The sequence below is a fragment of the Nocardioides sp. zg-1308 genome (genome assembly GCF_013155375.1).
In the GTDB taxonomy this organism is placed as follows: domain Bacteria; phylum Actinomycetota; class Actinomycetes; order Propionibacteriales; family Nocardioidaceae; genus Nocardioides; species Nocardioides renjunii.
This window is the reverse complement of sequence record NZ_JABJQY010000002.1, coordinates 2,363,947-2,474,516: the sequence shown is the minus strand read 5'-3', so window position 1 is coordinate 2,474,516 and position 110,570 is coordinate 2,363,947. Positions and strand designations below refer to the sequence as shown.

General features: G+C 73.0%; 113 protein-coding genes and 1 tRNA gene (2 of these 114 only partly in view). 47 read left to right on the top strand and 67 right to left on the bottom strand.

Going from position 1 to position 110,570, the window contains the following annotated elements:
- Both HN031_RS13700 and HN031_RS13695 read left to right on the top strand, forming a co-directional pair.
- Positions 1-185: the 3' portion of an adenylyltransferase/cytidyltransferase family protein gene (locus HN031_RS13700; RefSeq protein ID WP_172270714.1), read on the top strand. 211 nt of this gene lie to the left of the window's left edge; 185 of the gene's 396 nt are visible here — the last part of the coding sequence; the start codon falls outside the window, past its left edge; the stop codon is at positions 183-185.
- 74 nt (positions 186-259) lie between these two features.
- Positions 260-1,831 (top strand): MXAN_6640 family putative metalloprotease, encoded by a 1,572-nt coding sequence (locus HN031_RS13695; protein WP_172270712.1) that lies wholly within the window; start codon positions 260-262, stop codon positions 1,829-1,831.
- A 24-nt stretch (positions 1,832-1,855) separates the two neighbouring features.
- Here HN031_RS13695 and HN031_RS13690 read toward each other — a convergent pair whose 3' ends face one another.
- Complete coding sequence (locus HN031_RS13690) at positions 1,856-2,455, bottom strand: TetR/AcrR family transcriptional regulator (RefSeq protein WP_322424611.1); 600 nt, start codon at positions 2,453-2,455, stop codon at positions 1,856-1,858.
- Between the two features lie 39 nt (positions 2,456-2,494).
- Here HN031_RS13690 and HN031_RS13685 point away from each other — a divergent pair, with 39 nt between their 5' ends.
- The 5 genes from HN031_RS13685 to HN031_RS13665 are packed head-to-tail and all read left to right on the top strand — an operon-like array spanning position 2,495 to position 7,040.
- Positions 2,495-3,748, top strand: a complete 1,254-nt coding sequence (locus HN031_RS13685; protein ID WP_172270708.1) for an acyl-CoA dehydrogenase family protein — start codon at positions 2,495-2,497, stop codon at positions 3,746-3,748.
- Positions 3,745-4,530: an SDR family NAD(P)-dependent oxidoreductase gene (locus HN031_RS13680; RefSeq protein WP_172270706.1), complete on the top strand. Its 786-nt coding sequence runs from the start codon at positions 3,745-3,747 to the stop codon at positions 4,528-4,530. Before HN031_RS13685 ends, HN031_RS13680 begins: the two co-directional genes overlap by 4 nt.
- A complete protein-coding gene (locus HN031_RS13675) occupies positions 4,527-5,606 on the top strand; it encodes a phosphotransferase family protein (protein WP_172270704.1) in 1,080 nt (359 codons plus the stop codon). The genes HN031_RS13680 and HN031_RS13675 overlap by 4 nt, the downstream gene beginning before the upstream one ends.
- Positions 5,603-6,271, top strand: a complete 669-nt coding sequence (locus tag HN031_RS13670) for a histidine phosphatase family protein (protein WP_172270702.1) — start codon at positions 5,603-5,605, stop codon at positions 6,269-6,271. The genes HN031_RS13675 and HN031_RS13670 overlap by 4 nt, the downstream gene beginning before the upstream one ends.
- 25 nt (positions 6,272-6,296) lie before the next feature.
- Positions 6,297-7,040 carry an SDR family oxidoreductase gene (locus HN031_RS13665; RefSeq protein WP_172270700.1) on the top strand — a complete coding sequence of 248 codons (744 nt, stop codon included), beginning with the start codon at positions 6,297-6,299 and terminating at the stop codon, positions 7,038-7,040.
- 32 nt (positions 7,041-7,072) lie between these two features.
- On the opposite strand, the gene HN031_RS13660 is transcribed toward HN031_RS13665, so the two are convergent.
- On the bottom strand, positions 7,073-7,627 hold the full coding sequence (locus HN031_RS13660) for a putative glycolipid-binding domain-containing protein (protein ID WP_172270698.1): 555 nt from the start codon (positions 7,625-7,627) through the stop codon (positions 7,073-7,075).
- Between the two features lie 96 nt (positions 7,628-7,723).
- On the opposite strand from HN031_RS13660, the gene HN031_RS13655 reads away from it, so the two are divergent.
- The gene (locus tag HN031_RS13655) at positions 7,724-8,227 is read left to right on the top strand and encodes an AAA family ATPase (RefSeq protein WP_172270696.1); all 504 of its coding nucleotides are present in this window, start codon (positions 7,724-7,726) and stop codon (positions 8,225-8,227) included.
- 84 nt (positions 8,228-8,311) lie between these two features.
- Positions 8,312-8,776, top strand: coding sequence for a hypothetical protein (locus tag HN031_RS13650; protein WP_172270694.1), 465 nt, complete (start codon positions 8,312-8,314; stop codon positions 8,774-8,776).
- 36 nt (positions 8,777-8,812) lie between these two features.
- Here the strand turns inward: HN031_RS13650 and HN031_RS13645 are convergent, their stop codons facing one another.
- The gene (locus HN031_RS13645) at positions 8,813-9,631 is read right to left on the bottom strand and encodes a class I SAM-dependent methyltransferase (RefSeq protein ID WP_172270692.1); all 819 of its coding nucleotides are present in this window, start codon (positions 9,629-9,631) and stop codon (positions 8,813-8,815) included.
- Between the two features lie 204 nt (positions 9,632-9,835).
- Between HN031_RS13645 and HN031_RS13640 the strand changes: the two genes are divergently transcribed.
- Complete coding sequence (locus tag HN031_RS13640; protein ID WP_216652135.1) at positions 9,836-10,084, top strand: hypothetical protein; 249 nt, start codon at positions 9,836-9,838, stop codon at positions 10,082-10,084.
- 14 nt (positions 10,085-10,098) lie between these two features.
- On the opposite strand, the gene HN031_RS13635 is transcribed toward HN031_RS13640, so the two are convergent.
- Positions 10,099-10,881, bottom strand: a complete 783-nt coding sequence (locus HN031_RS13635) for an aminoglycoside phosphotransferase family protein (RefSeq protein WP_172270690.1) — start codon at positions 10,879-10,881, stop codon at positions 10,099-10,101.
- 347 nt (positions 10,882-11,228) lie between these two features.
- Between HN031_RS13635 and HN031_RS21085 the strand changes: the two genes are divergently transcribed.
- The gene (locus HN031_RS21085) at positions 11,229-12,473 is read left to right on the top strand and encodes a hypothetical protein (protein WP_216652134.1); all 1,245 of its coding nucleotides are present in this window, start codon (positions 11,229-11,231) and stop codon (positions 12,471-12,473) included.
- A 48-nt stretch (positions 12,474-12,521) separates the two neighbouring features.
- Here HN031_RS21085 and HN031_RS13625 read toward each other — a convergent pair whose 3' ends face one another.
- The 6 genes from HN031_RS13625 to paaK form a co-directional block, all read right to left on the bottom strand.
- Positions 12,522-12,692: a hypothetical protein gene (locus tag HN031_RS13625; RefSeq protein WP_172270688.1), complete on the bottom strand. Its 171-nt coding sequence runs from the start codon at positions 12,690-12,692 to the stop codon at positions 12,522-12,524.
- A gap of 6 nt (positions 12,693-12,698) precedes the next feature.
- Positions 12,699-13,922: an HNH endonuclease signature motif containing protein gene (locus HN031_RS13620; protein ID WP_172270686.1), complete on the bottom strand. Its 1,224-nt coding sequence runs from the start codon at positions 13,920-13,922 to the stop codon at positions 12,699-12,701.
- Positions 13,923-14,172: 250 nt separating this feature from the next.
- Positions 14,173-14,976, bottom strand: a complete 804-nt coding sequence (locus HN031_RS13615) for an alpha/beta fold hydrolase (RefSeq protein WP_172270684.1) — start codon at positions 14,974-14,976, stop codon at positions 14,173-14,175.
- Positions 14,977-15,327: 351 nt separating this feature from the next.
- Positions 15,328-15,798, bottom strand: a complete 471-nt coding sequence (locus tag HN031_RS13610) for a DUF5709 domain-containing protein (RefSeq protein WP_172270682.1) — start codon at positions 15,796-15,798, stop codon at positions 15,328-15,330.
- 61 nt (positions 15,799-15,859) lie between these two features.
- Positions 15,860-17,974, bottom strand: a complete 2,115-nt coding sequence (locus HN031_RS13605; RefSeq protein ID WP_172270680.1) for a DEAD/DEAH box helicase — start codon at positions 17,972-17,974, stop codon at positions 15,860-15,862.
- A 195-nt stretch (positions 17,975-18,169) separates the two neighbouring features.
- On the bottom strand, positions 18,170-19,477 hold the full coding sequence (paaK, locus tag HN031_RS13600) for a phenylacetate--CoA ligase PaaK (RefSeq protein ID WP_172270678.1): 1,308 nt from the start codon (positions 19,475-19,477) through the stop codon (positions 18,170-18,172).
- 47 nt (positions 19,478-19,524) lie between these two features.
- Between paaK and HN031_RS13595 the strand changes: the two genes are divergently transcribed.
- Positions 19,525-20,169: a TetR/AcrR family transcriptional regulator gene (locus HN031_RS13595; protein WP_172270676.1), complete on the top strand. Its 645-nt coding sequence runs from the start codon at positions 19,525-19,527 to the stop codon at positions 20,167-20,169.
- Here HN031_RS13595 and paaI read toward each other — a convergent pair.
- The 6 genes from paaI to paaA all read right to left on the bottom strand — a co-directional run bounded on the left by paaI (position 20,105) and on the right by paaA (position 24,485).
- Entirely contained in the window at positions 20,105-20,551 is a 447-nt protein-coding gene (gene paaI, locus HN031_RS13590) for a hydroxyphenylacetyl-CoA thioesterase PaaI (RefSeq protein WP_172270674.1), read from the bottom strand. The two genes, HN031_RS13595 and paaI, sit on opposite strands and share 65 nt — an antisense overlap.
- Positions 20,544-21,602, bottom strand: coding sequence for a 1,2-phenylacetyl-CoA epoxidase subunit PaaE (paaE, locus tag HN031_RS13585; RefSeq protein WP_172270672.1), 1,059 nt, complete (start codon positions 21,600-21,602; stop codon positions 20,544-20,546). Before paaE ends, paaI begins: the two co-directional genes overlap by 8 nt.
- Positions 21,602-22,117: a 1,2-phenylacetyl-CoA epoxidase subunit PaaD gene (paaD, locus tag HN031_RS13580; protein ID WP_367650762.1), complete on the bottom strand. Its 516-nt coding sequence runs from the start codon at positions 22,115-22,117 to the stop codon at positions 21,602-21,604. Before paaD ends, paaE begins: the two co-directional genes overlap by 1 nt.
- The gene (paaC, locus tag HN031_RS13575) at positions 22,114-23,049 is read right to left on the bottom strand and encodes a 1,2-phenylacetyl-CoA epoxidase subunit PaaC (protein WP_172270670.1); all 936 of its coding nucleotides are present in this window, start codon (positions 23,047-23,049) and stop codon (positions 22,114-22,116) included. The genes paaD and paaC overlap by 4 nt, the downstream gene beginning before the upstream one ends.
- Positions 23,050-23,142: 93 nt before the next feature.
- Positions 23,143-23,454: a 1,2-phenylacetyl-CoA epoxidase subunit PaaB gene (paaB, locus tag HN031_RS13570; protein ID WP_204811601.1), complete on the bottom strand. Its 312-nt coding sequence runs from the start codon at positions 23,452-23,454 to the stop codon at positions 23,143-23,145.
- 65 nt (positions 23,455-23,519) lie between these two features.
- Positions 23,520-24,485 (bottom strand): 1,2-phenylacetyl-CoA epoxidase subunit PaaA, encoded by a 966-nt coding sequence (paaA, locus tag HN031_RS13565; RefSeq protein ID WP_172270666.1) that lies wholly within the window; start codon positions 24,483-24,485, stop codon positions 23,520-23,522.
- Positions 24,486-24,620: 135 nt separating this feature from the next.
- Between paaA and paaZ the strand changes: the two genes are divergently transcribed.
- The 3 genes from paaZ to HN031_RS13550 are packed head-to-tail and all read left to right on the top strand — an operon-like array spanning position 24,621 to position 27,242.
- Positions 24,621-26,651: a phenylacetic acid degradation bifunctional protein PaaZ gene (gene paaZ, locus HN031_RS13560; RefSeq protein WP_172270664.1), complete on the top strand. Its 2,031-nt coding sequence runs from the start codon at positions 24,621-24,623 to the stop codon at positions 26,649-26,651.
- Positions 26,652-26,668: 17 nt separating this feature from the next.
- On the top strand, positions 26,669-26,968 hold the full coding sequence (locus tag HN031_RS13555; protein WP_172270662.1) for a hypothetical protein: 300 nt from the start codon (positions 26,669-26,671) through the stop codon (positions 26,966-26,968).
- 58 nt (positions 26,969-27,026) lie between these two features.
- Positions 27,027-27,242, top strand: a complete 216-nt coding sequence (locus tag HN031_RS13550) for a hypothetical protein (RefSeq protein ID WP_172270660.1) — start codon at positions 27,027-27,029, stop codon at positions 27,240-27,242.
- A gap of 13 nt (positions 27,243-27,255) precedes the next feature.
- Here the strand turns inward: HN031_RS13550 and HN031_RS13545 are convergent, their stop codons facing one another.
- Together HN031_RS13545 and HN031_RS13540 are read right to left on the bottom strand one after the other, a co-directional pair.
- Positions 27,256-27,912 carry an SDR family oxidoreductase gene (locus tag HN031_RS13545; RefSeq protein WP_172270658.1) on the bottom strand — a complete coding sequence of 219 codons (657 nt, stop codon included), beginning with the start codon at positions 27,910-27,912 and terminating at the stop codon, positions 27,256-27,258.
- A gap of 24 nt (positions 27,913-27,936) precedes the next feature.
- A complete protein-coding gene (locus tag HN031_RS13540) occupies positions 27,937-28,146 on the bottom strand; it encodes a hypothetical protein (RefSeq protein WP_172270656.1) in 210 nt (69 codons plus the stop codon).
- A gap of 106 nt (positions 28,147-28,252) precedes the next feature.
- Here HN031_RS13540 and HN031_RS13535 point away from each other — a divergent pair, with 106 nt between their 5' ends.
- On the top strand, positions 28,253-29,239 hold the full coding sequence (locus HN031_RS13535) for an LLM class F420-dependent oxidoreductase (RefSeq protein ID WP_172270654.1): 987 nt from the start codon (positions 28,253-28,255) through the stop codon (positions 29,237-29,239).
- 12 nt (positions 29,240-29,251) lie between these two features.
- On the opposite strand, the gene HN031_RS13530 is transcribed toward HN031_RS13535, so the two are convergent.
- Genes HN031_RS13530 through HN031_RS13520 form a run of 3 tightly spaced genes read right to left on the bottom strand, consistent with a single transcriptional unit; the run spans position 29,252 to position 31,894 of the window.
- Positions 29,252-30,274: an LLM class flavin-dependent oxidoreductase gene (locus tag HN031_RS13530; protein WP_172270652.1), complete on the bottom strand. Its 1,023-nt coding sequence runs from the start codon at positions 30,272-30,274 to the stop codon at positions 29,252-29,254.
- 14 nt (positions 30,275-30,288) lie between these two features.
- Complete coding sequence (locus HN031_RS13525; protein ID WP_172270650.1) at positions 30,289-31,218, bottom strand: cation diffusion facilitator family transporter; 930 nt, start codon at positions 31,216-31,218, stop codon at positions 30,289-30,291.
- A 4-nt stretch (positions 31,219-31,222) separates the two neighbouring features.
- Positions 31,223-31,894: a phosphodiesterase gene (locus HN031_RS13520; RefSeq protein WP_172270648.1), complete on the bottom strand. Its 672-nt coding sequence runs from the start codon at positions 31,892-31,894 to the stop codon at positions 31,223-31,225.
- Between the two features lie 79 nt (positions 31,895-31,973).
- On the opposite strand from HN031_RS13520, the gene HN031_RS13515 reads away from it, so the two are divergent.
- The 4 genes from HN031_RS13515 (at position 31,974) to HN031_RS13500 (ending at position 37,331) form a co-directional block, all read left to right on the top strand.
- Positions 31,974-32,669, top strand: coding sequence for a GntR family transcriptional regulator (locus tag HN031_RS13515; protein ID WP_172270646.1), 696 nt, complete (start codon positions 31,974-31,976; stop codon positions 32,667-32,669).
- Positions 32,666-33,706 (top strand): 1-aminocyclopropane-1-carboxylate deaminase, encoded by a 1,041-nt coding sequence (locus HN031_RS13510; protein ID WP_172270644.1) that lies wholly within the window; start codon positions 32,666-32,668, stop codon positions 33,704-33,706. The genes HN031_RS13515 and HN031_RS13510 overlap by 4 nt, the downstream gene beginning before the upstream one ends.
- 236 nt (positions 33,707-33,942) lie before the next feature.
- Positions 33,943-34,545: a GNAT family N-acetyltransferase gene (locus tag HN031_RS13505; RefSeq protein ID WP_172270642.1), complete on the top strand. Its 603-nt coding sequence runs from the start codon at positions 33,943-33,945 to the stop codon at positions 34,543-34,545.
- A gap of 92 nt (positions 34,546-34,637) precedes the next feature.
- A complete protein-coding gene (locus HN031_RS13500) occupies positions 34,638-37,331 on the top strand; it encodes an FAD/NAD(P)-binding protein (RefSeq protein WP_172270640.1) in 2,694 nt (897 codons plus the stop codon).
- A gap of 146 nt (positions 37,332-37,477) precedes the next feature.
- Here the strand turns inward: HN031_RS13500 and HN031_RS13495 are convergent, their stop codons facing one another.
- The 3 genes from HN031_RS13495 to HN031_RS13485 form a co-directional block, all read right to left on the bottom strand.
- Complete coding sequence (locus HN031_RS13495; protein WP_172270638.1) at positions 37,478-38,581, bottom strand: amidohydrolase family protein; 1,104 nt, start codon at positions 38,579-38,581, stop codon at positions 37,478-37,480.
- 4 nt (positions 38,582-38,585) lie between these two features.
- Positions 38,586-39,674 (bottom strand): YbdK family carboxylate-amine ligase, encoded by a 1,089-nt coding sequence (locus HN031_RS13490; protein ID WP_172270636.1) that lies wholly within the window; start codon positions 39,672-39,674, stop codon positions 38,586-38,588.
- Between the two features lie 97 nt (positions 39,675-39,771).
- Positions 39,772-40,908: an acyl-CoA desaturase gene (locus HN031_RS13485; RefSeq protein WP_172270634.1), complete on the bottom strand. Its 1,137-nt coding sequence runs from the start codon at positions 40,906-40,908 to the stop codon at positions 39,772-39,774.
- A 163-nt stretch (positions 40,909-41,071) separates the two neighbouring features.
- Here HN031_RS13485 and HN031_RS13480 point away from each other — a divergent pair, with 163 nt between their 5' ends.
- The 7 genes from HN031_RS13480 to HN031_RS13450 all read left to right on the top strand — a co-directional run bounded on the left by HN031_RS13480 (position 41,072) and on the right by HN031_RS13450 (position 45,833).
- Positions 41,072-41,236, top strand: a complete 165-nt coding sequence (locus HN031_RS13480) for a hypothetical protein (protein ID WP_172270632.1) — start codon at positions 41,072-41,074, stop codon at positions 41,234-41,236.
- On the top strand, positions 41,233-42,120 hold the full coding sequence (locus HN031_RS13475; RefSeq protein WP_172270630.1) for a hypothetical protein: 888 nt from the start codon (positions 41,233-41,235) through the stop codon (positions 42,118-42,120). Before HN031_RS13480 ends, HN031_RS13475 begins: the two co-directional genes overlap by 4 nt.
- Positions 42,117-42,596, top strand: a complete 480-nt coding sequence (locus tag HN031_RS13470; protein ID WP_216652133.1) for a phage holin family protein — start codon at positions 42,117-42,119, stop codon at positions 42,594-42,596. The genes HN031_RS13475 and HN031_RS13470 overlap by 4 nt, the downstream gene beginning before the upstream one ends.
- On the top strand, positions 42,572-43,171 hold the full coding sequence (locus HN031_RS13465; protein WP_172270628.1) for a DUF3618 domain-containing protein: 600 nt from the start codon (positions 42,572-42,574) through the stop codon (positions 43,169-43,171). Before HN031_RS13470 ends, HN031_RS13465 begins: the two co-directional genes overlap by 25 nt.
- Before the next feature lie 158 nt (positions 43,172-43,329).
- Entirely contained in the window at positions 43,330-44,478 is a 1,149-nt protein-coding gene (locus HN031_RS13460) for a zinc-dependent alcohol dehydrogenase (RefSeq protein ID WP_172270626.1), read from the top strand.
- 14 nt (positions 44,479-44,492) lie between these two features.
- Entirely contained in the window at positions 44,493-45,053 is a 561-nt protein-coding gene (locus HN031_RS13455; protein ID WP_172270624.1) for a hypothetical protein, read from the top strand.
- A 72-nt stretch (positions 45,054-45,125) separates the two neighbouring features.
- Positions 45,126-45,833 (top strand): hemerythrin domain-containing protein, encoded by a 708-nt coding sequence (locus HN031_RS13450; RefSeq protein ID WP_172270622.1) that lies wholly within the window; start codon positions 45,126-45,128, stop codon positions 45,831-45,833.
- Here the strand turns inward: HN031_RS13450 and HN031_RS13445 are convergent.
- The 3 genes from HN031_RS13445 to HN031_RS13435 all read right to left on the bottom strand — a co-directional run bounded on the left by HN031_RS13445 (position 45,738) and on the right by HN031_RS13435 (position 48,101).
- Complete coding sequence (locus HN031_RS13445) at positions 45,738-46,016, bottom strand: hypothetical protein (RefSeq protein WP_172270620.1); 279 nt, start codon at positions 46,014-46,016, stop codon at positions 45,738-45,740. The genes HN031_RS13450 and HN031_RS13445 overlap by 96 nt on opposite strands.
- Positions 46,017-46,082: 66 nt before the next feature.
- Positions 46,083-47,171, bottom strand: a complete 1,089-nt coding sequence (locus HN031_RS13440; protein ID WP_172270618.1) for a putative manganese transporter — start codon at positions 47,169-47,171, stop codon at positions 46,083-46,085.
- Between the two features lie 9 nt (positions 47,172-47,180).
- A complete protein-coding gene (locus HN031_RS13435; protein WP_172270616.1) occupies positions 47,181-48,101 on the bottom strand; it encodes a manganese catalase family protein in 921 nt (306 codons plus the stop codon).
- A 246-nt stretch (positions 48,102-48,347) separates the two neighbouring features.
- Between HN031_RS13435 and HN031_RS13430 the strand changes: the two genes are divergently transcribed.
- Entirely contained in the window at positions 48,348-49,088 is a 741-nt protein-coding gene (locus HN031_RS13430) for a BTAD domain-containing putative transcriptional regulator (RefSeq protein ID WP_172270614.1), read from the top strand.
- A 33-nt stretch (positions 49,089-49,121) separates the two neighbouring features.
- Here HN031_RS13430 and HN031_RS13425 read toward each other — a convergent pair whose 3' ends face one another.
- Both HN031_RS13425 and HN031_RS13420 read right to left on the bottom strand, forming a co-directional pair.
- Complete coding sequence (locus tag HN031_RS13425; protein ID WP_172270612.1) at positions 49,122-49,934, bottom strand: MBL fold metallo-hydrolase; 813 nt, start codon at positions 49,932-49,934, stop codon at positions 49,122-49,124.
- A gap of 12 nt (positions 49,935-49,946) precedes the next feature.
- Positions 49,947-50,402 carry a DUF4383 domain-containing protein gene (locus HN031_RS13420; RefSeq protein ID WP_172270610.1) on the bottom strand — a complete coding sequence of 152 codons (456 nt, stop codon included), beginning with the start codon at positions 50,400-50,402 and terminating at the stop codon, positions 49,947-49,949.
- Positions 50,403-50,580: 178 nt separating this feature from the next.
- On the opposite strand from HN031_RS13420, the gene HN031_RS21080 reads away from it, so the two are divergent.
- From HN031_RS21080 to HN031_RS13405, 3 genes are read left to right on the top strand one after another with little or no spacing between them, the layout of a single operon-like run.
- On the top strand, positions 50,581-51,270 hold the full coding sequence (locus HN031_RS21080) for a hypothetical protein (protein ID WP_216652132.1): 690 nt from the start codon (positions 50,581-50,583) through the stop codon (positions 51,268-51,270).
- A gap of 29 nt (positions 51,271-51,299) precedes the next feature.
- On the top strand, positions 51,300-51,641 hold the full coding sequence (locus HN031_RS13410; protein WP_172270608.1) for a DUF2200 domain-containing protein: 342 nt from the start codon (positions 51,300-51,302) through the stop codon (positions 51,639-51,641).
- A gap of 8 nt (positions 51,642-51,649) precedes the next feature.
- A complete protein-coding gene (locus HN031_RS13405; RefSeq protein ID WP_367650761.1) occupies positions 51,650-52,723 on the top strand; it encodes a spore photoproduct lyase family protein in 1,074 nt (357 codons plus the stop codon).
- Positions 52,724-52,748: 25 nt separating this feature from the next.
- On the opposite strand, the gene HN031_RS13400 is transcribed toward HN031_RS13405, so the two are convergent.
- Both HN031_RS13400 and HN031_RS13395 read right to left on the bottom strand, forming a co-directional pair.
- The gene (locus tag HN031_RS13400) at positions 52,749-54,431 is read right to left on the bottom strand and encodes a copper resistance protein CopC (protein ID WP_172270606.1); all 1,683 of its coding nucleotides are present in this window, start codon (positions 54,429-54,431) and stop codon (positions 52,749-52,751) included.
- On the bottom strand, positions 54,428-55,054 hold the full coding sequence (locus tag HN031_RS13395) for a DUF1775 domain-containing protein (RefSeq protein WP_172270604.1): 627 nt from the start codon (positions 55,052-55,054) through the stop codon (positions 54,428-54,430). The genes HN031_RS13400 and HN031_RS13395 overlap by 4 nt, the downstream gene beginning before the upstream one ends.
- A gap of 196 nt (positions 55,055-55,250) precedes the next feature.
- Here HN031_RS13395 and HN031_RS13390 point away from each other — a divergent pair, with 196 nt between their 5' ends.
- Positions 55,251-55,475: a tautomerase family protein gene (locus HN031_RS13390; protein WP_172270602.1), complete on the top strand. Its 225-nt coding sequence runs from the start codon at positions 55,251-55,253 to the stop codon at positions 55,473-55,475.
- Positions 55,476-55,548: 73 nt separating this feature from the next.
- Here HN031_RS13390 and HN031_RS21610 read toward each other — a convergent pair whose 3' ends face one another.
- The 11 genes from HN031_RS21610 to kduI all read right to left on the bottom strand — a co-directional run bounded on the left by HN031_RS21610 (position 55,549) and on the right by kduI (position 72,506).
- Positions 55,549-56,487 (bottom strand): peptidylprolyl isomerase, encoded by a 939-nt coding sequence (locus tag HN031_RS21610; RefSeq protein WP_172270600.1) that lies wholly within the window; start codon positions 56,485-56,487, stop codon positions 55,549-55,551.
- A 126-nt stretch (positions 56,488-56,613) separates the two neighbouring features.
- Complete coding sequence (locus HN031_RS13380; RefSeq protein ID WP_216652131.1) at positions 56,614-62,466, bottom strand: LamG-like jellyroll fold domain-containing protein; 5,853 nt, start codon at positions 62,464-62,466, stop codon at positions 56,614-56,616.
- Between the two features lie 233 nt (positions 62,467-62,699).
- A complete protein-coding gene (locus HN031_RS13375; protein ID WP_172270598.1) occupies positions 62,700-63,797 on the bottom strand; it encodes a sugar kinase in 1,098 nt (365 codons plus the stop codon).
- The gene (gene eda / locus HN031_RS13370; RefSeq protein ID WP_172270596.1) at positions 63,794-64,438 is read right to left on the bottom strand and encodes a bifunctional 4-hydroxy-2-oxoglutarate aldolase/2-dehydro-3-deoxy-phosphogluconate aldolase; all 645 of its coding nucleotides are present in this window, start codon (positions 64,436-64,438) and stop codon (positions 63,794-63,796) included. Before eda ends, HN031_RS13375 begins: the two co-directional genes overlap by 4 nt.
- Positions 64,439-64,458: 20 nt before the next feature.
- Positions 64,459-65,949 (bottom strand): aldehyde dehydrogenase family protein, encoded by a 1,491-nt coding sequence (locus HN031_RS13365; protein WP_172270594.1) that lies wholly within the window; start codon positions 65,947-65,949, stop codon positions 64,459-64,461.
- A 102-nt stretch (positions 65,950-66,051) separates the two neighbouring features.
- On the bottom strand, positions 66,052-67,059 hold the full coding sequence (locus HN031_RS13360; RefSeq protein WP_172270592.1) for an ABC transporter permease: 1,008 nt from the start codon (positions 67,057-67,059) through the stop codon (positions 66,052-66,054).
- Between the two features lies 1 nt (position 67,060).
- Positions 67,061-68,623 (bottom strand): sugar ABC transporter ATP-binding protein, encoded by a 1,563-nt coding sequence (locus HN031_RS13355; protein WP_172270591.1) that lies wholly within the window; start codon positions 68,621-68,623, stop codon positions 67,061-67,063.
- Positions 68,620-69,633, bottom strand: coding sequence for an ABC transporter permease (locus HN031_RS13350; protein ID WP_216652442.1), 1,014 nt, complete (start codon positions 69,631-69,633; stop codon positions 68,620-68,622). Before HN031_RS13350 ends, HN031_RS13355 begins: the two co-directional genes overlap by 4 nt.
- A 2-nt stretch (positions 69,634-69,635) precedes the next feature.
- A complete protein-coding gene (locus tag HN031_RS13345; protein ID WP_172270590.1) occupies positions 69,636-70,721 on the bottom strand; it encodes a sugar ABC transporter substrate-binding protein in 1,086 nt (361 codons plus the stop codon).
- A 157-nt stretch (positions 70,722-70,878) separates the two neighbouring features.
- Positions 70,879-71,694 carry a 2-dehydro-3-deoxy-D-gluconate 5-dehydrogenase KduD gene (gene kduD, locus HN031_RS13340; protein ID WP_172270589.1) on the bottom strand — a complete coding sequence of 272 codons (816 nt, stop codon included), beginning with the start codon at positions 71,692-71,694 and terminating at the stop codon, positions 70,879-70,881.
- The gene (kduI, locus tag HN031_RS13335; protein ID WP_172270588.1) at positions 71,691-72,506 is read right to left on the bottom strand and encodes a 5-dehydro-4-deoxy-D-glucuronate isomerase; all 816 of its coding nucleotides are present in this window, start codon (positions 72,504-72,506) and stop codon (positions 71,691-71,693) included. Before kduI ends, kduD begins: the two co-directional genes overlap by 4 nt.
- A 175-nt stretch (positions 72,507-72,681) precedes the next feature.
- On the opposite strand from kduI, the gene HN031_RS13330 reads away from it, so the two are divergent.
- Positions 72,682-73,473, top strand: a complete 792-nt coding sequence (locus HN031_RS13330; protein ID WP_172270587.1) for an IclR family transcriptional regulator — start codon at positions 72,682-72,684, stop codon at positions 73,471-73,473.
- Between the two features lie 48 nt (positions 73,474-73,521).
- Here the strand turns inward: HN031_RS13330 and HN031_RS13325 are convergent, their stop codons facing one another.
- On the bottom strand, positions 73,522-74,385 hold the full coding sequence (locus tag HN031_RS13325; protein WP_172270586.1) for a LysR family transcriptional regulator: 864 nt from the start codon (positions 74,383-74,385) through the stop codon (positions 73,522-73,524).
- 83 nt (positions 74,386-74,468) lie between these two features.
- Here HN031_RS13325 and HN031_RS13320 point away from each other — a divergent pair, with 83 nt between their 5' ends.
- Positions 74,469-75,347, top strand: coding sequence for a DMT family transporter (locus HN031_RS13320; protein ID WP_172270585.1), 879 nt, complete (start codon positions 74,469-74,471; stop codon positions 75,345-75,347).
- 7 nt (positions 75,348-75,354) lie between these two features.
- Here HN031_RS13320 and HN031_RS13315 read toward each other — a convergent pair whose 3' ends face one another.
- Both HN031_RS13315 and HN031_RS13310 read right to left on the bottom strand, forming a co-directional pair.
- The gene (locus HN031_RS13315; protein WP_172270584.1) at positions 75,355-76,200 is read right to left on the bottom strand and encodes a hypothetical protein; all 846 of its coding nucleotides are present in this window, start codon (positions 76,198-76,200) and stop codon (positions 75,355-75,357) included.
- Positions 76,201-76,405: 205 nt separating this feature from the next.
- A complete protein-coding gene (locus HN031_RS13310) occupies positions 76,406-77,593 on the bottom strand; it encodes a serine hydrolase (RefSeq protein ID WP_172270583.1) in 1,188 nt (395 codons plus the stop codon).
- 222 nt (positions 77,594-77,815) lie between these two features.
- Between HN031_RS13310 and HN031_RS13305 the strand changes: the two genes are divergently transcribed.
- Positions 77,816-79,042 carry a sensor histidine kinase gene (locus HN031_RS13305; RefSeq protein ID WP_172270582.1) on the top strand — a complete coding sequence of 409 codons (1,227 nt, stop codon included), beginning with the start codon at positions 77,816-77,818 and terminating at the stop codon, positions 79,040-79,042.
- A complete protein-coding gene (locus tag HN031_RS13300) occupies positions 79,030-79,677 on the top strand; it encodes a response regulator transcription factor (RefSeq protein ID WP_172270581.1) in 648 nt (215 codons plus the stop codon). The genes HN031_RS13305 and HN031_RS13300 overlap by 13 nt, the downstream gene beginning before the upstream one ends.
- Positions 79,678-79,690: 13 nt before the next feature.
- Here HN031_RS13300 and HN031_RS21605 read toward each other — a convergent pair whose 3' ends face one another.
- Entirely contained in the window at positions 79,691-79,996 is a 306-nt protein-coding gene (locus HN031_RS21605) for a GNAT family N-acetyltransferase (protein WP_172270579.1), read from the bottom strand.
- 171 nt (positions 79,997-80,167) lie between these two features.
- Between HN031_RS21605 and HN031_RS13290 the strand changes: the two genes are divergently transcribed.
- The gene (locus HN031_RS13290; RefSeq protein WP_172270577.1) at positions 80,168-80,881 is read left to right on the top strand and encodes an aspartate/glutamate racemase family protein; all 714 of its coding nucleotides are present in this window, start codon (positions 80,168-80,170) and stop codon (positions 80,879-80,881) included.
- A gap of 30 nt (positions 80,882-80,911) precedes the next feature.
- Positions 80,912-81,877 (top strand): alpha/beta fold hydrolase, encoded by a 966-nt coding sequence (locus HN031_RS13285; protein WP_172270575.1) that lies wholly within the window; start codon positions 80,912-80,914, stop codon positions 81,875-81,877.
- A gap of 11 nt (positions 81,878-81,888) precedes the next feature.
- Here the strand turns inward: HN031_RS13285 and HN031_RS13280 are convergent, their stop codons facing one another.
- The 7 genes from HN031_RS13280 to HN031_RS13250 all read right to left on the bottom strand — a co-directional run bounded on the left by HN031_RS13280 (position 81,889) and on the right by HN031_RS13250 (position 88,799).
- The gene (locus HN031_RS13280) at positions 81,889-82,827 is read right to left on the bottom strand and encodes a LysR family transcriptional regulator (protein WP_172270573.1); all 939 of its coding nucleotides are present in this window, start codon (positions 82,825-82,827) and stop codon (positions 81,889-81,891) included.
- A 375-nt stretch (positions 82,828-83,202) separates the two neighbouring features.
- Positions 83,203-83,276: transfer RNA gene (locus HN031_RS13275), tRNA-Met, on the bottom strand.
- Between the two features lie 49 nt (positions 83,277-83,325).
- Complete coding sequence (locus HN031_RS13270; protein ID WP_172270571.1) at positions 83,326-86,325, bottom strand: UPF0182 family protein; 3,000 nt, start codon at positions 86,323-86,325, stop codon at positions 83,326-83,328.
- Positions 86,322-86,966, bottom strand: coding sequence for a PPA1309 family protein (locus tag HN031_RS13265; RefSeq protein ID WP_216652130.1), 645 nt, complete (start codon positions 86,964-86,966; stop codon positions 86,322-86,324). Before HN031_RS13265 ends, HN031_RS13270 begins: the two co-directional genes overlap by 4 nt.
- Entirely contained in the window at positions 86,963-88,018 is a 1,056-nt protein-coding gene (locus HN031_RS13260; RefSeq protein WP_172270569.1) for a PDZ domain-containing protein, read from the bottom strand. Before HN031_RS13260 ends, HN031_RS13265 begins: the two co-directional genes overlap by 4 nt.
- 27 nt (positions 88,019-88,045) lie before the next feature.
- The gene (locus HN031_RS13255) at positions 88,046-88,318 is read right to left on the bottom strand and encodes a hypothetical protein (protein WP_172270567.1); all 273 of its coding nucleotides are present in this window, start codon (positions 88,316-88,318) and stop codon (positions 88,046-88,048) included.
- Between the two features lie 43 nt (positions 88,319-88,361).
- On the bottom strand, positions 88,362-88,799 hold the full coding sequence (locus tag HN031_RS13250) for a molybdenum cofactor biosynthesis protein MoaE (protein ID WP_172270565.1): 438 nt from the start codon (positions 88,797-88,799) through the stop codon (positions 88,362-88,364).
- A 60-nt stretch (positions 88,800-88,859) separates the two neighbouring features.
- Between HN031_RS13250 and HN031_RS13245 the strand changes: the two genes are divergently transcribed.
- Both HN031_RS13245 and HN031_RS13240 read left to right on the top strand, forming a co-directional pair.
- On the top strand, positions 88,860-90,191 hold the full coding sequence (locus HN031_RS13245) for a zinc-dependent metalloprotease (protein WP_172270563.1): 1,332 nt from the start codon (positions 88,860-88,862) through the stop codon (positions 90,189-90,191).
- Positions 90,188-90,772: an NUDIX domain-containing protein gene (locus tag HN031_RS13240; protein WP_172270561.1), complete on the top strand. Its 585-nt coding sequence runs from the start codon at positions 90,188-90,190 to the stop codon at positions 90,770-90,772. Before HN031_RS13245 ends, HN031_RS13240 begins: the two co-directional genes overlap by 4 nt.
- Positions 90,773-90,799: 27 nt before the next feature.
- On the opposite strand, the gene HN031_RS13235 is transcribed toward HN031_RS13240, so the two are convergent.
- The 3 genes from HN031_RS13235 to HN031_RS13225 form a co-directional block, all read right to left on the bottom strand.
- Complete coding sequence (locus HN031_RS13235) at positions 90,800-91,402, bottom strand: M48 family metallopeptidase (protein ID WP_172270559.1); 603 nt, start codon at positions 91,400-91,402, stop codon at positions 90,800-90,802.
- 45 nt (positions 91,403-91,447) lie between these two features.
- Entirely contained in the window at positions 91,448-92,506 is a 1,059-nt protein-coding gene (locus HN031_RS13230; protein WP_253943064.1) for a PHP domain-containing protein, read from the bottom strand.
- A 137-nt stretch (positions 92,507-92,643) separates the two neighbouring features.
- Positions 92,644-93,450: an enoyl-CoA hydratase/isomerase family protein gene (locus HN031_RS13225; protein WP_172270557.1), complete on the bottom strand. Its 807-nt coding sequence runs from the start codon at positions 93,448-93,450 to the stop codon at positions 92,644-92,646.
- A gap of 193 nt (positions 93,451-93,643) precedes the next feature.
- Between HN031_RS13225 and HN031_RS13220 the strand changes: the two genes are divergently transcribed.
- Both HN031_RS13220 and HN031_RS13215 read left to right on the top strand, forming a co-directional pair.
- Entirely contained in the window at positions 93,644-93,802 is a 159-nt protein-coding gene (locus tag HN031_RS13220; RefSeq protein WP_090969683.1) for a DUF5679 domain-containing protein, read from the top strand.
- 114 nt (positions 93,803-93,916) lie between these two features.
- On the top strand, positions 93,917-94,438 hold the full coding sequence (locus HN031_RS13215) for a hypothetical protein (protein ID WP_172270555.1): 522 nt from the start codon (positions 93,917-93,919) through the stop codon (positions 94,436-94,438).
- Between the two features lie 19 nt (positions 94,439-94,457).
- Here HN031_RS13215 and HN031_RS13210 read toward each other — a convergent pair whose 3' ends face one another.
- The gene (locus tag HN031_RS13210; RefSeq protein ID WP_172270553.1) at positions 94,458-94,625 is read right to left on the bottom strand and encodes a hypothetical protein; all 168 of its coding nucleotides are present in this window, start codon (positions 94,623-94,625) and stop codon (positions 94,458-94,460) included.
- Between the two features lie 48 nt (positions 94,626-94,673).
- Between HN031_RS13210 and HN031_RS13205 the strand changes: the two genes are divergently transcribed.
- Entirely contained in the window at positions 94,674-94,952 is a 279-nt protein-coding gene (locus HN031_RS13205; protein WP_172270551.1) for a hypothetical protein, read from the top strand.
- A 42-nt stretch (positions 94,953-94,994) separates the two neighbouring features.
- On the opposite strand, the gene HN031_RS13200 is transcribed toward HN031_RS13205, so the two are convergent.
- The 3 genes from HN031_RS13200 to HN031_RS13190 all read right to left on the bottom strand — a co-directional run bounded on the left by HN031_RS13200 (position 94,995) and on the right by HN031_RS13190 (position 97,899).
- The gene (locus HN031_RS13200; protein ID WP_172270549.1) at positions 94,995-95,342 is read right to left on the bottom strand and encodes a WhiB family transcriptional regulator; all 348 of its coding nucleotides are present in this window, start codon (positions 95,340-95,342) and stop codon (positions 94,995-94,997) included.
- Positions 95,343-95,462: 120 nt separating this feature from the next.
- Positions 95,463-95,645 carry a hypothetical protein gene (locus HN031_RS13195; protein ID WP_172270547.1) on the bottom strand — a complete coding sequence of 61 codons (183 nt, stop codon included), beginning with the start codon at positions 95,643-95,645 and terminating at the stop codon, positions 95,463-95,465.
- 211 nt (positions 95,646-95,856) lie between these two features.
- Complete coding sequence (locus HN031_RS13190) at positions 95,857-97,899, bottom strand: ATP-dependent DNA helicase UvrD2 (RefSeq protein WP_253943063.1); 2,043 nt, start codon at positions 97,897-97,899, stop codon at positions 95,857-95,859.
- Between the two features lie 74 nt (positions 97,900-97,973).
- Between HN031_RS13190 and HN031_RS13185 the strand changes: the two genes are divergently transcribed.
- Entirely contained in the window at positions 97,974-98,216 is a 243-nt protein-coding gene (locus HN031_RS13185) for a mycoredoxin (RefSeq protein WP_172270545.1), read from the top strand.
- Between the two features lie 44 nt (positions 98,217-98,260).
- The gene (locus HN031_RS13180; RefSeq protein WP_172270543.1) at positions 98,261-98,737 is read left to right on the top strand and encodes a hypothetical protein; all 477 of its coding nucleotides are present in this window, start codon (positions 98,261-98,263) and stop codon (positions 98,735-98,737) included.
- A gap of 12 nt (positions 98,738-98,749) precedes the next feature.
- Here HN031_RS13180 and nudC read toward each other — a convergent pair whose 3' ends face one another.
- Positions 98,750-99,685, bottom strand: coding sequence for an NAD(+) diphosphatase (nudC, locus tag HN031_RS13175; protein WP_367650760.1), 936 nt, complete (start codon positions 99,683-99,685; stop codon positions 98,750-98,752).
- A 32-nt stretch (positions 99,686-99,717) separates the two neighbouring features.
- Between nudC and deoD the strand changes: the two genes are divergently transcribed.
- Positions 99,718-100,428 carry a purine-nucleoside phosphorylase gene (gene deoD / locus HN031_RS13170; RefSeq protein ID WP_172270541.1) on the top strand — a complete coding sequence of 237 codons (711 nt, stop codon included), beginning with the start codon at positions 99,718-99,720 and terminating at the stop codon, positions 100,426-100,428.
- A 265-nt stretch (positions 100,429-100,693) separates the two neighbouring features.
- Here the strand turns inward: deoD and HN031_RS13165 are convergent, their stop codons facing one another.
- The 6 genes from HN031_RS13165 to HN031_RS13140 all read right to left on the bottom strand — a co-directional run bounded on the left by HN031_RS13165 (position 100,694) and on the right by HN031_RS13140 (position 110,186).
- Positions 100,694-103,954 carry a UvrD-helicase domain-containing protein gene (locus HN031_RS13165; RefSeq protein WP_367650759.1) on the bottom strand — a complete coding sequence of 1,087 codons (3,261 nt, stop codon included), beginning with the start codon at positions 103,952-103,954 and terminating at the stop codon, positions 100,694-100,696.
- Complete coding sequence (locus tag HN031_RS13160) at positions 103,951-107,181, bottom strand: ATP-dependent helicase (RefSeq protein ID WP_367650758.1); 3,231 nt, start codon at positions 107,179-107,181, stop codon at positions 103,951-103,953. The genes HN031_RS13165 and HN031_RS13160 overlap by 4 nt, the downstream gene beginning before the upstream one ends.
- 79 nt (positions 107,182-107,260) lie before the next feature.
- The gene (locus tag HN031_RS13155) at positions 107,261-108,367 is read right to left on the bottom strand and encodes a ring-opening amidohydrolase (RefSeq protein WP_172270539.1); all 1,107 of its coding nucleotides are present in this window, start codon (positions 108,365-108,367) and stop codon (positions 107,261-107,263) included.
- Positions 108,368-108,369: 2 nt separating this feature from the next.
- Positions 108,370-109,320: a carbamate kinase gene (locus HN031_RS13150; RefSeq protein ID WP_172270537.1), complete on the bottom strand. Its 951-nt coding sequence runs from the start codon at positions 109,318-109,320 to the stop codon at positions 108,370-108,372.
- A gap of 100 nt (positions 109,321-109,420) precedes the next feature.
- Positions 109,421-109,699, bottom strand: a complete 279-nt coding sequence (locus tag HN031_RS13145; RefSeq protein ID WP_172270535.1) for a hypothetical protein — start codon at positions 109,697-109,699, stop codon at positions 109,421-109,423.
- Positions 109,700-109,760: 61 nt separating this feature from the next.
- On the bottom strand, positions 109,761-110,186 hold the full coding sequence (locus HN031_RS13140) for a VOC family protein (RefSeq protein ID WP_172270533.1): 426 nt from the start codon (positions 110,184-110,186) through the stop codon (positions 109,761-109,763).
- 102 nt (positions 110,187-110,288) lie between these two features.
- Between HN031_RS13140 and HN031_RS13135 the strand changes: the two genes are divergently transcribed.
- Positions 110,289-110,570, top strand: the 5' portion of a protein-coding gene (locus HN031_RS13135) for a YafY family protein (protein WP_172270531.1). 678 nt of this gene lie beyond the right edge of the window; the window shows 282 of its 960 coding nt (coding positions 1-282); the start codon lies at positions 110,289-110,291; its stop codon lies off the right edge, out of view.

The window sequence follows — 110,570 nt, the reverse complement described above, 5'->3', positions numbered from 1 at the left end:
TCGTCGAGGAGAGCCTGGAGCAGAAGCGCGACTACATCGTCGAGCACGGTGCGGACGTCCTCGTGATGGGCGACGACTGGGCCGGGAAGTTCGACGAGTACGCCGACGTGTGCGAGGTCGTCTACCTCGAGCGCACCCCTGCCATCTCCACCACCGCGATCATCGAGCACATCGCCGACCTCTGACGGCTGCGCGGACCCCCGCGACGTCGCACGGGGGCGTTATGGTCATGCCCGACATGACAACCACGAGGGGAAACATGCGCAGATTGCTCACCACGGCAGTGGCCATCGCACTGATGGGCGGCGCGGCACTCTCCGCCCCCGCCGTCGCCGCCGACAACGACACGCCCACCGGCCCCATCGGCTCGCTGAGCCGCCCGTCCGAGCGGCTCGCCGCTCCCCAGGTCGCGCTCCCCGACGCCTGGTCGCCGACCGCGACCGACGCGCTCGCCGCCGCCCGACGGGTGCTCGACGGCAAGGCCCGGCCGGCCGACCCGTCGGCGACCCTCGCCCTGCGCGACCTCTTCATGAAGAAGTCGCAGCTGCGCGGCGCCGACCTGCGCCGCGCGGAGGCGCTCCTGGCGCGTCCGACCGACGGCCCGGGCGACCCGCAGGGCTTCGGCTACACCGTTGCCGAGGCACCGCCCGTCTGCAACACGCGCCTGTGCCTCCACTACGTCCCCAGCGGCACCGACGCGCCGCCCACGCCCGAGTGGCCCGCGCAGAACCTGGCGGTGCTCGACTCGGTGTGGACCACGATCGTCGACCAGCTCGGCTACCGCGCCCCGCTGACCGACGGCGCCGCCGGCGGCAACCCGCTCTTCGACGTCTACCTCAAGGACCTCGGGACGGGGCTCTACGGCTTCTGTGCTCCCGAGCGCCAGGTGAAGAAGCGCACGGCCTCGGGCTACTGCGTCCTCGACAACGACTACGTCGCGGCGCAGTTCCCCACCGGCACTCCCACCGACAACCTGACGGTCACCGCCGGGCACGAATTCTTCCACGCCGTCCAGTTCGCCTACGACTACGGCGAGGACCTCTGGATGATGGAATCCACCGCCACGTGGATGGAGGAGCGCATCGCCACGCTGGTCAACGACAACCGCCAGTACCTCCCCTCCAGCCAGCTCTACGCGCCCTACGTGCCGCTCGACGTCTTCAGCCGCACCTCGACCTTCCAGTACGGCAACTGGATCTTCTGGGAGTACCTCAGCACCCGCTACGGGCTCGGCATCGTCAACAAGGCGTGGAAGCAGGCCGGCTCGCTCAAGGGCGACGGCGGCAAGAACAGCATCCCGGCGCTGGAGAAGGTGCTCAAGGGCAAGGGTGGGCTGACCAAGAACTACGCCACGTTCGCGGCCGGCAACCTCACGCCCGCGGCCAACTACCCCGAGGGCGCGGAGTACCCCTTCCCCGGCGTCAAGGCCGCCAAGGCGCTCAGCAAGAACAAGCGCACCAAGCGCTACGGCGCCAAGATCAACCACCTCGCCTCCATGTCGTACGCCTTCACGCCCGGCAAGGGCCTCGGCGCCAAGAAGTGGAAGCTCGCCGTGTCCGTCACCGGTCCCGACAAGCGCACCTCCCCCGCCGCGGTCGTCGTGGTCCACCTCGTCAACGGCAAGCGGCAGGTCAAGCTCGTCAAGCTCAACCGCGGCGGCGACGGCCGGAAGACGGTCGCGTTCAGCAGCAAGCGGGTCGGCGCGGTGACGGTCACGCTCGTCAACGCCTCGACGCGCTACCAGTGCAACCGCCGGACGGTGCTCGCCTGCGGCGGGCGTCCGCTCGACGACAGGTCCCGCTTCAGCGTGACGGGACGCGTCACCAAGTAGCACCCGAGCAGCACCCAGGACTGGTCAGGCCCTGATCGACAGCAGGGCGTGGAGGGCGGCGACGCACTCCTCGACCAGCTCCGACACCGAGACCGGGCGTTCGCCGGTCGGCACAGCCGACCAGGTGAGCGCCCGGTCCTCCGTGTAGGCCCACCACGCGCGGACGACGTCGCGCTGGCGCTCCGGGACCTCCAGCGCCGCCATGACCCGCGCGGTGCTGCCGTCGCGGACCGAGTCCATCACCTCGCTGACTCGCGGGTCCCCCACGCCGTGGCCGTGCACCAACGCGAGGTAGAAGTCGCGGCGCCGCTCGATCTGCTCGACCATCAGCCGGGTCGTGGTCTCGACCTGCTCGGGGCCCGGGCGCGACTCGTCCGGCGCCGTGGTGCGCAGCATCCGCCGCCCCGCCGCCGCGATGCAAGCGAGATAGTAGTCCGTCTTGGTCGGGAAGTAGTGGAAGAGCAGCCCGCGCGAGATGCCGGCCTCAGCGGCGATGTCGTCCATCGAGAGGTCCTGGATCGGCGTCTCGACGATCTTGGCGAGGCCGATGGCGACCAGCTGGCGCCGGCGCTCGTCCGCGCTCAGCCGACGGCGTGCGGGAGCGGGCGCGGCAGGGTCGGACACACTGTTGAGCATTGCTCAACAGTGTGCCAAGGTCAACGCATGGACTTCTCCCTCTCCCCGCGCGCCGCCGACCTCCGCGAGCGGGTGCGCGCGTTCGTCACGGACGAGATCGAACCGATCGAGTACGAGGCGCACCGCCGGATCACCCGGCTGCGCGAGTCCGGCGGCGACCGGTGGACCCCCGACCCGCTCATCGCCGAGCTCCAGGCCAAGGCCCGCGCCCAGGGACTGTGGAACCTGTTCCTGCCCGCCGCCCACGCGGGCCGCTACGCCGCCGACTTCGGCACGGACGGCGGCGAGGGCCTCTCCAACGTCGACTACGCGCCGGTCGCGGAGGAGATGGGCCGCTCCTTCCTCGCTCCCCTGGTCTTCAACTCCAACGCCCCGGACACCGGCAACATGGAGGTCCTGCTCAAGTACGGCACCGACGAGCAGCGCCGGCAGTGGCTCGAGCCGCTCCTGCGTGCGGAGATCCGCAGCGCCTTCTGCATGACCGAGCCCGCGGTCGCCTCCTCCGACGCGACCAACATGGCCGCCACGGCACAGGTCGAGGGCGACGAGGTCGTCATCAACGGGCGCAAGTGGTGGTCCACGGGCGTCGGCAACCCCGACTGCAAGGTCCTCGTCTTCATGGGCCTGTCGCACCCCGAGGCCGACCGGCACTCGCGGCACACGATGGTGCTGGTCCCCCGCGACGCCCCCGGCGTCACCGTCGAGCGGATGCTGACGACGATGGGCTACTACGACGAGCCGCTCGGCCACGGCGAGGTGACCTTCGACGACGTACGCGTGCCGCTGTCGAACGTGCTCCTCGGTCCGGGCCGCGCGTTCGAGATCGCGCAGGGGCGGCTCGGGCCGGGCCGGGTCCACCACTGCATGCGCGCGATCGGCCTCGCCGAGCGCGCCCTCGAGCTCGCGTGCGCCCGCGCCACCTCGCGCACCGCCTTCGGCAAGCCGATCGCCAACCTCGGCGGCAACCGCGAGCGCATCGCCGACGCCCGGATCGCCATCAACCGCTCGCGGCTGCTGGTCATGCACGCCGCCTGGCTCCTCGACCAGGGCATGAGCCGCGAGGCCTACTCGGCCGTCAGCGAGATCAAGGTCGAGGTGCCCAGCATGGCCCTCGACGTGATCGACATGGCCATCCAGCTGCACGGCGGTGGCGGCATGAGCGACGACTTCCCGCTCGCCTCGGCCTGGGTGGGGGCCCGCTCCCTGCGGCTGGCCGACGGCCCCGACGAGGTGCACCGCAACGTCATCGCCAAGATCGAGCTCGGGAAGCACACCTCGTGAGCACCGCGGACGCCAGGAGGGTCCTGGTCACGGGCGCCGCGTCGGGCCTCGGCGCTGCGCTGGTCGCGGCCCTCCGCGCCCGCGGCGACGAGGTGCTCGCCACCGACCGCGTCGAGGCCGACGGCATGGACCTCGTCCTCGACATCACCTCCGACGACGACTGGGCCGCAGCGGTCGACGTCGTACGCGGGCGCTGGGGCGGCCTCGACGTCCTCGTCAACAATGCCGGGGTCGCGGGCGGCGGGCGGGTCGACCGCACCACGCTCGAGGAGTGGCAGTGGATCTTCGACATCAACCTCTTCGGGCTGGTGCGCGGCACGAAGGCGTTCGTGCCGATGCTGAAGGAGCAGGGCTCCGGGCACTTGGTCAACGTGGCCTCGCTGGCCGGGCTCGTCCACCCCGGGGGCATGGGCTCCTACAACTCGGTGAAGGCCGCCGTGGTGGCCTTCACCGAGACGTGCGGGCACGAGCTCGCGTCGTTCGGCATCCGCGCGAGCGCGGTGTGCCCGTCCTACTTCCGCACCAACCTCATGGACTCGATGCAGGGCAGCGACGAGGTCGTCGGGCAGGTCGTCGCCGGGCTCGTCGAGCGCTCCTCGATCACCGCCGAGGAGATCGCGGCCGCGGTGCTGGCGGGCATGGACGCCGGTGACGACGTCATCGTGCCGGACGAGCCGGCGCGCCAGGCGTACTTCCTCAAGTGGGCCGACCGACCGGCCTACGACGAGGTGATGCGGCGCCAGGCGGCCCGGCTGCAGGCGGGCGCCGGAGGGGCGTCATGACCGCCGTGCCGGGCGCCCGCGACGTGCGCGATGAGGACGCCTTCGACGTGGCGCGGGTCGCCGACTGGCTCCGCGCCCATGCCGCCACTCCCGATGGCCTGGACGGCCAACCGGAGGTGCGGCAGTTCACCGGCGGGGCGTCCAACCTCACCTACCTGCTGCGCTACCCGTCCGGGCGCGACCTCGTCGTGCGCCGCGCACCCCAGGGCACCAAGGCCAGGGGCGCGCACGACATGCGCCGCGAGTTCACGATCCAGTCCGCCCTCGCGCCGGTCTTCGGCTACGTCGCGCCCATGGTCGCCTTCTGCGACGACCCCGAGGTGGTCGGTGGGGACTTCTACGCCATGGACCGCATCCCCGGGGTCATCCCGCGCAGCGAGTGGCCCGCCGACGTCCCGCTGTCCCCCGAGCAGGCCCGCGCCCTGTGCCTCGACGCCGTCGACGTGCTGGCCGAGCTCCACGCCATCGACCCCGAGGCCGCCGGCCTCGCCGACCTCGGCAAGGGCCTCGGCTACGTCCGCCGCCAGGTCGAGGGCTGGTCGACGCGCTACCGCAACGCCCGCACCGACGACGTTCCCGACCTCGAGTCCGTGATGGCGTGGCTCGACGCGCACCAGCCCGACGACGTCGCGACCTGCGTCATCCACAACGACTTCAAGCTCGACAACCTCGTCCTCGACGCGGACGACGTCACCCGCGTCGTCGGCGTGCTCGACTGGGAGATGGCCACCCTGGGCGACCCCCTCATGGACCTCGCCGGCTCGATGGCCTACTGGGTGCAGGCGGACGACCCCGACGAGTTCCAGATGATGCGGCGCGTGCCGACCCACCTGCCGGGGATGCTGACCCGCGACGAGATCGTGACGGCGTACGCCGAGCGCACCGGTCGCGCCGTCACGCCCGGGCAGTGGCGCTTCTACGAGGTCTTCGGGCTGTTCCGGATGGCCGTGATCGCGCAGCAGATCTACTACCGCTGGTTCCACGGCCAGACCACGAACGAGATGTACGCGCTGTTCGGGTCCGCGGTGCAGATCATCGGCCGGCGGCTGGACGGCCTCGTCGAGGGGACGGCGTGAGCCGGATCCTGCTGGTGCGGCACGGGCAGGCGTCGTTCGGAGCGGCCGACTACGACAACCTCTCCGACACCGGGCACGAGCAGTCACGCGTGCTGGGCGCCGCCCTCGCGGCCCGCGGCATCGTGCCCGACGTGGTGGTCGCCGGCGAGATGAGGCGGCACCACCAGACCGCCGCCGGCGTCCTCGAGGGCGCCGGCCTGCAGGGGGCCGTCGAGGTCGACCCGGGGTGGAACGAGTTCGACCACCTGCAGGTGCTGGCCGTCCACGACCAGCCGAGCACCGCCGAGGGCGAGTCGGAGAAGGCGGCCTTCCAGCGCTGGTTCGAGGAGGCGACGCTGCGGTGGACCTCCGGCGAGCACGACGACGCCTACGACGAGTCGTTCGCCGCGTTCGCCTCCCGCGTGCAGGCGGCGTTGGCCGACCTGGCGGCGTCCCTCCCCCGCGGCGGGACCGCGCTGGTGCTCACCAGCGGCGGACCGGTCGCCTGGGTGTGTGCGTCGCTGCTCGCCGACGACGCCCCGGCCCGCACGGGGCTGTGGATGCGGCTCAACCCCGTCTCGGTCAACACCGGCACCTCGACGGTCGTCCGCGGCTCGCGGGGCACGACCCTCGTCGCCTTCAACGCCCACGACCACCTCTCCCCCGACCTGCTCACCTACCGCTGACCCCTCGCCCCTCAGGAGACCTCCCGTGCCCTCGATCCTCATCACCGGTGCCAGCAGCGGCCTCGGCGCCGAGATGGCCCGACAGTTCGCGGCCCTCGGCCACGACCTGGCGCTGTGCGCACGGCGCACCGACCGCCTCGAGGAGCTCCGCGACGAGATCACCACCGCTCACGCCGGCGTGACCGTGTCGGTCAAGGCGCTCAACGTCAACGACCACGACGCGGTCTTCGAGGTCTTCGAGCAGTTCCGCGAGGAGCTCGGCGGCCTGGACAGGGTCGTCGTCAACGCGGGCCTCGGCAAGGGCCAGCCGCTGGGCACCGGCCGCTTCGACGCCAACCGCGAGACCGCCCAGACGAACTTCATCGGCGCGCTCGCGCAGACCGAGGCGGCGGCCGCGATCTTCCGCGCGCAGGGTGCGGGGCACCTCGTGATGGTGTCGAGCTTCTCGGCGCTGCGCGGGATGCCGAGGAACATCACGACGTACGCCGCCACCAAGGCCGCGGTCGCCCATCTCGCGGAGGGCTTCCGCGCCGACGTGCACGGGACGCCGATCAAGGTCACCGTGCTCTACCCCGGCTACATCGTCTCGGAGATGTCCGGCACGTCGGCGCGGACGCCGCTGATGACCTCGACCGAGAAGGGCGTGCGCGCCATGGTCGAGGCCATCGAGAAGGAGAAGAGGTCCGCGCGCGTCCCGGCCTGGCCCTGGGCCCCCCTGGGGTTCGTGGTCAAGCACGTCCCGGTGGGCGTGCTGCGCAGGATGGGCTGAGGGGCCGTCGTCACCCCGGTGGCGTCCGTCGCTCACGCGAAGCGGGTCGCGATGCCCGGGTAGTCGGTGACCAACCCGGCCGGGTCGTAGGTCAGCAGGGCCGCGAACCCGCCCTCGGACGTGTAGTCGAACGAGCGCTCGTCGCGGCGGCGGTAGGTCTGGTCCAGCCGGCGGACCTCGAGGTCGAGGGCTTGGACGTAGACCGCCGACGCGGCCACCACCTCCCCCACCGGCATCTCCATGCGGTGGACGGGCAGCATGTTGGTGCACGCCGACGCCTCGAGGTCGACGTCGACTAGGCCGTCCAGGTGGGCCGCGGCCTCGCCGTCGATCGACCAGCGTCCGCGCCCGTCGGACACCAGGACACGCGAGCGCGGGCCGCCGACGACGTCGGTGCTGACCCGCACCTCACGGGTGCGCCACTCATCGTCCACGGTGATGTCGTAGTGGACGGCGTACGGTCGCCCGTCCTCAACGGCGGACGTGTGCCCGCGCAGGTGTCGACCGTCGGGATAGAGCACCTCGAACCCGTCGACCACGCCGACGAACCTCCAGGCGGCGAACGGGGGGAGCTGCGTGTCGCGCATGGGTGTCTCCTTCGGGTCAGGTTCCGTGCGTCACCAGCATGACGGCGACGCAGAGGTCGAGCACCGCGCACCACTGGCGCGTGGCACGCTCGTGCCATGCGCGGCTATGTGCTCGTCGGCGGATGGCCGGGCTCGGGCAAGACGACCCTGGCGGGCGCGCTCGCGTCCGAGCTGGACGTCCCGCACCTGTCCAAGGACGCGGTCAAGGAGGCGCTCATGGACGCCGTCGGGCCTCCCTCCGACGTCGAGGCGTCCCGACGGCTGGGGCGGATGGCGGTGCTCGCCCTGCTGGGCGCCGCGCGAGGCTGTCGTGCCGCCGTCATCGACAGCACCTGGTACCCGTACGTGGAGCCGCTGGCGCGGTCACTGCCGGGTCCGATCATCGAGGTGCGTTGCCGGGTGCCGCTGGAGGTCGCCCGTGAGCGCTACGGCCGTCGGGTCAGGGACCCGCGACACCTCGACGGCCTCCGGACCGAGGCGGAGCTGTGGGGCGAGCAGGTCGCGCCGCTCGGCCTGGGTCCCCTCCTCGAGGTGGACACGTCCCGCGTCGTCGATGTCGACCGCGTCGCTGCGTCGCTGCGGTCCCTGCTGGCGCCCTGACCGACGGGCTCGTCCTGACGCTGCGCGACGCTGGCACAGCGATTCCGGAGCGCAGTCGGCGAGCGCTGTGACACGCTCGCCGCCATGGGTTACCTCGTGGACACGACGGGCCGGCTGCTGCTCCCCACCGCGGACGAGGGCGCCGCGTTCGAGGCGTTGACGGCGGCCATGGCGACCCGGCAGGGCTGGTTCGACCCGGAGGACGACCAGTGGCCGGTCTCGTCCCTCGCCGACCTGGCGACGTACGCCGCGACCTCCGTCGAGCGCGACGGTGAGTGGCTGGTCCTGGCCACCGACGACCAGGGCGACCCGAAGTGGTCCGAGCAGGCGACGGCGTTCTACGCCGAGCTGGCGAGGTGGGTCACCCAGGGCACCGTGCTCATCACCGGCGAGGACGGCTCGCAGTGGCGCTACACCTACGCCGACGGTGGTCTCACCCAGTCGGACGTCAACGGGTGGGACGGCTCGCTCGAGCCGTTCGGGAGTCCGGTCGAGGAGGAGCTGCCGGTGGAGGAACCGCAGCGCCGAGGGTGGTTCCGCCGGCGCTGACGGATCTGTGGTGCGTCACTGCACGGGCCCGAGCGGTCAGCGGTGGGCCAGCGTGCACCGGATGTCGGTCCACCACGACAAGGTCCCTGCGATCGCTCGCCGCTCGAGCTCGGGGGCGGCCACGGCCCGGGCCCGGTCGAGGACGCCGTGGGCCTCGAGCCGCTCGACCATCACCCGGAGCCCGGCCGACCAGATCCACGCCCACCACTGCTCCGCGTCCGAGAACTCGACCTGCACCCGGATGGTGCTGGTCGTGGGGTCACGGAAGCCGTGGTCGGACAGGACGTCGTGCATCGTCGCCACCGAGGAGAACGGCCCGCGGTCCTCGTCAGCGGGGTCGGGGCCGGTCGGTTCGGGCGCCAGCTCCCGCAGCTGCCGGGTCAGCTCCTGCCAGGAGTCGTCGCTCTCGCCGAACCAGGTGAAGCCCAGGCGTCCCGCAGGCGCGAGCACGTCACGCACGCGGTCGAGCGTGCCGTGGAGGTCGGGCAGGAAGAAGAGCACGAGCCCTGCCTGCACGACGTCCCACGGTCCCTCGGGTGGGTGCTCGGCATCGCCCTCGGCCACCTGCACCCACGGCACGTCCGCGGTCAACGCGCGCAGCCCCGCCAGCATCCCGGGAGCCAGGTCGGTCGCGACCACGCGACCGCGGGGCCCGACCGCGTCGGCGGCAGGCAGCACCGACGCCCCGCGACCGCTGCCGAGCTCGAGCACCGACTCACCCGGCTGCGGGTCAGTACGACGGACGAGCTCGGCGGCCGCCGTCCCGAAGAACTCGATGCCCAGCTGGTCGTAGGTCGCCGAGGCGCGGTCGAAGACCCCCGCGATCCGTGCCTTCTCGCGCTCGCCGTCGTCCATCCCGCGAGCCTGACAGCACGGCGGCTCGCCGTCGAGCGCGGCCGGGGATGCCGGGTCCGCCACGGAGGCGGTGGCCGTCGGTCCGGAGCGTCGCGGCGCTCGGGGTCGTTGGGGTCGTGGGCGAACCAGCCGTTGGGCCGAGGGGCAGCCGTGCTGTCCGGTCGGTGACCCATCCGTTCGCCGCGTCAGCCGCGAACCCACGGCATGAGCCAGCCCGACACGATGTTCGCCAGCCGGAGCGTTCCTCGGCATCTCGTCCGGGGCGCGTTGGGGCTCCCCATGATGGTGGCGGCCTTCGTGCTGATCCCGTGGCTCGGACCGCTCGCGCTGCTGCTCAGCGTGCCGGCCGCGGTGCTGCTGCGCGGGTGTCCGACGTGCTGGGCGCTGGGCCTGGCTCAGACGTGTGCCATCACCGCGCGGTCCTCGGCTGATGGGTCGCGAGCTGGTCGCTGAGCGCGCCCCGGCGGTCAACGGGACAGCAACGCCCTGTTCTCCTCGATCCACGCGATCTCGGCCAGCTCCTGTCTCTCGACGCTGCCCTCAGCGACCCACGTCCTCTGCGGTTCCTGCCCTCGTTCGGCGAGGAAACGGAGGTGGTCGAGGGTGGCGTGGATGCGTCGGACAACGGCGTCGGCGACGTCGAAGTCGGCCGGGATGCCGTACGCGTCCAGGAAGGCCTCGATGCGCGCGCGCCGGTCGGGGACGTGTGGGAAGTGGTGCCACTCGAGCGTCGACTCGTCGTCTCGTGCCGGTGTGAACCACCGGAGGGCGTACGCCACGTCGTCGAGCCTGGGCGCTCGATGGAGGAAGTCCCAGTCGATGAGCGCGACAGCCTCCCGGTCGCGCCAGACGAAGTTCCAGGGTCCGGGGTCGCCATGGACGAAGACGTCGCCGCCATCGGCCGTCGGAGCAGCGAAGACGGCGTCAGGGGGTGGAGCCCAGTCAGCAGAGGCGTCGTGGATGCGCCGCAGCAAGCGCGCTGCCGAGCGCAGCCCATGCTCGTCGTGCTGGTTCCTCCATCCGTCACCGCCGCTGTCGCCCTCGATGAATCGAAGCGTCTCGGTCTCGTCGTCGAGCGACACGGGCTCGGGAACGCAGTCCAGACCGTTCTCCCGAAGGTGCCGCAGGAACGAGTGCACGGTCCGCGTGTGCGGACCGGCAGGTCGAGTGACCGTCTCAGCCGTCACCTCGACGGCGCGGAGCTGCTCGTTCACCTCCGCCGCTCTGTTCAGTGCGTCGTCGTCGGCCATGACGGCACGTTCACACGATCCGCGGCGGGCCACCAGCGAGTTTCGCGGAGCTCCTCGTCTGCTCATCGGCGGGTGCGCACGGTGCGGTGTCCACGGGGACACCGCTCGAGAGCACATTGTGGGTAGATCGATGCTCGCTGCCGCTGAGGGGTGCAAGAGCGGCCCGGCTGCGGGGTACCGTCACGTGATCCCTCCGCCGTGAGGTGGGTCGGGGCCGGCTGAGCACCGACGTGGACCACACCGCCATCTGCGGCACCGCCGCGACGACGGCGACGACCCCTGCCTCGATGAGTGCCGTGCGGCACTCGTCGAGACGTGCGCGACCCCACCCCCGCAAGGAGCTTCCCATGTCCCCACTCAGGCGCTTCGGCCCTGCCGGCCTCGCGCTGGGCACCATCGCCACCCTCTTCGCCGCGGTCGGGTACGCCGCAGCGCCCGATGCGGCGCCCGTCCCCACGTGCGCAGAACCAACGCCCCCGATCACCGTGGAAGCCCTGTACGCCTACGACAGCTGTCGCTTCGACCGGATCGAGGCACTCCTGGCGAACCATGACGCGTCCGAGGGCACTCCCGCGCCCACGCCGACCCCCACCCCGACTCCGGAACCCACCCCCACCCCGACCCCGACCCCGACCCCGACACCGGAACCCACTGCCACCCCGACGCCGACCCCGACTCCGACACCGGAACCCACCCCGACCCCGGAACCCACCCCGACCCCGACACCCACCCCGGAACCGACACCCACCCCGGAACCGACCCCGACGCCCACGCCGACGCCGACGCCCACGCCCACGGGCTTCCCGGACGCCGCAAGCACGGGAGTCCCCGCTGGGGTCGCCCTCGAGCGGTACACCGGGCCGTGCATCTTCCGTGAGTCCCACGGCTCGTCCGCTGTCATCGACGGCAAGGACGTCCGCGCGACGTGCAACGAGCTGGTCGCCTACCACCCGTTCTCGCTCACCATCCGCAACAGCCGCGTGCCTCGTGTCGAGGTGACCGCGCGTGACCAGCGCCTCGACATCCGCGACAGCGACGTCGTCGCCGGAGGCTGGTCGGACGGTGCACTGTGGGGCTCCAACATCACCGCCACCCGGGTCGAGGTGACGGGCGGTCAGCACTCCGTGCACTGCATGGACAACTGCACCATCGTCGATTCGTGGCTCCACGCCCAGTACAACCCTGCCGGCGGCAGCGTCCACTCGAACGCCTTCCTCACCAATGGCGGTGACGGAATGGTGCTGCGGCACAACACCTTGCACTGCGACTCGATCCTCAACTCGACCGACGGTGGGTGCACGGCGAACGTCTCCCTCTTCGGCGACTTCGGGCCTGTGCGGGACGTGCTCGTCGAGAACAACCTGCTGAAGGCCAACAACTCGTCGATCTCCTACTGCGCGTACGGCGGCTACTCCCCGAGCAAGCCCTACCCGGTCGCAACGCAGATCCGCTTCATCGGCAACGTCTTCGAGCGCGGTCCCAACCGCCGGTGCGGCGTCTACGGACCGGCGACGGCCTTCCAGACGTCGGCCGCCGGGAACGAGTGGCGTGGCAACGTGTGGGACTCGGGAGAGCCCGTCACGGGCGGCTGATCACCCCGTCGACCACTGCCAGCGCGGCGCGAGAAACAGGGGGAGGACTCAACCGGAGTGGCGGCGCGTGCGCCGGTGCGCTTCTTCGACCCGGTTCGTCTCCTCGATCACGGCAAGGGCAAAGACCATCGCGGCAAGTGGCAGGAAGTCCTCCCAGGTGACCCCACCGGTCACCACGTTCTGGGTGACGAAGAAGAGGCCGAGAGCCAGCCCGCCCACTGGCTTCTACGTCCGCCGGTGGAAGCTGACCGTGTTGTCGGCATGGATGGTTCTCTCGTAGCGGGAGTCGTGGGCCAGGCGGTGGTGGCGCGGACAGAGCAGCCGGCCGTTGGCCAGGTCGGTGCGCCCCAGGCGCGACCACGGGTCTTCGTGGTGGGCGTGGCACCCGGAGGCGCTGGTCTCGCAGCCCCTCGCGGTGCAGCCGCCGTCGCGCAGGCCGAGGGCGATGCGCTGGGCCCTGGTGAACAACCGTGCCGTGCGCCCGAGGTCGAGCAGTCGGGACGCCGTGCCGAGCACCACCGGGATGATCCCGGCCTCGCACGCCAGCCGGCGTGCCTGCCCGGCCGACATCCGCGAGCCGTCGTCGAGCAGTGCCGTGGCCTGCTCCGCCATCAGCTGCTCCAGGGTCATGGTCACCACGACGGTGGCGTTGACTCCCGCCGTCTGTGGCGTGGCCTCGACGGGGTAGCGCTCGACGTACTCGACGAACGCCTCGCCCAGGCGTCGACGGAGCGGCGTGAAGCCTCCGGACTCGTCGCGCAGCTCGGACTCGAGGTGCCGGGCCGGGTTCGCGAGCGCCAGGAGGTGGCGCTCGAGGACGGCTCCCACGTGGGACGGCATGCTGAACCGGCCGTGGCAGCGGCCCTCTCCGTCGTCGCGCAGCGTGAGCTCGACCCCCGCAGCGGCTCGGGACTCCTCCGCCGCCAGCACGGCCTCCTCGTGGGACTCCCCCACCTCGGGCGCGACGACGTCGAGGATCCGCTTGCCGATCTGCCGCAGCTCACGGGCGTCGTGCCGGTCCGCGAGCCGCAGGAGCGTCTCCTCGGCGAGCCCGCGCACGTCGGCGTCGACCCGAGGCGGGAGGGCGTCGACCGCCTCGGCGATCACGCGCGCCTGCTCCGAGCGCAGCCCGCCGGAGGTCAGCGCGTCCGAGACGCACGGGTGCTGCTCGAGGGCCCGGCCCAGAGAGAGGTCGCGCTGGGCGTCTCGCCGGGTCGTGCGGGTCTGCACCGCCAACCAGGCGGCGGCGTCGCGCAGCCCGTGGGTCTCGCCCACGTCGTCGGAGGCCGCGAGGACCCGAGCCGTCACCGCGTCGAGCTGTGACCGGACCTCCGTCAGCGCGAGGAGCGCGGACTGCTTGTCCGCTGTCACCATGAACGTCGGCTCGACCGACGCCACCGCCTTGAGGGCGGCCCGGAGGTCGGCGGCACACGCGATGATCGGATGCACTGGCCACCTCCTGGCACGCTCACGGGACACCGCCCTGGTCCGGGGCGGAGCGGTGAGGCATGACTGGCGGCGCCGTTGCCAGGTCGTCACCGGGTGAGCCAGAGGCGTCCCGTCAGCACCACGACGGGTTCTATGGGTGACTGTCCCGGTCCCGGGACCCTCGTCACCTCAGACGATGGATCCGTGGTGGACCGGCGTGCTACGCACGATCGTACACCTGTTCGAAAACAGGCGCAAGGCCACCTGCGCCTCAACCGTGGAAGAACTCCGTCAGGACAGGCGCCAGGAGGGCGGGGTCGGCGACGTGTCCAGCCACCTCGAGCGTGGTCCGTCGCGCATCGCGGAGGTGGGCCGCCGCGGCGTCGGCGGCGGCGCCGAAGTAGTCGACGGGCAGGCCGGCAGAGTGGGGGTCGGTCGTGGCGCCGGTGGTCAGCAGGACGGGTTGTGCCACGGCCGCGAGCAGGTCGGCGGGCGGCGCTCCGTCACCGAGGCAGGCGGCGTCGTAGGCGAGCGTCGGCGCGAGCGCGCGCAGCGCGGGCCACACCGGCGCGGCCTCGGCAGCGGCGATGTCCGCGTCGGCGGAGCCGGCCAGGCGCATGAACAGACGCAGCGCCTGGTCGGGCTCGTCGGCACCGAGCGCAGCGGCCAGGTCCGCCCGGTAGGCGCGCCAGGCGCCGAGCATCTCCTCGTCGAGCTGGTAGGGGACCTCGTGGACGGCGATCCGGTCGACCGGCAGCCCGGCCGCGGCAGCCGACAGCGCGAGGGCGCCACCCGACGACGCACCGAAGAGGTGCGCCCGCCCGCCGGTGGCGTCGATGACAGCCGCGAGGTCCTCGACCTCACGCTCCACCGCGTAGGGCTGGGTGTCCCCGCTGTCGCCCCGCCCGCGCCGCCGGTAGGCGACCACGGTGAACGCGTCCGCCAGGTGCTCGCCGAGGGGACGGCTCTCGGACCCGTCGTCCAGCCCGCCGCTGACCAGGACCACCACGGGTCCCTCGTCGCCGAGCAGGTCGTAGCCGATGGGTGTGCCGTCCGCTGACGTCACGTGCGCCATGGTGGTGTGTCCTTTCGTCGGGTGCCTCCCACCCTAGGAGTGGTCATTCCCGGCCGAGCGGGTCCGCCAGCAGCAGCCGGGTCCACAGGTCCGCGAGCCGCGCTCGGCGTACGTCGCCGGCGTCCAGCCCCGCGCGAGGGCCAGGGCGTGGTGGTGCGACGTCCCGGCGAAGGGCCGGCCAGGTGGGCCATGGGCTCGCTGGTCGAGCACCTGGTCGGCGCCGCCGAGCCCGACGGGATGCCGGACGTCTCGCTCGCCACCCAGCCGCCCGGCATCGCGACGCCCCTCCACCCGGTTCGTGGCCCTCACGGCACTGGGCGGGCTGATGGCGGCCGCGCGAGCTGACGCCGATCAGTACTCGTCGCCCTCCGGCGGCTCGGGCTCGCGGGTGATGTGCATCGCGGCCTCCTCGGCGGACGCACCGGCGCCGTCGATGCCGACGTCGCGGGCGCGCTCCTGGTTGTCGACGTCCAGGCCGAGGCCCTCGTCGGGCTGGACGAGCCGCCCCGTGCGCTCGTCGGCCTCGTCGAGGCCGAGCTGCTCGTCGAGGGCGTTCTCGTCCTCGTGGTCGTCGTCCGCGTCGTCCTCGGCGTAGGGGTCGATGTCGGGCTCCTCCTCGGCGAGCTTCTCGTCGAGCGACTCGCCCCGGAGGCGCTCGGCCTCGGTGGGGTAGTCGTCGTAGCCCTTCGGCGCGCGGTCGGGGGGCGAGTAGCCCCGGTCGAGCACGTCGTCGACGTCCGTGTCGTCCAGGGTGTCCCCGGACTGGAGCTGGTCCTCGTCGTCGATCGACAGGTCGCCGTAGGTCTCGCGGTCCTCAGTCATGCCCCCACCCTGTCCGACCGACCAGCGCGGGACAAGGCGCGGGACAAGCCGCGTGCCCCCGTCAGCCGAGCTCGCGCTCCAGCGCCTCGGTCAGCAGCGTCACCAGGGCCTCGGTCTGGATGTTGGCCGAGGACGTGACCTCCTCGTCAGAGCCGTCGAGCGCCCGGGCGGCGAGGCCGGCCTTGGAGTCGATCAGCTCGGCGATCCGCGTGTCGATGGTCTGCGCGGCGATGATCCGCCACGCGGTGACGGGGTCGCTCTGCCCGATCCGGTGCACGCGGTCGATCGCCTGCGTCTGCTCGGCGTCGGTCCACGACAGCTCGGACAGCACCACGTTGGACGCCACCTGCAGGTTGACGCCGACGCCGGCCGCGGCCAGCGAGCAGACGATCACCTGCACGTCGGGGTCGTTGACGAACGCCTCGATGGCCCGCTCGCGCGCCTTCGGGGTCTGGTCCCCGCGGATCGAGGCGTGCTTGAGCCCGCGCCGGGTGAAGGTCTCCTCGGCGATGTCCATGACGTCGACGTGGCGGGCGAAGAAGACGACCTTGCCGACGTTGCGCGCCAGCTGCGCGGCGTAGTCGGCGGCCAGCCCGGCCTTGGCGCGGCCGATGCGGCGGAACATCGAGAAGACGTTCTCCCCACCCGTGCCCTGGTCCATCTCCTCGCGCTCCCACGTCGCGACGCGGCGGACGAGCTCGTGGTCGATGCCGTCGACGACGGAGCCCGTACGACGGGTCTCGAGCGCCGCCCTGTAGCGCTGCACGAGCCGCCGGGCGAGGTCGTCCTCCGCCGCGCGGATCGAGCGGGTGTCCTCGTCGTCGAGCTCGACGGGGATGTCGGCGATGCGGCGGGCAGGGATGTCCTCGGCGACGTCGACCTTGCGGCGCCGCACGATGCCCATGTCGATGACGGCCTTGCGGGCCGCGGGGTAGAACGGGGCGTCGGCCGGCGTCAGCTCGGTCTCCTCGAGCCGCTCCATCAGCCGGGCCATCGGCTTGGTGTCGTCGATCCAGCCGAGGAACTGCCAGATGGCGCGGAAGTCCTCGATGTCGTTGATCAGCGGCGTGCCGGTCAGCGCCATCAGCAGCGGGCGGGCGGTGCGGGTGCGCAGCCGCTCGGACAGCTCGAGCACGTGGCGCGAGCGCTGCGAGGTCTTGTTCTTGATGAAGTGCGCCTCGTCGACGACCATCCCGCGGAAGCCGAAGCTGCCGAGCCAGCCGGCGTGCCGGTCGAGGATCTCGTAGTTGACGATGATGACGTCGGCGAACGCGTCGACCTGGTCGCCGTCGCCGTGGATCACCGTGGCGCGGCGGCGCGGGGTCCACCGTTCGGTCTCGCGGGCCCAGTTGGTCTTGACGACGTTGGGGCACACGACCAGGAGCGGGAACGCGTCGGCGGCCTGGGCGGCCAGCAGGGCCTGCGCGGTCTTGCCGAGGCCGGGCTCGTCGGCCAGCAGGAAGGTGCGGTGGCCCTCCGCAGCAGCGGCGATCAACCGGGCCTGGTGCGGCATGAGCTCGAGCTTGCCGGGCGCGTTGAGCGAGGTCGCCTCGGGAAGGTCCATGCACGAGGACGAGCCGCCGAGCTCGAAGGAGCGGAACAGCGGGCCGAGGAGCTCCCACGTCGCCAGCTGCCCGTGGACGCTGCGGCGCTCGCGGCCGATGTCGAAGTCGGGGACGAGGAACGGGTTGGCCAGCTGGTGCTGCACGACCGACTGCGGGATGACGCGGCGCTCGAACAGGCCCGGGCCCGACTCGTCGTCGGGCTTCGGCTCCTCGGCGACGGCCTCGATGCCGGCCTTGCGCAGCATCTCCAGGCGCAGGTCGCGGGCGCTGTCGGTGATCACCGAGTCCTCGGACAACAGGCCGAACAGGGAGGGGTCGCGTGTCGCGGTCTTGGCCAGGATCGTCGCGATGCCGTCGAGGCGCTTGAGCTCGTCGGCCTTCTGCGCGTCGCTCAGCTCGGTCGAGGCGCGCACGTGGGTGCGGTGCTCGCGCGCCAGCAGCGCCACGACCTGGAACCGGACGCGTTGTCCCGGCGCCAGCGGGCCGCGCTGGACCGCGGACTCGAGCTCGCGCACCGCCCGGGCCAGGACGGGGACGATGCCCTCGTTGTCCTTGTGGCGGGCGTGCGCAGGGGTGCGGCGACTGCCGCGTGAACGCTGGCGCTGGGCCAAGGTGTCCTCCCGGACGGGGTACGCGTCGTGGAGCAGGCGAGCCTGTCGGCGCTGACCTGCACGGCGCGGCGTGGAGGTGTGGAGCGGGCGTCAGGTGCGCGGTGGCCGGTGGATCTGGGGTGATCACAGCGGTACGGCGTCTGGAACGCTGGGACCACTGTAGCCCCCGGGGGTGCCTTGCCGGTAACCAACGCCTCAGCGCGTCGGACGGTGGTCGACGATCCGTCGCATCTTGCCCACCGACCGCTCGATCGAGGCGACGTCGACGACCTGCACCGCGACACTGACGCCGATCGATTCCTTGATCCGCCGCACCAGCTCGTCCTGTGCGAGCGCGGCCTCGTGCGCCGAGGTGCCCTCCCGGCGCTCGACGAGGACGGTGAGGCTGTCGAGGTTGTCGGCGCGGTCGAGGTGGCACTGGAAGTGCGGGGACAGCGCCGGCAGGCCCAGCACGACCTCCTCGATCTGCGTCGGGAACAGGTTCACCCCGCGCAGGATGATCATGTCGTCGGTGCGACCGGTGATCTTCTCCATCCGGCGCATGGTGCGTGCGGTGCCCGGCAGCAGCCGGGTGAGGTCGCGCGTGCGGTAGCGGATGACCGGCATCGCCTGCTTGGTCAGCGTGGTGAGGACGAGCTCGCCCTCCTCGCCGTCGGGGAGCACCTCACCGGTGACCGGGTCGATGACCTCGGGGTAGAAGTGGTCCTCCCAGACGTGCAGCCCGTCCTTGGTCTCGACGCACTCGCTGGCGACGCCCGGCCCGATGACCTCGGACAGGCCGTAGATGTCGACCGCGTGCATGTCGGTGCGCTCCTCCATCTCGCGGCGCATGTCGTTGGTCCACGGCTCGGCGCCGAAGATGCCGACCTTGAGCGAGGTGGAGCGCGGGTCGACGCCCTGCGCCTCGAGCTCGTCGATGATCGAGAGCATGTAGGACGGCGTCACCATGATGACGTCGGGCTCGAAGTCGCGGATGAGCTGCGCCTGGCGCTGGGTCATGCCGCCCGAGACCGGGACCACGGTGCAGCCGAGTCGCTCGGCGCCCGCGTGCGCGCCGAGCCCGCCGGTGAACAGGCCGTAGCCGTAGGCGTTGTGCAGGATCATCCCGCGGCGCCCGCCGGCCGCCCGGATCGAACGCGCGACGACGTCGGCCCACATGTCGAGGTCGTCGCGGGTGTAGCCCACGACGGTCGGCTTGCCCGTCGTGCCGCTCGAGGCGTGCACGCGCACGACGTCCTCCCGCGGCACGGCGAACATCCCGAACGGGTAGTTGTCGCGCAGCGTCGCCTTGGTCGTGAACGGCAGCCGCGCGAGGTCGGCGAGCGACGCGATGTCGTCGGGGCCGACCCCGGCCTCGTCGAACGCCCGCCGGTAGTGCGCGACGTTGTCGTAGGCGTGCCGCACCGACCACCGCAGGCGGTCGAGCTGCAGGGCGCGCAGCTCGTCGAGCGGCGCGGTCTCGACCGGGTCGAGGTCGCCGGGTCGCGGGCTCAGGTCGTGCACGGTGCGGTCCTCCGTGTCGGGAGCGGGGTCGTGGGAGGCTGTGACCCATGGTGGAGGGAGCCGCGCGACGCGGACGGCCGGGTCACGACCAGCAGTCGGTGCTGCGCGTCGCGGTCGACCTCTTCAACCGCCAGGGGTACGACGCCACGAGCGTCGGTGACGTCGCCCGAGAGCTCGGGATCACGAAGTCCGCGATCTACCACCACGTGCCGAGCAAGGAGCACCTGCTCCAGAGCGCCGTCGACGAGGCGCTCGACGCGCTGACCGCCGCGCTCGACGAGGTGGCGGCCGACGACGGCCTCGACGCCGAGCAGCGCCTGCGCGCCGCGGTGCGCAGCAGCGTGGTCGTCCTGGTGGGCCACCTCCCCGCCGTGACGCTGCTCCTGCGGGTGCACGGCAACACGCCGGTCGAGAAGGCCGCGCTGGCGCGGCGTCGCGCGCTCGACGAGCGGCTGGCCGACATGGTGCGGGCGGCCGTCGAGGAGGGCGTGCTGCGCGAGGACGTCGAGCCGCTGGTGATCAGCCGGCTGCTCTTCGGCATGGTGAACTCGCTCGTGGAGTGGCTGCGTCCCGGGGTCGACGCGGAGGCGCTGGCCGACTCCGTCGCGGCGCTGGCCTTCGACGGGCTCACCCACGGGACGCGCCTGCCGGGTCGGGCAGCGTCCGGCTCCGGCCGCGGAGCTCGGCGATGACCTCGCCGGAGTCGGCGTCGTCGGCGCGCACCGTGACGTCGTAGATCCCGGAGCGCCCGCGCAGCGACACCACCCGCGCCTCGGCGTGGAGCGTCTGCCCGAGCCGGGCGGGGGCCAGCAGGTCGATCGCGAAGCCGGCGGCGACCGTCGCCGGCCGGTGCGAGTTGCAGGCCAGCGCGAACGCGGAGTCCGCGAGGGTGGCGATGAGGCCGCCGTGGCACAGGTCGTGGCCGTTGACCATGTCGCTGCGCACCGGCATCGACACCCGCGCCCGACCCGGACCGACCTCCACCAGGCGCATGCCCAGCATCGCGCTCGCCACGTCGTCGGCCCACATGGCCACCGCCGGGTCGGACGCGGGATCGGACGCCGGGTCAGGCATCGAAGTCGACCGTCACCGCGTCGCTGACCGGGTAGGTCTGGCAGGTGAGCACGAACTGCTGCTCGACCTCGGCCGGCTCGAGGGCGTAGTTGCGGACCATCTCGACCTCACCGTCGACCACCTGGGCGCGGCACGTCCCGCACACCCCGCCCTTGCAGGCGAACGGCACGTCGCTGCGGACGGCCTGGGCGGAGTCGAGGATCGTCGTGCCGCGCGCCACCGGCGTGGTCGTCGTACGCCCGTCGAGGACGACGGTGACGTCGCTGGTCACGCCCTCCACCACCCGGTCGGCGTGGCGGAGCGTCGGTGGCGGCTCGTCGACGAAGAACAGCTCGAAGTGGACCTTCTCCGGGGGCACCCCGAGCTCCGCCAGGACCGCCCGGGCGTCCTCGACGAGACCGAGCGGCCCGCAGATCCACACGTGGTCGAGCGCGGCGACCGGCACCTTGAGGGGCAGCAGCCGGCGGAGCCGGTCGGCGTCGAGGCGGCCGGAGAAGAGCTCGACGTCGCGCGGCTCGCGGGAGAGCACGTGCACCAGGTCGAAGCGGGGGCCGTGGAGGTTCTTGAGGTCGCTGAGCTCCTCGGCGAACATCACGGACGTCGTCTCGCGGTTGCCGTAGAGCATCGTCACCGAGCTGGCGGGGTTGTCGAGGACCGACGCCGCGATGGAGAGCATCGGCGTGATGCCGGAGCCGGCGGCGATGCACAGGTGCCGGCCGGCGAGGGCGGGGTCGGCTCGGAAGCTGCCCGACGGGGCGGCGACCTCGACCCGCTCGCCGGGCCGCACCTGGTGGATCAGCCACGAGGAGAAGATGCCGCCGGGGATCTCGCGCACGCCGATGCGGGGCGGGGCGCCGGCGGGGGCGCAGATGGAGTAGGTCCGGCGGTGCTCGACGCCGTCGACCACGCGGCGCAGCGTGAGCGACTCCCCCGGCTCGAAGTCGAACAGCTCGCGCAGGTCGTCAGGGACGTCGAAGGTGACCGCGGCCGCGTCGTCGGTGAGCGGCTCGACGTCGCGCACGGTCAGCTCGTGGAAGACCGGGCCGGCCATCAGATCTCCTTGAGGTGGTCGAAGGGCTCGAGGCAGGAGGTGCAGCGGTACTGCGCCTTGCACGCCGTCGACCCGAACTCCGAGACGAGGTCGGTGGCCGGTGAGTCGCACTGCGGGCAGCGGACCTGACGGGCCGTGGGCAGCAACGTGAGCGGGATCGGCCCGTCGGTCGACGGCGCAGGACCGGGCGGCGAGATGCCGGCCGCCGCGAGCGCCGTACGGCCCTCCGGGGTGATCCAGTCGGTCGTCCAGGCCGGGTCGAGGCTGACCCGGACGTCCACTCGGCGGAAGCCGGCGCCGGTGAGCTCGCGGACCAGGTCGTCGCGCATCGCGGCCATCGCGGGGCAGCCGGAGTAGGTCGGGGTGATGTCGACGACGACGTGGCCCTCCCCCACGACGTCGACGTCGCGCAGCACGCCGAGGTCGACGAGGGTGAGCATCGGCAGCTCGGGGTCGGTGACCGTGGCCGCCACGCGACGGGCGCGGTCGAGCGTCGTACGGCTCAGGAGACTCACCACAGCCCCCTCGGGTGGGCCCGGGCCACCGACTGCATCTCGGCGAGCATCCGGCTCAGCGCCTCGCCGTGCATGCCGTCGCGGCCGGTGCGACCGAGCACGCCGGCACGACGCGCCGCCTCGGGGCGCGGCACGTCGGCGGCGGCCAGCACCTGGTCGAGGACCGCCTCGGCGGCGTCACGGACCGTGGCCGGGTCGACCCCGACGCCCGACGCGGCTGCGGCCGCCTCGACGGGGTGGGTGTCGAACAGCTCGGGCCACAGCGGCCACAGTGCGGCGAGCGCGGCCAGCAGCCGGCGGCGCGACTCGTCGGTCCCCCGGGCGAGGGTGACGAACCAGCGGGCGGAGTAGTCGCGGTGGTAGGCCAGCTCCTTGACGCCCTTCGTCGCGACGGCGGCGAGGACGTCGTCGCGGCTGGTGCGCAGCTCCTCCCACACGGCCAGGCGCCACGTGGAGAACAGCAGCACCCGCACGGTCGCCTCGGCGAAGTCGCCGTTGACGAGCTCGGCGAGGCGGACGTTTCGCAGCTCGTGGGCCTCGCGGAAGAACGCGAGCGCGTCCTCGGGCGGTGCGGGCGAGCCCTCGGGCAGCGCCGGCACGACCGACTCGTCGGCCTTCGCGGCGCGCGCGAGCAGGAGCCGCGCCTGGCCGAGCAGGTCCAGCGCGATGTTGGACAGCGCGATGTCGTCCTCGAGGTCCGGCGCGTTGCTGGTCCACTCCGCGACCCGGTGCGACATGACCAGGGCGTCGTCGCCGAGCATCAGGGCGTACGCCGCCAGGGTCGGGGCGTCCACGCCGTCGGGGATCGTCGTGTCGACGCCGGCGAGCGGGTCCTCGAAGTCGGTGCCGAAGGCCCAGTGCGCGTCGTTGACGAGCAGCCCGGAGTAGGCGCTGTCGTGCTCGTCTTCTGAAGTCATGTGGATGTCAGGCATCAGGTTCTCTCGTCCGACTGCTGGAGGGACCGGGGTCCCCGCGGCGTTGTTCTGGAGGAGCGCAGCGGGGGAAGAAGAACGTCGTGGGGTGGTTCACATGTGTGGGACGTTGTCGGGGATGTCGTAGAACGTCGGGTGGCGGTAGACCTTGTCGCCGCTGGGCGCGAACATCGGGTCCTTCTCGTCCGGGCTCGACGCCGTGATCGCGTCGGCGCGGACGACCCAGATGCTGACGCCCTCGTTGCGCCGGGTGTAGACGTCGCGCGCGTGCAGCAACGCCATCCGGTCGTCGGCGGCGTGCAGCGACCCGACGTGCACGTGGTTGAGGCCGCGCTTGCCGCGCACGAAGACCTCGTAGAGCGGCCACTCCGGCTCGGGCGGCGTGACGCCCTGCCCGGTCGGCACGCCCTGCAGCGGCACCGCACCGTGCCCGCCCTCGGCGCTGAGGTCGCGTCCGGTCGGCTGGTCGCTCATCGGGCGCCCCCCGCCTGCGACGCGGCGTACGCCGTCGCGGCCTCGCGCACCCACGCGCCGTCCTCGTGGGCGCGGCGGCGGTGGGCCATCCGCTGCGCGTTGCAGGGACCGTTGCCCTTCACGCCCTCCATGAACTCGTGCCAGTCGGGCTGGCCGAAGTCGTGGTGACCGCGCTCCTCGTTCCAGACGAGATCGGGGTCGGGCAGCGTCACGCCGAGCGCCTCTGCCTGGGGCACGGACATGTCCACGAACTTCTGGCGCAGCTCGTCGTTGGTGTTGCGCTTGATGCCCCACGCCATCGACTGGGCGGTGTTGGGCGAGTCGGCGTCGGGCGGGCCGAACATCATCAGCGCCGGCCACCAGAAGCGGTCGACCGACTCCTGCACCATCGCCCGCTGCTCGTCGGTGCCGCGCATCATCGTGGCCAGCAGCTCGTAGCCCTGGCGCTGGTGGAAGGACTCCTCCTTGCACACGCGGATCATCGCCCGGCCGTAGGGGCCGTAGGAGGTGCGGCACAACGGCACCTGGTTGCAGATCGCGGCGCCGTCGACCAGCCAGCCGATGGTGCCGACGTCGGCGTAGGACAGCGTCGGGTAGTTGAAGATCGAGGAGTACTTCTGCTTGCCGGCGATGAGCAGCTCGGTCAGCTCGAGGCGGGAGACACCCAGCGTCTCGGCCGCGGAGTAGAGGTAGAGCCCGTGGCCCGCCTCGTCCTGCACCTTGGCCAGCAGGATCGCCTTGCGGCGCAGGCTCGGTGCGCGGCTGATCCAGTTGCCCTCCGGCTGCATGCCGATGATCTCGCTGTGGGCGTGCTGGGCGATCTGCCGCACGAGCGTCCTGCGATAGCCCTCCGGCATCCAGTCGCGTGGCTCGATCCGGTCGTTGCGCGCGATGGTCGCCTCGAAGTGGCGCTCGAGCTCGTCGGGCGTGGCGGCGTCGCGCGAGGTGTCGGTGAGGGTCATCCGGCCTCCTGGGCTCGGTCCGGGCCGGGCGTCCGGACCACATTTACTGACCGATCGGTCTGGTATTAGTGTGTCACCAGTCACTCCGGCACGCAAACACCGGTGTGCGCCCGCCCGCCACCCGAAGGGGACACCGTGACCCGTCTGCTCGAGAGCTACGCCGCCGGCCGCTGGTACGCCGCCTCCGCCGAGGGCGACCCGCTCCTCGACGCCGCCACGGGCGAGGAGGTCGCGCGCATCTCCAGCGCCGGTCTCGACATCGCCGCGATGACCGAGCACGCGCGCCGCGTCGGCGGTCCGGCGATCCGGGAGATGACGTTCCACGAGCGCGCGCTGCTGCTCAAGGAGCTGGCCACGCACCTCACCGGCCTCAAGGACGAGCTCTACGAGCTGTCGCTGGCCACCGGCGCGACCCGGCGCGACTCGATGATCGACATCGACGGCGGCTTCGGCACGATGTTCAGCTACTCCTCCAAGGGGCGCCGCGAGCTGCCCAACTCCCACGTGGTGTGCGACGGCGACCTCGAGCAGCTCGGCCGCACCGGCGTCTTCCTCGGCCAGCACGTCTACACCTCGCGCCCGGGCGTCGCGGTGCAGATCAACGCCTTCAACTTCCCCGTGTGGGGGATGCTCGAGAAGCTCGCGCCGGCCTTCATCGCCGGCCTGCCCTCGATCGTGAAGCCCGCCAGCCAGACGGCCTACCTCACCGAGCTCGTGGTCCGCCGCATCGTCGAGTCGGGGATCCTCCCCGAGGGCTCGCTCCAGCTGCTCGCCGGATCGGCCGGCGACCTGCTCGACCACCTCGGCGTGCAGGACTCCGTGGCGTTCACCGGGTCCGCTCACACCGCCGGCATCCTGCGCCAGCACCCCTCGGTGCTGCACGGGGGCGTGAGCCTCCAGGTCGAGGCCGACTCGCTCAACTGCTCGGTGCTCGGACCGGACGTCACCTCGGGCGACCCCGAGTGGGACCTGTTCGTCAAGGGCGTCGTCACCGAGATGACCGCCAAGGCCGGGCAGAAGTGCACGGCCATCCGCCGCGTGATCGTGCCGGCCGCGGCCGCGGAGGAGATGACCGAGGCGATCACCGCCCGCCTCTCGACCATCACCGTCGGCGACCCCGGCGACGAGTCCGTCCGGATGGGACCGCTCGCCTCGCTCGGCCAGCGCGAGGAGGTCCGCAAGGCCGTCGAGGCACTGCGCTCCTCCGCCGACGTCGTCCACGGCGACCCGACCTCGACCACCGGCTTCGCGGGTGACGGCGAGCGCGGCGCCTTCATGGAGCCGGTGCTGCTGCGGGCACGCGCGGGCGCCGTCGAGCCGCACGACGTCGAGCCGTTCGGCCCGGTGTCGACCGTGATGTCCTACGACTCGCTCGACGAGGCCGTCCGGCTGGCCGCCCGCGGCAAGGGCTCGCTGGTCGGCTCGGTCGTCACCCACGACCCCGAGGTCGCGCGCACGCTCGTGCTCGGCCTCGCGCCCTGGCACGGGCGCATCCTGGTCCTCGACCGGGACGACGCCCCGGAGTCGACCGGCCACGGCTCCCCGCTGCCGATGCTCGTGCACGGCGGCCCGGGTCGCGCCGGCGGCGGCGAGGAGCTCGGCGGCGTGCGCGGGGTGCTGCACCACATGCAGCGCTCCGCCATCCAGGCCTCCCCCGACATGCTCACCGCCATCACCGGCCGGTGGACGCGCGGCTCCGAGCGCACGATCACCCCCGAGCACCCGTTCCGCCACTCGCTCGCGACCCTGCGGGTGGGCGACACCATCGCGTCGGAGCCGCGGGTCATCTCGCGCGAGGACATCGACCACTTCTCCGACTTCACCGGTGACACGTTCTACGCCCACACCGACCCCGAGGCGGCCGCGCAGAACCCCCTCTTCGGCGGGATCGTGGCGCACGGCTACCTCATCGTCTCCATGGCGGCCGGCCTGTTCGTCGACCCCGCCCCGGGCCCCGTGCTCGCCAACTTCGGCGTCGACCACCTGCGCTTCCTCACCCCTGTCAAGGCGGGCGACGCCATCGCGGTGACGCTGACGGTCAAGCAGGTCACCCCCCGCTCGTCGGCCGACTACGGCGAGGTCCGCTGGGACGCACTGGTGACCAACCAGGACGGCGAGCCGGTCGCGACGTACGACGTGCTGACCCTGGTCGCCAAGGAGGCCTGACCCACTAGCGTGCCGCCATGACCAGACCCGTGCAGCGCATCGTCGGCATCGTCGTCCTGCTCGTCCTCGGCATGCTGAGCCTGCCGGTGTCGGCGTCCCTGCTCGACGACCAGGGCACCGAGAACTGGATCGTCCCGGTGCAGCTCCTCGCCATGGCGCTGCTCGGCGCCGCCGTGACCGTGGCCCTGCCCGGCCTCGCCAGAGAGGGCGCCTCCACCGGGCGACGGGCGATGACCGGCGCCTGGTTGGGCCTGCTGGCGGCGCTCGTCGGAGTGGTCGTGTTCTGGCTGCTGCTCAACGGCTTCGAGGGCGCCTGACCCGATCTGCGGCGGCAGGCTCGTCGGCTGGCGGAGGCGATCGCGCTACGGTGCCGCCATGGCGAAGAAGTCCTGGGGCGACATGACGCCCATGCAGAAGAACATCGTGGTCGTCGCGGGGATCGTCGAGGTCGCCGTCACCGCCTGGTGCGCACGCGACCTCAAGGAGCGACCCGCCGACCTGGTCCGCGGCCCCAAGCTCCTGTGGGGGCCCGCGCTGTCGGTGCAGCCGCTCGGCCCGATCGCCTACCTCGCCTGGGGTCGCAAGCGCTGAGGCGTCACCGGGATCAGCCGGTGTAGCGCACCTCGCTGCGCCACTCGGACTCGTCGGTCGTGACGGCCGCCCACAGCGCCTCGGCGACTCGGTCCGGGGTGAACGCGCCCTCGCGGGCGAGCGTGCCGCACACGGTCACCGACACGGCGCGGATGCCGTCCCCGCACAGCGCCTTGTCGAGGCTGTGCACGAGGTTGCGGACGCCGGCCTTCTGGACCCCGAGCGAGGCCGCTCCCTCCCACGGCTGGTCCGCGGCCATGCTGCCGGTGACGCTGATCCGCGCGCCGGCGGACATGTGGGGCCGTGCCGCCTGCACGACCGTCAGCAGTGCGCCGACCCCGAGCGCGACGTCCTCGAGCAGCTCGGGGACCGTCAGGGTCAGCGGGTCCTTCTCCCGGTAGGCGCTGGGGTTGAAGTGCAGGACGTCGATCCGGCCCGTGTGCTCGCCCATGCGGCGTACGGCGTCGCGCGCGGCCCGGTCGTCAGTGACGTCGACGGCGGCGTGGCCGACGGCGGCGCCCCGTGCCTCGAGGTCGGGGACCAGCTGGTCCAGGACCTCCTGGTCCTGGCCCAGCAGGCCCACGTCGTGACCGGCGTCGGCGAAGCGCCGGGCCACCGACCCGCTGACGCCCGGGCCGGCCCCGACGACGACGATGACCGGTCTGCTCATGCCGACAGTCCTACCGCACGCGGGTCACGGCTTGTGCGGGTGCTCGCCGGTCGGGTCGTCCGGGATCGCGTTGGGTCCCTGGGCGCCCTCGTCGACCTCGCCGGGGTGCGGGTCGGGCTGGCCCGCCACGGAGTCACCCGAGCTGATCTGCTCCCCGAACTCCGACGCGGTCTCGGAGACCTGGCCCTCGTTGCCGTCCTGGTCGGTCTTGTCCTCGTTGGGTGATGCGCTCATCGTGGTCCTCCTCGTGGGTGTGCCTCCACACAAGCACCGGGCACCTGACGAGGGCTCACCTGAGTGGGTGGTGGGCGGTCCCGGCCGGGCTGGCTACGGTCGTCACATGACGCGTTTCGGCTACACCCTGATGACCGAGCAGAGCGGACCCCGGGAGCTGGTGGGCTACGCCGTCGCCGCCGAGCGGGTGGGCTTCGACTTCGAGGTGTCGAGCGACCACTTCTCGCCGTGGCTGACCGAGCAGGGCCACGCGCCGTACGCCTGGACGACCCTCGGGGCCGTCGCGCAGGCGACCGAGCGCGTGGGCCTGATGACCTACGTGACCTGCCCGACGCTGCGCTACCACCCCGCTGTCGTGGCCCAGAAGTCCGCGACGCTGCAGATCCTCGCCGAGGGACGCTTCACGCTGGGCCTGGGCAGCGGCGAGAACCTCAACGAGCACGTCGTCGGCGAGGGCTGGCCGGCCATCGCCGAGCGCCAGGACCTGCTGGCCGAGGCGATCGAGGTGATCCGGTCGCTGCACACCGGCGAGCTCGTCGACCACCGCGGCGACTTCTTCCAGGTCGACTCCGCCCGCATCTGGGACCTGCCCGAGGAGGGCGTCGAGATCGGCGTCGCCGTCGCCGGGGCCCGCGCGATCGAGCGGTTCGCCCCGCTCGCGGACCACCTCGTCGCGACCGAGCCGGACGCGGAGATCATCCAGAACTGGAACGACGTCGACGGCGCGCCGCGCATCGGCAAGGACGCGCGGGCCGTCGGGCAGATCCCCATCTGCTGGGACCCCGACGAGGAGGCCGCGATCGCCCGGGCGCACGAGCAGTTCCGCTGGTTCGCCGGCGGCTGGAAGGTGAACGCCGACCTCCCCACCCCGGCCGGGTTCGCCGGGGCGACGCAGTTCGTCCGCCCGGAGGACGTCGCGGAGTCGATCCCCTGCGGCCCCGACCTCGACAAGGTCGTGGAGGCGGTCTCGGCCTACTGGGAGGCCGGCTTCACCGACATCGCGCTCGTGCAGGTCGGCGACGAGGGCCAGGACCGGTTCCTCGACGAGGCGGCCGGCCCGCTGCTCGAGAAGCTGCGGGCGGCCGCCCCCTGAGGACTGCGGGGCTCAGCGCCAGCCGAGGTCCGGCGCCACGTCCGTGAGCACCGTCTCGAGCAGGTGGGCGTTGTAGTCGACGCCGAGCTGGTTGGGCACCGTGAGCAGCAGCGTGTCGGCCGCCGCGACCGCCTCGTCGTCGGCGAGCTCCTTCACCAGGATGTCCGGCTCCGCGGCGTAGGTCTTGCCGAAGACCGCACGCAGGTCAGCCTCGATCTGGCCGAACTGGTCGGAGCTGCGGCCCTCGTGGCCGAAGTACATCCGGTCGAGGTCGGTGGTGATCGGCATGATCGAGCGGCTCACCGACACGCGCGGCTCGCCCTCGTGGCCGGCCTCGCGCCAGGCGTCGCGGAAGACCTCGATCTGCTTGCGCTGCTGGACGTGGAACGGCTCGCCGGTCTCGTCGGCCTTGAGGGTCGAGCTCATCAGGTGCATGCCCTTCTCAGCGGTCCACCGGGCCGTCGCGTCGGACGCCGCCCCCCACCAGATGCGGTCGCGGAGGCCCGGCGAGTGGGGCTCGGGACGCAGCAGGCCGGGCGGGTTGGGGAACATCGGCCGCGGGTTGGGCTCGGCGAAGCCCCTGCCCTCGAGCACCTGCAGGAAGACCTCGGTGTGTCGGCGCGCCATGTCGGCCTGGTCCTCGCCCTCGGCGGGCTGGTAGCCGAAGTAGCGCCAGCCGTCGATGACCTGCTCCGGTGATCCCCGGCTGATGCCGAGCTGGAGCCGGCCGCCCGAGATGAGGTCGGCCGAGCCGGCGTCCTCGGCCATGTAGAGCGGGTTCTCGTAGCGCATGTCGATCACGCCGGTGCCGATCTCGATCCGGCTCGTACGAGCGCCGACCGCGGCGAGCAGCGGGAACGGCGAGGCGAGCTGGCGCGCGAAGTGGTGGACGCGGAAGTACGCGCCGTCCGCGCCGAGCTCCTCGGCCGCGACCGCGAGGTCGATCGACTGCAGGAGCGTGTCGGAGGCCGAGCGCACCGCGGACTGCGGCGAGTCGGTCCAGTGGCCGAAGTTCAGGAACCCGATCTTCTTCATGACTGGTTCAACGCTCAACCACCCTCGTTGTTCCCGAGGAGGCTCGGCGGGCGACCCGGCGCGGCGAGGGACAGCACGGCCCGGGCGACCTCGGGGCGTTGCTCGAGCTGGTCCTCCAGCCGCTGCAGCTCCTCGGCGGCCTCGCTCTCGCGGTCGTCGCCGGCCAGGTCGACGGAGCCGACGAGGAACAACCGGTCCGGGCCGACGTACTCCAGGTGCAGCGTGCTGACCGACTGCACCTCGGGCCGCGCGCGCAGCCACTCGAGGACCGCGGCGTGGGCCCGCGGGTCCGCGACCTGGCCGACGAGGAAGGCCATGTTGCGGCGCAGCAGGTAGATGGCGATCCACCCCAGCAGGAGGCCGACGAGGATGGAGCCGATGGCGTCCCACACGGGCTGGCCGGTCGCCTGGTGCAGCGCGAGGCCGGCGGCGGCGATGAGGATGCCGGTCAGCGCGGCCGCGTCCTCGAAGAAGACGGCGCGCAGGGTCGGGTTCGACGTCCGGTCCAGGAAGGTCGCCCGGCTCAGGTCGGCGTCCCGCGCGCCGCGGCGCACCTCGCGGCGGGCCTGGAGGAAGGAGATCCCCTCCAGCACCAGCGCCACCCCGAGGACGAGGTAGGCCCACAGGTAGTCCGCCTCCTGCTCCTCCGCGTCCAGCGACTGGATGCCGTGGATCACCGACACCGCGGCGCCGACCGCGAAGAGGCCGAAGGCGGCGATCATCGACCACACGTAGGCCTCGCGCCCGTGCCCGAGCGGGTGCGCGCGGTCGGCCTCCCGCGCCGACCTCCGCTCGGCCACGACGAGGAAGACCTCGTTGCCGGCGTCGGCCCACGAGTGGGCGGCCTCGGCGACCATCGACGCCGAGCCGGTCACCGCCGCGACGAGGCTCTTGAGGACGGCCAGCGTGGTGTTCGCGGCGAGCGCGATGACGACGGTGAGCACGGTGTCAGCGCAACTGCTCCAGCCGGACGTCCCGGCCGGTGGTCGCGTCGATCCCCTGCCCGGCCCGGCTGCCGACGTACGCCCGCTCCCGCAGGCTCGCCAGCCACGCCGGGCCGAGCCGCCAGCCGGCGGGCGGGTGGAGGACCGGGTCGAAGGCCGGCCGGTCGAGCTCCGAGCGGCGGGTCACCTCGATGGTGCCGACCTGGACGTCACCGTCCCGCCCGACGACGCGCAGGCCGAGCCGCACGGGCAGCCTGCCGATCAGGACGTCCGGGTCGGGCGAGTCGAGCCGCGTGTCCGGCACGTCGACCAGCACGTGGAGGCGCTCGACGTGGGGGGCGCGCCAGTACATGAGCGAGGTGAGGGTCGACCTCGCCCACCGGCGGCTCGGGCGCAGCACGAAGCGCCGCCAGCCGGTGCTGCCGGGACCCGTCGTGCACAGGAAGTCGACGGGCGGCTCGTGGAGGAGCCGCACGGCGATGCCGAGGAGGTCGGGGACCCCGCGCAGCGTCCCGATCCCCTTGGAGAGCCGGACGAGGCAGTCGACCTCGCCGAGGGGCAGTGGTCCGGGTCCGCGCACCTCGGCCCGGCCCTCGTAGAGCACCCCGTCGGGGTGGAAGGCGGGCGCCGAGCGCAGCGCGGCCAGCTCGCGGAAGGCATCGCGGTAGAGGGGCATGCTGCAGAGGTACCCACGGGACCGCCGCGCCACCACGTGTCCCTTGACACCTCGCGCCGCGCGATGTGCAATATATTGCATGCCTGTCCCGCCGTCCGCTGCCCCCATCCGGACCTCCCTGCTGCGCGACACCGTCCACGACCGGGTGCGCGACGCGATCGTGGACGGCACGCTCGCCCCCGGCGAGGTCGTGCGTGACACCGAGCTCGCCGCCTGGCTCGGCGTGAGCCGTACGCCGGTCCGCGAGGCGCTGCTCCGGCTGGGCGAGACCGGCCTGGTGCGGGCCGCGCCCGGACGCTCGACCGTCGTCGCCCGGATCGACCTCGACGAGGTGCGCGCCGCCCACTCCGTCGTCGCGGCGATGCACCGGCTCGCCGTCGCCGAGGCGGTCGAGCGCCTGACGGCCGAGGACCTCGAGCTCATGCGCGACGCCAACGCCCGCTTCGCCGCGGCGCTCCGTGGGAGCGACACCGCGGCCGCGCTCCGCGCCGACGACGACTTCCACGCCGTGCCGGTCACCGCCTCCGGCAACCGCGCGGTGGCCACGGTCCTCGACCAGTTCGGCCCGGTCGTGCGTCGCCTCGAGCGGCGCCGCTTCGCCAGCCACGCCGGCGAGGAGTCGGTGGCATTGCACGACCGGCTCGTCGAGGCCTGCGCGGCCGGCGACGCAGACGCCGCGGCCGAGGTCTCGTTCCGGACGTGGCACACCCTCGCCGAGCTCATCCCCGACCCCGACCAGCCCGTGCCCGACCAGCCCAGCCAGGAGACCCCGTGATCCTCGACCAGTTCCCCCGCCACCCGCTGACCTTCGGCCCCTCCCCCGTCCACCACCTCGAGCGGCTCAGCGCCCACCTCGCGGCGCGGGGCGGCGGTGCGCAGGTGTGGGCCAAGCGGGAGGACGTCAACAGCGGGCTGGCCTACGGCGGCAACAAGATCCGCAAGCTGGAGTACATCGTCCCCGACGTCCTCGCCAGCGGTGCCGACACGCTCGTGTCCATCGGCGGCTTCCAGTCCAACCACACCCGCCAGGTAGCCGCCGTCGCGGCTCACCTCGGTCTCAAGTGCCGCCTCGTCCAGGAGAAGTGGGTGCCGTGGGACGACCCGACCAACACCCAGGTCGGCAACATCCTGCTGAGCCGGATGATGGGCGCCGACTCCCGCCTCGACCCGCACGGCTTCGACATCGGCATCCGCGACTCGTGGAAGGACGCGATCCGCGAGGTCGAGGAGGCCGGCGGCACGCCGTACGCCATCCCGGCCGGCGCCAGCGAGCACCGCCTCGGCGGTCTCGGCTTCGCCAGCTGGGCCTTCGAGGTGGCCGAGCAGGAGAAATCGCTCGGCGTCACCTTCGACACCATCGTCGTCTGCACCGTCACCGGCTCGACGCACGCCGGCATGATCGCCGGCTTCGCGGCACTCGAGGACCTCACCGGCGTACGCCGTCGGGTGATCGGCATCGACGCCAGCGCCACCCTCGACAAGACCCGCGACCAGGTCGCCCGCATCGCCCGCAGCACCGCCGAGCTGATCGAGCTCGGCCGCGACCTGCGCGACGACGAGATCACGGTCCTCGAGGGCTGGGCGGGCGAGCTCTACGGCCTCCCGGTCGACTCGACCATGGAGGCGATGGCCCTCGGCGCGCAGCTGGAGGCGATGATCACCGACCCGGTCTACGAGGGGAAGTCGCTCGCCGGCCTGATCGACCTCGTCGCCGGCGGGGAGATCCCCCGCGACTCGCACGTGCTCTACGCCCACCTCGGCGGGCAGCCCGCGATCAACGCCTACCACTCGCTCTGGCCGGCGCAGGGCTGACGCCGGGCCTCTCGACACGTGTCCGGGAAACAGCCCTCGGAGCGCCGGGTGCCTGGCAACATCTCGGACACGTGTCCGGGCAACGGCCCCGGAGTGCCGGGTGCGGGGCGACATCTCGGACACGTGTCCGGGCAACGGCCCCCGGAGTGCCCGTGCCGGGGCAACATCTCGGACACGTGTCCCAGGCGACCGGCGACCCGACGACCGACACCCCCACCCGCCGCTAGCGTGGCCCCATGGCCGCGACGCCGCTGCTGCGCACCGACGGGTTCACCGTCCACCCCGCCACGCACGCGCGGTTCGACGACGTCCGCACCATGGTCGGCCCGAAGAACCCCACGTCGAGCGTCTGCTGGTGCCTGAGCCACCGCATCCCCGCCAAGGACAACCGTGAGCTGGCCGGACCGGCGCGCGGGGCCTACGTCGAGGCGCTGACCCGCCGGCGCACCAAGCCGGGCGTGCTCGCCTACGACGGCGACGAGGTGGTGGGCTGGGCGGCCGTCGCGCCGCGCAGCGAGCTGCCCTTCGCCCGGTCCACGAAGATCCCGCACGTCGACGACCAGGACGCCTGGTCGGTGTGGTGCATCCGGGTCCGCCCCGGGCACCGCGGGCGTGGGATCTCCCACGTCCTGCTCGTTGGTGCGGTCGCCTACGCCCGGCAGCAGGGCGCGCCCGTGGTGGAGGGCTACCCCGTCGACAACCAGGGCGCCAGGGTCGACCTCACGATGGCCTACGTCGGCACGCGCAAGCTGTTCGAGGACGCCGGATTCAGGCTCGCCGCGCCGACCGGGGCCACGTCGGCCGGCTTCCCCCGGGTGGTGATGCGGGGCACCGCCTGAGCCGCGACCCGCCGTCGTGCGCCCCGAGTCGCCTCGGCCCGCACCTCCTTGCTACCTTTAGTCAACCAATTCACTGGACAAAGGAGCGCGCCATGGGGTCGAACGAGGGCGACTGTCGAGTCGTGGTGGTCGGTGCGGGCGCCGGCGGGACGCTGGTCGCCACCCACCTCGTCACGGCGCTGTCCTCGCGGTTCCGCGTCGAGCTGGTCGACCCGGTCGCGACGACCGGGCGCGGGCAGGCCTACTCCACCACCGACGACCGCCACCTGCTCAACGTCCCGGCCTCCGGCATGAGCGCGTTCCCCCGCGACCCGGAGCACTTCCTGCGCTGGCTGCGCAACCACCACGACCCGGACTTCCAGCCGCACGAGTTCGCGCCGCGCGCCGTGTTCGGCCGCTACGTCGAGAGCCTGCTGACCACCGCCGCGGAGTTCCCCGGCAACGCCCGCCTCGTACGCCGTCGCGCCGAGGTCGTCGACGTCGAGGGGTCCGGCACCGGCTTCGTCGTCGAGCTCTCCGACGGCGAGCGCCTCGAGGCGCGCGCGGTGGTGCTGGCGACCAGCAGCCGCCCCGGCACCGGCTGGGCGCCGCCGGAGCTGGCGGTCGACCCACGGCTCGTCGCCGACCCGTGGACGCAGCCGATCCCCGAGGAGGGCGACGTCCTGCTGCTCGGCTCGGGGCTGACGATGGTCGACCTCGCGATCAGCGCCGACCGGCCCGGCCGCACGCTCCACGTCGTGTCCCGCTCCGACGCGGTGCCGCACCCGCACGTGCTGCCCACCACTCCCCCGGTCCCGCCGCCGCCGGGCATCACCCGCACCCAGGGCCTCGACGCGCTCCGCTCCACGCTGGCGGCGCACGTCGCGAGCACCGTGGAGAGCACCGGCGACTGGCGCGCGGCCGTCGACGGCCTGCGACCCGTCACCGCCCAGCTGTGGCGCGGGCTGTCGGAGGCCGACAAGCGCCGGTTCATCGCCGAGGACGCCCGCACCTGGGACGTGCACCGCCACCGGATGGCGCCCGCCACCGCCCGCCGCCTGGACGCGGTCGCGGCCGGGGGTCGGCTGGTGCGGCACCGCGGGACGATCGCGGCCGTGCGCGCCGACGACGACGCCCTCCACGTGACGCTCGACGACGGCACCGAGCTCAGCGTCGCAGCGGTCGTCAACTGCACCGGCCCGGTCGGCTCGATCGCCGCCGACCCGCTCCTCGCCCGACTCGCGCACAGCGGCCTGGTCCGTCCCGGCCCGGCCGGCCTGGGCATCGACACCGCCGACGACGGCCGCATCGTCGGCACCCTGCCCGAGACCCGGCCGTTCCTGGCCGTCGGCTCGCTGCGCCGGGGCAACCTCTGGGAGTCGACCGCGATGCCCGAGATCCGCGAGCAGGCCTACGACGTCGCGCGCGTCGTCGGTCGCTCGCTGCACGGCGAGTCGCGGCGCCGCCCGGTCGACCCCTACGGCCTCACGCTCTCGACCAACCGCCGCGCGGCCGCCCGCTACAACGCGGCGCTCGGCCGCCTGCTGCGGCTCCAGGGCGGCGTCGAGGAGGGGTTGGCGCAGGCCGTCGCCGCCGACGAGGGGTTCGTGCAGGCGCACGCCGCGCTGGCGCTGCTCGGCCACGAGTGGGGCGCCACCACGCACTGGCAGGCCTCGCTCCGCGCCGCGCACCGCGCCGCGGCCGAGCGCCACCTCGACGACCGCGAGAGCAGCTTCCTCGACGCCGTCACCACCCGGCTCCGCACCGACGAGGCCACCGGCGCCGCGGCCCTCCTGCGCCACGTCCGGCTCTTCCCGCGCGACGCCCTCGCCGTCAGCGTGGCGGTGCCGACCGTCGCCTTCGGCGGCCTCACCAGCGGCACCCAGACCGCGGAGCTCGTGGAGTCGCTGGGCCGCTCCTACGGCGACGACTGGTGGTACGCCGGCCAGCTCGCCTTCGTCCGCCAGGACCAGGAGCGCTGGGCCGAGGCCGAGGACCTGTCGTCCTACGCCCTCTCGGTGGAGCCCGCCTCCGGGCACGCCGTCCACGCCCGGGCCCACGTCTTCTACGAGACGGGCGACCACGCCGCCGGACTGGCCTGGCTCGACGAGTGGATCCGCACCCGCGGGCCGGAGGCCAACCACCGCTCGCACTTCTCCTGGCACGCCGCGCTCCACGAGCTCATGCAGGACGACGTCGAGGCGGTGCGACGCCGGTTCCGCCGCGAGCTCGACCCCGCGGTGGTCAGCGGCAGCCGTGTCGTCGTCGACAGCGGCTCGCTCCTGTGGCGCGGCCGGGTGACCGGCGCCTGGACCGACGACCTGCCGGTGCGCGAGGTCCGGGCCAAGGCGCCGGCCGAGTGGCTGCGCACTCCCCCGACGCCGTTCGCCGCGATGCACGGCGCCGTGCTGCTGGCGGCCGATGGCGACGCAGCCGCCCTGACCCGGCTGTCCGCACAGGCCGCCCAGCACGAGGACCGCGTCTTCCGCGACGTCGTCGCCCCGCTGTGCACCGGCCTCGTGTCGGTCGTCGAGGAGCGCTGGGACGCCGCTGCGGCGACGCTCGCCGATGTGGTGACCACGATGGACCCGCTGGGCGGGAGCAAGGCGCAGCGCGAGGTCGTCGAGGACACGCTGGTGCACGTGCTGGCGATGGCCGGTCGCAACGCCGACGCGGCCGCGCTGCTCGACCACCGGCTCTCGCGCCGCTCCTCCGCCCTCGACGCCCGCCGCCGCGCCGCGGTGACCGGCGCTGCCAGCGACGCCGCCGGCAGCACGGCGTCGGCCGACGCACCGAGCGGACGCTGAGACCGGCATGCCCGGAGAGGCGCTCGGCTCGGCGGCGGTGACGACCCTGGTCGCGCTCGCGCTCGCCGAGCTGCACCTGGAGGTCGTCGCGGGTGCAGCGGCCTGGCTCGCGGCCTGGTGGCTGCTGCGGGAGCCGGGAGACCGGATCAGGGCAGGGGCGCCGCCGGCGTCCGCGCCACCACAGACGCCGCCGACAGCAGGTCCCACCCGGGGGTGAACCCGTTGCGACGCTGCAGTCGCTCGCGGTGCTCCTCGTAGAGGTCGAGCAGACGGAGCACGGAGGCGAGAACCGGTGCGTCCGGGTCGTCCGACGGTACGTCGCACGCGTGCCGGGCCACGGTGAGCGGCACCTCGGGGTAGAGGCCCCGCTGCATCGCCTCCAGCGCGGCCAGCAGGTTGGTCGAGGCGACCTCGAGGAACGGCCCCACCGCCCGGGCCTCCCGCTCCGGTGGCCCACCCAGGTCGAGCGGCTCCCGCCCCTCGAGCAGCCGGGTCGCCTGGCCGCCGAGCACCGACGCGACGTGGTCACGGTCCAGCCCCGCCTGCCACGCGCAGCGCGCCGTCGCCATCAGCCACGACACCGGGGTGCTGTAGGGCAGGTCGCTGGCGGCCAGCACGCGGCCGGGCGGCACCAGCCGGAAGAGCGCCATGAGGTGCGCCGGGGTCCACCAGGACGTGTCGAAGAAGAGGTTGGGCACGTCGCCCACGTGCCGGTGCAGGCGGCCGAGGTCCGACATCGCGCAGTGGGCCAGCACCATCCGCAGGCCCGGGCGCCGCGTGCAGGTCTCCAGGACGGTCCCCCGCACCGAGTCCACCTCGGGACCGGCGTGCACCACCACGGGGAGCCGTCGCTCGTCCGCGATCGCGAAGACCGGCTCGAGCAGCGGGTCGGCCAGGTCGAGCTCGTCGCTGGACAGGTGCAGCTTGATGCCGCGTGCGCCGGCGTCCAGCAGGGCCTCGAGCCCGTCCACCTCGTCGGGAACCACCCGGGCCAGCGCCGTGAGCCGGCCGTCGCTGCCCAGCGCGGCGTCGAGGCAGGCGGCGTTGGCGGCGCGGTAGCCGTCGGGCTCCGAGAGCGGGAACACGAGGGCGCGGGCACGGGCCGCGTCCACCGCGGTCAGGAGCTCCTCGACCGTCGCGGAGACCGAGTCCCGGTCACCGATGTGCGTGTGCACGTCCAGCACCGGTCCCTCGGGCAGCTCCTCGAGCACGCGGTCGTACCACGGCTGCACCAGGTGGTCGGCGTACACGCGCTCAGCCGTCCAGGTCGCCGGTGCGGGCCACCAGGTCGTCGAGCAGCGCCGGCATGCCGCCGCTCGCCACGAGGCCACGTTGCCGCACGGGCTCGGCCGGGCCGGCGAGCATCGCCTCGACCGCCTCGAGCGGGCCCTCGAGCCCGTCCACGGCCAGCGCCACCCGCGCGTCGGCCAGGGTCCGTCGGGCGACCTCGCGCAGCGGCCGGTGCGTCCGGTCGAGGTCGACGACCGTGGTCTCGAGGCCGTGGCGGGCGACCCGGTGGTCGTTCACCGCGAGCACGTCGTCGGGCAGGTCCGCGAGAGCCGGCGACTCGAGCGCGCAGCGGGCGATGCCCTGCACCAGCGCGGTCAGTCCGGCCACCAGCGCGAGGGACGGCACCGCGTCCATCATCCGCACCTCGAGGGTCCCGAGCCGGGGCCTCGGCCTCAGGTCCCACCAGACGTAGGTGTGGTCGGTGGCCTCGGCGGCGTCGAGCACCGTCTCCGTCCGGGTGACGTACTGCTCCCAGGAGCGCAGCAGGGGCGGGACGGTCGTGCGGGGGTAGGACCGGAGGATGGCCGACCTCGTCGAGGCGAGGCCGGAGTCCACGCCGTGCCAGTACGGCGACCCGGCCGCGAGGGCGCGCAGGAGCGGCACGGCATGGCGCAGGCCGCGGTAGGCCCGCATCGCCGTCTGCTCGTCCGGGAAGCCGACGTGGACCTGCAGCGCCGCCGTGGGCGTGCGGAGGAGGCCGGCGTACTCCTCGCGGATGCGGTCGTAGCGCGGGGACGAGGCGAGGACCGCGCCGCCCAGCGGCGCCGTCGGGTGCACGCCCGCCGCCAGCGCGCGGACGCCCCGCGCGGACACGGACCCGCGCAGCGTGCGCAGCGAGGCGGCGACTCCTTCGGCGCCCGTGCACACCGGGGTGTTGAGCTCGACCTGGTCGACGTAGACCTCGCCGGTCACCACGCCGTCGGGAGTGGTCCGCTGCAGGGTCGCCACGACCGCGGGCCCGGCCGCTCCGAGCAGCTCGCCGGCGTCGTCGACGAGCATCAGCTCCTCCTCGACGCCGACCGTGAGGTCACCGCCGGGCACCCACGCGGGCACCCGCGCGTGACCCCCGTCCTGTCGTGGCTCCGCACCGTGGGAGAGCGCCCCCGTCATGCCCGACAGGTGCCCCGCCGAGCACTCGCACATGCACCGCTCAGGCGCTCGCCGCGACGTGGCGTCCGCGCGACGGCACGGACAGGCGCAGGACCTTGTGCCAGGCGCTGGCGACCTGACGCAGCAGCGGGGCGCTGTGGTAGGCGAGGCCGTGGCGCTCGAACAGCTCGCGCACCGGCCCGGCGACCTCGCGGTAGCGGTTGCTCGGCAGGTCGGGGAAGAGGTGGTGCTCGATCTGGTGCGACAGGTTGCCGCAGAGCACGTGCAGCAGCCACGGCCCGGAGATGTCCGCCGACCCGAGCATCTGCCGGACGTACCACCGACCGCGCGTCTCGTGCTCGTCGAGCTCGTCGACCTCGAAGGTCTCCACCCCCTCGGGGAAGTGGCCGCACATGATCACCGAGTGGCTCCACACGTTGCGGGCCAGGTTGGCGACGAGGTTGGCGGTCAGCGTGGTGCGGGCCGAGCCGGTGGGCGCGGAGAGCGCGGGGTGCAGGACGTAGTCGCGCAGCGCGTTGCGGGCGACCCGGCGCGCGGTCACCCGCATCTCGTCCTTCTGCTCAGCGGTGAACCCGCGCCCGCTGCGCAGCGACTCACCGAGGTCCAGGTCGTACATCGCGATGCCGTACTCGAAGATGCAGGCGTTCACGAAGTTCCACAGCGGCTGCGCGAGGTGGCGCGGGCTCCACTCCTGCGCCTCGTCGACGCGCAGGATGCCGTAGCCGAGGTCGTTGTCCTTGCCGAGCACGTTGGTGTTCACGTGGTGCCGGTCGTTGTGCGCGCGCCGCCACTGCTCCGGCGCGGAGGCGTGGTCCCACTCCCACGTCGAGGAGTGGATCCGCGGGTCGCGCATCCAGTCCCACTGGCCGTGGAGCACGTTGTGCCCGATCTCCATGTTGTCCAGCACCTTGGACAGCGTCAGCGCCGCGGTGCCGACCCACCACGCGGGGCGGCTGCGGCTGCCGAGGAGGACCAGCCGCCCGGCCACCTCGAGGCACCGCTGCGTCGCGATCACCCGCCGGATGTAGGCCGCGTCGCGCGCGCCTCGGTTCGCGAGCACCTCCTGGCGCAGGGCGTCCAGCGTCCGGCCGATCTCCTCGACCTCGGCGTCGGTGAGGTCGTCGTACGAGCGGTGCGGCGGAGGGGCCACGGGGGCGTGCTGCAGGAAGGCGGCCATGGCGCAACAGTGCCCGATGCGGTGAAGGCGCATACGCCGGTAGGGGTGGGGGCACGGGAGCTGGAACGCCATCCACGACCGCCCCGGGACCGACCGGTCGAAGGTGTCACGGAGACCGCCCGCAGGGGTGGAGTGCATCCGGGACGACGGGGTACGGAGTGCCATGACCGAACACCCCCGCACCGACGACCAGGACGCCGAGCCGCCCACCCCGGACGGTGAGGAGCCGGACACCGGTCAGCTGGACCCGGACTCCGAGCCGGCCAGCGACCCCGACCCCGACCCGGACGCAGGCACCACCCCCATCCACAACGAGGAGGACGCATGACGACCTACGGAAGCGACCCAATCGGCACGACCGGCACCGGCACGACCGGCACCGGCACGACCGGCTACGGCACGACTGACACCGGCTCGACCGAGACCGGCACGACCGGCACGAGCACGACCGGCGGCGAGAGCAGCGGAGCCACCGGCAAGGCCAAGGAGGCGGCCTCCACGGCGGCCGACCAGGGCAAGCACGTCGCCGGCACCGCCGCCGAGGAGGCCCGCAACGTCGCCGGCACCGCCGCGCAGCAGGCCCGCAGCGTGGTGGGTGACGCCAAGCAGCAGGTCACCTCGCAGCTGAGCGACCAGGCCACCACGCAGCGCGACAACCTGTCGCAGACCCTGCGCACCTTCGGCGACGACCTGCAGAAGATGGTCGAGGGCGAGGGCTCCGGGCAGGGCATGGCCGCCGACGTGGCGCGCGAGATCTCCGACCGGGTCCGCTCACTGGGCGACCACCTGGAGAACCGCGAGCCGGCCGACCTGCTCGACGACGCCCGCTCCTTCGCCCGTCGCCGCCCCGGCGTGTTCCTGCTGGGCGCGCTCGCCGCCGGCGTGGTCGCCGGGCGGATGTTCCGCGCGACCGCCGACGGCGCCGCCGCGGCCTCGCTGGCGGAGTCCGGCGGCACCGGCACGTCGTACGCCGGCACCGGCACCGGCTACAGCAGCGGCTACGACACCGGCACCAGCTACGACCCGGGCTACGGCACGGGCGCCGGCGCCGGCACGCTGGGCACCGACCCGCTGGCCACCGAGTCGAGCACGAACAACCCCGGCACCACGGGCTACGACACCCCGGTGGCCGACCCGACGCTGACCACCCCGGCCAGCACCGACTCCACCTCGTCCGGGCTCCCGGGCCAGCGCACGCAGGACACGCCGTGACAGGGCCCTCGGGATTCGACCCCATCGTCGGGACGCCTGTGGACCCGATGACGTCGGGCTCGCACGCGGTGGGCGACGCCACCCCGCGCGGGAGCGGCGACGAGCGCAGCCTCGGCGAGATCGTCGGCGACATCAGCACCGACCTGACCACGCTGGTGAAGAAGGAGCTCGAGCTGGCGCGCACCGAGCTCAAGGAGGAGGCGACCAAGGCGGGCAAGGGCGCCGGGATGCTCGGGGGCGCCGGCGTCGCCGGGCTCCTGGCGTTGATCCTGGGCTCGTTCGCCCTCGCCTACCTGCTCGACAACTGGATGCCGGTCGAGCTGGCCTTCCTGATCGTCACGCTCCTGTGGGCGATCGTCGGCGCCGTCCTCGCGGCCAAGGGCCGCAAGGAGCTCAAGAACGCAAACCCGCAGCTGCCGGAGACGCAGCAGACACTCAAGGAGGACGCACAATGGGTCAAAGCACAGAAGAGCTGAGCAGCGAGATCGCCCAGACGCGCCAGTCGATGACGGCCAACGTGGACGCCTTGCAGGACCGGGTGAGCCCGTCGGCCATCGTGGAGCGACGCAAGGAGGCGGCCCGCAGCCGCATCCTCGGCGTCCGCGAGAAGGTCATGGGCACCGCTGACAGCGCCCGCTCGTCCGCGTCCGGCGGCGCCGGGTCCGCCAAGGAGTCGGCCCTCGGGGCCGTCGACTCGGTGAAGGGCACTGCCCAGGACACCGTCAGCACCGCGCAGGACAAGATGCAGGGATCTCCGCTGGCTGCGGGACTGGTCGCCTTCGGCGCCGGGATGATCGTCGCCGCGTTGATCCCCGCCTCCGAGAAGGAGGCCGTCGCGGCCGGGCACGTGGTCGACGCCGCCAAGGAGCACGGCCAGCCGGTCGTGGACCAGGCGAAGTCCATGGCGCAGGACGTCGCGCAGGACCTCAAGGGCACGGCCACCGAGGCCGTGCAGGAGGTCAAGGACACCGCCACGGACAGCGCGCAACGCGTGAAGTCCGAGGGCCAGTCCGGCGTCGACGAGGTCAAGTCGCAGACGTCCTCGTCCTGACCTGACGCCCGACCGGTCGACGGCCGGTCACAGCACCACAGCCCAGCACCACGGTTGCGCCGGCCCGCCTGCGGGCGGGCCGGCGCGGCTGACCTCCCCCGCTCCACTCCGCTCCACGCAGACGTCTCCCACCTGACGTCCCGACCCTTGGAGTCGCCATGCGCGCCATGGTCTACCGCGGTCCCTACCGCGTCCGCGTCGAGGACAAGCCCCGACCGGTGATCGAGCACCCCAACGACGCGATCGTCCGCGTCCAGCTGGCCGCCATCTGCGGCTCCGACCTGCACCTCTATCACGGGATGATGCCCGACACCCGCGTCGGCCACACGTTCGGCCACGAGTTCATCGGAGTCGTGGACGAGGTCGGCTCGTCGGTGCAGAACCTGAGTGTGGGCGACCGCGTGATGGTCCCGTTCAACATCTACTGCGGCTCGTGCTTCTTCTGCGCCCGCGGACTGTTCTCCAACTGCCACAACGTCAATCCCAACGCGACGGCGGTCGGTGGCATCTACGGCTACTCCCACACCACGGGTGGCTACGACGGCGGCCAGTCCGAGTACGTCCGGGTGCCGTTCGCCGACGTCGGCCCCTCGGTCATCCCCGACTGGCTCGAGGACGAGGACGCGCTCCTGATGACGGACGCGCTGTCCACCGGCTACTTCGGGGCCCAGATCGCCGACATCCACGAGGGTGACACCGTGGCCGTGCTCGGCGCCGGGCCGGTCGGTCTCTACGCCGCGCGCAGCGCCTGGCTGATGGGTGCCGGCCGCGTCGTCGTCATCGACCACCTCCAGGAGCGCCTCGAGAAGGCGCGCACCTTCGCCCATGCCGAGGTGCTGAACTTCACCGAGGTCGATGACGTCGTGGTCACCATGAAGAAGCTCACCGAGCACCTCGGGTTCGACCGCGTCATCGACGCGGTCGGCGCGGAGGCCGACGGCAACCTGACCCAGCACCTGACCTCCGCGCGCTTCAAGCTCCAGGGCGGGTCACCGGTCGCGCTCAACTGGGCGATCGACGGCGTGCGCAAGGGCGGCACCGTCTCCGTGGTGGGCGCCTACGGGCCCATCTTCACCTCGGTCAAGTTCGGTGACGCCATGAACAAGGGCCTCACCCTGCGGATGAACCAGGCCCCCGTGAAGCGGCAGTGGCCGCGCCTGCTCGAGCACATCCGCAATGGCTACCTCAAGCCCAGCGACATCGTCACTCACCGTTTCCCGCTCGAGGACATCGCCGAGGCCTACCACGTGTTCTCCGCGAAGCTGGACGGCTGCATCAAGCCACTCATCGTCCCCTCCGCCGACTGACGAAGGAGTCCGCCATGCCCTACACCGCAGACAAGCCACCGGTCGCCGAGACCCCTGACCAGCTCCGTGCTCGCATCCCCGGCTGGGGCGCCGACCTCGACCCCGCCGACCGCCCGTCGTTCCCCCGCGAGGTCTTCGACCCGGCGGGCACGGGCGCCCACTGGGACTTCCCCGAGCGCCAGCCGGACACGGGCGGACGGGAGATGTCGATCGAGCACGGGATGCTGCCGCCGGTCTTCGGCACGGCCCAGCCACTGCGCGGCCTCGCCGCCCCGATCCGCCGCTACGCCTACGCGCGCCACAGCGAGGGCAAGGCGGCCCACTGGCTGCTGCTCATCGCCGCCGACCGGGTCGACGTCGCCGAGCACGTGGTGCGGTCGTTCGCCACCCTGCGACCGGACAACCCGGTCACGCAGACCGGGATCAAGGGTGAGCTCACGCACGGCGGCCTGCGCTCGCGCAGGGGTCGCGTCGACGTGCGCCACCAGGTCCTCGACCCCGTGGTCAACGGCGCGCCGTGGGCGCTGGGGACGTACGGCGCGTGGCGGGCGGTCCGCGCCCTTCGCCGGCGCTGATCCTGCTCATCGGCCGGCCCGGTCCGGCGTCGTCGGACGCGTGACGACGCGCCGGACGGGGTACGACCTCGCATGACCTCGCTCGCCGACCAGGACCTCGACAGCCTCGGTGGTCCGCTCAGCATCCTGACCCGCCAGAAGCGCGACCACGAGCGGCTCGACCGGCTGCTCCACCGCCTCGACCGCAGCGCCCCGGGCGTGGAGGAGCAGACCACTCTGCAGGCCATCGCCCGCCTCGTGTTCCCGCACGCGTTCGCCGAGGAGTCGGTGCTGTGGCCCGAGGCGCGTCGCGTCCTGCCCGACGGCGAGGCCCTGACGCTGCAGGTGGAGCAGGAGCACCAGGAGGTCAACGAGCTGTGGACCTCGCTCGAGGACCTCCCGTCCGGAAGCCCGGAGCGGGCCGAGGCGCTGGCCCGCCTGACGACCGTGCTGCGCGAGGACGTCCGCGACGAGGAGGACGAGCTGCTCCCCCGCCTGCAGGAGGCCGTCGGCGTGCGCCGACTCCGCCTGCTGGGCGTGGCGTGGGAGGCCGTACGGCGCACGGCGCCGACCCGGCCGCACCCGGTCGTCTCGCGCCGACCGCCCGGCAACGCGCTGGCCGCGCTGCCGCTGACGGTGCTGGACCGCTCCCGCGACGTGCTGGAGTCCGGCGCTCGCCGGTTCCCCCACCTGCACGTGCAGGCGTCACGGGCGAGCGACGGCCTGGCGGCGGTGACCGGCCGTGTGGAGCACGCGGGGCTGCTGCGCCGGGGCGAGGATCCCTCGACCCACCGCGACTGACCGCTGCAGCGAGCGGCGTGCCTGCCGCCGGGCGACGAGCACGGCGAGCACCACGACCGCCATGGTGAGGCCCAGCGGCATCAGCGTCAGCGCGCAGCAGGCGGCGAGCAGGAGGTGCAGCCGCTCGCTGCCGGTCGTGCGCGGCACGACGCGGGGTGCGGGGGCGAGTCGGTGGGCGGACATGGCATACCTCCGGGCTGGTGGGGACAGGTCGGGACGGGTCGGGACAGGTCGGGACTGGGTCCGAGGTCAGGTGAGGACGAGGAACCCGAGCCCGACCACGAGGGCCGGGATGGTGGTCAGCACCGTGGCCACCAGCGCCGAGCGGTGCTCGAGGGCCAGCAGCGGCAGGAGCGCGTCGCCGTCCTGGCTGATGGTGTTGGCCACGAGGGTGGCCAGCGGCATGCCGCCGGCAGCGAACATGCCGGCGAAGACGATCTGCACGGCGCACCCCGGCACGAGGCCGATGAGGGCGCCGACGACGACACCGGCGAGCCCGAGCACGGGCAGCTGCGAGCCGTCGAAGCCCGTGACGTGGGTGAGCAGCGACCAGGCGACGTAGGCCACGGCCACCCAGACGGTCACGAACGCGACCTCGTGGCCGCCGTGCCGCAGCACCGCGGCGAACGAGGTCTCCTCCGCACTGGCCTCGTCGTCGTCGGCGAGGCGGCACCCGCCGCGCACGAACACCACGATGGCCATCGACGCCCCGAGCACGCCCAGCACGAGGTAGAGCGTCTGGGGGTCGAGGAGCTGGAAGGTGACCGGCACGCTGACGGTCGCGCCTCCGCCGATCGCCAGCCACAGCAGCACCGGCAGCACGCCCACCTCGTGGAGGGCGAAGGCGGGTCGTGGCAGCGCCGGCTGGGCCGGCGTGACCGGCACCGGCGGGCGCTGCGGCGCGGGCGCCGGCACCGTCGCGACCGCGCGGCGTCGCGGGCTGATGCCCACGGCGTCGACCAGCCACCCGGTGCAGGCGCCCACGACGAGCAGCAGCGCCTTGAGCTGCACGGTGAGCCACGGGTCGTGGGCCAGCAGCACCCACGACGCGTCGCCCATGGTCGCCACCAGGGCTGCGACCGCCGCGCCGTACGACACCGCGCCGCGTCCGTACGCCGCCATCACCAGGATGGCGCCGCCGCACCCGGGCGGCATCGTGAGCGCCGCCGCCACCAGGGGGCCGGCGCCCCGACGCCGCTCGAGGGCGGCATCGAGGCGGTGGCCCCACCGGCAGCGCGCCCAGCCGAACGGCGCCACCATGAGGGCGACGAAGACGCCGACCTGCATGAAGGCGTCGGCGAGCGGGCGGAGCAGCAGCTCGGTCAGCGCGGAGGACATGGCAGCCGCTCACTCCCCGGGAGTGAGCTTGTCCTTGGCCTTGCTGACCAGGTTCTGCGCGCCCTGGACGAAGGCGCCTCCCGCGGTGCCCGGCTTGCCGGGACCCTTCGAGCCGTCGTAGGTGCCGAACAGCAGCGGGTCGGGCGCCGGGAGCTCCTGGACGTCGTCCTGGAGCGCGCGGCCCTCCTCGAAGCGGATCTCACCGTCGCCGACCAGCGTGGAGCCCTGCGCCCAGCGACCCTCGTGGGCGGTGCTGCCCTCGTGGAAGCTGTAGAAGACGTCGTTCTGTCCGGCCGCCTCCTCGTCCTTGCGCGAGTCCTCGAGCCCGTCGGTGTGGCCGTCCTCGATGAGCTGCTCGATGCCGAGGAGCCACTGCTGCTGGTGGAAGGTGTCCCGGGCCAGCGCGAAGGACAGCGTCTCCTTGACGCCCGGGTCGTCGGTCATCCCGATCAGGCGGGCGACCTGCAGCCGGCCCTGTGCCTCGGCCATGACGTTGTGGCGGAAGTCGGCGAGCAGGTTGCCGCTGGCGACGATGTAGCCGGCGTTCCACGGCACGCCCATGCTGTTGGTGGGCATCGCGAAGCCACCGCTGACGATCGCGTGCTGCGGGTTCTGCCCGCCGAGCACGGCTGCCAGTGCGGGGTTGGCGGCCGCCGCCTCGGCCTGGGTCTCGGCCGGCGCGCCCTCGAGGAGCCGGGCCAGGAGCGTCGTCAGCATCTCGACGTGGCCGATCTCCTCGGTGCCGATGTCGAGGATCATGTCCTTGTACTTGCCCGGGGTGCGACAGGCCCAGCCCTGCCACATGTACTGCATCATCACGGTCATCTCCCCGAACTGGCCGCCGATGACCTCCTGCAGCTTGGCCGCGTAGAGCGCGTCGGGACGGTCGGGCTTGGCGCTCCACTGGAGCTCCTTCGTGTGCCGGTACATGTCGTTCCTCTCGGTGGCGGGAGCGCCGTTCGCTCCTGACCCCTCCACGTTCGGGGACGCCCGTCCCGACGGCGTGACGGCGACCGCTCCCCCGGCGCCTCCGTCGCGCCTCGCCGGGCGCCTCCTCGGCGTCCCTCGGGCCGCGCCCCGGGCGTCACCGCAACCGTCACCGCGGCGTCACCGCAACGACGCATTGAGCGCCCGTGTCGGGGGCACTGGGGAGCCCACGCGACCTGGGGAGGCGACATGGCTCTTGCGGCACGGCTACACCTGCTGGGCGAGTTCGCCCTCGAGCTCGACGGTCGACCGCACCCGGTGCCCGCCACCGCGCGCCGGCTCCTGGCCCTGCTGGCGGTGGTGCACCGCGGGCGTCGCGTCTCGCGGACCGCGCTCGCCGAGGCGATGCGGCCCGACTCCGACCCGGCGCGCGCCACCTCGACCCTGCGGTCGGTGCTGTGGCGGCTGCCGCGCGACCGGGGGCGCGCGCTCGTCCTCGGCGACGCGATGGAGGTGTGGGTGCACCCCGACCTCTGGGTCGACCTCTGGGAGGCGGAGACGCAGGCACAGCTGCTGTGCGGGTCCGTCGCCCCGCTGGTCGAGGACCTCCCCGACCTCGCGCTGCTGACCCACGACCTGCTTCCGACGTGGCACGACTCCTGGCTCGCGGTCGAGCAGGAGTCGTTCCGCCAGCGCCGGCTGCACGCGCTGGAGCGCGGCGCCGACCTGCTGTGCCGGGCCGGGCGCTACCACGACGCGCTGTCGGCCGGCCTGGGCGCGGTGCGCTCGGAGCCCCTGCGCGAGAGCGCCCACCGACGGGTGATCCAGGTGCACCTCGCGGAGGACAACCAGGCAGAGGCGCTGCGCCACTACGACGGCTACCGGCGCCTCCTCGCCGACGAGCTCGGCCTGGCTCCGAGCGACCGGATGCGACAGATGGTCGCCCCGTTCCTGGGGCGGCCGGTCGACCTGCCCGGACGGGCCGGCTGACGGCGCACGGGGCGGGTCGCGCCGGTCACGTCCTCAGGCGGCGGTGTCGGGCTCCGTGGGGTCGAGGCTGACGACCTCGCCCCGGCCGGGGCAGCGGAGCGTCGCCGCGAGGCCCTCGGCGCGGGCCCGGTCGAGGAAGTCCGAGAGGGGCGAGCGGAACACGGTGTAGTCGTCGTGGTGGACGGGCACCACGACGGAGGGGCGGCAGCGGTTGACGAAGTCGACGCCCATCCGGGCGTCCATGGTGACCGTTCGCATCAGCACGCGCGTCCCTCCGAGGTGGACCACGGCGGCGTCGATGTCGGGGAAGCGCGCGCCGATCTCGTCGACGTGCGACCCGGTGAGCGTGTCGCCGCTGAGGTAGACGCGACGTCGTACGTCGCCGTCGACGACGTGCTCGAGGATGCTGCCCATCACCGACGGCAGCATCTTCCCCAGCAGGCCGCGGGCGTGGATGCCCGGGACGGCGGTGACCCGCAGCTCCTCGCCGCCCTTGACCAGCGAGTGCGCCTGCCAGGTCCTCAGGTCCTGCGTCTCGAAGCCCCACCGCGACAGGCGTCGCGCGGCCTCGGGCGTCGACAGCACGGGCGCGGTGCGGTCGAGCCGGTGGCGGGCGACGCGGTCGAAGTGGTCGCCGTGGAGGTGCGAGAGCACGACGGCGTCGAGCACCGGCAGGTCCTCGGGCTCGATCGCGGGATCGACGAGGCGCCGCGTGGACAGGCCCCACCCCAGGTAGGCGCGCTGGCCACGGTGGATGAAGTTGGGGTCCGTGAGCAGCGTGAAGGACCCCAGCGTCAGGACCGTGGTGGCGTTGCCGATGAAGTGGAGCCTGTCCCCGGTGGCCATGGGATCAGCGGATCAGCGCGTCGCCGGGCGCTTGCCGAGCACCACGCCGAGGGCGATCATGCCCAGGCCCAGCACGAAGTGCAGCCAGTCGTCTGCGGTGTTGAGCGGCACGAAGTTGGCCTGCGACGACTTGTCGATGACCAGGCCGTAGAGCCACAGCACCAGGTAGACCACACCGCCGCCGATGAGGTACGTCCGGGCACCCGAGGCGGTGCGCGCGAGCGCCAGGCCGGCGGCCCCGAACAGGAGGTGGACGATGTTGTGGAGCACCGACACCTGGAAGATCCCCAGGAGCTTGGCGTGGGACTCGTGGCCGGCGGCCTCGAGGCTGTCGTAGCCGGTCGTGATGCCCGGGATGAAGCCCAGGACCCCCACGAGCAGGAAGACCGCACCAACCGCGGCGGCGGCGGCCTGCACCGGCGCGCGCGTTGCGGTGGACGTGGATCGGACGTGCATGTTGTCGGCCATCGGCTTGCTCCTCTCGGTGGCGCACCCGCTGTGCGCGTGCCGCTCGGTACCCACGCCGCGTCCCGTCACGCGTGCGCACCACCCGGACGAGCGAGGCCCGGCGACGTGGCGCACGCCACGGAGTGGGATGGGCGCACGGGGGTACGGTCGGAGGCAAGCCCTGACGAGAGGAACCCACGTGAACCCGCTAGGCAAGGTCACCGCAGCCATCACCCACCCGGCACGCACCGTCGGCGCAGTCGCCGGAGCGACGGTCGGCGCGTCCGTCGGCGTCGCGACCGCCGGGCTGAGGACGACGGCACGGGTGGTGGGGTGGGCGGTCGAGCGGGCCGCGGGCACCGTCGCCGAGCACGGCGCCTCGTCTGTGCCGGCGCCGCGCCCCGCGCAGGACACCCTGACCGCGGAGGAGCCGACCTCTGCAGCCACCTCGAGCGGCACCTCCGACGTGAGCTCGGAGGCGCCGGCCATGGCGTCCGCCGAGAAGGCACCTGCTGAGAGGGCCGCCGCGAAGAAGGCACCCGCCACGAAGGCACCGGCGAAGAAGGCCGCTGCCGCGAAGGCGCCCGCCAAGAAGGCAGCCGCCAAGAAGGCACCCGCGAAGAAGGCACCCTCGAAGCAGGCCGCCGTCCTCGCGCCGGCGCTGGGCCTGACCGAGGACGAGGTCGCCGACGGCGTCGGGGTGGAGACCACCGACGACCTGCGCACCCCCTCGGGCATCCCCGCCGCCGACGAGGGCTACAACCCCGACACCATCGAGACCGACCTCTACCAGCCCGGCACCGAGCCGCTGGTCGACCCGGCCACGGTCAAGGCCGTGGCCAGCGAGGCCGAGGTCCTCGGTCGGGCGGCCGACCCCGACAAGGGCTGACTGTCACCGCCTCGACCTATCCTCGGACCATGCACCGGATCTTCGGCACGAGCGTCGCGTCGGTCTACCCGCACTACGTCACCAAGGTGGAGCGCAAGGGGCGCACGGCCGCCGAGGTCGACCGCGTGATCGAGTGGCTCACCGGCTTCGACGAGGCCGCGCTGCGCGAGCACCTCGACCGCGGCACCACCTTCGAGGCGTTCTTCGCCGACGCCACCCTCAACCCGCGGGTGGACCAGATCACCGGGTCGGTCTGCGGCGTGAAGGTGCAGGAGGTCGAGGACCCGCTGATGCGCCGCATCCGCTACCTCGACAAGCTCGTCGACGAGCTGGCCAAGGGCCGCCCGATGGAGAAGGTGCTCCGCAGCTGAACCGCCGTGTGCCTGCCGACCTCGCGGACCGGCTGCTCGACGTCCGCCGGATCTACCACGAGCCCGACATCGAGCGGTTCCCGCGCGCCCGCCAGGTGCTCGAGCGCTTCCCCGACGCCGAGCGCATCCAGGTGCTCTCCCACCAGGCGATCCCCGGCCTGCACGGCAACGCGGGCGCCGTCGAGGACTGGGTCCGCAACAAGCGCGAGGTGCTCGTGCTCGGCGAGAAGAAGTCGCTCAGCGCGCGCCGCAACGAGCGCTCCAGCGACTGGATCGCGCCGTCGACCGCCAACGGCTGCGCGATGGCGTGCTCCTACTGCTACGTGCCGCGGCGCAAGGGCTTCGCCAACCCCATCACCGTGTTCGCCAACATCGAGGCGGTGCTGGGCTACCTCGAGCGCCACGCCGGACGCCAGGGCGTGAAGCCCGAGCCCAACCAGTGCGACCCGGTCGACTGGGTCTACGACATCGGCGAGAACAGCGACTGCTCGGCCGACGCGCTCGTCTCCGACAACGTGCGCGACCTGGTCGACCTCTACGCCCGCCTCCCCCACGCCAAGGCGAGCTTCGCGACCAAGCTCGTCAACCGCGACCTGCTGGGCTGGGACCCGCGCGGTGGCACCCGGGTCCGGTTCAGCCTCATGCCGGAGGGCCCTTCCCGCCTCGTCGACGTGCGCACGTCCAGGATCGCCGACCGGATCGCGGCGATGGACGACTTCGTCGAGGCGGGCTACGAGGTGCACCTCAATCTCAGCCCGGTGATCGTCCACGAGACCTGGCTCGAGGAGTGGGCCGAGCTGCTCGAGCAGGTCGCCGACGGCACCAGCGCGCGCACCCGGGCCCAGCTCGCGGCCGAGGTCATCTTCCTCACCCACAACGAGGGCCTGCACGAGGTCAACCTCGGCTGGCACCCGCGCGGCGAGGAGCTGCTGTGGCGCCCCGACATCCAGGAGACCAAGCGCAGCCAGAGCGGTCAGACCAATGTGCGCTACCGCACCGGCTGGAAGGGTCGATGGGTGCGCCAGCTCACCGACCTCCTCGCCGAGAAGCTGCCGGAGTGCCGCGTGCGCTACGCCTTCTGAGGGGGACGAGGCCGTTCGCGCGCGGTCAGGGCACGTCGAAGGTGGTGCTGCGCACCGGGTTGTCGAACTCGGTGGTGCGCAGCGAGAGCTGCACCTCCCAGGTGCCGACGGTCGGCAGCACGACGTCGCCGGCGTAGACGCCCGGCCCGAGGTTGCTCAGCTGCACCTCCCCGAGGTCGACCTCGTCGCCGGACAGGCTGACCCGCGGTGCCTCGTAGCCCTCGGTCGGCGCGCCCGCGTCGTCGCGCAGCTCGATCGTGACGGTCGCCGGGCCCACCCCGAGCGGCTCGAGCGTCACCTTCGCGGAGATGTCGTCGAGGTCGAGCGTGCGGGACGCTGTCTCCCCCGCCGCCGGGGAGGTGACGGCCACGTCCGGCTCGGGGCTGCGGTCGACGAGGAACCCGGTCAGCAGGAGGACGACGACCAGCACCCCCGCCTCGGCGAACGTCGTCCGCACCAGCAGGGCGGTGGCGTCCCGCCGCTCACGCCTGCGCGACGCCGCGCGCAGGCGCGGCAGGAGCGCCAGGCGGTTCCAGGCGGCGATGCCGATCGCGACCAGCACGGCGAGGACCTTGACCAGCAGGAACCCGCCGTAGCCGGTGTCGAGCAGCGCGCTCCAGGAGCCGGCGATGCGCCAGGCCAGGACCGAGCCCGCGACGACGAGGACCGCCAGCACGCCCGAGGCCCACGTCGAGAACCGGGACAGCACCACGGCGCCGTCCTCGCCGCGCGCGGCGAGGTCGCCCAGCACCGCCGCGACCGCGACCAGCCCACCGACCCACAGTGCTCCCGCGACGAGGTGCAGGACGTCGACCGCGACCACCAGCGCCTCCGGGGTGCTGGCACGGGTGTGGCCCGTCAGCGCCGGTGCCGCCAGGGCGAGGGCGCACCCGGCCAGCACCAGGGCAGTCCGTCCGCGACCCGGGGGACCCGCCGGGACGGCCACGGCTGCGAGCGCGAGGCCGGTGACCACCAGGGCCGGTACGACGCGCTCGGCGGGCGCCAGCGCCGCCCAGGTCGACCCGTCGCCGAGCGCCGAGGCCGGCAGGCCGAGCTGGTAGAGCGCGACCATCGGGACGGCCGCGCACCAGGCCACCGCCCCGACGAGCGCGGCGCCGCGCGCCACCGCCCGGAGGCGGCGCCGCGAGCCGTCGTCGGCCCGGTCGGCCGGGAGGAGGAGGACCGCGAACGCGGCCACGCCGGTGGCGACCAGCAGGCCCACGTAGCCCAGCCACCTCACCACGCTCAGGAGCAGCGGCGCCTCCGTCCCCGCGTCCGCGCTCGTCGTGGGGACGTCCACCACGTCGCTCCGCTCGCCGACCGAGAAGCTGAGGGACCCGCCGATGGGGTGGCCGTCGGCCGAGACGAGTCGCCAGACGACGACCAGCGTCCCTCGGCCCACCTCCTCGTCGAGGCCCACGACGAGCTGCGCCTGGCGCACCGACGCCGTCGAGGCCACCTCCTCACCGGACGCGTCGAACACCTGGATCCCGGCCGGGACGCCGATGACCGACTCGTTGAACGTGAAGGTGACCTGGTCAGGTGCCGCCTCCAGCACGGCACCCTCCGCCGGGTCGGTGCTGACGAGGGTCGCGTGCGCCGCCGCCGGAGAGGCCGTGCCCAGGACGAGGAGGAGCGCGGCGTGCACCAGGGCGGAGGCGAGCAGCAGCCAGCCGGCCGCCCGGCGCCGCGAGGAGCGTGGGGTCATGCGCGTCGGCGGCGCAGCAGCAGGACCGTGCCGCTGGCCAGGCACCCCAGCGCGAGCACGCCACCGGCACTCCAGGCCATCACCCGTCCGCCCTGCTCCCGGTCGTCGGCCGGGGCGCCCGCGGACTCCTCGCCGGCGGTCACGACGATGACCGGCGCGGGCATGTCGAGCTCGTCCCGGCTGGCCGCGTCCTCGGCGACCTCGGTCCAGGCCGCCTCCCCCTGCTCGCACCGCTGCACCACCGGGAACACGAGCTCGGTGCCGGCGACGTCGGGCAAGCGTACGGAGAAGGCCACCTCGTCGCGCAGGGCGTCGGGCAACGGGTCGTCGGTGCGGAAGGTGGCGCCACCCTCGACCTGCTCGGCGGACCAGCGCTCGGTGTCGGTGAGCACGAGCTCGGCCACCTCGTCGGGCATCCGGACGGCGATCTCCGTGGTGGCCGATCCCTCGCAGCCGTGCGGGACCTGCATCCGCACCTCCGCGGTCGCGCCGGCGGCCGTCGTGCTGGCCGTGACGGTCACGTGGGCCGCCGCCGGGGACGCGGTCAGGGCCAGGCCAAGTACCGCGACACCGGCCGCCGCTCCCGACCTCGCGCCGGCCGCGAGCGCGCGGATCCGGTTCATGGGAGCTCCCGACGAGGCGTGGAGGGACGGGTGGGACGGGGGTGGGGTGGTGACGGTCACACAACCAGCGGCTCGAACTGTTGTCAAGGATGTGAACTGGCACTACCGTGATTCAAGTCACCGAACCGTGGTCGTCATCCTGAACAGGACGCCCCGACGCGGGTCCGTCCGAAGAACGACAGAGAGGGAACACCCCATGCCCAACATCACCGTCGAGCTCCTCAAGGGACGCTCGGTCGAGCAGCGCCGCGACTTCGCGCAGGCCGTGGCGGACAGTGCCGTGGAGATCCTCGGTGCCCGTCGCCAGGACGTCCGCATGGTCTTCAGCGAGATCACCCCCGACATCGTGGCCAACGGCGGTGTGCTGGCCAGCGAGGACGAGAGCCGCGCCGGCGTGGTCGCCGCGCTGGCCGACGACTGAGCCGGCACCAGCAGGTCCCACGACGACGCCTCCTCGCTCGCGAGGAGGCGTCGTCGTCCTCGGGTCCATGGCGTCAGCGCCGCTCGATGGTGACCGACTCCAGGAACAGCCGCTCGGCGAACGCCTCCCCGCCCATCCCCAGCCGGTCCATCGCGGTCATCGTGTCGATGACGTCCATCCCGGCCAGCACCCGGCCGAACGTCGTCTGGACCCGGTCGGTCCGGTAGCCGGCGTCGAACTCCTTGCCGTAGGCGATGAAGAACCCGCTGCCGGCGGTGTAGGGAGCACCCGTGCCGGCGGTGGTCACCGTCCCGACGGGGTAGCCCTCCCGCTTCGCCCGGCCCAGCTCGTCGGGGAGGAGGTAGCCGACGTCCCAGCGGACGGTGTTGTCGCCGCTGCCCGCCTGCACGGCGGCGACAGCGCCGAAGTCGCGGAAGACCTCGAGCCCGTCGTAGAACCCCTCCTCGGCGAGGAAGACGAAGGAGTTGACCGCCACCGGGGCGTCCCGCTCCAGCAGGTCGATGACGAGGGGGCCGCAGGACGTCTCGATCCTCGCGACGTAGTCGACGCCGTCCTCGAGCACGTCGGCCGGACCACCGGGATAGCGGGGACGCGACGCACGCGCGTCCGCCGGTGCCTCGGCCCCGCAGGCGACGGGACGGTCGTCCTTCGCTGGTCGCACACCGCTGTCCACGGCGGTCCCCGGCTCGACGGTGAAGTCCTCCGCCAGGACCGCGCCGGCCTCGACCGCACCGGCCGCCGCGGACGCCTGCGCCTCACCGGCCGCCTCGGAGGCCAGCAGCTCGGTGTCGCGGACCTGCGTCTCCCCGGCGCCGGGATCCGGCTGGTCGCGCCCGGTGAGGGCGACGACCACCACGACGACGGCGAGCACTGCCCCGACGACGCCGAGCACCGTGCCACGTCGGCGACGCGCGGCCAGGCGCCGCTGGTCGAGTTCCCACTGCTCCCGCTCGGCCCTGCGGCGTGCCTCGCGCTGCTTCTTGCTGCTCACCCACGTCTCCTCGGCCGGCTCACCATCGGCTGAACGGTGCCACGCCGGACCCGGTGAAGCGGAGCGGGCCCCGGAGGATCGCTCCTCCGGGGCCTGCTCCTTCCTGCCTGGTCCTGCGTGGTCCTGCTACTTCTTCCTGCGGACCTTGATCGTCACCTTGTCCGAGACCGGCTCGGCGAGCGCGCTCCCGCCGTAGGTCACGGTCAGCCGCCAGGTCCTCGTCGCCTTGGGCAGCCTGACGACGACCCTGCCGTCCCGCAACGTGCCGGTGACGGTCCTGCCGCCCCTGACCGCGACCGACACGGTGCCCGTGACCGGTACGTCGTCAGCAGCCGTCAGGACGACGGTGACCTTCGCGGCCTTGCCCTTCTTCACCGTGCTCGGCGCCTTCACGGTCATCCGCGGGACGACCTTGGCGACGGTGACCTCCATCGACGAGGACGAGGCACGGTGGCCGTCGTCCCCGACGTAGCGGAGGGTGAGCCGGTGCGTGCCGGGCAGCAGGCTCCTGGCCGGGAGGGCCAACCTGGCCTGCCCGGAGGCGAGGACGCCGGACGCCAGCACCGTGGTGCCGTCGACCGCCTCGACCCTGCCGGTGGCCCCCGACGGCGCGACGCTCGCCACGATCGTGCCCGCCTGGCCGTAGGTGATGGGCGTCGAGGCGCCTGCCACCGCGGAGGTGAGCGGACCACCACCGTTGCCGCCCGTGGGCCTCACGGTGATCGTGACGGTGGCCGGCGCCGAGGTGTCGGTGCCGTCGCCCGCCGTGTAGGTGAACACGTCCCTGCCTGCGAAGCCCGCGTCGGGCGTGTAGGTGAAGGAACCGTTGGCGTTCACCGTCACCGAGCCGTTGACGGGCTGGCTGGTCCGCGTCGCGGTCAGCGCGTCGCCGTCGGCGTCGGTGTCGTTGCCGAGGACACCCGGCGCGGCGAGCGTCAGCGGCTCACCGGCCACGGTCGCGAAGGCGTCGTCGACGCCCACGGGCGCCCTGTTCGGCGTCTCGGCGACCTCCTCCACCGTGACGGTCACGGTGGTGGCCGGGGACGTGGCGGTCCCGTCGCTGGCCTTGTAGGTGAAGGTGTCGGCGCCGCTGAAGCCCTCGTCCGGGACGTAGCTGAACGAGCCGTCCGCGTCGACCGTGACGACGCCACCGGCGGCCCCGGACACGTCGCCGGCGGTGAGGTCGTCACCCTCGGCGTCGGTGTCGTTGGCCAGGACACCGTCCTCGGCCGAGACCTCGAGGACCTGCCCCTCGGTCGTGGCGTAGGCGTCCGGCACACCGACCGGCGCGACGTTGGTCGTGCCGTTGAAGATGGCCAGCACGTCCTCCGCGCTCAGCGCGTAGCCGTAGATGCGGAAGTCGTCCTGCTGCTCGGTGGGGCGGGGGTCGGGCCAGCTGCCGTTGCCGATGAAGTTGGCGTTGGTGCCGCCCTCGGTGATGTCGCCGATCATGACCGGGACGGTGTTCTCCGCCCGGAGCACGCCGTCGAAGTAGATCTTCACCGTGGAGCCGGTGCCCGAGGCCGCCGGTCCCATGGTGACGGCGACGTGCGTCCACTGGCCCAGCGGCAGGTCCTGCGTGCCGGGCAGCGCGGTGCGGTACTGCTCACCGTTGTTGTTGCGCAGGGTGACCACGAAGCCGCGTGCGCCGCTGTCCCACTCGGACTGGACCAGCAGGAACTCGTCCTGGCCCTTGCCGATCTGGACGTGGGACGTCCAGTTGGGCAGGGCGGTCGGACGGATCCAGGTGGAGATGGTGATCTCCTCCTCCATGCCCTCGGTGATGTCGTTGGGCAGCTGGACGTGGCCCTGACCGGGCAGGTTGAGCGCGCTGCCGTACTTGCCCGCAGCGGTCCACCCGGCGTTGCCCTGCAGCACACCGGCGCCGATGGCCGGGTCGGACCCGGAGTTGGCGGCCGACGTGCCCGTGCCCTCGTCGAAGGTGTAGCGGACCGGGACGCCCTCGCCCACCGGGGGACGCGCCACCGTGTGCTGGGTGGCGCCGACCGAGTCGCGCCAGCCCGCAGCCGCGATGAAGCGGACCTCGATGTCGTGCTGGCGCGGCGCCAGCGTGACCTCGGGGAAGACGACCTGGCCGTTGGTGACCGCGACCTGGCCCCCCTGGCTCGTGCCGTCGATCCACAGTTCGGCGACGCCGGTCGGGTTGGCGTTCGCCTCGTCCTTGACCGTGGCCGACACCGTGATGGGGGTGTTGAAGGCCGACGGGGAGGCGGGCGACGTCGTCACGGTGGTGGTCGTGTCGACCGCCGTGCCGTCGGCGTGGAGCCCCGCGACGTCGGCGTCCGTGAGCGCGGTGGTCCAGAGCCGTACGTCGTCCATCCGGCCGTCGAACGCGGGGTCCGGGTAGCCGTTGCGGCCCAGCCAGTTGTTGGTCGTCGGACCGACGTCGGTCATGGTGATCGTCAGGTCGTTGCGGCTGGCGATCTTCTGGCCGTCGAGGTACAGCGTGCCCGTGGCGCCCTGTCGCGTGAACACGACGTGGTTCCACCTGCCCGCGGCGACGTCCTTGGTCGGCACGGCGAAGACCCGCTCCTGGACGTTGCTGCCCTTCTTCTTGAAGGTCGCAGCGAGGCCGGTGTTGCCGTTGGCCTGGGTCTGCATCTGGACCTGGAAGAAGCTGCCCGCGTCGCCGAGGCCGTCACCGATGTGGAACAGGTTGATCCAGTTCCCCTTGGTGTCGGGCCGGACCCAGAACGAGGTGGTGAAGTCCGTCTCGCCCTGGAGCAGGTTGTCGGGCAGGTCGACCGTGTTGGCGTTGGTGCCGCCCGGGAGGTCGAGCGCGCCTCCCGTGACCCCGTCGGTGCTCCACCCGGTGGTGCCGGTGAGCGTGGCCGCGCCGACGGTGTTGTCGGACCCGGTGTTGGCCGCCGTGGAGCCGGTGCCCTCCTCGAACGCGTACTGGACCACGGCGTCGTCGACGCCGAGACCGGTGCCGACGACCACGAGGTCGTCGAGGACGACGCTGCCGCCCGGCCCGCCGCCCGAGATCGTCAGGTCCTGCTGCCGCGCGGTGGCGGTGAAGGTCCCGACGAAGGTGTCGAAGGCGGCGTTGGACGACTTCTGGGTGGACGCCGACAAGGTGGTGGTCAGGTCGGCGATCGAGAGGGCGGCCGTGCCGGGCGCGGTGCCGGCTGAGCGGCTGTCACGGGCGTAGCGCACCGACAGGCGGTACTGCTTGCCCACGCTCAGGCCCTTGAGGGTGCGGGTCAGCTCGCCGTCGGCACCCACCGCGAGGTGGTAGCCGGTGAGGCCGAGGGCGCCCATGCCGCCCGCGTTGGCGCGGATGAGCTGCACCTGGTCGTCGACGACCCACGGCGACATGCGGCCGTTGCCCGCCGCCACCTGGACGCTGTCGTAGGTGCCGGACCGCCACGAGGCGGGCAGGCGGGGGTACTCGAACTGGTCGACGACGGTCGGAGCCGGCGCGGCCATCTTCACGGTCGGGTCGATCTGGACGATCTTGGCCACGGACGGGACGCCGCCGCTCCACACGAAGACCATGTAGGCACCGGGAGGCGCGAAGTTGGCGTTCGTCGGGGAGGTGACGCTGACCGTGCCGCCCGACTGCGTGAACGACAGGTCCTGGAAGTTCTGGTCGTTGTTGAAGCCGTGGGTGACCGAGCCGTTGCGGACGAGGGTGACCCGCTCGACCGGCTTGTCCGAGGACAGCGAGAACGTGCCGTCGTAGCCGATCTTCCTCGGGGCGTTGGTGACGACCGGCCGCACGGCCGGCTCGTCGCCGTCGAAGAGGTAGGCCGGGGAGTAGTACTCCACGTCGGTGTAGTTGTGCGGGCCCGGGGCGCCGCCGCCGCCGATCATGATCCGGCCGTCGGGCAGGAGCAGCGCGACCGAGTGGTAGAGCCGGGCGTGCTCGTAGGGGATCTCGACCTCGGTCCACTGCTGACCGCTCGGGGCGTCCGGGTTCCAGATCTCCGGGTTGGTGACGTAGCCGCCCTGGCCGTTGTTGTCGCGCGATCCACCGGTGACGAGCACCCTGCCGTCGGGCATGACCGTCGAGGTCGCCCAGTGGCGTCGGTGCTTCATCGGGTCGGTCGCGGTGACCACCGGGGCGGCGGTGCCGCCCGAGATGTCGACGGTGAACCCGGCACGGGCGCCGGCGGGGCCGCCGCCGTTGGCCCACCAGCCGCCGCCGACCTGCAGGATCTTGCCGGGGCGGTACATCGTGGCGGTCGAGGTGGCGCCGACCGGGTTGCCGAGGGCGCCCTGGTTGCCGGTGCCGTTGCCCAGCGTGCCGCGCATCGTGACCGCACCGTCGCCGGACGGGTCGAGCTCGAACATCTGGGTGCCGGTGATGGTGAAGACGTTGCCGTTGGTCGGGGCGACGAAGGCGCGGGGGTACCACCAGCGGTTCTCGTCCTGGGGGGCGTCGGCGCCGTCGCCGTAGGCCTGGGCGCTGGTGGCGCCGGTCAGCAGCTTCCAGGAGCTGCCCTGCTGCGGGTCGTAGACCTCGGGCGTGAGCACTCCCGGGCCGCCGGGGCCGCCGCGCAGCGAGCCGCCCTGGACGACGATGGAGCCGTTGGGCAGCGTGGTGCCGGTCGGGTACCAGCGCGGGAAGTTCATCGGCGCCTCGTTCTTGAGGCCCTTGCCCGTGGAGTAGCTGGTGACGCCGATGGCGGCGTCGTTGGGCGCGTTGCCGCCGAGGCCGTCGTCACCGCCGACGGTGAACGTCGAGCGACGGTGCGGCATCTGCACCTGCATGGAGCAGAAGAGGTCGGTGTAGGTCGCGTTGGGGACGACGCCGGAGACCAGGTTGGCCACGGTGCGCACCACCGTCGGGTCCCAGACGTCGATCTCCATCTGGCCGCCCTGCGTGACGCAGTCGTTGCCGCTGTAGTCGTACGGCGTGTTGTCGGTGCAGCCCGAGCCCACCGAGCCGAAGGACTGGACCTTGCCGTCGGAGGTGAGGGCGGCGTTGATGGGCATGAGCGGCCACGGCGTGACGGCGCTCATCTCGCCCTGCTCGTCCTTCTTCGGGGGCGAGCAGTCGGCGGGCAGCAGGCCGGCGGAGTAGGCCATGCCGTTGCGCAGCTGCGCCCGGACGAAGTCGTCGGCCTGGTTGTCGTTGGCGTTGCCGCCGTCGTCGGCCGCGGTCCAGGCCGAGGCGTGGTGCCCGAGCGAGGAGTACCACGAGCGACCCTGGTCGATGGACTGGCACCAGGTCACCGGGTGGGACGTGCCCTCCTCTCCGATCCGGGCGCCGGGGGCGTAGGTGGACTCGTCGACGGTCACGAGGGTGCGCACGTTCTGCGTGGGGTTGACGTCCCACTCGTACCACTCGTCGGTGTAGGACAGGGGCGAGCTGATGCCCGCGGTGAGCGGGTGGGCGCCGTCGGTGACGGTGACGGTGCCCCGCTGGCCGCCGGCGGGCTCGGGGTGGCCCGTGGACGCCGCGCCGACGAGCCGGCGGTAGAACGGGTTCACGTCGTGCTCGGTCTGGTCGGGGGACCACGAGGTGTAGTGGATGCCCGCGAACCCGCCGCCGCCGCGGATGTAGCCCTCCAGGGCGGCCCGCTGGTCGGTGTTGAAGAGCACCCCCGCGGTGTGGGCGAACACCAGCAGGTCCTTGGTGCCGAGGTTCTCGGGGGTGAAGACGGCGGCGTTGGTCGTCTCCTGCACGTCGGCGACAGCCTTGGACGCGTCGCCGGTGTTGCCGTCGAGGCCGTACTGGGCCGCGAGCGAGTTGGCCATCTCCTTGACCGCGGCGCGGGTGTTGGCCACCGAGCCGTGCACCCCGTCGCCGCTCGAGAACAGCAGGACGCGCAGCACGTCGTCGTCGCCGGGCGCAGCCGACGCGGTCACGGCGGTCGCGGGCGCGGCGGCGAGGGTGGCGAGCGGGAGCGCGACGCCGAGGGCGGCGGTCAGGGCGACGACTCGTGTCGCTGCGCGGCGGAGGCGCCGTGTCGGGCGCCGGCGGGCAGATCGGTGCAGCAGGTTCATCAACGTTTCCCTAGGGCTCGGCGGGGCGGAGCTCGGCGGGCGGCGGGTGCGGTCAGCGCTCACGAGACAGCCGAAACGTATGACGGGCATCACACAGAGTCAAGAACTCTGTCCAGAATTGTGAACTCGACGGCGCAAACGTTCCGATACATGAAAGCAGGCCTGGGCGGCCGATCCCCCGCACGGGGTCGGACCGCCCAGGCCTGGTCTGGGTGGCGTGCGCCAGCCGGCGGCTAGCGGCGTACACGCGCGCTGCCGCCACCGGCGAGCGCGCGCACCTCCTCCCGGGTGGCCATCGAGGTGTCACCGGGGGTGGTCATGGCGAGCGCGCCGTGGGCGGCGCCGAGCTCGAGGCACTGCTGCAGCGGCTCGCCCTCCAGCAGGCCGTAGACCAGCCCGGAGGCGAAGCCGTCACCGCCTCCCACGCGGTCGAAGATGCCGAGGTGCTCGCGGGGCGTCGAGGCCAGCACGCCCGTCTCCGGCGACCACGCGATGGCCTGCCAGTCGTTGTCGCTGGCGGTGTGCACGGTGCGCAGGGTCGTCGCGACGACCTGGAGCCAGGGCATCTTCTCCGCGACCGTGGCGACCATCGCCTCGAAGCTGTCCATGGGCAGCGTGCTGAGGTGCTCGTCGACGTGGGCCACCTCGAAGCCGAGGGCCGCGGTGAAGTCCTCCTCGTTGCCGATCATCACGTCCACGTGCTCCGCGAGCCGGGTGTTCACGTCGCGGGCGCGCTCGGTGCCGCCGATGCCCGCCCACAGGCTGGGCCGGTAGTTGAGGTCGAAGGACACGATCGTCCCGTGCCTCCGGGCGGCCGCCATCGCCTCCTCCGCCACGGCGGCGGCGTTCTCGGACAGGGCCGCGTAGATGCCGCCGGTGTGCAGCCAGCGCACGCCACGTCGACCGAACAGGTCGTCCCAGTCCACGGTGCCGGGCGCCAGGTGGGCGATCGCGGTGTTGGCCCGGTCGGAGACACCCACAGCCCCGCGGACGCCGTAGCCGCGCTCGGTGAAGTTCAGCCCGTTGCGCACCGTGCGCCCGATGCCGTCGTAGTCCTCCCAGCGGATCAGCGAGGTGTCCACGCCGCCCTGCATGACGAGGTTCTCGACGAGGTGGCCGATCTCGTTGTCGGCGAGGGCGGTGACGACCCCGGCGCGCAGGCCGAAGACCTTGCGCATGCCGCGGGCGACGTTGTACTCACCGCCGCCCTCCCAGGCCTCGAACCGGCGGGCGGTGCGGATGCGGCCCTCCCCCGGGTCGAGGCGCAGCATCACCTCCCCGAGCGCGACGATGTCGAGCTCGCACTCCTCGGCCGGACGGGTCTCGATCATGCGGGTGCTCCTTCGAGGGTCGGGTGGTAGAGCCGCGTCGAGGCGGCGCAGCGGGCGGCGACCTCGTCCCAGCGGCCGGCCGCCAGCAGGTCGCCGGCGACCATCCAGCTGCCGCCGACGGCGGCGACCGCCGGGTGGGCGAGGTAGGCCGGGGCGCTCTCGGCCGTGATCCCGCCGGTGGGCATGAACCGCACCTGCGGGAAGGCGGCGGCCAGCGCCTTGATCGTGGGCAGTCCCCCGTTGGCCTCGGCCGGGAAGAACTTCACGGTGTCGAGGCCGAGGTCGAGGGCCTGCATGACCTCCGTCGGGGTGGCGATGCCGGGGACGACCGGCACGCCGGCGTCCTGGCAGCGTCGTACGACGGCGGCGCTGAGGCCCGGCGACACGACGAACCGCGCCCCCGCCTCCAGCGCCTCGTCGACCTGGCGGTCGGTGAGGACGGTGCCCGCCCCGACGACCAGGTCGGCGTTCTCGGCGAGCCGGCGCAGGACGGCGGCCGCCCCGGGCGTGCGGAACGTCGCCTCGGCGACCGGCAGCCCGCCCTCGACGAGGGCGGCGCCGAGCGCGTCGGCCCTGGCCGGGTCGTCCAGGACGACCACCGGCACGATGCGGTGGCCGCCCAGGACGTCGGTCGCACTCACGGTGGGCTTCACTCCGTGGATCACCGGAGCTCGGCGATGACGGTCTTGAGCTCGGTGTAGTCGTCCAGGCCGAACGACCCGAGCTCGCGGCCCCAGCCGGACTGCTTGAAGCCACCGCGCGGCAGCGTGACGTCGTCGGCGTGCCAGGTGTTGAGCCAGACCGTGCCGGCCCGCAGCTTGCCGCCGACCCGGTGGGCGGTGCCGAGGTCCTTGGACCAGACGCCGGCCGCGAGGCCGTAGACGGTGTTGTTGGCGGCGGCGACGACCTCGTCCTCGGAGTCGAACGGGATCGCGGTGATGACCGGGCCGAAGATCTCGTCGGTCTGCACGGCCATCTGCTCGGTGACGTCGGTGATGAGCGTCGGGGAGAAGAAGTAGCCGCGCTCGGCCGCCGGGTCGGGGCTGCCCGCGGCGATGGTGGCGCCGTCGGCGACCGCGCCGCGGACGTAGCCCATCACCTTCTCGTGCTGCTCCTGGGAGACCAGCGGCCCCATCGTGGTGGCCGGGTCGAACGCGTCGCCGACCCGGATCGCCTTCGCGGCGGCAGCGACGCCCTCGATGACCTGGTCGAAGACCTCGCGCTGGACGTAGAGGCGCGAGCCGTTGACGCAGCACTGGCCCTCGTTGAAGTAGCCCGCGAGCGCGGCTCCCGCGATCGCGGCGTCGAGGTCGGCGTCGGCGAAGATGATGTTGGGCGCCTTGCCGCCGAGCTCGAGCGAGACCTTCTTGAGGTTCCTGGACGCGCCGGCGGCGATCTTCTTGCCGACCTCGGTGCTGCCGGTGAAGGCGACCTTGTCCACGTCGGCGTGGTCGACGAGGGCGGCGCCCGCGTCACCGAAGCCGGGCAGGATGTTGACCACGCCGGCAGGCACGCCGGCCTCGAGCAGCAGCTGGCCCAGCCGCAGCGCCGTCAGCGGCGTCTGCTCGGCCGGCTTGAGCACCACGGTGTTGCCCGCGGTGATCGACGGGATGATCTTGAACGCCGCCATGGTGAGCGGGAAGTTCCACGGGACGATGCCGGCGACGACGCCGATGGCCTCACGGCGGGTGTAGGCGTGGAACTCGCGACCGGGCACCGACATCGGGATGGTGGTGCCCTCCATCTTGGTGGCCCAGCCGGCGAAGTAGCGGAACAGCTCGGCGGCCACGCCGACGTCGCCGCGGGCCGAGGCCAGGCTCTTGCCGTTGTCGAGCGACTCGAGCTGGGCGAACTCCTCGGCGCGCTCGTCGATCATGTCGCCGATGCGCCACAGCAGGTGCGAGCGCTCGCGCGGCGTCATCCGCGACCACGGCGACCCGGCCTCGAAGGCGTTGCGGGCGGCCACGACGGCGCGGTCGGCGTCCACGGCCGAGGCGCGGGCCACCTGCACGAGGACCTCCTCGGTGGCCGGGTTGACGGTGTCGAACGTCTGGCCGTCCTTGGCGTCGACCCACTCGCCGTCGATGAGCAGCTGGCGCGGCGAGGAGAGGAACGAGGAGACGGCGGGGAGGAGCTGGGAGTTCTCGGACATGGGAGGCCTTCCGGGTTCGTGGCGGGGTTCGTGGCGGATCGTGGATCGGGGGTCGGGGCGATCGGGGTCGGGAGGGTCAGGGTCGCGGTCGGGGTCGGGCTGCTACTTGATGATCAGCACCTTCGACCGGTCGAGGGTGAGCGCGACGGCGGCGACGATGATGGCGCCGTAGAGGATCTGCTCCCAGGCGGACGGGACGCCGACGATCGGCAGGCCCACCCGGAGCAGGGTGACGACGAGGGCGCCGGCGAGGCTGCGCCACAGCGAGCCGTGACCGCCGGTGATGGCCGTGCCGCCGACCACGATGGCCGCCACCGCGGGGAGCAGCAGGTTGTCGGCCATCGTCGGGCTGCCGCTGAAGTTGCGGGAGGCGAGCATGACGGCGGCGAGGCCGGCACAGGCGCCCGACACCGTGAACGCGGCGACCTTCACCAGGTCGACGGGCGTGCCGGCCAGCCGGGCGGCCGACTCCGAGTAGCCGGTGGCCCGGACGAAGCTCTCCAGCGGCGTGAGCTTGATGACGAGCGAGATCACCGCGACGACGAGGAGCGCGACGAAGAACGACATCGGGACGTAGCCGGCGACGTAGAGGTTGAGCCACTTCGTGGCGTCGCGGTCGACGACCCGGATGGGCCCGGCGTCGGAGATGACGAGCGCGATCGCGGAGAAGATGCTCATGCCCCCGAGCGTGACGACGAACGACGGGATCCTCAGCAGCACGTGCGCGATGCCCTGGACGGCGCCGATGGCGCCGGCCGCGGCGATGACGCCCAGCACGGTGAGGCCACCGAGGTCGGGCAACCACATCGCGAAGAACACCGTCGACAGGGAGCAGAGGGCGGCGATCGACAGGTCGATGCCACCGCACAGCACCACCAGCGTGGCACCGGCCGCGAGCACGACCAGCGGGGCCGACGTGCGTACGGCGGCGGTGAGGCTGCGCTGGGTGAGGAAGTCGGGGTCGGCGACCGTGAGGGCCGCGAGCAGCGCGACGAGCGCGATGAGCGGCATGAACGAGGTGACGCGCTGACCGACGGTGGGACCGCCCTTGACGATGGCGGGCTCGGCCGCCGGGTTGGACTCGGGGGTCGTGAGGACCGGTGTGCTCATCTCAGACCATCTCCTTCACCAGGTCGAGCGGGGTCGGCTTGCCGCCCTGGGGGCACGCGACCTCGGCGGTCGCCCGACCGTCGCTCATCACGATGATCCGGTCGGACATCCCGATGGCCTCCTCCAGGCTGTCGGCGAGGAGCACGGTGGCCACGCCACTGTTGGCGAGCTCGCGCATCAGCCGGTAGACCTCCGAGCGGGCGCCGATGTCGAGGCCGCGGGTCGGGTGGTCGAGGAGCAGCAGGCGGATGTCGCCGGCCACCAGCCAGCGCGCCAGGACGACCTTCTGCTGGTTGCCGCCGGACAGGCGCCCGATCTGCGTGCCGCGGTGCGGGGTGCGGATCGAGAGCCGCTCGATCCACTTGTCGACCAGGGTGGCCTGCTTCTGCGGCACCACCATCGGGCCGGCGCAGCGCGACTTCTGCTTGGTGAGGGTCATGTTGTCGGCGACCGACATCGGGCCGACCATGCCCTCGATCTTGCGCTCGGCGGGCACGTAGCCGACGCCGGAGGCCACGGCGGCCCGGGTGCCGGACAGGTCGAGCTTCCGGCCGTCGAGGGTGACCTCGCCGGCCAGGGTGGGCTCGGCCCCGAAGAGCGCGCGGCACACGTCCTCGCGCCCCGAGCCGTGCACGCCGACGATGCCGACGATCTCACCGGCCCTGACCGCGAGGTCCACGTCGCGGAAGGTCCTGCCGGACAGCCCGGTGACGACCAGGCGGGGCTCGGCCTCCGCCGCGGAGCGCTCCGAGAGTCCCGCGTGGTAGTGGTCGTCGGAGCCCGTCGAGCCGATCATCATGCGGTGCAGCTCCGAGGGCGCGGCGCCCGCAGTGGCCACCTCGCCCACCGACTGCCCGCCGCGGAGCACGGTGACCCGGTCGCACACGTCGAGCACCTCGTCGAGGCGGTGCGAGACGAAGACCACCGACGCGAACTCGCGGAGCCGGCGGACCTGGGTGAAGAGCGTCTCGATCTCCTTGGACTCCAGCACCGAGGTGGGCTCGTCGAGGATGATGACGGGCGGGTGGGAGGTGCGCTCCTCGATGCGGAGGACCTTGGCGATCTCAACCATCTGCCGCTCGGCGAACGTCAGCGTGTCGGTGCGGGCCAGCGGATCGATGTGGGAGCCGATCTTGTCGAGCTGGGCCTGCGCGAGCTTGCGCATCGTGTCCCAGCGGTAGATCCCGCGGCGCACCCCGGCGCCCTCGCTGCCCAGGACGATGTTCTCCGCGGCGGTGAGGTTGGGGACGAGCGACTGCTCCTGGAACACCATGCCGATGCCGTGGTCGGCGGCCTCGACGACGCTGCGCAGGCGGACCTTCTCGCCACGGACCCAGATCTCACCGGAGTCGGGGCGGACCAGGCCGACGAGCGCCTTGAGGAGCGTGGACTTGCCGGCGCCGTTCTCGCCGGCGAGGCCGAGCACCTCGTGCTGGCGCACGACGAGGTCGACGCCGTCGAGCGCCTTGACGCCCGGGTAGTGCTTGACCAGTCCGCGCACCTCGAGGGCGGGGACGGGAGCCGGCGCCGGGGCGTCGGGCTGGAGCTGCAGGTCGGTGGTCACTTGGTCACCTGGTTCCTACGACGCTGGGGGATGACCGCGGCCGAGACGGCCGCGACGACGATGAGGCCCTGGACACCGCCCTGCCAGTAGGGGCTGACCCCGATCTGGACGAGGCCGTTGGTCAGGACGGTGACGAGGAGGACGCCGACGGCGGAGTGGAGCACTCCCCCGCGTCCGCCGGTGAGCAGGGTGCCACCGACGACGGCGGCGGTGATCGCCGCGAAGTCGTAGCCCTTGCCCGCCTGGACGAGCCCGGCGCTGAGCTGGCTCGTCACCAGCACGCCCGCGAGCCCGTAGAACGACCCGGCGAGGGTGAACACGGCGACCTTGTAGGGGGCGACCTTCACGCCGGAGAGGGACAACACCTCCTCGGCGCCGCCGATGGCGTACGCGTAGCGGCCCAGGCGCGAGTAGCGCTGGACGAGCCAGCCGACGAGCACGCAGCCGACGGCGATCCACGTCAGGTAGGCCAGGCCCAGGAAGCGGCTGACGGCCCAGCTGCGCAGCATCTCGTCGGAGATGTTGGGCTGCACGCCGGAGAACAGCAGCGTCGCGACGCCGAGCCCGACGGCCGAGACCCCAAGCGTGGTCATGAAGGACGGGACCTTGAGCGTCACCAGCGCCATGCCGCTCAGGCAGCCGAGGGCCGAGCCGAGCAGGACCGCGACGAGGACGCCGAGGAGTCCCCAGTCGTTGCCGTTGCGGTTGTTGGCGACGAGCAGGGCGACCGCGATCGCGGAGGCCCCCATCACTCCAGGGACCGAGAGGTCGATCGACCCCATCATCAGCACGAAGGAGATGCCGCACGTGACGACGGCGAGGACCGCCGCCGCGTCCAGGATGTTCTGCACGTTGCCGACCGTGCGGAAGTCAGGGCTCAGCACCGAGAAGATGCCGACGATGACCACCAGCGCGATCGGGGGACCAGCGTCCCGGAGCGACACCCCCCGCCGAGGCTGGGGGCGCGGCGGGATCACGACCTCGTCGTCGGCCTTGGCGGGGGATGTCATGGTCACGAGATCGGGCCCTGCGACCGGCTGAAGACGTTGTCGCACGCGAAGTCGGACTCGTCCACCTCGGGAGCGGTGAACTCGCCGACGTTGTCGCCGGTGATGAGGAACTGCTCGGCGAACCAGGCGCGGTCCTCGTCGGCGATGTCGTCGACGGAGAGCTCACCGGTGGCCACGCAGTAGCCGATGGCCAGGCCGATGCCGCCCTGCCACGGGCCGTCCGAGGAGACGGTCGCGGTCATGGCGCCGTCCTCGATGGCGGTCAGCGCGTCGGGGACGGCGTCGATGCCGACGACCGCGACGTCGTCCCGGCCCGCCTGCTCGAGCGCAGCGAGCGCGCCGAGCGCCATGTCGTCGTTGGCGGCCCAGATGCCCTTGACGTCGTCACCGTGCTTGGTGAGGAGCGTCTTGGTGACGGCCAGCGCCTCGTCGCGCGAGAAGTTGGCGGTCTGGTCGTCGAGGAGCTCGACGTCGGGGTTGGCCTCCAGCGACGCCTCGAGCCCGGCGAAGCGGTCCTTGGCGGCACCGGTGTCGAGGATGCCCTGCAGGGCGATGATGCCGCCCGAGCCGCCGATGGCCTCCGCGAGCGCGTCGCCGATCTGCTGGCCGGACTCCACGCCGTTGTAGGTGATGTGGCTCAGCCACTGGTCGTAGTCGGTGACGTTGACGTCGGCCGGCTTGTTCCACTGCGTGACGAGGTAGGCGCCGGCCTCCTCGGCACCCTCGACGATCGGCAGGGTGTCGGAGTCGCCGTTGGGCAGGATGTTCATGACGAGGCAGTCGGTGTTGCCGGCGAGCAGCTGGGTGATCTGCTCCTGCTGCTTGGTCGAGTCGGCGTCGTAGGTGAGGCGCTGCTGCTCGAGGCCGACCTGCTCGGCGAAGGCGTCGCCGCCGTCGAGCCACGAGGCCTCGTAGGGGTTGGACTCGTTGCGCACCTGGCCCACCAGGGTGACGTCCTCGGGCGCGCAGGCTCCAGCCTCGGAGCCGCCACCGCCGCTGCCACCGGCCTCCTCGCTGCAGCCCGCGAGGGCGGCAGCTGCCAGGGTCAGGCCGAGCACGACTGCGGTCGGTCGAGAGGTGAACTTCATGGTCGATCCTCATTCTCTTTCGGAGCCGGTTGTCCGGCGGTGGGACTGACTGGGTCAGGTACTGCCCCGAGTGGTGGTGCGGTGAGGGGTGGTGCGGTGGGGTGGTGCGGCGGGGTGAGCGATGGTGCGGTGGGGGTGGTGCGGGGAACCGGGTGGGTCAGCGGGCCATCCAGCCGCCGTCGACGGCGAGCACGTGCCCGTTGACGTAGTCGGCGGCCGACGAGCTGAGGAAGACCGCCGCGCCGGCGATGTCGTCGGCCGAGCCCCAGCGGCCCGCGGGGATCCGCTCGAGGATGGACCGCGAGCGGTCGGGGTCCTCGCGCAGGGCGGTGGTGTTGTCGGTGGAGATGTAGCCGGGCGCGATCGCGTTGACCTGCACGCCGTGCGGTCCCCACTCGTTGGCGAGCGCCTTGGTGACGCCGGCGACGCCGTGCTTGCTGGCGGCGTACGACACCACGCGGACGCCGCCCTGGAATGACAGCAGGCTGGCGATGCTGACGATCTTGCCGTGGCCGCGCTCGACCATCGGACGCCCGAGCGCCTGGCAGAGGAGGAACATCCCGGTGAGGTTCACGTCGAGGACCCGCTCCCACGACGCGCGGTCGACGTCGACGCTGTCCTCGCGGTCGATGATCCCGGCGTTGTTGACGAGGACGTCGACCTGGCGCTCGGCGGCCAGCTCGGCGGCCACGCGCTCGACGGCGTCGTGGTCGCTCACGTCGAGGTCGACCACGTCGACCGACCGGCCCAGCTCCTGCACGGCGTCACGCGTGGCGTCCTGGGCGCCGGGGCGACCGAGGAGCACGACGTCGGCGCCGGCCTGCGCGAGGCCGAGGGCCACCGCACGCCCGATGCCGCGACCGGCACCGGTCACCACCGCGCACCTGCCGTGCAGGTCGAACGGTGAGCGGGCGCCGTCGGTGGCGGGCGACGGGGAGCCGGACCGGGAGGAGGAGGGGGCGAGCTGGGTCACAGGTCGTCCACCGCCACGGGCGAGAGGTCGGTGTAGCAGTTGTTCTCACCGGCCATCGCCCAGATGAAGGCGTACGACCCGGTGCCGGCGCCGGCGTGGATCGACCACGGCGGCGCGATGACGGCCTGGCGGTTCCGCACCACGAGGTGGCGGGTGTGCCCGGGCTGGCCCATGAAGTGGAAGACGCGGTCGTCCTCGGCCAGGTCGACGTAGCAGTAGACCTCGGTGCGGCGCGCGTGGAGGTGGGGCGGGAACGTGTTCCACACCGAGCCGTCGGCGATGACGGTGACGCCGAACTGGAGGACGGAGGTCTCGAGGTCCTGGCCCCACGCGTAGCGGAACAGGCTGCGCTCGTTGGCCGCCTCCGGCGACCCGAGGGCGACCGGCTCGACCTGCTCGTGGCTCAGGAGGGTGGCGGGGTAGGTCGCGTGGGCCGAGGCCGACACGAAGTAGAAGGCGGCCTCCTCGCCGGCGAAGGCGACCTCGCTCCCCCGGCCGACGTAGAGGCCGTCGAGGTGCTCGAGCTCGAACTTCTCGCCGTCCACGATGACGTGGCCGGCGCCGCCGACGTTGGTGACGCCGAGCTCGCGGCGCTCGAGGTGGGACTCGGTGCCGAGGACGTCGGTCCAGGCCGGCAGGTCGAGCTGCCCCGTGCCGGGCACCGCGCCGCCGATCACCATGCGGTCCTCGTGGGTGTAGGTGGCGTGGACCTCACCGTTGACGAAGAGGTCCGGGACCAGGAAGGTGTCGCGCAGGTCTGCCGTGGTGGCAGTCTCCGCACTGGTCGGAGACGTGGAATATCGCACCTGCATGACGGGAACACTCCTCGGTGTTATGAACTGCGTTCGTCTATGTGAACTGAGTTCAGCGTATACGTGACGCCCGTCACTGGTCAAGCATCTGGACCACTGTCCATGTATGCGAACTCGCGCTACGATCGAGCACGACGGGGCACGGAGCCCCGCACCATCACGGGGAGACGAGTCCATGACGCTGCAGAAGGAGCTCGCTCCGCCCACCGCCGCCGGTCCGGTCAAGTCGGCCGCCCGGGCGCTCGACCTGCTCGACGAGATCGCCGCCAACGGCCCCGGCACCCAGCTGCAGCTCTCGACCCGGTTGAGCATCCCCAAGAGCAGCCTGCACGCGCTGCTGCGCACGATGGTGGACCGCGGGTGGCTGCAGACCGATCCCACCGGCAGCGTCTACCAGCTCGGGATCCACTCCCTCGTCGTGAGCTCGGCCTACCTCGACGGCGACCCCGTGCTCGCGCGTGCCGCCTCGGTCCTCGACGAGGTCGCGGCGGCCACCGAGGAGACCGTGCACCTCGGGCGCCTCGACGGCCACGACGTCATCTACACCGCCAAGCGCGAGTCGATGCACCCGCTGCGGATGCACTCCGCCGTCGGCCGGCGCCTGCCCGCCTACGCCACCTCCCTGGGCCGGGCGCTGCTCGCCGAGCTGCCCCTGGAGGAGCGCCGCGACATGGTCCCCGACCACATCAGCGCGATCACGCCCAACACCACCACCGACAAGGACGCGGTCCTCGAGATCATCGAGCGCGCGGAGATCCACGGCTACGCCACCGAGAGCGAGGAGTCGTGCATGGGCGTGCGCTGCTTCGGCGTCGCCCTGCCCTTCAGCCACCAGGCCGTCGACGCCCTCAGCGTCGCCGTGCCGATCAGCCGCCTCGACAACGGCCGCGAGGACCTCATCATCGAGACGCTGCTCAGCGTCAAGGCGCGGCTCGCCGCCGTCCACGGCAACAGCCTCGTCCGCTGACGCCGGCCCGGTCCTCCCCCCTGTCCTCCCCCTGTAATCAGCGGGTACTCAGCCGGTCGCCAGGCGCTCGGTCACCGCACGCAGCGGCGGCCAGGTCGCGCGGCCGCGCCGGGTGACGGCGTAGGCGCGCAGCCACAGCCCGGGGTCGCGCAGGCGTACGACGCTCACCCCGCGCCGCGACGCGCGTCCGCGCGGCAGCAGCCCCACCCCCCGGCCGGCGACCACCAGGTCGTCGACCAGCTCGAGGGCGTCGATGCGGTGGGCGATGCGCGGGACGAAGCCGGCCCGTGAGGCGAGGGTGCGCAGTGCGTCCTCGTCGGCGGTGTTGCGCGAGTTGATGATCCAGTCGCGGTCGGCGAGGTCGGCGAGCGTGAGCCCGCGGTCGCGGGTGGGCACGCCGACGCCCCACTCGACCTGCCACAGCGGCACGACCTCGTGGTCCTCGCGCCAGTCGGCGGGCGCGAGGTCGTAGTCGTAGACCAGCGCGAGGTCGACCTCGTCGCGCGCGAGCAGCCCGAACGCCTCGAGCGGCTCGTACTCGAGGACGCGGACCTCGATGCCGGGATGGGTGCGCTGCAGGTCGTCGATCGCGGGGAGCAGCGAGCGGCGCACGGCCGAGGCGAACCCGGCCACCCGCAGCACGCCGACCGGCTCGGCGGCGGGGTCGAGGTCGAGCCGGGCCGACTCCACCGCCGCGAGGATCGTCACGGCGTGGTCGGCCAGCCGTCGCCCGGCCGGCGTCAGGCGGACGCGCCGGCCGTCCGGCTCGAGGAGCGGGCTCCCGACGTCGCGGGCGAGGGCGGCGATGCCCTGGGAGACGCTCGAGGTCGTGGTGCCGAGCGCGTCCGCCACCTCGTGCATCGACCCGAGCCGGGAGAGCTCGAGGAGCATCCGGAGTCGCCGCACGTCCATCCCCCAATTGTGTCGGGATGACGAACGATATGTCCAGCAAAGTCACGTGGACGCGAACGGTGGGCGTCGTCTCTACTGGAGGCATGCCCCTCTCCCCCGCCCGCACCGGTGCCTCGATGGCTGTCGCCTCCATGCTCTGCGTCCAGCTCGGGCTGGCCGCGTCCGTCGGCCTGATCGACGACGTCGGCGCGTCCGGCGCGGCGTGGCTGCGGCTCTTCTGGGCGGGGATCCTGCTGCTGCTCATCGTCCGCCCGCGGCGGGGGCTCTACAGCCGCGAGGCCCTGGTGGCCGGCACGGCGCTCGGCGTCGTCACCGCCGGCGTCACGCTCCTGTTCATGGCCTCCATCGCGAGGCTGCCCCTCGGCACCGCCAGCGCCCTGGAGTTCCTGGGACCCCTGGGGGTCGCCGTGTGGCGCAGCCGCGGCGTCGGGCGCGCCTGGGCCCTGGTCGCCGCGGCGGGAGTCGTGCTGCTGACCCAGCCGTGGACGGGCGCCGCCGACCCCCTCGGCGTGGCCTTCGCGCTCGGTGCCGCCCTGTGCTGGGCGGCGTACATCCTGCTGACGCAGCGCGTCGGCGACGCGGTGAGCGGCCTCGGCGGGCTGGCGATCTCGATGCCCGTCGCGGCGCTGGTCGCGACGGTCGTCGCGGGGCCGGGCGTCGTCGACCACCTGACCCCCGAGCTGCTGCTCCTCGGCCTCGGGCTGGCGATCCTGCTGCCCGTCGTGCCCTTCGCGCTCGAGCTGGTCGCCCTCCGGCGGCTGACCACCGGCGCCTTCGGCACCCTGATGGCCCTCGAGCCGGCATTCGCCCTCGTGATCGGGTTCGTCGCGCTGAGCCAGGTGCCGAACGGCATCGCCGTCGTGGGCATCTCCCTCGTCGTGGCGGCCGGCATCGGCGCCGAGCGCAGCGGCGCCCGCGACGCCGTCGGGGAGACCGACGACGTGCGGGCGCTGGCTGCCTGACCGGGTGTCAGGTCCGCGGCGTGCCGTCGGTCCCCGGAGCACCGAAGGTCGAGTTGTACGTGGGGTCGTACGTCCCGCCGGCGGCAGTGGAGCCACCAGCGGTGCCGGTGCCGGTGCCGGTGCGCAGGCTGGAGGTCGCCTGCTGCGCCTGCTCGCCGACGCTCGGGGCGGCGGCGGCCTCGCGCTTGATGCGGGGAGCCTCCTCCTCGGCGCGGGACAGGTAGCCCTCCCAGCGGTGCTGCATCGGCTTGATCAGGCCACCACCGACACCGACCACGATCACGCCGCCGACGGTGGCGAGGATGGCGACGAGCACGGGGGTCGTCACCGTCGTGGCGACGCCGACCTGGTTGAGCGCGGCGACCACGCCGAGGAAGAGGATGAAGATCGAGGCGACGTTGGCCAGTGCCTTGCCGTAGGACAGGCCGCCCAGGGCGCCCTCGACCAGGACCTTGACCGCAGCGGCGATCGCGGAGGCGACCACGAGGATGATGATCGCGACGATCAGGCTGGGCAGGAAGGTGATCACCTGGGTCAGCAGGTCGCTGATCGGGTTGGGCCCGAACACCCCGAAGGCGAGCTGCAGGACGAACAGCACGAGCGTGTAGTGGATGAGCTTGGCGACGATGTCGCTCGCGTCCATCTTGGAGTTCTCCAGCGCCTTCCGCACACCTCCACGCTCCACCGCGCGGTCGAATCCGACCCGCTCCAGGACGGCGTTGAGCGCCTTGCCGATGGCCTTCGCGACGAGGAGGCCGACGACGAGGATGATCAGGAAGAGCACGAGCTTGGGCAGGAACTCGGCGATGAGGCTGAACCCGCTCCGCAAGCCGTTCTCGAGTGATTCTTGCATGCGTTTCTCCTTGGTCCGGGGGACACCGCGACAGCACCCGGCGCGCTCCGCACAGGGCTGGGAGCGCGACCGAGCGCCTGCCGGCGAACGGGTCGACCGGCTCACGGGCGGCACGCCGTCGCGGCGGGTTTACGTTGTAAACGAACCACGGACGGCTTCGGAGGGCAAGCGGACCCCACCCATAGGGAGTGGGGCCCGCGTCGCGTCAGGCCCCGCAGACGAGGTCCTCGACCGTGCCGCTCACGTCGGCGAGCATCTCCATGCTCGTCGGCAGCGCCGTCACGGCCACGACCGCCCACCGGCCGTCAGAGGCGACAAGGTTGCGGGTCTCGAAGCCCTGGATGTCGCCGCCATGGCCCCAACCCACGACGCCGCAGTCGAGCTGCTGGCTGGCGAGGCCCAGCCCGTAGCGCCAGCCGGGCTCGGCGTCGAAGCCGGGCGCCCGCACGGTCTGCTGCATCGCGTCCAGCTGCGCGGGCTCGAGGAGCTCGCCACCCACCAGCGCGCCCATGAAGGCGCCGAGGTCGGCCGGCGTCGACACCAGCTGGCCGGCGGCCCAGCCGAGGGACGGGTCCATGCGGGTGATGTCCTCCCACGGCGCGCCGGGCGCGCCGGGCTCGGCGGCGAGGTAGCCGTGCGGGTGGCTGCCGCGGATCCGCTGCTCGCCGGCGCGCGGCCAGTAGGTGTCGCGCAGGCCGAGCGGCTCGATGATCCGGTGGGCGATCTCCTCCCCGACCGGGCGGCCGGTGACGCGCTGCACGAGCAGGCCGAGGACGACGTAGTTGGTGTTGGAGTACGCCCAGCGCGTGCCCGGGCGGAAGTCCCGCCCCTCGGCCAGTGCCGCGTCGAGCAGGTCGTGCGGCTCGAAGTAGGTGTGCGCGACGGCGCTCAGCGAGCCGCCGGCCTCGATCACGAGCGAGTCGTAGTCGGGCAGCCCGCTCGTCTGCTGCAGCAGCTGGCGCACGGTGATGCGCCGACCGTCGTTGCCACCGCCGCGCACGACCCCCGGCAGGTAGCGCTCGACCGGCGCGTCCAGCTCGACGAGGCCCTCCCCCACCAGCTGGAGCACGACGGTGGCGGTGAACATCTTGGTGTTGCTCGCGATCCGGACCCGCGAGTCCTCCGGGACGGGGGCACCGGTGGCGAGGTCGCCGCTGCCGGCGGTCCAGGTGCGCACCTTCCCGTCCGCGCCGCGGACGGTGGCGATGACGCCCGGGAAGCCTGTGCGGGACACGAGCCGGTCGAGCCGCTCCTGGGTGGACGTCGCGGCGTGGTGCCCGGCACCATCCGGCGCCGGGGCCGCCTTCGCGGCGACGACGTTGCTGGTGACCGACACGGCGACGGCCGACACCGTCAGGGCGACGGCGGTGGTGCGGGACATGCGACGGAACATGGTGATCTCCTCGGATGGGGTGTCGATGTGTCCCTCAACCGTCGTCGTTCCCGCGCCGGCGATCGATCCCGCTGGCTGCCGAGCGGTTGGTACAGCAGGCACTACTCCTGGCCCGCAGGTGTTGGGCCGAGCACGTCGCTCCCCCTACGGTGCGGTGGCCGGCACATCCGCACGAGCACGCACGACCGGTCGCCGGGCCGGTCGGCAGGAGGGAGCAGCACCGTGGCGACGACAGCGCGCGTCCGACCCGCCCTGCGGCGCACCCTCCTGTCCCTGGAGCAGCTGCTGGGCGGCTTCGGCACCGCGCTGCTGGCGCTCGGACTGCTGGTGTGGGCCGTGACCCTGGGCTGGTTCACCGCCGCGACCACCCTCGGTCTGGTGCACGGCCTGGCCGACCGCGAGCGGGCCCGGCTCGGGCGCTGGGGCGTCGAGGTGGCGGCGCCGGCGGTCCGGCCCGTACGCCTCGGCGAGGCGCTCCGGGACCCCGCCACCAGGTCGGAGCTGGCGTGGCTGGCGCGGCACGCCGTCGCCGGCAACGTGGTCGGCTTCCTGGCGGTGCTCGCCCCGTTCTCCGCCGCACGCGACCTGACGTTCCCGCTGTGGTGGTGGACCCTGCCGGACGGCTGGGCGAGCCCCTCGCTGGGGTTCTGGGTCGTCCGCGAGTGGTCGGGCGTGCCGGGCGTCGTCCTCCTCGGTGCCTGCTGGGCGTCCGCCACCGTCCTGCTGGCCCCGGTCGCGGCGCGCCGGCAGCTGCGGGTCGCGCGGCGGCTGCTCGGGCAGGACCCCGGCGACCTGACGATGCGGGTGGCGGAGCTGACCCGCACCCGCGCCGCCGCGCTCGACGCCCACGCGGCCGAGCTGCGGCGCATCGAGCGCTCGCTCCACGACGGTGCGCAGAACCGCATCGTGGCCACGACGGTGCTCATCGGCGCGGCCCGCCGCAGCCTGGCGACCACGGGTCCGGCCGCGACCGACCAGCTGCTCGGCCAGGCGCAGGACGCGGCGGAGCTCGCCCTCGCCGAGCTGCGCGCCGTGGTGCGCACGATCCTCCCGCCGGTGCTCGCCGACCGCGGCCTGGCGGGCGCGCTGCAGGGGCTCGCCGCCGCGAGCCCGGTGCCGTGCACCACGACCGTGGACGTCCCGGTGCGCAGCGCGGCGTCCGTGGAGGCCACCATCTACTTCGTGGTCGCCGAAGCCCTCACCAACGTCGCCCGGCACAGCGGTGCCGAGCGGGCCCACGTCGACGTACGCCTGCGGGCGGCCGACGACGGCTCCGAGGTCGTCGAGGCGGTCGTCCGCGACGACGGCGCCGGCGGTGCGAGGGAGGGCGTCGGCACCGGGCTGTCCGGGATCCGGCACCGGGTCGAAGCGATGGACGGCCGCTGGTCGCTGACCAGCCCGCCGGGCGGCCCGACCGAGCTGCGGGTGGTGGTCCCGTGCGGATCGTGATCGCCGAGGACGACCCGCTGCTGCGTGAGGGGATCAGCGCCGTGCTGCTCGCCGAGGGCCACGACGTCGTCGCCGCGGTGGGCGACGGCGAGCTGCTGCTGGCCGCCGTGGAGCAGCACGAGCCCGACGTCGCGGTCGTCGACGTCCGCATGCCCCCGACGCACACCGACGAGGGCGTCCGGGCCGCCGTCGAGGCGCGCCGGCGACGGCCCGGGCTGCCCGTGCTCGTCCTGTCGGCCTACGTCGAGCAGGCGTTCGCCACCGAGCTCCTCGCCCACGGCAGCGCCGGTCTCGGTTACCTGCTCAAGGAGCGCGTCGGGCGGGTGGAGATGTTCGTCCAGGCCCTCGAGCACGTCGCCCGCGGCGGGACGGCGATCGACCCCGAGGTGGTGGGCCAGCTGGTGGCGCGCCCGGACGCGCGCCTGTCACGGCTCACCGCTCGCGAGCGGGAGGTGCTGGCGCTGATGGCCGAGGGGCGCGGCAACACCTCGATCGCGCAGGCCCTGGTCGTGACCGAGGGCGCGGTGCACAAGCACATCCGCTCGATCTTCGCCAAGCTCGACCTGCCGCCCTCCGACGACGCCGACCGTCGCGTCACGGCCGTGCTGCACTACCTCGACCAGGGGTCGCGCTGACGCGACCGTCGGGTCAGTCGGTCACCTTGCTCGGCGGGCGGCGGTAGTCGAGGTCGGCGTAGTCGGGGTGACGCGCGATCCAGGCCTGCACGAAGGGACAGATGGGCAACACCCGCAGCCCCGCCCCGCGCACCTGGTCGAGGGCTCCACGCACCAGTGCGCCACCCACTCCCTGGCCCTCGACCGACGAGTCGACCTCGGTGTGGGTGAACACGACCATCTCGGACGTCGTCTGGTAGGCCGCGAACCCGACCAGGGTGCCGTCCACGAGGGCCTCGAACCGCTGACGCTCGGGGACGTCGACCACCTCAACGCTCACTGCTGGCCCTCCTGGGGATCGCCGCCCTCGACGGGCGTCGCGGCACCCGCCGCTCGGCGTCGAACCTAGCAGCGGCAAGGTGGCGCCGGGCGATGGTCCCAAGCACGGCTTGGGACGCTGCCAACGAGGCGAGGGCTACCGGACCGGCTCCGGCGGGCAGATGCTTGGGGCATGCACACGACAGGTCTCATCGGCGGGCTCAGCTGGTACTCCACCGCCCAGTACTACCGGACGATCAACGAGGAGACGCAGCGGAGGCTCGGCGGGCACGGCTCGGCCGAGATCGCGATGCGCTCGGTCGACTTCGCGGCGGTGCGCGAGCACCAGCTGCGCGACGACTGGCCCGCGGCCGGCAGGATGCTCGCCGCGGCAGGCAGGGACTGCGAGGCCGCCGGCGCAGACGTGCTGCTGATCTGCTCGAACCTCATGCACAAGGTGGCCGACGACGTGGCGGCGGCAGTGACCGTCCCCGTGCTGCACATCGCCGACATCGTCGCGGCGGAGGCGCTCGGGCGGGGGCTGACCGCCGTCGGCCTCCTGGCGACGCGCTGGGTGATGGAGGAGCCCTTCTACCGCGACCGGCTGGCCGCTGCCGGCGTCCGCTGCCTCACCCCGGGCGCGGAGGACCGGGCGATGGTCGACCGCGTGATCTTCGAGGAGCTGACGCAGGGCACGGTCCGCGAGGAGTCGGCACGGGCGTACGCCCGGGTCGTGGCGGACCTCGCCGACGCCGGCGCCCAAGCGGTCGTGCTGGCCTGCACCGAGATCGAGCTGCTGCTGCGCCAGGAGGACTGTCCCGTGCCGTTCATCGACTCCATGGCCCTGCACGCCCTGGCCGCCGTCGACCTGGCCCTCGCCGCCATCGTCACCAGCACCGGCCCCTGACCGTCCGTGACCGCACCGAGAAGGAGCACCATGCCCGACGACAGCCACGACATCCGGACGCCGTACGGCGCCACCTCGACCACCGTCGACATCGGCGGCCCCGTGCACGCCTGGGTCCGGCCCGGCCCGGGTGCCGGGACCGAGGAGGTCGCGACTGTGCTCTGCCTGCACGGCCTCGGCGGGTCGGCCCTCAACTTCGGCCCGGTCACCCCGCTCCTCGCGGAGCGCCACCGGGTCGTCGCGCTGGACCTCCTCGGTCATGGCGGCACGCGCTCGGGCCGGCCGGAGCTGTCAGCCTCGGCCGCGGTCGAGGAGCAGCTCGACCTGGTCGCCACCTACGTGGCCACCCGCGTCGACGAACCGGTCGTCCTCGTCGGCCACTCGCTCGGCGGGGTGCTCGCCGTGCTGCACACGCTCGCGTACCCGGAGACGGTGGACCGGCTGGTGCTGCTGGCTCCGCCGGTGCCCCACCGCACCGACGCGGCGCGCGACCGTGGACTGGCGGCCAAACGGGCGGTCCTCGGCACGTCGCTGGTCCGCGGGCTCGTGGACCGGCAGCTGCGACGCACGGCGCCGGCGGACCTCGTGGTGCGCCAGGTCGCGGAGGCGACGCCCCACACCGACCGCGTCCCTGCCGCCGCGCTCGCTGCCTCGGTCGCCGAGCAGGAGGTCCGGGCCTCCGCCCCGGACGCGGCCGCTGCCCGGCGCACCCAGTGGAACGCGATCCTCGGCACCATCGACCTGCTGGCCCGCCCGCTGGAGTGGCGCGACCGGCTCGCGGAGGTCGCGGTGCCGACGCTGTGGCTGCAGGGGCACGACGACCTGAAGGTCCCGCTGGACGACGCCACCCGGCTCGCCACGTCGGTGCGGGCACACGCGAGCGTGCCGGAGCGGTGGGACTTCCGGACCAGGGCGGGCGTGGGTCACCTGCTCCACATGGAGGACGCCGCCTGGACAGCCGACGCGCTCCTCGGCTGGCTCGGCGCTCGCGCCTGAGCCCCCGGTGCTCAGGCGTCGGCGGGCTCCTCGAGCGACCGGTCCCGCACGGGGCGGAAAGCCCTGACGAGCGCCTCGGTCGCCTCGCCGACCGGCTCGTCGCGGACGACCAGGCCGCACACGCGCCGTCCGAAGGAGGGACCGGCCACGACCACCACGTCGGGGTGCCGGAACGCCCTCAGCGCCGACTGCGGGAGCACCGCGACCCCGAGTCCCGCCGCGACCATGTTCTGGACCAGCACGTAGTCATCGGTGGCGTGGCGGATCGTCGGGGCGTAGCCGGCGGCCGCACAGATCTCCGTCACGTGGCGCCGACAGCGCTCGCAGCCGGCGACCCAGGTCTGCTCGGCGAGGTCGGCCACCGTAGGAGGCGCGTCCCTGCCCGCAGCCCGCGCGGCCAGCGGGTGGTCGCCGCCGATGACGAGGTCCATCCGCTCCTCGAAGAGCGGGAGCCAGTGCAGACCCCCCGCGGTCGCGCTCTCCGACGGGTAGCGGAACACGAGCGCGAGGTCGACCTCGTCGGCCAGGAGCGCCACCTCGGCCTCGGGGGGCTCGGCCTCGACGAGCTCGGTGGTGATGTCCGGGTCCGTGTCCTGCAGCGCCGCCATCACGCGCGGGATCAGCGTGGCCGATGCCGAGGGGTAGGCCGCGATGCGCACCACCGACCTCGAGCCGGCGGCGCGCTCGGCGAGCTCGCCGCGCAGCGCGTCGACCTCCTCGGCGATCCGCTGTGCCCGGGCGAGCACCAGCTCCCCGGCAGCCGTCGGGACAACGCCCTTCGACGTCCTGAGGACCAGCGGGCACCCGAGCTCCCTCTCGAGGGCGCGCACCTGCTGGCTGACCGCCGGCTGCGTCCACCCCAGGGAGCGGGCCGCCGCGCCCAGGGACCCCGCGACCGCCACCTCCCGGAAGATCAGCAGCCGGCGCACGTCGAGTCCGCGCGGATCCATGCGCACAGCATCGCGGCAGCGTGGTCCCCGCGACAACCACGCCGCTTCGCGAGCCGCCACGCTGACGACACCCTGGCCCGGAAACACGTGACCGCCCGGACCGGGGCTTACCCGGCGGGCGGTCTCGCGGTGCTGCTCGCTGGTCCGTCTGCCGCCTCTCGGCGGGTGGCCGCTCGTAGCGGCGAAGGGTGAGGCCCGGGGGCAAGATCTCGGACCAGCTGTCCTTCACAACGGCCCGACCTGCTTCATCATTCCGGGCGCCCATGTGACGCGCGCCACCCGGCGGACAGCCCCTTCGGGCGACCGATGCAAGGGCCACGGGCGGACAGCAACAGGGCCCGACCTGCGTCTCCGCAGGTCGGGCCCTGTTCTTTGTAGCGGGGGCAGGATTTGAACCTGCGACCTCTGGGTTATGAGCCCAGCGAGCTACCGAGCTGCTCCACCCCGCGTCGGTGAACAGAACATTACAGGGGCGGGGGGTGGAGCCCAAATCGGGGGTCAGCCGGCCAGCCGGACGGCCTCCTCGATCAGCTCGCGGCCCTCCTCCATCAGGCGCGCCCACCGCACGGTGTCGCCCGCCTGCTGGGCCGCGTCGGCCTGGGAGAACTTCGCCTCGGCCTGGCGCAGCAGCTCGCGGATCTGCTGCTGCGTGCTGCCCGACGGCGTCGTGGGCTCCTCGGACGGCTCCTCGGTCGGCGACGCACCCGGCGACTCCGTGGGCTCGCCGGTCGGCTCCTCCGTGGGCTCCTCGGTCTCGTCCCCGGAGGTGGCCTCCGCCAGCAGGGCGTCCTCGATGGCGCCGGTGAGCGTCGTGCCGATGCCCACCCGGCCCTCGTAGGAGACGAGCACGAACCGCAGGATCGGGAAGTTCGACTCACCGTCGCGACGGGTGTAGACCGGCTGCACGTAGATGAACGAGTCGTTGACCGGCAGCGTCAGCAGGTTGCCGGGCACCCGGTCGGCATCACCCGTGGTGTAGGGCAGGAGCGCCTGGCTGACGTCCTCGTTGGTCGAGAACGTGTTCGCGATCTGCAGCGGCCCGCCGGTCGGCTCGTTGGGCAGCTCGAGCACCGAGACCTTGCCGTAGTCCTCGCTCGTCGCGTCGCTGTTGACCGCCATGTAGGCCGCGAGGTTGTTCTCCTTGTCGCGCGGCACGTAGACCGACGTCAGCGACCAGGTCTCGCCCTCGCCGGTGTCGGTGAAGAGGCGGTACGGCGGCTGCAGGCGGCTGGTGAGCTGCGGGTCGCTGGGCACCTCCCAGCGGCTCGAGCCCTCGAACCACGCGGACGCGGAGGTCTCGTGGTAGCGCTGGAACTGGTAGCGCTGCGCCTTGAAGAGGTCCTCGGGGTAGCGCAGGTGCTCGGTCAGCGCGTCCGGGATGGCGTCCTTGGGCTGGACGACGTCGGGGAACACCTTCTGCCACGCCTTGAGGATCGGGTCCTCCTCGTCCCAGGCGTAGAGCGACACCGTGCCGTCGTAGGCGTCGACGGTCGCCTTCACCGAGTTGCGCAGGTAGTTGATCTCGTCGGTCGGCAGCGTCTGGAAGCCGGTGTTCTCCTGCAGGGAGTCGTCGGTCATCTCCTCCAGCGACTCGCGCTGCGAGAGGGGGTACTTGTCGGTGACGGTGTAGCCGTCGAGGATCCACTGGATCCGGCCGTCCACCACTGCGGGGTAGGGGTCGGAGTCCACGGTGAGCCACGGCGCCACCTTCTCGACCATCTGCCGCGGCTCGCGGTCGTAGAGGATCTTGGAGTTGTCGTGGACGCGGCTCGACAGCAGCAGGTTGGGCTCGCTGAAGCGCACGGCGTAGAGCAGCTGGTTGACGAGGTTGCCGATCGGCACGCCCGCCTTGCCGTCGTACGTCGTCGCGACGTCCTCCTCGCTGCGGTCGCCCTGCGGCAGGTCGAACTCGACCGGGTTCCCGCTGGGGTCGAGGCCCACGATGCTGTAGGTCGGGCTCTGCTCACCGAAGTAGACCCGCGTCTCGTAGCCGTCGGGCCCGGCGAGCCGGGTCAGCGTGTCCTCGTCGGCCTCGGCGCCCTCGGCCCACTGGATGCCGGTCTGCTGGGTCGAGTCGTCCTCGGGACGCTGGTTGGCGAACGCCGCGATGACGCCGTTGCCGTGCGTGTAGGCGGTGTGGAGGTTCGACCAGTTCTGGTCGCCCTCGGCCAGTCCGCTCTGGTCGAGCTCGCGCACGCCGAGGACGACGGCGCGGTCCTGGCCGTCGATCTCGTAGCGGTCGACGTCGAGCACGTTGGGCACGGAGTAGTAGGCCCGCACCTGCTGCTGCTGCTCGAAGATCTCGCTGACGATCTGGGGGTCGACCAGCGGTACGCCGTCGGTGACGCCGTCGAGGGCCTCGAGCCGGCCGTCGACCTGCGCGCCGCCGCCCACGGGCCGGGTCTCGATCTGGTCGAGCTGGTAGGCCGCGCGCGTGGCCTCGATGTTGGCCGCGATGTAGGGGCCCTCACGGTCCGGCACGTTGGGGTTGACCCGGATCGCCTGGACGAGCGTCGGGACGATGAGGCCCAGGATGATCGCCGAGAGCGCGAAGAGCGCGACGCCCACGGACGGGAGCAGCCACGTGCGGCGCCAGATGTTGGCCAGGAAGAGCAGGGCGCAGACGATCGCGATGCCGGCGAGGATCTCCTTCGCCGGGAGCACCGCCTTGTCGTCGGTGTAGCCCATGCCGGTGAAGATGGACCCCGAGTTGGTGACCAGGTCGTAGCGGTCGAGCCAGTAGTCGACGGCCTTGGCGAGCACGAACAGCGCCAGCAGCGCCGACACCTGGATCTGGGCCGCGCTCGTGAGCCGCTCGCCGGGCCGCGCCGAGAGCCGGATGCCGCCGAAGAGGTAGTTCATCACCACCGACGCGAGCAGGCCCACGACGGCCAGCGCCATGACGTAGTCGACGAGGTAGTGCCAGAACGGCAGCTCGAAGACGTAGAAGCCCACGTCCTTCTCGAAGTAGGGGTCGGTGGTGCCGAAGGACTCGCTGTGGCGCCACAGGGAGTAGCTGCGCCACTGCCCGGTCGCCGAGGCGCCGGCGAACAGGCCCATCACCATCGAGGCGCCCGCGATCACCCAGCCCATGCGGGGGGCCAGCACCTGCCGGTAGCGGTCCATCCCGTCGTCTGGCATCCCGGGCATGCCGGGCCACAGCACCGGGCGGAACCGGTAGGCCATCGCCATGGACAGCGCCACGGTCGCCGCCATCAGCCCCGCGAAGACGAGGAAGAGCCCGATGCGGGTGAGCAGCAGCGTCGTGAAGACACCGCTGTAGCCGACGGAGCCGAACCACAGCCGCTCGGTCCAGAACGAGGCGAAGCCGCTCAGGAGCATGAACCCGAGGACCAGGATGATCGCGGTGATGACGAGCGCACCGGGACGGCGCGACGTAGCCGCCGGGCGCTGGGCGCCCGGTCCTCCCGGTCCACCGGGCCGCTGGGGGCCGTCGGGACCGTTCGGTCCGCTGGGTCGGTCGAACGGATTGCTCATGCGGGCCCCTGCTCAGAGGTCTCGTGGGGTGTGTCCGACTGGGCGTCGGGGTCGGTGTCGTGCAGCGTGGCGTGGAGGAGGTCGAGGAGGCCGGGCACCAGCTCGGTGCCGTTGACGACCGACTGCTCGTCGTCGTGGGCGCGCAACCGGAGGGCACAGTACGACGCGCCGGCCCGGGTCACGCCGGCGACCATGCGGACCTCCTGGCGGTGCGGGTGCTCCCGGGCGAACAGCTCGGCGGCGGTCGGGTCGTCGGGGATCTCGTCGTCGACCTCGGGAGGCAGGACCAGCCGCTCGATGACGGCCGCACAGCCGGCCACGCTCTCGGGCCACGCGATCGAGGGCAGCGCGTCCTCGAGGGCCTGCCCGGGCGGCAGCCCCTCCTGCTCGATCGGGGTGAAGGACCCCTCGTCACCGGGTCCGTCGATCGACATGGCCGCGGCGAGGGCGGGCTCCTGCGCGATCAGCTCGGCGGTGTCGACCAGCGCGTAGAGCCGGGCGGGCTGGTCCCACCCGTCCTGGGCGACGTGCGCCTCGATCTCCAGCACGGCCGCGGCGAGCGCCGGGTCCTCGGGGAGGGCACCGGGCGGGGGGACGTCGGGCAGGTCGGGCGTCTCCGGGGTGTCCGGGGTCTCGGTCATGAAGCGGTGTCCTCGCAGCTGGGAAGGGAGGCGTCGGGATCGTCGACCCAGTCGGCGAGGGTCGTCACGGCGCTGCTCATGGTCGTGGCCCTGGCGAGCCGCATGTCCCCGGGGTCGACTCCCCCGATGCCGTCGCAGTTGTCGGCCGGCACGAAGAAGAGCTGCGCGCCGGCGTCGCGGGCGGCGGCGATCTTCTGCTGGATGCCGCCGATCGGTCCCACCTCTCCGGCGGGGGTGATGGTGCCCGTGCCGGCGATGTCGGCGCCGTCGGTCATGGACCCGGGGGTGAGGGTGTCGTAGATGGCCAGCGACATCATCAGCCCGGCGCTCGGGCCACCGATGTTGTCGGAGATGGCGACGCTGACCTGGAACGGGAAGTCGAAGCCCTCGGCGGGCGTGATGCCGACGCGCGGGCTGCCGTCGACCTCCTCCGGCGTGATCTCGACGCGCACGCGCTCGCCGTCGCGGCGTACGACGAACGGGAGGGGCTCGCCCACCTCGGCGCCCTCGACCGCGTCGACGACGTCCTGGGCCTCGGTGATCGTGGTGTCGCCCACCTCGAGCAGCACGTCGCGCACCTCGAGGTTGCCGTCCGCGGGCAGCCCCGGCGTGACGTCGAGGACCTCGACGACCGGGTCGAGGTCCTCGCCCAGCTCGGTGAGCGCCGCCGCGATGGCGGTGTCCTGCGACGACATCATGGCCAGGTCGGACTGGCGGTCGCTGGACTCGTCGGTCTCGTCCGGGGCGTAGATGGAGGACCGCGGCCAGACCGCGGCGTCGGGGTCGAAGTAGGCCTTCAGCAGGTCGGGCAGGGTCACGTCCTCCTGCGGCGAGCTGACGTAGACGGTCGTCATCCGCAGCTCGCCCTCGTCGTAGAAGGCCTCGTGGCCGGTGACCTGCACCGTCTCCTCACCGTCGTCGCCCGTGCCGAGGATGTCGACGGTCGGTCCGGGGTAGTAGGTGACGTAGGGCAGCGGCACGAAGGCTGCAGTGCCCCACAGCACGGCCAGGAGGCACAGTGCGAGCAGGCCCGCCCTGGTCCGCTGACTCATGGGCGCAACTCTCTCAAACCGGCGCAACTACGACGCGCGACGGGTGGCGCCGCCGTGGGAGCCCTCCCCCGGGCCCGCCCCGTGGCTGGGCCGCACGGCGATGCCGGTGCTGCGGTCGCGCGCCTGCGGCGGCGTACGGCGGGTGCCCGCCGGCAGGTCCTTGGCGAGGGCCCTGCCGAGCCGCTGGGCGGCGACGTCGCGGTCGACCTCGCCGCGCCCGTCCCGGCTGACCCACGACACCCACAGCATGGCCACCGCCGTCACGACGACGGAGGGCACGAGCCAGAGCAGGATCTCCACGCACCGGAGCCTAGGCCTCCGCGACCGTGGGCTGCGTCAGGTCCTACGGCGTGCCGACCCACTCCTCGGTCCGGTCGTCGAAGACCTGGTGCTTCCAGATCGGCACCTCGGCCTTGAGGGTGTCGATCAGCGCGCGCGACGCAGCGAAGGCGTCGCCGCGGTGGGCGGCCGTGGTGGCGACCACGACGGCGAGGTCGCCGATGCGCAGCTCGCCGACGCGGTGCACGGCGGCGACGCCGCGCACGTCGTGCTCGGCCGCCACCCGCCGGCACACGTCCCGCAGGCGCTCGAGCGCCGTGGGGTGAGCGGAGTAGTCGAGGGCGGTGACCCCCTTGCCCCCGTCGTGGTCGCGGACCTGCCCGACGAAGAGCGTGAGCCCACCGGCGCCGTCGTCGCCGAGCGCGTCGAGCACCTCGGTGACGTCGAGCGGGGTGTCGCGGATGTCGACGAGTCTCACGGGGTCGGGGACGGGGTCGGTCACGGCTCAGAGTCTAGGCGCGCGGGGATGCCGGGGCTGGGCGCGGTGAGTACCGTTGACGCCATGAGTGACACCCCCGGAGGCTCCGGACCGGCTGGGCAGGGCCCCGACGACGACAACCCCTTCAAGGGCACGCCCTTCGAGCAGATCTTCTCGCAGATGGGCGGCTTCGGGGCCGGGGGCGGCATGCCCGACCTCAACGCCCTGATGGCGCAGATGCAGTCGCTCTTCGCCCCGCACGAGGGCCCCGTCAACTGGCAGACGGTCACCGACCTGGCACGCCGCACCGCCGCGCAGGAGCCCGACCCCACGGTCACCGCCGCCCAGTCGGGCGCCGTCGCCGACGCCGTGCGACTGGCCGACCACTGGCTCGACACGACCACCGAGTTCCCCTCCGGCGTCACGACCACCGCGGCGTGGTCACGTGCGGAGTGGATCGTGGAGACCATCGACGTCTGGAAGGTGCTCGTCGAGCCGATCGCCGGCTCCGCCACGTCCGCCCTCGGGCAGGCGATGCCCGAGGAGATGAAGCAGCTCGCCGGCCCGCTCATGGCGATGCTCGGCAAGGCCAGTGCGGCGATGGTCGCCTCCCAGGTCGGCAGCGGGCTCGGCGCGCTGGCCGGCGACGTCCTCAGCGCCTCCGACATCGGCCTGCCCCTCGGACCGATCGGCAAGGCGGCGCTGCTGCCCACCAACGTGGCAGCGTTCGCCGCCGAGCTGCCCGGCGTCACCACCGACGACGTGCTGCTCTACCTCGCCCTGCGCGAGGCCGCGCACCAGCGCCTCTTCGCAGGCGTGCCGTGGCTGCGCGACCACCTCATCGGCGCGGTCGCCGAGTACGGCGCCGGCATGGACTTCGACACCTCCGGCATGGAGGAGAAGCTCCGCGGGATGGACATGGCCAACCCCGAGGCGATGCAGGAGGCGCTCGCCGGCGGGCTGTTCGACCCCGAGCCGTCCGCCGCGCAGAAGGCGGCGCTGGAGAAGCTCGAGGTCACCCTCGCGCTCGTCGAGGGCTGGGTCGACGAGGTGGTCAGCCAGGCCACCGCCGAGCGGATGCCCGCCGCCGCCAAGCTGCAGGAGACCGTACGCCGCCGCCGCGCCGCGGGCGGGCCGGCCGAGCAGACGTTCGCCACCCTCGTCGGCCTCGAGCTGCGGCCACGCCGGCTGCGCGACGCCTCGACGCTGTGGGGCTCGCTCCGCACGCGCCAGGGTGCCGAGGCCCGCGACGGCGTGTGGATGTCGCCGCACCTCCTGCCCACCGCCGAGGACCTCGACGACCCGCTCGGCTTCCGTGAGGACTCCGTCTCGCCGGGCGAGCTCTCCGACGAGGAGTTCGACGCCGGGCTGCGCGACCTCCTCGACGGCGGCGGCGACGACCCCCGGTCCGAGTGAGCACCGGCCTCCACGCGAGGGCGGTGGCCGCGCTGACCGGCTGGGCACCGCCGTCGGTCGACCAGGCCGCGCTGCGCGACCGCTTCCTCGCCCACCTCGCTGCGCACCCGGACGGGCTCGCCAAGGCGTGCTTCCCCGACCACCTCACCGCCGGGGCGATCGTGGTGTCACCGGACGGCGACGCCGTCCTGCTCAACCACCACCGCAAGGCCGACGCGTGGCTGGCCTTCGGCGGCCACCTCGAACCCGGCGACGGCTCGCTCGCCGACGGCGCCCGCCGCGAGCTGGTCGAGGAGTCGGGCCTGGCGTCGTTCACCTTCGACCCCGAGCCGCTGTGCCTCGACGCCCACGCCGTGGAGTTCTGCTCCGCCCGGGGCACCGTCCACCACCTCGACGTGCGCTTCCTGGCCGTCGCCGACCCCGGCGGCACCCACGCCACCAGCGAGGAGTCGCTCGACGTCCGTTGGTGGCCCGTCGACGACCTGCCGGCGACCTTCGACGACATGTACGCCCTCGTCGACGTCGCGGTGGCCCGCGTGCGCGGCCGGTCGGACGCCGGACGTCGGACCGGCCTGTCCTAGCCGGTCCTGGCCCGCCGGGCCGTCCGCCTAGTCGGCGTCGTCGCTCAGGTCCTCGACCGGGTCCTCGACCGCTCCCCCGTCCGGCTGCTCACCGCCGGGCGGCGGCTCGAGGCGGGCGGCGGCGGAGTAGCCCTCGAGGTAGCCCTTGGCCTTCTCGGCCCGCGGGTAGCGGTCGACCCACGCCCAGAAGGCCGGCGTGTGGCCCGCCTCGAGGAGGTGGGCGAGCTCGTGCACCAGCACGTAGTCGACCACCCACCCGGGCACCTTCTGCAGCCGGTGGCTGAGCCGGATCGTGCGGTCGCCGGGGGTGCAGGAGCCCCAGCGGGCATTCTGGTTGCTCACCCAGCGCACCGACGCCGGCACAGCGAGCCCGCCGAAGTAGAGGTCGTTCAGCGTGGCCGCCCGGGCGACGAGGTCGTCGTCGGAGCGCATCCTGCGGCGCTCCTGGCGCTGGATGCGGGCGACCATGTCGGCCACCCACGTCGCCTCGTCGCGCTTGCTCATGGTGGCGGGGATGAGCACGACGATGCGGTCACCGTCGCGGTAGGCCGAGACCGTCCGCCGCCGGCGCCGCGAGCGGCGTACCTCCACCTCCGGGACCCCCGGCGGCGTCGGCGCAGTCGTGCTCATGGGGCGAACCTAGCCGTCCGCACCCACGACGTCCCGGAGCCGCGCTCAGAGCCGGGAGGCGGCCCAGGCGAGCAGCCGGTCGCGCTCCCAGGTGTTGACGATCCGGTCGGGGTCGATGCCCGCCTCGGTCGCCCGGGCCGCACCGTGGTCGAGCATGTCGAGCTGGCCGGGGGCGTGGGCGTCGGAGTCGATCGAGAACAGGCAGCCGGTGTCGCGCGCCAGCTCGAGCAGCCGGGTGGGCGGGTCGCGGCGCTCCGGGCGGGAGTTGATCTCGACGGCGACGCCCTCCTCCGCACACGCGGTGAAGACGGCGCGCGCGTCGAACTGGCTCTGCGGACGGGTGCCGCGCCCGCCGGTCACGAGGCGGCCCGTGCAGTGCCCCAGCACGTTGGTGTGCGGGTTGCGCACCGCGCCGATCATCCGCCTCGTCATCTGCGGGGCCTCCATCTTGAGCTTGGAGTGCACCGACGCGACGCGCACCTGGAGCCGCCCGAGCATCTCGGGGGTCTGGTCGAGCGACCCGTCGTCGAGGATGTCGACCTCGATGCCCTTGAGGAGGGTGAAGGTCCCGTCGAGGTGCTCGTTGACCGCGTCCACGACGGCGAGCTGCCGGGTGAGCCGCTCCGCGCTGAGCCCGTTGGCGACCCGCAGGCGCGGGCTGTGGTCGGTGAGCACGAGGTAGTCGTGGCCGAGCTCCATGGCGGTCATCGCCATCTCCTCCAGCGGCGAGCCGCCGTCGGACCAGTCCGAGTGCGAGTGCAGGTCGCCGCGCAACCGCGCGCGCAGCTCCTCGCCGCCGGTGGCGAGCGGGCCCGCCGTCTCCTCCAGCGCCCGCAGGCGCTCCGGCACGACACCGTTGCAGGCGTCGGTGATCACCGCCGCGGTGCTCGGGCCGATGCCCGCGAGCTCGGTGAGCGTCCCGTCCGCGGCGCGCCGGCGTACGTCCTCCTCGGGCAGCGGCAGGATCGTGCGCGCCGCCTTGCGGAACGCCTCGATGCGGCGGGTCTCCTCGCGCTGGCGCTCCATGAGGAAGGCGATGCGGCGCAGGGTGGCGACGGGTCCTCGCGCCTGGTCGGGTGCCTGGCTCGACGTGCTCTCGGCCAACTTCTCTCTCCTCACCACCGCGCTGCTGCCGTTGTCGCTGGTCACCCGCACAGTACGGCGCCGCGCCGTGCACAGGGCGTCCACAGGCCTGTCCACAGGGGTGGCCCCCCCCTGCGTGGACCCGGTCAGTGGCCCGGTCAGTGGCCCCGGAACTCCGGCGCCCGCTTCTCCTTCGCCGCGCGGATGCCCTCCTGGAGGTCCGCGGTGGCCAGGGTCATCGGCTGGGCGAGGGCCTCCCACTGCAGCGCCGCCTCGAAGTCGGCGTGGCCGCCGTCGGCGAGGGCGATCTTGGTCAGCCGGGCCGCGATGGGCGCGGTCGCGGCGATGCCCGCGGCCGTCTCGAGGACCTCCTCGAGGAAGCCGTCCCGGTCGATGACCCGCGAGACCATCCCGAGGCGCAGGGCCTCGTCCGCGTCGACCACCCGGCCGGTGAGCAGCAGGTCGCGCGCGTGGGCGGGACCGACCACCTCGGGCAGCAGCCACGTGCCGGCCATCCCGGCGTGCATGCCGAGCGTGTTGAACGGCACGCCGAGCCGGGCGCCCGCGGCGGCGTAGCGGATGTCGCAGGCCAGCGCCAGGCAGAGCCCGGCCCCGATCGCGGGTCCGTTGACCGCGGCGATGGTGGGGACCTCGAGGCGCCGGACCGACAGCCAGGCGCGGTAGAACGGCAGCATCCGGCTGCGCAGGCGGTCCACGCTCGCCTCGGGCTCGCTCGCGATCCACGACGTGTTGCCGCCCGAGCAGAAGGCGCCGCCCTCCCCGGTCACGACCAGGGCGCGCAGCGAGGTGTCGGCGGCGAGGTGGTCGATCGCGGCGACCCACGACGAGGTCATCTCGTCGCTCATCGCGTTGCGCATCCCCGGGTTGTCGAGGGTCAGCAGCGCGACCCCCTCGGAGGGCCGCTCGAGGCGGAGGTGGGCGAGGTCGGCAAGGGGCTCCGGCATGGCCTGAGGGTACTGAGCCGGCCAGGCGTGGCGGGAGGCGGATTCACGCTCAGCGCGTGTGGTGCGTGAGCGTGGGTCACGCGTGGCGTAGTGTCGTCGACGGAGCGCTGGCACCCGCCGGCCCTCCCCGGCGGGCTTCCCCCTCGACCACCCCGCCGCGACGACCACGAAGTTACGAAGCAAGGAGGCCGTCATGGCGGAGACCTGGAGCGGTGAGTTCTACTGCGTCAAGTGCAAGGAGAAGCGCGAGGCGGAGGGCGAGATCAAGGTCAACGACAAGGGCACCAAGATGGCCAAGGGCGTGTGCCCGGTCTGCGGCACCAACCTGAACCGCATCCTCGGCAAGGCGTGAGCCTCACCCTGTGAGCACCTGACAGCGGCGCCGCCCCCCGGGCGGCGCCGCTGCTGCATTCACGGGGCTGTGGACGACCGGCCGTCGCCGCGTCCCGCGTGGCAACGTCAGGACATGCCCGCCAGCCTGCCCGCCAGCGCCCGCCCCTGGTCCGTCCCGCTCCGCGCCCAGCTCGACTGCCCCCGCGCCTGGCGCGAGCCGGTGCTCGCCGCCCTCACCGCGGCCGGCGTCGTCGTCGACGCCGCCGCGCCCGTGGGCCTCGCCGTGGCGGCCGGCCGTCAGGTGTCGGGGACGGTCGACGACTGGACCGTGTCCTCGCTCCCCCACCTGCTGGTCGGCGTCCGCCCGCACGCCGTCGAGGTGGGACCGTGGGCGGCGCCCGGCGTCGGTCCGTGCGCCCGGTGCGTCGCGGCGTACGTCCTCGACGAGGGTGGCGCGGTGCACGACCCGCAGCCGCCCCGCCCCCTGCTGGCGATGGCCGCCGGCGCGGCGGCCCGCGAGCTCGCCGCCTGGGCTCGCGGCGAGACGCCGTCCACCTGGCTGACGTCGTGGCTCCTGGACCACGAGCCGGTCCCGCGAGACCGGCGCTGGCAGCGCCACCCCTACTGCGGGTGCGCCTGGTTCGAGACCGGCTGACCCGCCGCGAGCGGCGCGGTCACCACCACTCGCTGTCGAGCTTGCCCTCCATGGCTCGCAGGTTGCTGCGCGAGCAGGTGTCGCAGAACGCCCGGCGCCGGCCGTTCTCCACCGCGACGGTCCAGGTGAGGGTCTCCGCCTCGGGCGCCTCGGTGCCGCAGAAGGCACAGGTGACCACGTCGCTCACCCGGCCGAGGCTACCCCCGGGACGCAGACGAGCCGGTACGTCGTCACCGTGACGACGTACCGGCTCGTGCTGGGTTCACCCGCGATCAGGGTGGAGCGTGTCCCGAGGTCCGTCCTCGAGGTGCTGTGCTCAGATCGCGCGAGCGAGGGCGAGACGCGCCTGCTGCGCGGCCTGCTCGGCCTTGCGGCTCAACCGACGGGCCATGGCCAGGTGGTGGCCGCGTCGCAGTTCGTGCGCCTCTCCCAGGCGCGCGGACATTTGCGCGCGTGCGAGTTCTTCATGCATGAGATTCATGTCGTTGCGTCCATTTCGGTAGGTATTCATTGAAGTTGATTCCTGTATTTCCTTGGAGGGGATGACGCGGTGTGCCTACGCGGCGGGCTGGTCGGACTTGCGGGGCCGGCCGCGCGGCCGCTTGCGCGGGATCACCACGCCCTGGAGGAAGAGCTCGCCTCCCCAGACGCCCCACGGCTCGCGCCGCTCGAGGGCTCCGTCGAGGCACAGCGCCTGCACGGGGCAGTCCGTGCACAGGGCCTTGGCGTGCTCCACGTCCGCGGGGGACTCGGCGAACCACAGCTCTGCGTCGTTGACGCGGCAGGGCAGCAACTCCTCATCCACTCCGGCAGCTGCGTCGTGCAGGGCGCCCAGTGCAGCCTGCGGCTCCAGCTGGGTCTGTGCGTCGGCAGCTCGGGGGCGGTCGAGAACGCTGATGGTCATGTGTTCACCTCCTACTCGTTGACCTGATCGCGGATGGAATGGATCGGTGGGACAAACAAAGAGGCCGCGGATCCCGGTGTCGGGTTCCGCGGCCTGGAGGCTGCCGATGCGAGGTGTGACCTAGCTCGACGGACTCCAGGCAGGAGAACCCGGGAAATCGCCCTTGATGCGAACGATGGCGGCGGCGTCCTGGACAGCCACCACGCCGGCGCCGAGGGCGCGCGTGTGCGCGCAGGGGCGGCCGAGGGTGGACATGCCGAAGGACGGCGTCCACGCCGTCATCGTCATCGTGTAGTTCTCCATGGGGGCCACCTCCTTCGGTGCGTCGGGCGCGGATCGTTGTCAGCGATCCCAGTGCGCGGGTTGTTGTGAGTGGAACGCTAGACCCTGGGTGTCGTCAGGGGCAAACCATTTTATGGGTATTACCAAGAATTTCTTCGAGAATCTTCGCCGGGGCCCCGCGACGGCCCGCCCGCGAGCCTCGCGCGAGGCTCGTGGGCGCTCCGACGAACCCTCAGCGAGAGGACTCGGCGGCGACCAGGGCGAGCACCTCGTCGCCGTACTTGCTGATCTTGCTCGGTCCCACGCCACTGATGGCGCGCAGTCCGGACTCGTTGCTGGGGACGTGCTCGGCGATGAGCTGGAGGGTGGCGTCGGTGAAGATGACGAACGCCGGCACGCTGTCCTCCGACGCGCGCGCCAGGCGCCACTCGCGCAGCTTCTCGAACAGCGCCTCGTCGTAGGACGCCGGGCAGTCGGCGCACCGGCCGGTCTTCTTCTCCCGGGCGTTGGACAGCGCGCCCCCGCACTCGCGGCAGTGGAGCGCGGCGCGGTTGCGCTTGCTCCGCTCGCGGCGCTGCCCGGAGACGCCCGGCACCCCGTCGAGCACCGGGGCCAGGAAGGGCGAGCTCCCCCGGTTGGCCCGACCACCAGGCTCGCGCGCGACCGCCCAGGACACCGCGAGCTCGTCGCGGGCGCGGGTCATGGCGACGTAGAGCAGGCGCCGCTCCTCCTCGATCTCGGCCGGCGTCTGGGCCTGCGAGATCGGCATCATCTTCTCGTGCATGCCCGCGACGAAGACGGCGTCCCACTCCAGGCCCTTGGCCGAGTGGATGGTGGCGATGGTGACCGCGTCGGCGACCGGGGCGTGCTGCTCGCCGGCACGCCGGTCGAGGTCGTCCACGAGGTCGCCCAGGACCGCGTCGGGGCGCTCGCGGCCGAAGTCGGCAGCCAGGTCGACCAGCGCCTGGAGGGACTCCCATCTGTTGCGGACCTCGCCCCTGCCCTCGGGCGGGTCGGTCGAGTGGCCCATCTGGGACAGCACCGCCACCACGGAGTCCGCCACCGGACCGGATGCCTCACCGCTGCGGGCGGCGCCGCGGACCAGGGTGATGGCCTGCCGCACCTCGGGGCGGTCGAAGAAGCGGGCCGCACCACGCACGACGTAGGGCAGGCCTCGCGCCGCGAGCGCCTCCTCGAAGCGCTCGGACTGGGCGTTGATGCGCAGCAGCACCGCCATCCGGCTGGCGGGGGTGCCCGCGGCCCGCAGCCCCGCCAGGCGCTCGGCGACCGCGTCGGCCTCGGCGACCTCGTCGGTCGCCTCGCGGTAGGTGATGCGCGCTCCCGCGGGTCGCTGGGCGACCAGGTCGACGCCCTTGCTGGCGGTGCCGGCGAGCAGCTGGTTGGCCGCGGTGACGATCTCCGGCGTCGAGCGGTAGTTGCGGACCAGCTCGACGCTCGTGGCGGTGGGGAACTTGTGGGTGAACTCGCGGAGGTAGCGCGCGTCGGCGCCGGCGAAGGAGTAGATCGTCTGGGCGGGGTCACCGACGACGCACAGCTCGTCGCGGCCACCGAGCCACAGGTCGAGGAGCGCGTGCTGGAGCGGGGAGACGTCCTGGAACTCGTCGACGACGAACCACTTGTACTGCCGGCGCACCTGCGCCGCCACCGCCTCGTTGTCGGCCAGCAGGCCGGCACCGAAGAGCAGGACGTCCTCCATGTCCATGCGCCCCTGGCCGCGCTTGACCTCCTCGTAGGCGTCGAACGCGCGGGCCACGACCTCGGGCTCGAGGCCTGACACGGCCCGGCCGCGCGAGCGGGCCAGCGCGGCGTAGGCGTCGGGACCGACGTTGGACACCTTGGCCCACTCGATCTCGCTGGCGAGGTCGCGCAGCGTCGCCTTGTCCACGCTCAGCCGCTGGCGCCGCGCGGCCAGGGCGAGCATGCCGAGCTTGGACTCGGTGAGCTCGGGCAGGTCGCGCTGGTGGACCCGCGGCCAGAAGAACCGGAGCTGGCGCAGGGCGGCGGAGTGGAAGGTGCGCGCCTGGACGCCCGGGGCGCCGAGGCGACGCAGCCGCTCGCGCATCTCGCCCGCCGCCCGCGTGGTGAACGAGAGCGCCAGCACCTCGGTGGGGGCGTAGACGCCCTGGGCGACGCCGTGCGCGATGCGGTGGGTGATCGCGCGGGTCTTGCCGGTGCCCGCGCCGGCGAGGACGCGCACCGGCCCGCGCAGCGCCTCGGCGACCTGTCGCTGCTCGGGATCGAGCGCTTCGAGCAACGGAACAACTCCTGCGACGTCGTGGTTGAGAGGGGTGTTCGCCAGCCTAGACGTCGGAGGGGACACTCCATCCCATGACCTTCACCATGTTCACCACCCCCTGGTGCGGCTACTGCCACCGCCTCAAGAGCCAGCTCGACCGCGAGGGCATCGCGTTCTCGATCGTCGACATCGAGCAGGAGCCCGACGCCGCGTTCACCGTCGAGCAGGCCAACGGCGGCAACCAGACGGTGCCCACGCTCCTCTTCGCCGACGGCAGCACGCTGACCAACCCGTCGGTGGCGCAGGTCAAGGAGAAGCTGGCGGCGCTCGCGTGAGCCTCGCCCCCACGGTCGTCGGCGAGCAGGGTTAGCCTGCTGTCGTGTCCTTGCTCAACTCGATCGACCGCGACCACGTCCTGACCGCGATGGAGACATGGGACGCAGCCGGCGGGGCCAACTACATGCTCGTGCGCGGCGGTGTCTCGACCCACGTCCTGCTGCACCACGGCAAGGAGTACGACGCCGCCGCCATCGCCGGCATCGCTCACGGCCTCGCCACCGGACGTACGCTCACGCCCGCCGACATCCCGGGCGGCTCGGCCGGTGCGACCAAGGCGCTGAGACGCCTGGGCTTCGAGATCCGCGACGACTCGCCGCCCGAGCGCGTGGCCGGCACGCGGGCGACGCGGTCCAGCGCCCCGTCGAGCTCCTCCGGCTCATCGCGGACCCGGACCACCTCGACCCGCAGCACCGGCACGAGCCGTCCGCGCGTCGCCGCGAGCGACCGGCCGGTGAACCTCTGCCCGCGCTGCTTCATCGCGCTCCCCGCCACGGGGATCTGCGACCAGTGCGACTGAGCCGGGCTGCGGTCAGCCCCAGCCCGGCCCGTCGAGGGGCCGGCCGAACCAGCTCTCGATGAGCGAGGACGAGATCGAGATGCCGTGCGGCACCGCGACCTCGCCCGAGCGCACCGCCGCCTCGAGCTCGGCGCGCGTCCACCAGCGCGCCTCCTCGATCTCGGCGCCGTCGACGTCGATGTCGGTCGTCAGCGCACGCCCGGTGAAGCCCAGCATCAGGCTGGCCGGCAGCGGCCACGGCTGGCTGCCGAAGTAGCCCACCTCGCCGACCCGCACGCCGACCTCCTCCTCCACCTCGCGCCGTACGGCGTCCTCGAGGGTCTCCCCCGGCTCGCAGAAGCCGGCGAGGGTCGACCAGCGGCCTGTCGGCCAGGCCCGGTTGCGACCGAGCAGGAGCGCCTCGTCGTCGCCGTCGCCGCTCGTGATGGCCATGATCACCGCGGGGTCGGTGCGCGGGAACTGGGCGCGGTCGCACTGCGTGCACCGCAGCTCGTGCCCGGCGGACCGGCTGACCAGCGTCCCGCCGCAGCGCGGGCAGAACCGCGTCGCGTGGTGCCACTCGGCCAGCCCGATCGCGTGCATGAGCAGCGGCGCCTGGTCGGGCGCGTGGTCGGCGACCGCGGTCAGCACGGAGCGCAGCGGCACCCACTCCTCCGGGTCCCCCGGCGCGTCGTCGGGTTCCACGAGGACCGCGAGGTGCACGACGCCGTCCGCGTCGCCGAGCAGCACGAGCCGGCCCTCGGGTGCGGCGTCGGGGCTCACCCACGCGACCGCGCCGTCGACCGGGCGCAACCGGTTGCCCGCGACCACCAGCACGCGGGTGGCTTGGTCGGCCGTCCGCTCGGCGAGCCACGCCTCGTCGGTCCGGCGCAGCCCCATCCGGTTGTGGGCGTGCGCCGACAGGGCGACGTGCGGGAGGGGGCGCTCAACGGGGCTCGGGTCGCTCACGCTTTCCCACGCTAGTCGGTAGCGTTCGGCCGGTGAGCACGCACATCGGCGCCCAGCCCGGCGACATCGCCCCCATCGTCCTGCTGCCCGGCGACCCGCTGCGGGCCAGGTGGATCGCGGACACCTTCCTCGAGGACGCCCGCTGCTACAGCGAGGTGCGCGGGATGCTCGGCTTCACCGGCACGTGGAACGGCCGTCCGGTGTCGGTGCAGGGGTCCGGCATGGGTCAGCCGTCGATGTCGATCTACGTCAACGAGCTCTTCACCGACTACGACGTGCAGTCGATCGTGCGGGTCGGCTCGTGCGGCGCCGTGACCGAGGACGTGGGCGTGCGCGACGTCATCATCGCCTCCGGGGCGTGCACCGACTCATCGATGAACCGGATCGCGTTCCACGGCATCGACTATGCACCCGTCGCCGACTTCGGGCTGCTGCGCGGCGCGGTCGAGGCGGCCGAGGCGCGCGAGGGCGGCTCGCCGTTCCACGTCGGCCTGATCTTCTCCAGCGACTCGTTCTACCCGGCGCGCCCCGAGCTGCTCGGCGAGATGGTGAAGTACGGCGTGCTCGCGGTCGAGATGGAGGCGAGTGCGCTCTACACGCTAGCCGCCAAGCACCGGCGCCGGGCGCTGGCCATCTGCACCGTCTCCGACCACATCGTGACCGGCGAGGAGACCACGTCGCAGGAGCGCGAGCAGACGTTCGGCGAGATGGTGGAGATCGCCCTCACCGCGGCGCTCGCCTGAGCCGTCCGTCCGCGTCAGGCGCCGACGTTGGTGGCGGCACCTCGCACGCCAGACCCTCTCTACGACGCGATCTGCCGCCACCACCCGAACCCGCGCACCGACAAGGGTGGCGGCACCTCGCACGCCAGACCCGCCGCACGACGCGATCTGCCGCCACCACCCGGCCACCACCGACCTGGGTGGCGGCACCTCGCACGCCAGACCCGCCGCACGACGCGATCTGCCGCCACCACCCGGCCCGCGCGCCGTGGGTGGAGCACCAGCGTCAGGCGCCGACGGCTCCCTCGCGCACCAGCGCCTCGAGCTGGTCGCGACCGGGCAGGTCCTCGGGCTCGACCGTGTGACCGGTCCGGACGTAGTGGAACGCGGCCCGCACGCGGTCGAGCGGGGTGTCGGTGAGCTCGGCCCACGCCAGCCGGTAGAGGGCGAGCTGGAGGGGGTCGGCGCTCTCGTGGCGACCGGTCTTCCAGTCGACGACGAGGAATTGGGCGTCCGCCGACCCTGAGGGCTCGGCGTAGACGGCGTCGATGCGACCGCGGACGACCTGGCCGGCGAGCACGAGCGCGAACGGCGCCTCGACGGCGTGGGGGGCCCGGTCGCCGAACGGTCCGTCCTCGAACCGCTTGACCACCTCCCCCAGGTCGGCCTGGTCGTCGATGCCGGCGTCGGCACGCCCCGGCAGCTCGTCGGGCTCGATGAGCGCCTGCTGGCCGAACCGCTCCTCCACCCAGGCGTGGAACGCCGTGCCGAACCGCGCGGCCGGGGCAGGCGGGCGCGGCATCGGTCGCGCCAGCTCGCGGGCGAAGCCCTCGGGGTCGTCACGGAGCCGGGCCACGGAGGTGGCGGACAGGCTGCTCGGCAGCGGCAGGTCGACGGACGTGGCGCGTTCGGCGCGGGCCTCGGTCAGGAGCTGCGCCAGGTCGTCGTCCCAGTCGGCGACCCGGGCCGCCTCGACCATGTCGAGGTCGTGGTCGGGGGCGGTGCGGTCGACGCTGCGCACCAGCTCGGCGGCGGCCAGCCGCCGACGGGCCTCCTCCCCCGGCCCCGGCACGGGCCAGGGGCGGGAGGGGTCGACGTCGTCGTTGGGGTTGGGCGACTTGGGGGCCGGCTTCTCCAGCCACCGCTCCACCGGCTCGCCCCAGTCGTCGAGCTGGTCGCGGACCACGCACTGGTAGGCCGAGGGCCCGAAGGGCGTCGCCCGCTGGCCCCAGAGGTAGGACGTCACCGCGAGGTGGTGGGCGGCGCGGGTGTAGGCGACGTAGCCCAGGCGCAGCTCCTCCTCGGCGTCGTGGGCCTTCGTCGCGGCGCGGTAGGCGTCGAGCGCGGCCTTGTCGTGGCCGACGAGCTGCGGCTGGTCGGCGCGGTCGCCGCGCAGCGGCGCCGGGAGGACGGCGGGCGAGGAGGTCCACAGCGTGCGGGAGCGGTTGCTCGGGAAGCGGGTCTCCCCCACGCCGACGCAGAACACCGAGGACCACTCCAGGCCCTTGGCGCGGTGGACGGTGAGCAGCTTGACCGAGTCGGCGGCCGTCGGCACGGCGACGTCGAGGCCGTTGCCCTGGTCGTCCTCCGCCGTGAGGTAGGCCAGCAGCGCCGGCAGGGTGACGTCGCCGTCGACCGACTGGAACTCCGCCACGGCCTTGACGAACAGGTCGAGGTTGTCACGGCGCGCGGCAGCGGCCGGCGAGGTCGCCGAGGCGAGCTCGACGTCGACCCCCGTGGTGTCGATGATGCGACGCACGACGTCGAGCAGCGGGTCGCCGACGTGCGCCCGCAGGCGCCGCAGCTCGCCGGCGAGCAGCCCGAACCGGTCGAGCGCCTCGGGTGAGTAGGCCGCCTCGCCGGGCGACTCCACGGCGTCACTGAGGGCCGGCAGCTCGGAGGCATCGATGCCGTCGGCGATCTGGAGGAGCTGGGCGGCGACCGAGGCGGCCTCCTTGCGACCCCGCACCCCGGCGATCTCCGCCGCGCGCAGCGCCAGCAGCCGCAGGTCGCGCGGGCCGATGGCCCACCGCGGGCCGGTGAGCAGGGTGAGCATCGAGGAGTTGGCCGTGACGTCGTGGAGCAGGGTCAGGGTGGCGACGACCTCCGCCACCTCGGGGAGCCGGACCAGGCCGGAGAGGCCGACGATCTCGACCGGGACGCCGGCGGCGGTGAGGGTGTCGTAGACGTCCTCGGCCTGCGCGTTGTCGCGGCTCAGCACGCCGATGTCGGACCAGGCCTTGCCCGCGTCGTGCTCGCGGCGTACGGCCTCGGCGAGCCACGCGAGCTCGTCGGACGCCCGCTCGAAGACGGCGGCCTCCACGCGGCCGTCGGCTGCCCTCTCCGCCGCGCGGAGCCGCGCCACCTTGTCGCCGTAGGCCGCGAGCAGCGGCTCGGCCAGCCGGTTGGCCACGTCGAGGATGCGCCGGTCCGAGCGCCGGTTGACGGTCAGCGGGAGCCGGCCGGGCTCGCCGTCGGCGGCCGGGAACGTGTCGGCGAAGTTGAGGATGTTGGACACCGAGGCGCCGCGCCAGCCGTAGATCGCCTGGTTGGGGTCGCCGACGGCCATGACCGGGTGACCCAGCCCGCGCTCGGGGTCGGGGCCGGAGAAGAGCCGCGCCAGCATGGTCGCCTGCGCGACGGAGGTGTCCTGGTACTCGTCGAGCAGCACGACCTTGAACCGCGCCCGCTCGATCTCGCCCACCTCGGGCTGGTCCTCGACGAGCCGGGCGGCGAGGGCGATCTGGTCCCCGAAGTCCATGAGGCCGAGGTCGGCCTTGAGCCGGCGGTAGCCGCTGACGAGCTGCAAGAGCTCGGCGCGGCGGTCGATGGCGTTGATCGCCTTGGCCGGCGGCCCGAGGTAGGTCGAGCGGGCCTTGCCGGCCTGCTCCTCCTCGATCGCGCGCTCGAACCCGCGCCGGGCGTCCTGGTCGACGCGGCGTACGTCGTCGGCGTCGACGAGGTGCTCGCTCATCGCGCCGTCGAGGGCGAGGAGGTTCTGGATGGCGGTGGCGGGATGGTCGGTGAGCAGCTCGATGTGGCCGGTGAAGCGCTCGATCACCCGCGCGCCGAGCTGGTAGCGGGAGGCGTCGGAGACGACGCGGGTGTCGGGCTCGTGGCCGATGCGGAGGCCGTGGTCGGTGAGCAGGGTGGCGGCGTAGGCGTGGTAGGTCGCGACGGTCGGCTCGAGGACGTCCTCCCCCTCGACGACGACGGAGCGGTCGAGCAGGCCCGCCGCGCCCAGCGCGGCGGTGACGCGCTGTCGGAGCTCGGCGGCGGCCTTGGTGGTGAAGGTGAGGCCGAGGACCTCCTCGGGCCGCACCTTGCCGGTGGCGACGAGCCAGACCACCCGCTGGGCCATGAGGGTCGTCTTGCCGCTGCCGGCTCCCGCGACCACGACCGTGGGGCGCAGCGGCGCGGTGATGGCGGCCCACTGCTCGTCGCTCGGTGCGTGGCCGCCCATCAGCGCCTGCAGGTCCGCGGGCGTGTCGAGGCGGACCGGCTCCCGCTCGGGGACGGTCGTCTCGCGCAGGCTGGTCCCGGTCACTGGACGGTCACGCTCCCTGCGCCCTTCGCCGGGCAGATCGGGACGAACGGGCAGTCGCGGCAGTGCGGGCCGGCCGTGGCGGGGAAGTTCTCCGAGCGCACCAGGTCGGCGGCACGCGCCAGCCCCGCGCGGAGCAGCGCGCGCTCGGGCCCGGCGTCGTCGTGGACGGACTGTCCCTGCACCTTGGCGACGGCCGAGTCGTCGTCGATGCCGAGCTGGACGAGCTCGGCCCCGCCGGAGCACACCGGACGACCCGCCGCCTCGTCGAGGGCGCCGGCGTCGACGGCGTACTGGTAGAGGGCGAGCTGGAGGTTGCCGGCGACCGCGGGACCGGTGGGGGCGGTGCGCGCGCTCTTGAAGTCGACGACGACGACCCGGCCGTCGTCGTCGATCTCGAGCCGGTCGGCGAAGCCGGTGAGCCGCACGGGGCGGCCGTCGACGTCGACCACGCTCTCGAAGCGCTGCTCGGCGCCGAGGACCTGGCGGGGGTTGGCGAGGTGCCACTGCACGAACCGCGCGACCGCCTTGCGGATCCGGGCGAGCTCACGCTGGCGCGACCACGGGGTCCGGAAGGCGAGCCGGTCCCAGATCGCCTCGACCTCGGCCATCAGCGGCGCCTCCTCGGCCGGGAGCTCACCGCGGGCGACGCGCTCGGCGAGGGCGTGGAGCACCTGGCCGAGGTTGGCGGACTGGTGCACCGCCGAGACCCCGCCCGCCTCGCGCTCGAAGAACCACTGCGCGGGGCACACCAGGATGGAGTCGAGCATGCTGGCCGAGACCGGCACCGGCCGTTCGGGGTCGCGGATGGGCTCGATCGACCGGGTGGCGCTGCGGGTGCCCCACCAGGTCGAGGGGTCGGCGGCCGGCACCAGCTGGCGCCCGTCGACCTCCTCGGCCGCGAGGGCGGCGAGCCGGCGCGCGGCCGCCTCGCGCAGCGCCGTCGACGCCTGCGGGTCCGCCGCGGTGCGGCGCAGCTCGGCCACGAGGCCGCCGAGCGACAGCGGCCGCGGGGGGCGGCCGTCCTGGTGCTCGATGCTCACGCCGAGCTCCTCGAGGAACCGCGACGGCTGCTCGCCGTCGTCCTCGGGAGAGCGGACGGCGCTCACCACGAGCCGGCGGCGGGCGCGGGTGCAGGCGACGTAGAACAGCCGACGCTCCTCCATCAGCAGCGCGCGGGTCGTGACGGGCGGGACCAGGTCGGGGTGCCCGACGGGGTCGACACCGATCCGGTCGGCACCCAGCAGGGTGGCGCGGCGCCGGAGGTCGGGCCAGCCCTCCTGCTGGACGTGGGCAACCACGACGAGGTCCCACTCGAGGCCCTTGGAGCGGTGGGCGGTGAGCAACCTGACCGCGGCGCCGCGCACCCCGCGCTCGGCGAGGGTGTCGGCGGGCAGCTGCTGGGCGACCAGGCTGGCGAAGAACGCCTCCACCCCGACGTGGTCGCGCTGGTCGACGGCCCGGGCCGCGAGCTCGAACAGCGCGACGATGGCGTCGAGGTCGCGGTGGGCCCGCCGGGCGCCCGCTCCTCCGGTGTCGACCTGGCGGCGCAGGCGCTGCGGCCAGGCGGTGGTCGACCACAGGTGCCACAGGACGTCCTCGACGCCGGCCCGGTCGGCCAGCATGCGGGCGCCGTCGCGCAGGAGGCCCGCCAGCGCAGCGGCGCGCTCGACGTCGGGCCCGTCGAGGCCGTCGAGGAAGCCGTCCTCGACCACCGCCAGCCGCAGCAGCTCGCGCGAGGTGCGCCGGGCGCTGGCGTCGGCGAGCTCCTTCTCGCGGGTGCGCAGGCGGCGCACGAGGGCGCGCAGGTCGGACGCGTCGAGGCCGCCCAGGGGAGAGAGCAGCAGCGACTCGATCCGGCCCGGGTCGAGGAAGTCGGGCGAGTCGGGGTCGTCGTTGTCGAGGTTGACCACGGCGCGGAGCCCGTCGAGCAGCGGCAGCACGGCCGGGTCGTGCACGAGCGGCAGGTCGTCGGAGGCGACCTCCACGGGCACGCCGGAGGCGGCCAGCGCCCGGCGCAGCGGCGGGATGCTGGTCCGGCCGGACCGCACGAGGACGGCCATCCGGTCCCAGGCGATGCCGTCCTCGAGGTGGGCGCGGCGCAGCAGGTCGGCCAGCCGCTCCGCCTCGGCCCGCTCGGTGTCGTAGGTGAAGACCTCGACGCGGCCGTTGCCGTGCGGCCCCGGCACCGCCTCGGGCGCCAGGAACGCCTCCCGGGCCTCGGCGCCGATGCTGCCGGTCAGCGTCAGCCGACTGGCGACCCGGCCCGCGGCGAGCAGGATCCGCGGGCCGAAGCGCCTCGTGCGGCGCAGCACGACGACGGGGGCCGGCTCGCCGGCGGCGGTCGGGAAGCTCGCCGGGAAGTCGAGGATGCCGCGCACGTCGGCGCCGCGGAAGCCGTAGATCGACTGGTGCGGGTCGCCGACGACGGTCAGGTCGCGGCCGTCGCCCGCGAGCGCCCGCAGGAGGGCCACCTGGCCGGGATCGGTGTCCTGGTACTCGTCCACGAAGACGTGGCCCCAGCGCGCGCGCAGCTCGTCGCGGTGGGCCTCGGCCTCGATGACGGCCCGGCGGATGAGGTCGGAGTAGTCGGTGGCGCCGAGGTTGTCGAGGACCGTCAGGTATTGCTCGAGGAAGAGCCCGGCGGCGACGAGCTCCGGCAGGTCGTGCTCGATGCCGAGGCTGCGCAGCCCGGCGGGGTCGAGGCCCTTCTCGCGGGCACGGGCCAGCACCGCCTGCACCTCGCGGACGAACCCCCGGGTGCCGACCGCGCGCCGCAGCGGCTCGGGCCACACCACCGATTCGGGGTTGTCTCGCAGCAGCTCGCGCAGCACCACGTCGGCCTCGGGGGCCGAGAGCAGGCGGATGGCTCCCTCGTAGAGCTCGGCGGGGGCGTACTTGCGGACCAAGGCGTAGGCGAAGGAGTGGAACGTCGAGCACGAGGCGGCCGAGGTCGTGCGGGCGACGCGGGCCGTCACCCGGTCGCGCAGCTGCTCGGCGGCCTTGCGCGAGAACGTCAGCGCGAGGACCGAGTCGGGCGAGGCGCCCCGGACCTCGATGCGGTCCACGATCGCCTCGACGAGGGTGGTGGTCTTGCCCGTGCCGGGGCCGGCCAGCACGAGCAGCGGACCGCCCTCGTGGTCGACGACGCGCTGCTGGTGCTCGTCGAGCTCGGGCACCACGACCTCGCGGTCGGGGCGCACCAGCCGGTAGCGGGTCGTCGTGCTCACGGGAGACACCCCATCACGCGGGACCGACAGTCACCTGCCGGCCCCGCCGAGGGGCGTACGAGCGGTGCGTCGGAGCGGCTCAGCCGAGGTCGACGATGGCGGCGACCGGGCCGCCGCCCTCGGGACCCTGGTGGGCCGCGGAGACCGACACGAAGACGGCCGGGTCGCCGGTCACGGCCGCGGTGACACCGCCGACCGCCGCCTTGATCTGGCGGTGCCAGTGCACGTCGGAGTCGTCGAGCATGGCGTTGCGACGGCCGCGGACCATGCCGTCCTGGCTGGCCTCGCACTTGAGGAAGACGTTGACGAGCCTGCCGTCGAGGTCGCTGGTGCGGGGGCGCTCCGGCAGGTCGAGGCCGGCGGAGCGGATGGCCTCCCAGATGCCGTCGGCGTCGAGGGCGTCCTCCATGACCGAGTGGCCGATGCGGTAGCGGCCCCCGACGCCGGTGGCGTTGCCCACGACCACGATCTGCGCCTGGTCGAGCTCGACGCCCGACGAGCACGAGGCGACAGCGGAGTAGAGCTCGCGGTTGTGCATGATGTCGGCGTCGCTCGGCATGTCGATCTCGCCGAGGGCGACGGCGATGCCGAGGCCGGTGACGCCGTTGGAGAGGTCCATCGACTCGTGCGTGTGCTCGGTCCACACCGTCTTGCCGCGCGACTTGGCGTCACGGATGGTGTGGATGGTCAGCAGCGGGGTCTTGGTCTGGACGTAGTGCACGTCGGCGGGATCGGTGATGCCGGCGCGCTCCATGGCGACCTTCACCCCGGCCGCCACCTTCTCGACCATCGCGGTGTAGCCGATCTCCTCGGGCAGGATCGGCTCGCTCATCGCGAAGCCGGCGGTGAGCCGCATCTCCTGGCGCGACGGGTCGTCCTCGGGGACGTCCGTGGTCGCGAAGATGGTGGCGTGGGGGCTGATCACGCCGTCGGTGCCGCCCGACCACACGATGGGGATGCCCTTGACCTGCTCGGCGTCGGCGCCCTGGGCGACCAGCGCCTCGCGGAAGGCGCGGTCGGCGATGATCCGCGTGTAGTCGTTGACGCCGCCGTTGCCCTCGGTCTTGCCGATGATGGCGAAGACCCGGTCGGCGGCGATGACGCCCTCGTCGATCAGCTTCGTCAGCTCGGAGGCGTCGGACACCGAGTGGATCGGGACCTTGCGGACTTCAATGGCGCTGGGCATGTTCAGCGGTTTCCTTTCGGGGTGGGTACGACGACGGTGCCGGCGTCGCCGGCGACCGCTGCGGTGATCTGGTCGAGGCTCGTGATGACGCCGGTGCGGCCGGTCGCCTCCACGAAGCGGCACACGGCGTCGACCTTGGGTCCCATGGACCCCGACGCGAAGTGGCCGTCGGCGGCGTGGGCGCGCAGCTCGGCCACGGTGAGGCGACCGAGCGGCTCGGCGTCCGGCTCGCCCCAGCGGATGACGGCGTGCGGCACGTCGGTGGCGATGACGAGGACGTCGGCCCGCGTCGTCGCGGCCAGGAGCGCGGCGCCGAGGTCCTTGTCGATGACGGCCTCCACACCGGCCAGCGACCCGTCCGGGCGGCGTACGTGCGGGATGCCGCCGCCTCCGTTGGCCACCACGACGAAGCCCGCCTCGATGAGGGCGAGCACGGCCGGTGCGTCGAGGATCTCCTGCGGCTCGGGCGAGGCCACGACGCGGCGCCAGCCCTTCTCGCCGCGGTCCTCCCAGGTCTCGCCGTGGCCCACGAGCAGCTTCGCCTCCGCCTCGGGAAGGTGGCGTCCAATGGGCTTGGTCGGCGTGGTGAAGCCCGGGTCGTCGGCGTCGACCAGGGTGCGGGTCACCAGCGCGGCGCTGCGCCGGTCGATCCCCCGCGCGTCGAGCTCGCGGTCGAGGGTGTCCATGAGGACGAAGCCGAGGGTGGCCTGCGTCTGTGCCCCGCACCAGTCCAGCGGCACGGGAGGTACGACGCCCGCGGCCAGCTCGTTCTTCACGAGCAGGTTGCCGACCTGCGGACCGTTGCCGTGGGTGACGACGACCTCGTGCTCGTGCTTGAGCAGTCCGGCGACGGCGGCCATGGCCACCCCCGCCGCGGCGATCTGGTCCTCCGGACGCGCCCGCCCGTCGGCGTTCGTCATGGCGTTGCCGCCGAGTGCGAGCAGGACCCTCATGCGCTCGACCCTAGTGACCGGCGGCACAGCCCCCACCGGCAAGAGTTGTCAGGCACACGCGGGACGGAGGGCAACAGTTGCCCAGCGCCTCCGGCCGAGGTCAGGACGCCCCTGCGTCGTACTCCGCCGCATGTGCCGGGGCGCCCGCCACCTGCTCGTCGAGCGACTGCCGGTAGGCCAGGCACCCGCGCAGGAACTGCGGCCACGGCGGCACCGCGACGTCCGGCTCGACCCGCTCCGGGAGCGTGCCCCAGAGGTCCGGGTGGTGCCAGCACAGGTCGTGCCCCGAGCTGTCGCGGTGGGTCCGGATCGCCGCCCGCAACGTGCGGACCTCGGCGACCAGCTGCTCGCGGCTCATGTCCTCGACGTCCTCGTCCATCGGTCCAGTGTGCGCCCGGAGCCGGCCCGGTGTCCCGGGCCGGCTGCGGCCGGCCGGCTCGTCAGGCCGACGGGTACGCCACCGCCACGTCCAGCACCCAGGTGACCCCGAAGCGGTCGCGCAGCATGCCGTAGAGCGGGGACCAGCCGGACGGCGCGAGGTCCTGCACGACAGTCGCGCCGTCGAGCAGCCCCGCCCACGCCGCGGAGACCTCGTCCGCGTCGGCGCCGCGGAGCGAGACGAAGAACGGGATGGTCCCGGCGTCGTGGGGCAGCGCGGACGGCACGTCGTAGGCCATCACCCGTGCCCCGCTCGGCGCCGCGACCTGGCCCCACATGACCTGGTCGCCCTCGGCGGGGTCCTGGACGGCGTGGGCGTCGCGGTAGGTGACGATCGTGAGCTCGCCGCCCAGGGCGTCGCGGTAGAGCTCGAGCGCCTCGCGGGCGCTGCCGCGGAAGTTGAGGTGCGGGGTGACGTCGATGGTCATGGTGGTTCCTCCTGGTGGCCCGGTCGGCGGTTCCGGCCGGTGCCCTCACTCTCTCGCCGGAAGAGGACCGTTCCTGTCCGCTACCTCGGGCACACTGGGGCCATGTCAGGACCCACCGGGCGGCTCCTCGCCCTGCTCTCCCTCCTCCAGGCGCGCCGCGACTGGCCCGGGGGTGTCCTGGCGCAGCGGCTGGAGGTCACCGAGCGCACGGTGCGTCGCGACGTGGACCGCCTGCGCGGGCTGGGCTACCGCGTCACGGCCACCAAGGGACCCGACGGCGGCTACCGGCTGGAGTCGGGCAGCGAGCTCCCTCCCCTGCTCTTCGACGAGGAGCAGGCGGTGGCGCTGGCCGTGGCGCTACGCCTGGCGACCGGAAGCGGCGAC

What these genes read in the sequence shown, in the direction of transcription:
- HN031_RS13595 (WP_172270676.1), top strand. Translation starts at nt 19,525, where the DNA reads ATGGTGGAGGGAGCCGCGCGACGCGGACGGCCGGGTCACGACCAGCAG.
- HN031_RS13660 (WP_172270698.1), bottom strand. Translation starts at nt 7,627, where the DNA reads ATGCGCGACACGCAGCTCCCCCCGTTCGCCGCCTGGAGGTTCGTCGGC.
- HN031_RS13615 (WP_172270684.1), bottom strand. Translation starts at nt 14,976, where the DNA reads ATGGCGCACGTGACGTCAGCGGACGGCACACCCATCGGCTACGACCTG.
- HN031_RS13655 (WP_172270696.1), top strand. Translation starts at nt 7,724, where the DNA reads ATGCGCGGCTATGTGCTCGTCGGCGGATGGCCGGGCTCGGGCAAGACG.
- HN031_RS13330 (WP_172270587.1), top strand. Translation starts at nt 72,682, where the DNA reads ATGACGCTGCAGAAGGAGCTCGCTCCGCCCACCGCCGCCGGTCCGGTC.
- HN031_RS13185 (WP_172270545.1), top strand. Translation starts at nt 97,974, where the DNA reads ATGACCTTCACCATGTTCACCACCCCCTGGTGCGGCTACTGCCACCGC.
- HN031_RS13310 (WP_172270583.1), bottom strand. Translation starts at nt 77,593, where the DNA reads ATGTTCCGTCGCATGTCCCGCACCACCGCCGTCGCCCTGACGGTGTCG.
- HN031_RS13140 (WP_172270533.1), bottom strand. Translation starts at nt 110,186, where the DNA reads ATGACCATCGACGTCACCCCGCACCTCAACTTCCGCGGCAGCGCCCGC.
- HN031_RS13375 (WP_172270598.1), bottom strand. Translation starts at nt 63,797, where the DNA reads ATGATCGAGACCCGTCCGGCCGAGGAGTGCGAGCTCGACATCGTCGCG.
- HN031_RS13420 (WP_172270610.1), bottom strand. Translation starts at nt 50,402, where the DNA reads ATGGCCGACAACATGCACGTCCGATCCACGTCCACCGCAACGCGCGCG.
- HN031_RS13475 (WP_172270630.1), top strand. Translation starts at nt 41,233, where the DNA reads ATGACGACCTACGGAAGCGACCCAATCGGCACGACCGGCACCGGCACG.
- paaC (WP_172270670.1), bottom strand. Translation starts at nt 23,049, where the DNA reads ATGCCTGACATCCACATGACTTCAGAAGACGAGCACGACAGCGCCTAC.
- HN031_RS13675 (WP_172270704.1), top strand. Translation starts at nt 4,527, where the DNA reads ATGACCGCCGTGCCGGGCGCCCGCGACGTGCGCGATGAGGACGCCTTC.
- HN031_RS13635 (WP_172270690.1), bottom strand. Translation starts at nt 10,881, where the DNA reads ATGGCCGACGACGACGCACTGAACAGAGCGGCGGAGGTGAACGAGCAG.
- HN031_RS13440 (WP_172270618.1), bottom strand. Translation starts at nt 47,171, where the DNA reads ATGTCCTCCGCGCTGACCGAGCTGCTGCTCCGCCCGCTCGCCGACGCC.
- HN031_RS13200 (WP_172270549.1), bottom strand. Translation starts at nt 95,342, where the DNA reads ATGACCATCAGCGTTCTCGACCGCCCCCGAGCTGCCGACGCACAGACC.
- HN031_RS13685 (WP_172270708.1), top strand. Translation starts at nt 2,495, where the DNA reads ATGGACTTCTCCCTCTCCCCGCGCGCCGCCGACCTCCGCGAGCGGGTG.
- HN031_RS13645 (WP_172270692.1), bottom strand. Translation starts at nt 9,631, where the DNA reads ATGGACGACGGCGAGCGCGAGAAGGCACGGATCGCGGGGGTCTTCGAC.
- HN031_RS13505 (WP_172270642.1), top strand. Translation starts at nt 33,943, where the DNA reads ATGGCCGCGACGCCGCTGCTGCGCACCGACGGGTTCACCGTCCACCCC.
- HN031_RS13350 (WP_216652442.1), bottom strand. Translation starts at nt 69,633, where the DNA reads ATGACATCCCCCGCCAAGGCCGACGACGAGGTCGTGATCCCGCCGCGC.
- paaA (WP_172270666.1), bottom strand. Translation starts at nt 24,485, where the DNA reads ATGACCCTCACCGACACCTCGCGCGACGCCGCCACGCCCGACGAGCTC.
- HN031_RS13535 (WP_172270654.1), top strand. Translation starts at nt 28,253, where the DNA reads ATGACGCGTTTCGGCTACACCCTGATGACCGAGCAGAGCGGACCCCGG.
- HN031_RS13610 (WP_172270682.1), bottom strand. Translation starts at nt 15,798, where the DNA reads ATGACTGAGGACCGCGAGACCTACGGCGACCTGTCGATCGACGACGAG.
- HN031_RS13150 (WP_172270537.1), bottom strand. Translation starts at nt 109,320, where the DNA reads ATGAGGGTCCTGCTCGCACTCGGCGGCAACGCCATGACGAACGCCGAC.
- HN031_RS13460 (WP_172270626.1), top strand. Translation starts at nt 43,330, where the DNA reads ATGCGCGCCATGGTCTACCGCGGTCCCTACCGCGTCCGCGTCGAGGAC.
- HN031_RS13280 (WP_172270573.1), bottom strand. Translation starts at nt 82,827, where the DNA reads ATGGATCCGCGCGGACTCGACGTGCGCCGGCTGCTGATCTTCCGGGAG.
- HN031_RS13345 (WP_172270590.1), bottom strand. Translation starts at nt 70,721, where the DNA reads ATGAAGTTCACCTCTCGACCGACCGCAGTCGTGCTCGGCCTGACCCTG.
- HN031_RS13500 (WP_172270640.1), top strand. Translation starts at nt 34,638, where the DNA reads ATGGGGTCGAACGAGGGCGACTGTCGAGTCGTGGTGGTCGGTGCGGGC.
- HN031_RS13650 (WP_172270694.1), top strand. Translation starts at nt 8,312, where the DNA reads ATGGGTTACCTCGTGGACACGACGGGCCGGCTGCTGCTCCCCACCGCG.
- HN031_RS13395 (WP_172270604.1), bottom strand. Translation starts at nt 55,054, where the DNA reads ATGAACCGGATCCGCGCGCTCGCGGCCGGCGCGAGGTCGGGAGCGGCG.
- HN031_RS13390 (WP_172270602.1), top strand. Translation starts at nt 55,251, where the DNA reads ATGCCCAACATCACCGTCGAGCTCCTCAAGGGACGCTCGGTCGAGCAG.
- HN031_RS13430 (WP_172270614.1), top strand. Translation starts at nt 48,348, where the DNA reads ATGGCTCTTGCGGCACGGCTACACCTGCTGGGCGAGTTCGCCCTCGAG.
- HN031_RS13270 (WP_172270571.1), bottom strand. Translation starts at nt 86,325, where the DNA reads ATGAGCAATCCGTTCGACCGACCCAGCGGACCGAACGGTCCCGACGGC.
- HN031_RS13260 (WP_172270569.1), bottom strand. Translation starts at nt 88,018, where the DNA reads ATGAGTCAGCGGACCAGGGCGGGCCTGCTCGCACTGTGCCTCCTGGCC.
- HN031_RS13530 (WP_172270652.1), bottom strand. Translation starts at nt 30,274, where the DNA reads ATGAAGAAGATCGGGTTCCTGAACTTCGGCCACTGGACCGACTCGCCG.
- HN031_RS13380 (WP_216652131.1), bottom strand. Translation starts at nt 62,466, where the DNA reads ATGAACCTGCTGCACCGATCTGCCCGCCGGCGCCCGACACGGCGCCTC.
- HN031_RS13410 (WP_172270608.1), top strand. Translation starts at nt 51,300, where the DNA reads ATGCACCGGATCTTCGGCACGAGCGTCGCGTCGGTCTACCCGCACTAC.
- HN031_RS13265 (WP_216652130.1), bottom strand. Translation starts at nt 86,966, where the DNA reads ATGACCGAGACCCCGGACACCCCGGAGACGCCCGACCTGCCCGACGTC.
- HN031_RS13480 (WP_172270632.1), top strand. Translation starts at nt 41,072, where the DNA reads ATGACCGAACACCCCCGCACCGACGACCAGGACGCCGAGCCGCCCACC.
- HN031_RS13550 (WP_172270660.1), top strand. Translation starts at nt 27,027, where the DNA reads ATGGCGAAGAAGTCCTGGGGCGACATGACGCCCATGCAGAAGAACATC.
- HN031_RS13225 (WP_172270557.1), bottom strand. Translation starts at nt 93,450, where the DNA reads ATGCCGGAGCCCCTTGCCGACCTCGCCCACCTCCGCCTCGAGCGGCCC.
- HN031_RS13695 (WP_172270712.1), top strand. Translation starts at nt 260, where the DNA reads ATGCGCAGATTGCTCACCACGGCAGTGGCCATCGCACTGATGGGCGGC.
- HN031_RS13640 (WP_216652135.1), top strand. Translation starts at nt 9,836, where the DNA reads ATGAGCCAGCCCGACACGATGTTCGCCAGCCGGAGCGTTCCTCGGCAT.
- HN031_RS13220 (WP_090969683.1), top strand. Translation starts at nt 93,644, where the DNA reads ATGGCGGAGACCTGGAGCGGTGAGTTCTACTGCGTCAAGTGCAAGGAG.
- HN031_RS13325 (WP_172270586.1), bottom strand. Translation starts at nt 74,385, where the DNA reads ATGGACGTGCGGCGACTCCGGATGCTCCTCGAGCTCTCCCGGCTCGGG.
- HN031_RS13450 (WP_172270622.1), top strand. Translation starts at nt 45,126, where the DNA reads ATGACCTCGCTCGCCGACCAGGACCTCGACAGCCTCGGTGGTCCGCTC.
- HN031_RS13400 (WP_172270606.1), bottom strand. Translation starts at nt 54,431, where the DNA reads ATGACCCCACGCTCCTCGCGGCGCCGGGCGGCCGGCTGGCTGCTGCTC.
- HN031_RS13290 (WP_172270577.1), top strand. Translation starts at nt 80,168, where the DNA reads ATGCACACGACAGGTCTCATCGGCGGGCTCAGCTGGTACTCCACCGCC.
- HN031_RS13465 (WP_172270628.1), top strand. Translation starts at nt 42,572, where the DNA reads ATGGGTCAAAGCACAGAAGAGCTGAGCAGCGAGATCGCCCAGACGCGC.
- HN031_RS13195 (WP_172270547.1), bottom strand. Translation starts at nt 95,645, where the DNA reads ATGGAGAACTACACGATGACGATGACGGCGTGGACGCCGTCCTTCGGC.
- HN031_RS13445 (WP_172270620.1), bottom strand. Translation starts at nt 46,016, where the DNA reads ATGTCCGCCCACCGACTCGCCCCCGCACCCCGCGTCGTGCCGCGCACG.
- paaI (WP_172270674.1), bottom strand. Translation starts at nt 20,551, where the DNA reads ATGCCTGACCCGGCGTCCGATCCCGCGTCCGACCCGGCGGTGGCCATG.
- HN031_RS13545 (WP_172270658.1), bottom strand. Translation starts at nt 27,912, where the DNA reads ATGAGCAGACCGGTCATCGTCGTCGTCGGGGCCGGCCCGGGCGTCAGC.
- kduI (WP_172270588.1), bottom strand. Translation starts at nt 72,506, where the DNA reads ATGCAGGTGCGATATTCCACGTCTCCGACCAGTGCGGAGACTGCCACC.
- HN031_RS13360 (WP_172270592.1), bottom strand. Translation starts at nt 67,059, where the DNA reads ATGAGCACACCGGTCCTCACGACCCCCGAGTCCAACCCGGCGGCCGAG.
- HN031_RS13285 (WP_172270575.1), top strand. Translation starts at nt 80,912, where the DNA reads ATGCCCGACGACAGCCACGACATCCGGACGCCGTACGGCGCCACCTCG.
- HN031_RS13155 (WP_172270539.1), bottom strand. Translation starts at nt 108,367, where the DNA reads ATGCCCAGCGCCATTGAAGTCCGCAAGGTCCCGATCCACTCGGTGTCC.
- HN031_RS13540 (WP_172270656.1), bottom strand. Translation starts at nt 28,146, where the DNA reads ATGAGCGCATCACCCAACGAGGACAAGACCGACCAGGACGGCAACGAG.
- HN031_RS13555 (WP_172270662.1), top strand. Translation starts at nt 26,669, where the DNA reads ATGACCAGACCCGTGCAGCGCATCGTCGGCATCGTCGTCCTGCTCGTC.
- HN031_RS13320 (WP_172270585.1), top strand. Translation starts at nt 74,469, where the DNA reads ATGCCCCTCTCCCCCGCCCGCACCGGTGCCTCGATGGCTGTCGCCTCC.
- HN031_RS21085 (WP_216652134.1), top strand. Translation starts at nt 11,229, where the DNA reads ATGTCCCCACTCAGGCGCTTCGGCCCTGCCGGCCTCGCGCTGGGCACC.
- HN031_RS13435 (WP_172270616.1), bottom strand. Translation starts at nt 48,101, where the DNA reads ATGTACCGGCACACGAAGGAGCTCCAGTGGAGCGCCAAGCCCGACCGT.
- HN031_RS13215 (WP_172270555.1), top strand. Translation starts at nt 93,917, where the DNA reads ATGCCCGCCAGCCTGCCCGCCAGCGCCCGCCCCTGGTCCGTCCCGCTC.
- HN031_RS13485 (WP_172270634.1), bottom strand. Translation starts at nt 40,908, where the DNA reads ATGGCCGCCTTCCTGCAGCACGCCCCCGTGGCCCCTCCGCCGCACCGC.
- HN031_RS13515 (WP_172270646.1), top strand. Translation starts at nt 31,974, where the DNA reads ATGCCTGTCCCGCCGTCCGCTGCCCCCATCCGGACCTCCCTGCTGCGC.
- paaE (WP_172270672.1), bottom strand. Translation starts at nt 21,602, where the DNA reads ATGGCCGGCCCGGTCTTCCACGAGCTGACCGTGCGCGACGTCGAGCCG.
- HN031_RS13245 (WP_172270563.1), top strand. Translation starts at nt 88,860, where the DNA reads ATGAGTGACACCCCCGGAGGCTCCGGACCGGCTGGGCAGGGCCCCGAC.
- HN031_RS13235 (WP_172270559.1), bottom strand. Translation starts at nt 91,402, where the DNA reads ATGAGCACGACTGCGCCGACGCCGCCGGGGGTCCCGGAGGTGGAGGTA.
- HN031_RS13315 (WP_172270584.1), bottom strand. Translation starts at nt 76,200, where the DNA reads ATGCAAGAATCACTCGAGAACGGCTTGCGGAGCGGGTTCAGCCTCATC.
- HN031_RS13520 (WP_172270648.1), bottom strand. Translation starts at nt 31,894, where the DNA reads ATGCCCCTCTACCGCGATGCCTTCCGCGAGCTGGCCGCGCTGCGCTCG.
- HN031_RS13425 (WP_172270612.1), bottom strand. Translation starts at nt 49,934, where the DNA reads ATGGCCACCGGGGACAGGCTCCACTTCATCGGCAACGCCACCACGGTC.
- HN031_RS13455 (WP_172270624.1), top strand. Translation starts at nt 44,493, where the DNA reads ATGCCCTACACCGCAGACAAGCCACCGGTCGCCGAGACCCCTGACCAG.
- HN031_RS13145 (WP_172270535.1), bottom strand. Translation starts at nt 109,699, where the DNA reads ATGGACGAGGACGTCGAGGACATGAGCCGCGAGCAGCTGGTCGCCGAG.
- HN031_RS13365 (WP_172270594.1), bottom strand. Translation starts at nt 65,949, where the DNA reads ATGTCCGAGAACTCCCAGCTCCTCCCCGCCGTCTCCTCGTTCCTCTCC.